81 protein-coding genes and 1 pseudogene (1 of these 82 running past the window's edge) are annotated in these 100,915 nt (G+C 54.9%); 38 read left to right on the top strand and 44 right to left on the bottom strand.

Translation table 11 applies throughout. The features are described from left to right. Positions 1 to 220: the 5' end (the start) of a PhzF family phenazine biosynthesis protein gene (locus B4O97_RS06725; protein ID WP_083049565.1), read on the bottom strand. 575 nt of this gene lie to the left of the window's left edge; 220 of the gene's 795 nt are visible here — the first part of the coding sequence; it begins with the start codon at positions 218 to 220; the stop codon falls past the left edge of the window. A 117-nt stretch (positions 221 to 337) separates the two neighbouring features. On the opposite strand from B4O97_RS06725, the gene B4O97_RS06730 reads away from it, so the two are divergent. Genes B4O97_RS06730 through B4O97_RS06740 form a run of 3 tightly spaced genes read left to right on the top strand, consistent with a single transcriptional unit; the run spans position 338 to position 3,192 of the window. Beyond that, positions 338 to 1,483, top strand: coding sequence for a Re/Si-specific NAD(P)(+) transhydrogenase subunit alpha (locus B4O97_RS06730; protein WP_083049426.1), 1,146 nt, complete (start codon positions 338 to 340; stop codon positions 1,481 to 1,483). Positions 1,484 to 1,486: 3 nt separating this feature from the next. Continuing rightward, positions 1,487 to 1,780: an NAD(P) transhydrogenase subunit alpha gene (locus B4O97_RS06735; protein WP_083049428.1), complete on the top strand. Its 294-nt coding sequence runs from the start codon at positions 1,487 to 1,489 to the stop codon at positions 1,778 to 1,780. Beyond that, entirely contained in the window at positions 1,780 to 3,192 is a 1,413-nt protein-coding gene (locus B4O97_RS06740; RefSeq protein WP_083049430.1) for an NAD(P)(+) transhydrogenase (Re/Si-specific) subunit beta, read from the top strand. The genes B4O97_RS06735 and B4O97_RS06740 overlap by 1 nt, the downstream gene beginning before the upstream one ends. A 220-nt stretch (positions 3,193 to 3,412) precedes the next feature. Here B4O97_RS06740 and B4O97_RS06745 read toward each other — a convergent pair whose 3' ends face one another. Further along, positions 3,413 to 4,936, bottom strand: a complete 1,524-nt coding sequence (locus B4O97_RS06745; protein WP_083049432.1) for a LuxR C-terminal-related transcriptional regulator — start codon at positions 4,934 to 4,936, stop codon at positions 3,413 to 3,415. Positions 4,937 to 5,171: 235 nt separating this feature from the next. On the opposite strand from B4O97_RS06745, the gene B4O97_RS06750 reads away from it, so the two are divergent. Continuing rightward, a complete protein-coding gene (locus tag B4O97_RS06750; RefSeq protein WP_083049433.1) occupies positions 5,172 to 6,209 on the top strand; it encodes a chitobiase/beta-hexosaminidase C-terminal domain-containing protein in 1,038 nt (345 codons plus the stop codon). A gap of 15 nt (positions 6,210 to 6,224) precedes the next feature. Beyond that, on the top strand, positions 6,225 to 7,547 hold the full coding sequence (locus tag B4O97_RS06755; RefSeq protein ID WP_158084194.1) for a hypothetical protein: 1,323 nt from the start codon (positions 6,225 to 6,227) through the stop codon (positions 7,545 to 7,547). A gap of 23 nt (positions 7,548 to 7,570) precedes the next feature. On the opposite strand, the gene B4O97_RS06760 is transcribed toward B4O97_RS06755, so the two are convergent. Both B4O97_RS06760 and B4O97_RS06765 read right to left on the bottom strand, forming a co-directional pair. Further along, positions 7,571 to 8,170 carry a MarC family protein gene (locus B4O97_RS06760; RefSeq protein WP_083049436.1) on the bottom strand — a complete coding sequence of 200 codons (600 nt, stop codon included), beginning with the start codon at positions 8,168 to 8,170 and terminating at the stop codon, positions 7,571 to 7,573. 35 nt (positions 8,171 to 8,205) lie between these two features. Continuing rightward, complete coding sequence (locus B4O97_RS06765; RefSeq protein WP_083049438.1) at positions 8,206 to 9,108, bottom strand: ROK family protein; 903 nt, start codon at positions 9,106 to 9,108, stop codon at positions 8,206 to 8,208. A 190-nt stretch (positions 9,109 to 9,298) separates the two neighbouring features. Between B4O97_RS06765 and B4O97_RS06770 the strand changes: the two genes are divergently transcribed. From B4O97_RS06770 to typA, 5 genes are all read left to right on the top strand, one after another. After that, positions 9,299 to 9,913, top strand: a complete 615-nt coding sequence (locus tag B4O97_RS06770; RefSeq protein ID WP_083049439.1) for a TetR family transcriptional regulator — start codon at positions 9,299 to 9,301, stop codon at positions 9,911 to 9,913. 17 nt (positions 9,914 to 9,930) lie between these two features. Further along, positions 9,931 to 10,995 (top strand): efflux RND transporter periplasmic adaptor subunit, encoded by a 1,065-nt coding sequence (locus B4O97_RS06775; protein WP_083049441.1) that lies wholly within the window; start codon positions 9,931 to 9,933, stop codon positions 10,993 to 10,995. 20 nt (positions 10,996 to 11,015) lie between these two features. Then, positions 11,016 to 14,099 (top strand): efflux RND transporter permease subunit, encoded by a 3,084-nt coding sequence (locus B4O97_RS06780; RefSeq protein WP_083049442.1) that lies wholly within the window; start codon positions 11,016 to 11,018, stop codon positions 14,097 to 14,099. A gap of 12 nt (positions 14,100 to 14,111) precedes the next feature. Beyond that, the gene (locus B4O97_RS06785) at positions 14,112 to 15,410 is read left to right on the top strand and encodes a TolC family protein (protein ID WP_083049444.1); all 1,299 of its coding nucleotides are present in this window, start codon (positions 14,112 to 14,114) and stop codon (positions 15,408 to 15,410) included. Between the two features lie 87 nt (positions 15,411 to 15,497). Continuing rightward, positions 15,498 to 17,330 carry a translational GTPase TypA gene (gene typA, locus B4O97_RS06790; protein ID WP_083049445.1) on the top strand — a complete coding sequence of 611 codons (1,833 nt, stop codon included), beginning with the start codon at positions 15,498 to 15,500 and terminating at the stop codon, positions 17,328 to 17,330. Position 17,331: 1 nt separating this feature from the next. Here the strand turns inward: typA and B4O97_RS06795 are convergent, their stop codons facing one another. Both B4O97_RS06795 and B4O97_RS06800 read right to left on the bottom strand, forming a co-directional pair. After that, positions 17,332 to 19,422 (bottom strand): heavy metal translocating P-type ATPase, encoded by a 2,091-nt coding sequence (locus B4O97_RS06795; RefSeq protein ID WP_083049447.1) that lies wholly within the window; start codon positions 19,420 to 19,422, stop codon positions 17,332 to 17,334. Further along, complete coding sequence (locus B4O97_RS06800) at positions 19,419 to 19,787, bottom strand: ArsR/SmtB family transcription factor (RefSeq protein WP_083049449.1); 369 nt, start codon at positions 19,785 to 19,787, stop codon at positions 19,419 to 19,421. Before B4O97_RS06800 ends, B4O97_RS06795 begins: the two co-directional genes overlap by 4 nt. A gap of 129 nt (positions 19,788 to 19,916) precedes the next feature. Here B4O97_RS06800 and B4O97_RS06805 point away from each other — a divergent pair, with 129 nt between their 5' ends. The 3 genes from B4O97_RS06805 to B4O97_RS06815 all read left to right on the top strand — a co-directional run bounded on the left by B4O97_RS06805 (position 19,917) and on the right by B4O97_RS06815 (position 22,671). Beyond that, positions 19,917 to 20,144 carry a hypothetical protein gene (locus tag B4O97_RS06805; RefSeq protein WP_083049450.1) on the top strand — a complete coding sequence of 76 codons (228 nt, stop codon included), beginning with the start codon at positions 19,917 to 19,919 and terminating at the stop codon, positions 20,142 to 20,144. Between the two features lie 86 nt (positions 20,145 to 20,230). Beyond that, positions 20,231 to 21,544, top strand: coding sequence for a branched-chain amino acid transport system II carrier protein (locus B4O97_RS06810; RefSeq protein ID WP_083049452.1), 1,314 nt, complete (start codon positions 20,231 to 20,233; stop codon positions 21,542 to 21,544). Continuing rightward, positions 21,541 to 22,671: a serine hydrolase domain-containing protein gene (locus tag B4O97_RS06815; protein WP_083049453.1), complete on the top strand. Its 1,131-nt coding sequence runs from the start codon at positions 21,541 to 21,543 to the stop codon at positions 22,669 to 22,671. Before B4O97_RS06810 ends, B4O97_RS06815 begins: the two co-directional genes overlap by 4 nt. 31 nt (positions 22,672 to 22,702) lie before the next feature. Here B4O97_RS06815 and B4O97_RS06820 read toward each other — a convergent pair whose 3' ends face one another. Together B4O97_RS06820 and metE are read right to left on the bottom strand one after the other, a co-directional pair. Next, positions 22,703 to 23,494 (bottom strand): DeoR/GlpR family DNA-binding transcription regulator, encoded by a 792-nt coding sequence (locus B4O97_RS06820; RefSeq protein WP_083049455.1) that lies wholly within the window; start codon positions 23,492 to 23,494, stop codon positions 22,703 to 22,705. A 106-nt stretch (positions 23,495 to 23,600) separates the two neighbouring features. Next, positions 23,601 to 25,892, bottom strand: coding sequence for a 5-methyltetrahydropteroyltriglutamate--homocysteine S-methyltransferase (gene metE / locus B4O97_RS06825; RefSeq protein WP_083049456.1), 2,292 nt, complete (start codon positions 25,890 to 25,892; stop codon positions 23,601 to 23,603). Between the two features lie 114 nt (positions 25,893 to 26,006). Here metE and B4O97_RS06830 point away from each other — a divergent pair, with 114 nt between their 5' ends. Then, complete coding sequence (locus B4O97_RS06830; protein WP_233142972.1) at positions 26,007 to 26,900, top strand: LysR family transcriptional regulator; 894 nt, start codon at positions 26,007 to 26,009, stop codon at positions 26,898 to 26,900. A 7-nt stretch (positions 26,901 to 26,907) separates the two neighbouring features. On the opposite strand, the gene B4O97_RS06835 is transcribed toward B4O97_RS06830, so the two are convergent. Together B4O97_RS06835 and B4O97_RS06840 are read right to left on the bottom strand one after the other, a co-directional pair. After that, positions 26,908 to 28,134, bottom strand: a complete 1,227-nt coding sequence (locus tag B4O97_RS06835; protein WP_083049458.1) for an ornithine cyclodeaminase, nickel-pincer nucleotide-dependent — start codon at positions 28,132 to 28,134, stop codon at positions 26,908 to 26,910. Continuing rightward, positions 28,135 to 28,524 carry a cupin domain-containing protein gene (locus B4O97_RS06840; RefSeq protein WP_083049459.1) on the bottom strand — a complete coding sequence of 130 codons (390 nt, stop codon included), beginning with the start codon at positions 28,522 to 28,524 and terminating at the stop codon, positions 28,135 to 28,137. Between the two features lie 163 nt (positions 28,525 to 28,687). Between B4O97_RS06840 and B4O97_RS06845 the strand changes: the two genes are divergently transcribed. From B4O97_RS06845 to B4O97_RS06870, 5 genes and pseudogenes are all read left to right on the top strand, one after another. Next, entirely contained in the window at positions 28,688 to 29,911 is a 1,224-nt protein-coding gene (locus B4O97_RS06845) for a DUF1015 domain-containing protein (RefSeq protein WP_083049461.1), read from the top strand. Between the two features lie 19 nt (positions 29,912 to 29,930). Continuing rightward, the gene (serC, locus tag B4O97_RS06850) at positions 29,931 to 31,013 is read left to right on the top strand and encodes a 3-phosphoserine/phosphohydroxythreonine transaminase (RefSeq protein ID WP_083049462.1); all 1,083 of its coding nucleotides are present in this window, start codon (positions 29,931 to 29,933) and stop codon (positions 31,011 to 31,013) included. Between the two features lie 76 nt (positions 31,014 to 31,089). Next, the gene (locus tag B4O97_RS06855; protein WP_083049464.1) at positions 31,090 to 31,434 is read left to right on the top strand and encodes a rhodanese-like domain-containing protein; all 345 of its coding nucleotides are present in this window, start codon (positions 31,090 to 31,092) and stop codon (positions 31,432 to 31,434) included. Positions 31,435 to 31,577: 143 nt separating this feature from the next. Further along, positions 31,578 to 33,923: pseudogene (locus B4O97_RS06860) on the top strand (UPF0182 family protein). After that, a complete protein-coding gene (locus B4O97_RS06870; protein WP_143305578.1) occupies positions 33,818 to 34,285 on the top strand; it encodes a hypothetical protein in 468 nt (155 codons plus the stop codon). The pseudogene B4O97_RS06860 and the gene B4O97_RS06870 overlap by 106 nt, the downstream one beginning before the upstream one ends. Positions 34,286 to 34,315: 30 nt before the next feature. On the opposite strand, the gene B4O97_RS06875 is transcribed toward B4O97_RS06870, so the two are convergent. Next, on the bottom strand, positions 34,316 to 35,725 hold the full coding sequence (locus B4O97_RS06875; protein WP_083049470.1) for a glycoside hydrolase family 88 protein: 1,410 nt from the start codon (positions 35,723 to 35,725) through the stop codon (positions 34,316 to 34,318). A 144-nt stretch (positions 35,726 to 35,869) separates the two neighbouring features. Between B4O97_RS06875 and B4O97_RS06880 the strand changes: the two genes are divergently transcribed. Beyond that, the gene (locus B4O97_RS06880; RefSeq protein WP_158084195.1) at positions 35,870 to 36,709 is read left to right on the top strand and encodes a phosphate/phosphite/phosphonate ABC transporter substrate-binding protein; all 840 of its coding nucleotides are present in this window, start codon (positions 35,870 to 35,872) and stop codon (positions 36,707 to 36,709) included. A 1-nt stretch (position 36,710) separates the two neighbouring features. Continuing rightward, on the top strand, positions 36,711 to 38,204 hold the full coding sequence (locus B4O97_RS06885) for a GGDEF domain-containing protein (protein ID WP_083049473.1): 1,494 nt from the start codon (positions 36,711 to 36,713) through the stop codon (positions 38,202 to 38,204). Here the strand turns inward: B4O97_RS06885 and B4O97_RS06890 are convergent. Then, positions 38,183 to 39,238 carry a DHH family phosphoesterase gene (locus tag B4O97_RS06890; RefSeq protein ID WP_083049475.1) on the bottom strand — a complete coding sequence of 352 codons (1,056 nt, stop codon included), beginning with the start codon at positions 39,236 to 39,238 and terminating at the stop codon, positions 38,183 to 38,185. The two genes, B4O97_RS06885 and B4O97_RS06890, sit on opposite strands and share 22 nt — an antisense overlap. A gap of 151 nt (positions 39,239 to 39,389) precedes the next feature. On the opposite strand from B4O97_RS06890, the gene B4O97_RS06895 reads away from it, so the two are divergent. Further along, positions 39,390 to 40,787: a sensor domain-containing diguanylate cyclase gene (locus B4O97_RS06895; RefSeq protein WP_158084196.1), complete on the top strand. Its 1,398-nt coding sequence runs from the start codon at positions 39,390 to 39,392 to the stop codon at positions 40,785 to 40,787. Between the two features lie 147 nt (positions 40,788 to 40,934). Continuing rightward, positions 40,935 to 42,215: an L-threonylcarbamoyladenylate synthase gene (locus B4O97_RS06900; protein ID WP_233142974.1), complete on the top strand. Its 1,281-nt coding sequence runs from the start codon at positions 40,935 to 40,937 to the stop codon at positions 42,213 to 42,215. On the opposite strand, the gene B4O97_RS06905 is transcribed toward B4O97_RS06900, so the two are convergent. Then, complete coding sequence (locus B4O97_RS06905; RefSeq protein ID WP_198947030.1) at positions 42,206 to 42,715, bottom strand: DNA-deoxyinosine glycosylase; 510 nt, start codon at positions 42,713 to 42,715, stop codon at positions 42,206 to 42,208. The genes B4O97_RS06900 and B4O97_RS06905 overlap by 10 nt on opposite strands. 74 nt (positions 42,716 to 42,789) lie before the next feature. Here B4O97_RS06905 and B4O97_RS06910 point away from each other — a divergent pair, with 74 nt between their 5' ends. Further along, positions 42,790 to 43,560: a patatin-like phospholipase family protein gene (locus B4O97_RS06910; RefSeq protein WP_083049479.1), complete on the top strand. Its 771-nt coding sequence runs from the start codon at positions 42,790 to 42,792 to the stop codon at positions 43,558 to 43,560. A gap of 19 nt (positions 43,561 to 43,579) precedes the next feature. On the opposite strand, the gene trxB is transcribed toward B4O97_RS06910, so the two are convergent. The 5 genes from trxB to trkA all read right to left on the bottom strand — a co-directional run bounded on the left by trxB (position 43,580) and on the right by trkA (position 49,033). After that, positions 43,580 to 44,572, bottom strand: a complete 993-nt coding sequence (trxB, locus tag B4O97_RS06915; protein ID WP_083049481.1) for a thioredoxin-disulfide reductase — start codon at positions 44,570 to 44,572, stop codon at positions 43,580 to 43,582. A gap of 72 nt (positions 44,573 to 44,644) precedes the next feature. Beyond that, entirely contained in the window at positions 44,645 to 45,103 is a 459-nt protein-coding gene (locus B4O97_RS06920; protein ID WP_143305580.1) for a hypothetical protein, read from the bottom strand. 90 nt (positions 45,104 to 45,193) lie between these two features. Beyond that, a complete protein-coding gene (locus B4O97_RS06925; RefSeq protein WP_083049484.1) occupies positions 45,194 to 46,153 on the bottom strand; it encodes an AEC family transporter in 960 nt (319 codons plus the stop codon). 22 nt (positions 46,154 to 46,175) lie between these two features. After that, positions 46,176 to 47,630, bottom strand: a complete 1,455-nt coding sequence (locus B4O97_RS06930) for a TrkH family potassium uptake protein (RefSeq protein ID WP_083049486.1) — start codon at positions 47,628 to 47,630, stop codon at positions 46,176 to 46,178. Next, the gene (gene trkA / locus B4O97_RS06935) at positions 47,627 to 49,033 is read right to left on the bottom strand and encodes a Trk system potassium transporter TrkA (RefSeq protein WP_083049488.1); all 1,407 of its coding nucleotides are present in this window, start codon (positions 49,031 to 49,033) and stop codon (positions 47,627 to 47,629) included. The genes B4O97_RS06930 and trkA overlap by 4 nt, the downstream gene beginning before the upstream one ends. 163 nt (positions 49,034 to 49,196) lie before the next feature. On the opposite strand from trkA, the gene B4O97_RS06940 reads away from it, so the two are divergent. Next, a complete protein-coding gene (locus tag B4O97_RS06940; RefSeq protein ID WP_083049490.1) occupies positions 49,197 to 50,792 on the top strand; it encodes a methyl-accepting chemotaxis protein in 1,596 nt (531 codons plus the stop codon). A gap of 12 nt (positions 50,793 to 50,804) precedes the next feature. Here the strand turns inward: B4O97_RS06940 and B4O97_RS06945 are convergent, their stop codons facing one another. The 6 genes from B4O97_RS06945 to B4O97_RS06970 all read right to left on the bottom strand — a co-directional run bounded on the left by B4O97_RS06945 (position 50,805) and on the right by B4O97_RS06970 (position 58,686). Further along, complete coding sequence (locus B4O97_RS06945; RefSeq protein WP_083049491.1) at positions 50,805 to 51,584, bottom strand: amino acid ABC transporter ATP-binding protein; 780 nt, start codon at positions 51,582 to 51,584, stop codon at positions 50,805 to 50,807. Beyond that, positions 51,577 to 52,218: an amino acid ABC transporter permease gene (locus B4O97_RS06950; RefSeq protein ID WP_083049493.1), complete on the bottom strand. Its 642-nt coding sequence runs from the start codon at positions 52,216 to 52,218 to the stop codon at positions 51,577 to 51,579. Before B4O97_RS06950 ends, B4O97_RS06945 begins: the two co-directional genes overlap by 8 nt. A gap of 13 nt (positions 52,219 to 52,231) precedes the next feature. Further along, the gene (locus tag B4O97_RS06955) at positions 52,232 to 53,029 is read right to left on the bottom strand and encodes an amino acid ABC transporter substrate-binding protein (protein WP_083049494.1); all 798 of its coding nucleotides are present in this window, start codon (positions 53,027 to 53,029) and stop codon (positions 52,232 to 52,234) included. Positions 53,030 to 53,108: 79 nt separating this feature from the next. Then, positions 53,109 to 58,007, bottom strand: coding sequence for a glycogen/starch synthase (locus B4O97_RS06960; protein WP_083049496.1), 4,899 nt, complete (start codon positions 58,005 to 58,007; stop codon positions 53,109 to 53,111). Between the two features lie 127 nt (positions 58,008 to 58,134). Then, positions 58,135 to 58,332: a hypothetical protein gene (locus tag B4O97_RS06965; protein ID WP_083049498.1), complete on the bottom strand. Its 198-nt coding sequence runs from the start codon at positions 58,330 to 58,332 to the stop codon at positions 58,135 to 58,137. Positions 58,333 to 58,410: 78 nt separating this feature from the next. Beyond that, entirely contained in the window at positions 58,411 to 58,686 is a 276-nt protein-coding gene (locus B4O97_RS06970) for an RNA recognition motif domain-containing protein (protein WP_083049499.1), read from the bottom strand. Between the two features lie 329 nt (positions 58,687 to 59,015). Here B4O97_RS06970 and B4O97_RS06975 point away from each other — a divergent pair, with 329 nt between their 5' ends. Continuing rightward, the gene (locus B4O97_RS06975) at positions 59,016 to 59,987 is read left to right on the top strand and encodes an acetylxylan esterase (RefSeq protein ID WP_083049501.1); all 972 of its coding nucleotides are present in this window, start codon (positions 59,016 to 59,018) and stop codon (positions 59,985 to 59,987) included. 20 nt (positions 59,988 to 60,007) lie between these two features. On the opposite strand, the gene B4O97_RS06980 is transcribed toward B4O97_RS06975, so the two are convergent. Next, on the bottom strand, positions 60,008 to 61,936 hold the full coding sequence (locus tag B4O97_RS06980; RefSeq protein WP_083049502.1) for a hypothetical protein: 1,929 nt from the start codon (positions 61,934 to 61,936) through the stop codon (positions 60,008 to 60,010). 271 nt (positions 61,937 to 62,207) lie between these two features. Here B4O97_RS06980 and B4O97_RS06985 point away from each other — a divergent pair, with 271 nt between their 5' ends. Further along, positions 62,208 to 62,582 carry a hypothetical protein gene (locus tag B4O97_RS06985; RefSeq protein WP_083049504.1) on the top strand — a complete coding sequence of 125 codons (375 nt, stop codon included), beginning with the start codon at positions 62,208 to 62,210 and terminating at the stop codon, positions 62,580 to 62,582. A 98-nt stretch (positions 62,583 to 62,680) separates the two neighbouring features. Next, complete coding sequence (locus B4O97_RS06990; protein ID WP_143305582.1) at positions 62,681 to 63,862, top strand: MFS transporter; 1,182 nt, start codon at positions 62,681 to 62,683, stop codon at positions 63,860 to 63,862. A gap of 44 nt (positions 63,863 to 63,906) precedes the next feature. On the opposite strand, the gene groL is transcribed toward B4O97_RS06990, so the two are convergent. The 5 genes from groL to B4O97_RS07015 all read right to left on the bottom strand — a co-directional run bounded on the left by groL (position 63,907) and on the right by B4O97_RS07015 (position 69,260). Then, complete coding sequence (groL, locus tag B4O97_RS06995) at positions 63,907 to 65,541, bottom strand: chaperonin GroEL (protein ID WP_083049507.1); 1,635 nt, start codon at positions 65,539 to 65,541, stop codon at positions 63,907 to 63,909. 11 nt (positions 65,542 to 65,552) lie between these two features. Continuing rightward, positions 65,553 to 65,819: a co-chaperone GroES gene (locus B4O97_RS07000; protein WP_083049508.1), complete on the bottom strand. Its 267-nt coding sequence runs from the start codon at positions 65,817 to 65,819 to the stop codon at positions 65,553 to 65,555. 276 nt (positions 65,820 to 66,095) lie between these two features. Further along, a complete protein-coding gene (locus B4O97_RS07005; RefSeq protein ID WP_083049510.1) occupies positions 66,096 to 66,632 on the bottom strand; it encodes a ferritin in 537 nt (178 codons plus the stop codon). 230 nt (positions 66,633 to 66,862) lie between these two features. Continuing rightward, complete coding sequence (locus B4O97_RS07010) at positions 66,863 to 67,330, bottom strand: hypothetical protein (RefSeq protein WP_083049512.1); 468 nt, start codon at positions 67,328 to 67,330, stop codon at positions 66,863 to 66,865. Further along, positions 67,296 to 69,260, bottom strand: a complete 1,965-nt coding sequence (locus B4O97_RS07015; protein ID WP_083049514.1) for a putative bifunctional diguanylate cyclase/phosphodiesterase — start codon at positions 69,258 to 69,260, stop codon at positions 67,296 to 67,298. Before B4O97_RS07015 ends, B4O97_RS07010 begins: the two co-directional genes overlap by 35 nt. Before the next feature lie 160 nt (positions 69,261 to 69,420). Between B4O97_RS07015 and B4O97_RS07020 the strand changes: the two genes are divergently transcribed. The 3 genes from B4O97_RS07020 to B4O97_RS07030 all read left to right on the top strand — a co-directional run bounded on the left by B4O97_RS07020 (position 69,421) and on the right by B4O97_RS07030 (position 73,183). Beyond that, positions 69,421 to 70,383 carry a transaldolase family protein gene (locus B4O97_RS07020; RefSeq protein WP_083049515.1) on the top strand — a complete coding sequence of 321 codons (963 nt, stop codon included), beginning with the start codon at positions 69,421 to 69,423 and terminating at the stop codon, positions 70,381 to 70,383. A gap of 71 nt (positions 70,384 to 70,454) precedes the next feature. After that, the gene (locus tag B4O97_RS07025) at positions 70,455 to 72,089 is read left to right on the top strand and encodes a bifunctional diguanylate cyclase/phosphodiesterase (RefSeq protein ID WP_158084197.1); all 1,635 of its coding nucleotides are present in this window, start codon (positions 70,455 to 70,457) and stop codon (positions 72,087 to 72,089) included. Between the two features lie 14 nt (positions 72,090 to 72,103). Beyond that, a complete protein-coding gene (locus B4O97_RS07030) occupies positions 72,104 to 73,183 on the top strand; it encodes an adenosine deaminase (protein WP_083049518.1) in 1,080 nt (359 codons plus the stop codon). A gap of 2 nt (positions 73,184 to 73,185) precedes the next feature. On the opposite strand, the gene B4O97_RS07035 is transcribed toward B4O97_RS07030, so the two are convergent. Continuing rightward, entirely contained in the window at positions 73,186 to 75,963 is a 2,778-nt protein-coding gene (locus B4O97_RS07035; protein WP_083049520.1) for an ATP-binding protein, read from the bottom strand. Between the two features lie 55 nt (positions 75,964 to 76,018). Between B4O97_RS07035 and B4O97_RS07040 the strand changes: the two genes are divergently transcribed. After that, positions 76,019 to 76,477, top strand: coding sequence for a divergent PAP2 family protein (locus B4O97_RS07040; protein WP_083049521.1), 459 nt, complete (start codon positions 76,019 to 76,021; stop codon positions 76,475 to 76,477). Between the two features lie 9 nt (positions 76,478 to 76,486). Here B4O97_RS07040 and B4O97_RS07045 read toward each other — a convergent pair whose 3' ends face one another. The 3 genes from B4O97_RS07045 to B4O97_RS07055 are packed head-to-tail and all read right to left on the bottom strand — an operon-like array spanning position 76,487 to position 78,130. Then, positions 76,487 to 77,170, bottom strand: a complete 684-nt coding sequence (locus B4O97_RS07045; protein WP_083049523.1) for a hypothetical protein — start codon at positions 77,168 to 77,170, stop codon at positions 76,487 to 76,489. Further along, entirely contained in the window at positions 77,170 to 77,823 is a 654-nt protein-coding gene (locus tag B4O97_RS07050; RefSeq protein WP_083049524.1) for a rhomboid family intramembrane serine protease, read from the bottom strand. The genes B4O97_RS07045 and B4O97_RS07050 overlap by 1 nt, the downstream gene beginning before the upstream one ends. A gap of 43 nt (positions 77,824 to 77,866) precedes the next feature. Further along, entirely contained in the window at positions 77,867 to 78,130 is a 264-nt protein-coding gene (locus B4O97_RS07055; protein ID WP_083049526.1) for a DUF1883 domain-containing protein, read from the bottom strand. Between the two features lie 82 nt (positions 78,131 to 78,212). On the opposite strand from B4O97_RS07055, the gene B4O97_RS07060 reads away from it, so the two are divergent. Further along, positions 78,213 to 78,806, top strand: coding sequence for an SAM-dependent methyltransferase (locus B4O97_RS07060; protein ID WP_083049528.1), 594 nt, complete (start codon positions 78,213 to 78,215; stop codon positions 78,804 to 78,806). A gap of 24 nt (positions 78,807 to 78,830) precedes the next feature. Then, complete coding sequence (locus tag B4O97_RS07065) at positions 78,831 to 79,505, top strand: C40 family peptidase (protein ID WP_233142976.1); 675 nt, start codon at positions 78,831 to 78,833, stop codon at positions 79,503 to 79,505. Positions 79,506 to 79,520: 15 nt separating this feature from the next. Here B4O97_RS07065 and B4O97_RS07070 read toward each other — a convergent pair whose 3' ends face one another. The 6 genes from B4O97_RS07070 to B4O97_RS07095 all read right to left on the bottom strand — a co-directional run bounded on the left by B4O97_RS07070 (position 79,521) and on the right by B4O97_RS07095 (position 87,041). Further along, the gene (locus tag B4O97_RS07070; RefSeq protein WP_083049529.1) at positions 79,521 to 80,597 is read right to left on the bottom strand and encodes a sensor histidine kinase; all 1,077 of its coding nucleotides are present in this window, start codon (positions 80,595 to 80,597) and stop codon (positions 79,521 to 79,523) included. Beyond that, the gene (locus B4O97_RS07075) at positions 80,590 to 80,964 is read right to left on the bottom strand and encodes a response regulator (protein WP_083049531.1); all 375 of its coding nucleotides are present in this window, start codon (positions 80,962 to 80,964) and stop codon (positions 80,590 to 80,592) included. The genes B4O97_RS07070 and B4O97_RS07075 overlap by 8 nt, the downstream gene beginning before the upstream one ends. Continuing rightward, positions 80,961 to 81,608, bottom strand: a complete 648-nt coding sequence (locus B4O97_RS07080) for a histidine kinase dimerization/phospho-acceptor domain-containing protein (protein WP_083049532.1) — start codon at positions 81,606 to 81,608, stop codon at positions 80,961 to 80,963. The genes B4O97_RS07075 and B4O97_RS07080 overlap by 4 nt, the downstream gene beginning before the upstream one ends. A gap of 54 nt (positions 81,609 to 81,662) precedes the next feature. Continuing rightward, positions 81,663 to 82,679: an FAD:protein FMN transferase gene (locus tag B4O97_RS07085; protein ID WP_083049534.1), complete on the bottom strand. Its 1,017-nt coding sequence runs from the start codon at positions 82,677 to 82,679 to the stop codon at positions 81,663 to 81,665. Between the two features lie 4 nt (positions 82,680 to 82,683). Further along, positions 82,684 to 85,383, bottom strand: a complete 2,700-nt coding sequence (topA, locus tag B4O97_RS07090) for a type I DNA topoisomerase (RefSeq protein ID WP_083049536.1) — start codon at positions 85,381 to 85,383, stop codon at positions 82,684 to 82,686. A 131-nt stretch (positions 85,384 to 85,514) separates the two neighbouring features. Further along, entirely contained in the window at positions 85,515 to 87,041 is a 1,527-nt protein-coding gene (locus B4O97_RS07095) for a M23 family metallopeptidase (protein WP_083049537.1), read from the bottom strand. A 271-nt stretch (positions 87,042 to 87,312) separates the two neighbouring features. Here B4O97_RS07095 and B4O97_RS07100 point away from each other — a divergent pair, with 271 nt between their 5' ends. After that, a complete protein-coding gene (locus B4O97_RS07100) occupies positions 87,313 to 87,657 on the top strand; it encodes a cupin domain-containing protein (protein ID WP_083049539.1) in 345 nt (114 codons plus the stop codon). On the opposite strand, the gene B4O97_RS07105 is transcribed toward B4O97_RS07100, so the two are convergent. Beyond that, positions 87,644 to 88,873, bottom strand: coding sequence for a MalY/PatB family protein (locus B4O97_RS07105; protein WP_083049541.1), 1,230 nt, complete (start codon positions 88,871 to 88,873; stop codon positions 87,644 to 87,646). The genes B4O97_RS07100 and B4O97_RS07105 overlap by 14 nt on opposite strands. Before the next feature lie 52 nt (positions 88,874 to 88,925). Between B4O97_RS07105 and B4O97_RS07110 the strand changes: the two genes are divergently transcribed. Beyond that, positions 88,926 to 89,510, top strand: coding sequence for a hypothetical protein (locus tag B4O97_RS07110; RefSeq protein ID WP_083049543.1), 585 nt, complete (start codon positions 88,926 to 88,928; stop codon positions 89,508 to 89,510). On the opposite strand, the gene B4O97_RS07115 is transcribed toward B4O97_RS07110, so the two are convergent. After that, a complete protein-coding gene (locus tag B4O97_RS07115; RefSeq protein WP_083049545.1) occupies positions 89,507 to 90,091 on the bottom strand; it encodes an HDIG domain-containing metalloprotein in 585 nt (194 codons plus the stop codon). The genes B4O97_RS07110 and B4O97_RS07115 overlap by 4 nt on opposite strands. A 96-nt stretch (positions 90,092 to 90,187) precedes the next feature. Here B4O97_RS07115 and B4O97_RS07120 point away from each other — a divergent pair, with 96 nt between their 5' ends. Beyond that, positions 90,188 to 91,039, top strand: a complete 852-nt coding sequence (locus B4O97_RS07120) for a UTP--glucose-1-phosphate uridylyltransferase (RefSeq protein WP_083049547.1) — start codon at positions 90,188 to 90,190, stop codon at positions 91,037 to 91,039. A gap of 99 nt (positions 91,040 to 91,138) precedes the next feature. On the opposite strand, the gene B4O97_RS07125 is transcribed toward B4O97_RS07120, so the two are convergent. Next, complete coding sequence (locus B4O97_RS07125) at positions 91,139 to 91,975, bottom strand: glycosyltransferase family 2 protein (RefSeq protein ID WP_083049548.1); 837 nt, start codon at positions 91,973 to 91,975, stop codon at positions 91,139 to 91,141. An 83-nt stretch (positions 91,976 to 92,058) separates the two neighbouring features. Here B4O97_RS07125 and B4O97_RS07130 point away from each other — a divergent pair, with 83 nt between their 5' ends. Further along, positions 92,059 to 93,174, top strand: coding sequence for a hypothetical protein (locus B4O97_RS07130; RefSeq protein ID WP_143305586.1), 1,116 nt, complete (start codon positions 92,059 to 92,061; stop codon positions 93,172 to 93,174). Positions 93,175 to 93,187: 13 nt separating this feature from the next. On the opposite strand, the gene B4O97_RS07135 is transcribed toward B4O97_RS07130, so the two are convergent. Then, on the bottom strand, positions 93,188 to 100,888 hold the full coding sequence (locus tag B4O97_RS07135; RefSeq protein ID WP_233142978.1) for a FlgD immunoglobulin-like domain containing protein: 7,701 nt from the start codon (positions 100,886 to 100,888) through the stop codon (positions 93,188 to 93,190). Positions 100,889 to 100,915: the final 27 nt, after the last annotated feature.

Here is a 100,915-nt window from a genome sequence, read left to right on the forward strand (position 1 = left end):
CGTGACCGCAGAGATCCATCTCGATCTCCGGGGTAAACCAGCGGATACGCCAGGTACCTGCTTCCCTGACGCAGAAGGCGGTTTCCGGCAGAAAAAACTCCCCCGCCACACGCAGCATGATCTCCTCCGACGGCCAGTCCTCAAGAATGCAGACCGCCGCCGGGTTTCCACCGAAGAGCTTTGAGGTAAAGGCATCCACATGAAAAAAATCGATACGCATGGGAAGAAGAATACGGGCATACCGGAAATAAGGCAATATTGAAGAGTTTTCTTTACTGTATAACTCATATTTACTACCTTTATGGTAGTAATTCAAAGTCCCTTTAGGAGGAGGCTGATGGTCATTGCCGTACCAAAGGAGCAGGAAAACTGGGAAAACCGGGTTGCTTTGACCCCCGAGGGGGTAAAAAAACTGGTGGGGACAAAATCCGCCAGGGTGTTGATAGAAGAATCTGCGGGGGCGGCCTCGGGCTTCTCCGACCGGGAGTACAGCGATGCCGGAGCAGAAATTACAGCGGAGAGAAAGGCGCTTCTGAAGGAGGCGGACATTCTTCTCCGAATGGGCAAGCCTCCCGCCGCTGAAATCCCTGAGCAGAAAAGCGGCTCTTTTCACATCAGTTTTCTGGACCCCTACAACGAACAGGATCTGGTTCAGAAAATCGCGAAGCAAAAAATCAACGCCTTCAGCATGGAGATGATTCCCCGCAGTACCAGGGCCCAGAAGATGGACGCCCTGAGCTCCCAGGCAAGCCTTGCGGGCTACGCGGCGGTAATCGAGGCGGCCGGGGAAATAAAAATGGCTTTTCCCATGATGATGACCCCCGCAGGAACAATCTCTCCGGTACGGGTTTTCGTAATCGGCGCCGGGGTAGCCGGGCTTCAGGCCATTGCCACGGCAAAACGTCTGGGGGCCCGGGTAGAGGCCTACGACACCCGGCCGGTGGTGGAGGAACAGGTCGTGAGCCTGGGGGCAAAGTTCATCAAGATCGACCTGGGAGAGACGGGACAGACCAGGGACGGCTACGCCAGGGAACTGACACAGGAGCAGCTGGAAAAACAGCGGGAGCTGATGCAGGATCGCTGCATAGCCGCAGATGTGGTCATTACCACTGCCAAGCTCTTCGGACGTCCGGCTCCCCTGCTGATTCCCCGGGCCACAGTTGAAGCCATGCGACCCGGTTCCGTACTGGTGGACCTCGCCGTCGACACCGGAGGCAACGTGGAGCTCTCCAGCCCCGGTGAAATTGTCGACCACAAGGGGGTGAAGATCCTGGGCCTCCGGAATTTCCCCGGACAGGTTGCAAAGCACGCCAGCCAGATGTATTCCAACAACCTGGTCAACCTGCTCCTGGAGTTCTGGAAGGACGGCAATCCGGGTCCGGATTTCAACCCAGAAGATGAGATCGTACAGGGAGCCCTGATTACCCGGGACGGCAGCATCGTTCACCCCGGGATCCGCAAAATATACGGACTGGAGGAATAGACCATGGATATACGTCTTGTTTTTATTCTCGTACTGGCGACCTTTCTCGGCTTCGAGCTCATCTCCAAGGTTCCGTCCCAGCTGCACACCCCTCTGATGTCAGGATCCAATGCCATCTCCGGCATCACCATCGTCGGGGCCCTCCTGAGCCTGGTGGGAAGCTTCAGCGTCGAAGGCAACGTAACGCGCATCATTCTCGGGACCCTGGCGGTCACCTTCGCGACAATCAATGTCGTCGGGGGCTACCTGGTAACCGACCGCATGCTGCGGATGTTCGTTAAAAAGGAGAAAAAGTGATGCCCAGCCTGTCACCGGACCTTCAGAACCTGCTGTATATAATAGCTTCGGTATTATTCGTTTTCGGCATCAAAATGCTGGGAAAACCGGAAAGTGCCCGCAGCGGAAACGCTGTATCCGCCCTGGGTATGCTTATTGCCATTATCACGGCCCTTTTGAGCGAACAGATTCTCCACTGGCAGTGGATCCTTGTCGGGCTGGCTGCGGGAAGCATAATCGGTGCCCTTGCGGCCCGGCTGGTCGCCATGACAGCCATGCCGGAGATGGTCGCCCTCTTCAACGGTTTCGGAGGTATCGCGAGCCTTCTGGTCGGCTGGGCGGAGTTTCAGAAAATCTACAGTGCCGGGGAACTGATGAGCGCCTCCTACTACCAGGTTTTTATTATCCTGCTCACTGTCCTTATCGGCGGAGTTACCTTTTCCGGTTCCCTGATCGCCTGGGGCAAGCTTTCCGGCACAGTTCCTTCCCGGCCGATTCTCTACCGGGGACAGCGGATCGTTAACGGTATCCTGGTCCTGCTGATCATCGGGTTTATAACGTTCCTCACCGGGCGCCTGGACCTTACCGGTCTGGAAAATTATACGCACTTTCTCTTTATCGCGGCCCTTGCACTGCTCTTCGGCGTACTCTTTGTTATACCCATCGGAGGGGGGGACATGCCGGTGGTAATATCCCTGCTGAACTCCTACAGCGGCATGGCGGCCTGCGCCGCGGGTTTCGTAATCAACAACAATGTGCTGATCGTATCCGGCGCCCTGGTGGGCTCTTCCGGAATCATTCTGACAACCATAATGTGCAAGGCCATGAACCGATCCCTGACGAACGTCCTCTTTTCCGGTTTCGGCAGCGTCTCGACCTCCACACAGGGCGAAGGCTTCCAGGGAGAGGCCAAGGCTATAAGTGTTGACGACGCCTACTACGTACTGGAGGCGGCCAAGAATATCCTGATCGTTCCCGGTTACGGCATGGCGGTGGCCCAGGCCCAGCACGCCGTCCAGGAGCTCGCCACCCTGCTGGAAAAGAACGATGCGGAGGTAAACTTCGCCATTCACCCCGTGGCCGGCCGTATGCCGGGGCACATGAACGTCCTGCTTGCCGAGGCCAACGTTCCCTACGAGAAGCTCAAGGAGATGGACGACGTGAACCCACAGATCGAGAACGTGGACGTGGCGGTGGTTATCGGCGCCAACGACGTGGTCAATCCGGCAGCCAGGACCGTGGAATCGTCTCCCATATACGGCATGCCGGTCATCAACGTGGACAAGGCCCGGACGGTGATTGTGCTCAAACGCTCCCTGAATCCCGGCTTTGCCGGCATCGACAACCCCCTCTTCTTCAACGAGAACACCCGGATGCTCTTCGGCGATGCCAAAGCTACGGTGCAGGGGCTGGTGGCGGAGTTCAAGAATTAGTTACTGTCCCGAATCGTGGGGATGGATGAGGATTAACAGTAGTTTCTCAAAGGAATTATCCTTCCCACCGTTTATTATTCCGGGAAATTTTCCTGCGTATCGGTAAAATCCGGCTGCAGGGCGCTTTTATCCCCACGATTCGGGACACTATTAACAAATTATTGCCCAAGACCATGGTAAACTTCCGTATTCCCCCAGGAAGCATCTCCGCCGCGCCCCTTCATTGGGCGTCGCGGGTTCTTACCCGCAGCGAAAGTTCGGTACGATTTCTTACCTTGAGCTTGGTCATAATATGGTGAAGATGGTTCTTGACAGTCCCTTCGCTGATAAACAGTTCCGCCGCGATCTCTTTATTGCTGTATCCCCTGGCTACCAGCTCAAGGAGTTCCGCTTCCCTGGGTGTAACACCATACCGGATGATGAGCTCCTCCGTAGTACCGGAATCGGCTGAAGGGTTTTGCAGCATCAGAAGTGCCGGAGAGGCCTTGAGTACCAGAAGGTTGGTGGAAATAAAGAGTATCAGCAGGGTTGCAATGGTAGAAACCAGATAGGCCGAAGAACTGTGGAATGAGGGCCCGAGGATCAGGGTGATCAGGAATCCGAAGGGAGTAAAGTCTCTTGAAAGAATAAGTTCGCGGTAATGGATCGTTTCACCGAAAACAATCAGAAAGAATATCATCACGGCACCGACAATGATCAAGGCACCCTTGTCGCCCTTTAGAACAACAGCAATGAAACGGATCGCTGCATAGAGGAGCGCTGCAAGCACAGCCATGAGGAAATAGAGCACAAGGCGGGAGTAGAACAGTACCGGTGTTGCGAGCATAATCAGCGAATTGAGGGCGACAAATCCGCTCATGCCCAGAAGGAACCAGCGTCCCAGCTTTCCCGGGTAGATTCGATCAAGAGCCCAGATAAAGAGTATCGGGACAGCGTGGCTTGTCAGGTACTCGATTTTTAACTGAACAAGCCACTGAATATCCGGAATAAACTGGGTTATCAGCATTTGGCCAAGCAAGAGTACCCGCAAGGCCAGTACCCAGAACATCGCGCTCAATAACAGTGCCGCTCCGGGTCCGCCGGGTGTTCTGAGAAAGAGAAAAAGATTGTAGATACCCATCATCAGGAAGCTGCCGAAGAGCAGCAGATCGTACATGGTTTCGATGGTAAGCATAGAATTGATCTGATCCACCGTACCGATTTGAAGAGGCTTCCACATGCCCCCGCGGCGGTGATGGAAATTGGATACCTGCAACAACAGGGAAGCACGGTTATCGTCGGTTTCGAATTGCACTGTTCGCATACGGTATTCCGGCTCGGAGCTTTCCCGGCTTGTCCCTACGGTGCCGCAGCCTGCGATCTCTTTACCGTTTATCCAGAGCTTATAGGCGGTTGAGGCATTGGGAATCCACAATCCTGCCCTCGTCATTTCCGGAGGCAACAGAATATCCAGGGTAAAGGTGGCGAAACCCGTTCCCCCGACCGGATTCCTGCTGTCCGGCCATTGGTTCCAGGTTCCGGGCATGAGGAAGAATCCATCGGGCTTCGGCTGTTCTCCTCCGTCTCCGGCGGGTCCCAGGAGTTGTTTCCAGTATATGTGCCACTCCCCGGCAAGATCCACCGGCCCGTTTCGGCCGAAGTCCCATTGCCTGAGATCAATGACTCCTTCGGATGCCCGGGGAAAAGAAGGTGCGGCACTGCAGCCTCCGCCGAGGAGTGCTGCCCACAGGAGGAGGATCAGCATGCATTTTTGTTTTCCAACCAGAACTAGCGGCTCCAGTGTTATCCCGCCTTTCTCTGTTATTGTCTCATATAGTGGACATTTCGATCTGGATAAAGTCTACCCCCGGGGTCTTGAAAGGTCAATCAAGGACCGTAATGGGGAAGGGGTGAAAATGTAACTAAAGTTATATAGTTATTTATTACCAATATGGTAATATTTGATTAGTTGAAAGCGAAAGTTTGGAGGTATAGTCGGGATGAACGGGATAAAACGCACCGGAAAAACAGGAACAGCCGGGTATTTCGTTTTGATTATGCTGGTTTTAACACTTCTCAGCGCCTGTGCCGATACTGGTGCGACCGGCGGGGACACAGGGGGACTCGCTGCTTCAGCAGCGCCGTATATCATGCCCGAACCTGGGGTTCACTATCTTGTTTCCGGCAGCTCCCTTACGGTGAGTATTGAATCGCCGTCCCGGGATGCCGAAATCTTCTTTACCCTGGATGGTACGGAACCTGCGGAAAACTCGACGCGCTACGTAAGCCCCTTCCTCGTAGACAGTTCCATCGTCGTGCGTGCTGTGGCCCTGGAAGACGGCAAGAGGGAGAGCCCGGCCGCCCATGCCACCTTCGTCATTCTGGAGACAAGCCAGACCAGCGCCCCGCCTCTAATAAGCCCGGCGGGAGGCCTTCGTCACAACCCCACATCCATAAGCATAAGCAGTGCGACTGTGGACGCCAAGATTTACTATACCACCGACGGAAGCCTGCCTCATGGTGGATCCACTCTATATGAAGGACCATTTACCATCGATGCCCCGGTGCAGAATGTCCGGGCCGTGGCGATCAAAGCGGGGGAGGAGCGCAGTTTATCCTCTGCAAGTTTCAGCTTTTCAGCCTCGATGCCGGAGATCCTCCGCAGAGGACAGTGGGAAGGATACTGGGATCGATCGGGAAGCGGTTCCATACCCGACGGAGGTATTTTCGCCGCTGCATATTATGAAGCTCCGGCCCGGGGTACCTCCCTGACGGCGGGCAGTGCCACCGGAGGTGCCGAGATTCGTTTCACAGTCGACGGAAGTATCCCGGAGGAATCCTCCCTTCTTTATAACGGTCGCATGATGGTGTGGTGGGACGGCAATCCGGGAAACCTGCGGATCGGAGGAAATCTTGTTACCGGGCCGATTACCTCGAGCACTGGGATGAAGATACGCGTTTTCCGGGAAGGCTATGAGCCGAGTCCGGTACATACCATGGGATTCACCACAGCGGCCCCCACACCGGCCCCGTACTAAACGGAGACAATGCAGATGTATACCAAAAAACGTTTTACTATTCTGCCCAGGGTACTTGCGGGCATGACGATTCTGACAGTGATTTCCGGCTGCGCAGGAGCCGGTGCGGGAGTCGGTGAAAACAGCGGCGACGCTTTACCAGGCGTAACATGGCAGCAGCTTGCCAAATTTACCGGGGGCGCTGAGTCACACACCCAGGCCGGCTTCAGCGTCGCAATCGACGGGCATACGGCGATAGTCGGCGTCCCCGGTGACGACATCAGAGGCTACAACGCCGGATCTGCCTATGTTTTTGTTCGCGACGGTTCAGGGATCTGGAGCAGGACGGACACACTCACCGCCTCAGACGCCGGGGAAAACGACATTTTCGGCTCCAGCGTCGCCTTAAGCGGCGACTTCGCTATCGTCGGAGCGCCCTTACACAACGGTCCCACGGATAACCCTTTTGATACGGACGGGATAAGCCGGGACTCCGGGGCGGCCTATGTCTTCGTGCGCAGCGGGGACAGCAGCTGGAGCCAGGAGGCGAAGCTCACCGGCAACAGGGACCTGGTCATAGCGGATGACAATTTCGGCTCCAGCGTTGCAATCAGCGGAGACACGGCGATAGTCGGGTCGCCCTATGATGAAAAGGGAACTGCAAACCCGGACTCCGGGGCGGCATACGTGTTCCGGCGGAACGACGAAGGCAATTGGCCTCAGGAGATCAGGCTCAGCGCCGCCGATGCCTCCGCGGGGGACCAGTTCGGCTCTCAAGTCGCGATCAGCGGATATTCAGCCATCGTCGGAGCACCCTTCAAAGATGACGGGGGTAACTCTTCCGGATCCGCCTATATCTTTACCCGCAACGGCAGCTGGAGTCAGACAAAACTCAGCGTCGACGTCTCGGCAGGGAATCAGCTCGGTTTTGGCGTCGCAATCGACGGCGATACGGCGATTGCAGGGGCTCCCGGTGGTGGTGACGACTACAGAGGCCTGGCGTATGTTTTTACCCGCGACGCCGCAGGAAGCTGGAACCTGTCGGACACGCTCAGCCCTGTCGACGCCACGGAGGGCGCATGCTTCGGCTGGAGCGTGGCTATCGACGGCGACAGCACCATCGTCGGGGCAGTCGGTGACGGTGCCGGCGGCTTTAACTCAGGGGCGGCGTTTGTTTTTAACCGCAGCGCCGAAGGTACCTGGAACCAGTCGGGAAAGCTCACCGCCGCCGACGCCGTTGCACACAATTGGTTCGGTCACAGCCTGGCGATCAGCGGCCAATCCGCGGTAATCGGGGTCCCACGGGATGACGAAGTGGCTCAGAACTCAGGGGCAACGTACTTTTTTGCCCTGCGGTAGCTGCCGATGACGGTGATTCCTGGCTAGGGCTGCCCGTTAAGAAAATTCCGGATTCCTGTAAGGATCATCTCCGCCGAAAGGGCGGAGAGGATCATCCCGGTAATCTTGCTCAGAATGACGATTCCCCGGCTTCCCAGGGCTCGTTTGATCAAAGACCCGGATAGCAGAACCGCGGATATGCAGGCTACCGCCGACAGCAGGGCCAGGGATCCCATCAGCTTTGCGGAGAAGGAGTCGAGTTCCGCTCCCATGACCAGGAGGGTACCGATGGTGGCTGGTCCGACAATTATGGGGATAGCCAGGGGAACCACCGCAACGTCCCCGTCATGGGGCACCGCGGCGCTCCCCGCCTGGCCGTGAACCAGACTGATGGCAGAGAGCATCAGGAGCACTCCGGCACCGACACGGAAGGCATCCAGGGTTATTCCGAAAACCGCGAACATCTGCCTCCCTGCAAAAAAGAGAAGCAGGCTCACCACGGCGGTAGCCCCTGAGACCGAGAGGGCCAGCCTGCGGCGGCGGTGAACGTCATAGCCCTCGGTCATGCTCAGAAACATGGTAAGACCGAAGAAGGGCGTCAAAACAAAGAACAATTTTATCCAGAGACTGAAGAATACGGACATGGGGGGATATTACACGTTTACACTGCCAATTACCATCATTGAACAGATGCGGCATCCTCCGCCAGAAGCAGGGCCCCCGTGATTCCCGCCCGGTTCTCCCGCTCAGGAAACACAATATACTCTTCCTGCTCTTCGGTAATCTCGGGCCTGTCCACATAGCCGTTGAGAAACTCCTTCAGGTATCGCCGTATGGCAGGAAATATCTGGGGCTGGTGCATTACCCCGCCCCCCATAATGATGCGTTGGGGACTCAGCATCAGAACCATGGAGGCCAGGCCCTGAGCGAGATACCAGGCTTCCAGGTCCCAGGCGGGATGATCCTCCGGCAGTTCAATCCCCGGTCTTCCCCAGCGCGCCTCGATCGCAGGTCCGGCAGCCATGCCCTCGAGACAGCTTCCGTGGAAGGGACAGGTTCCGGGAAAGGGATCGTCCCGGCGGGGAGCCACCCGGATATGGCCGACCTCGGGGTGAACAAGACCGTGCAGTGCTTTGTTGTCGACCACGACCCCGCCGCCGATACCGGTCCCGATGGTCAGGTATAAAAAGGTATCGCAGCCCCGTCCGGCACCATAGAGCCCTTCTCCCAGGGCTGCGGCGTTTGTATCCGTGTCGAAACCGACGGGCACATTCATTCTGTTTGTAAAGAATCCGACAATATCGGTATCGGCCCACAGTATCTTAGGCGTCGAGGTAATATTCCCGAAGGTATCTGAAGAAAGATCCAGATCCACCGGACCGAAGGAGCCGATACCCAGGGATGCAATGGGCCCCAGATCCTTTTCGCATCCGCTAAAGAACTCATACGCCCGCATCATGGTCTCTTCCGGTGTTGTCGTGGGGAAACGGGTTTCCCTGAGTATTTCCACCGGTGAGTAGCCGACAGCGCAGACAAATTTTGTACCCCCGGCTTCGATTCCGGCAAGCAGCGGTTTGGACATTATGCACTCCTTTTTACATATCACTTATGGAGCATTCTATCCCGGTTTTCTGATTCTGTCGCGGGGTGCGAAGAACCCACCTCAGGCTCCTCCCGGGTCAAATCCAGCTCAACTTAAACAAAAGTTTAACACGAAATAGCTTGACCATCCCCACAAACATTATTACACATACAGACAGGTTGTATGTATCATGAGACGGACCAAGAAAGAAGCAGAACAGACCAAGGAATCCATCTTTCAGGCGGGGATAGAACTGCTGGCCAAAAAGGGGATTCATGAAACCTCCATGAGCGATATAGCCAGGGCAGCCGGCGTTACGCGGGGGGCCATCTACTGGCACTTCGAGAACAAGGAGGCCCTCCTGCGGGAGATCCACGGACGACTCCAGAATTTCTATCAGAGCCTGGTGGATGCTGTGCGCAATGATTCAGCTTCCCTTACAGAAAGCCTCAACAAGACAGTACGACAGCTTTTTAAGAAATACCGGAAGGACGCCGCCTTCAGGCGCCTCCAGGACCTGAGTATCAAAATAAGTGTGCTCTATGCAGGAAATGATTCCATGGCGAATGATATAATTAAAACAGAAGAGCAGGATATCCGGCTCTTCTGTGAGGCCGTTAATGACAGTCCTGTAACCAAAAGTTGTACTCCTCTACAGCTCTTCATGATAATGGAATCACTGATTGGGGGCCTCCTGATCCGCCAGTACATACGTCAGGAGTTATTAAGCGATGAAGATATAGATGCCGCCGTGGCTTTCATAGTCAGGGGTTTTTCCGGCATCGGTGAAATTTCAGATAACTAAACATCAGGAGAAAACAGATGAATACTAAGCATTTACGAGTGCTGGCTATTGCAGCACTTTTGGCAGCAGCGCTTACCGGGTGTTCCCGGGAAGCTGAAGAGACAACCCGGAGCATAGACGAAATCCATGCCCAGGAAGGGATTCCCGTACGGGTTCGGGAATTAAAGCCGGAAACCTTTACGTCCAGACTGGGCTACACATCGTCCCTTACCGGATCGGTGGAGTCCACAGCATCAGCCCTGATCGGAGACGTAATCGAGGAAGTTTTGGTTTCGGTTGGAGATTACGTGGAAAAAAACCAGGTTGTCCTGAGCTTTCCGGCGGACAATGCTTCGCTGAATTATGAGCAGGTCAGGATCAATTTTGAGAACGCGAAAACCTCCTTCGAACGGATCAGCAGACTCTACACCGCCGAGCAGGGAATCTCCCGGCAGGATTACGACAACGCCCGCACCCAGTACGAGATAGCCAAGGCCAACTGGGACACGGTACGGAAAATGAAGGACGTCCGGGCCCCGATCTCCGGGTACCTGACCCGGCTCAACGTATTGGAGTCAGACAATGTGAGCCCCGGCGACCCCCTCTTCACGATTTCCAACCACACAAAGCTCAAGAGCACTGTCTGGGTCACCGACCGGGAAATCGGCAGGATCTCGGTGGGGCAGGAAGCAATCGCCGCCTGGCGGGAACATACTCTTCCCGGACGGGTCATCCAGGTCGATATGGCCATGGACCAGGAACGCAAGGCCTTTGCAGTAAAACTGGAGTTCGAGAACCCTGATCTTACTGTGCCCAGCGGCATAACCGCGGATATCGGTATTGAGGTCTACTCCAACGACAACAGCCTTATCGTAGACATGGGAGAGTTTGTAGAGAGCGTCGACGGTCGCTATGTTTTCCTCGCGGAAAACGGTGTCAGTAAACGACGGGAAATCACAACCGGTCAGCAGGAGGGACTCAAGTTCGAGGTCCTCAGCGGACTGACCCCGGGGGATACCCTGATTACCGAAGGAGTCAACCTGGTCTCCGACGGAAGCAAGATCCGGATAATCGCCGCCAACGAAAGCGTAGCCAGGCAATAAGGCGAAAGGAGCCCCATTGTATGATACTCTCTGATTTATCGATTAAACGGCCGGTCATGATAACCATGTTCCTGGCCGCTCTTTTACTCTTCGGTGTGATCAGCTTTTTAGGTCTGGCCCTGAACCTGATGCCGGAGATGGATATTCCCTATGTTACCGTCCAGACGATCTACACCGGAGCAAGTCCCGAGCAGATTGAGGCCCAGATAACCCGGAAGATTGAAGACGAGGTCGGGACAGTCAGCCGCATAAAGAACATCACCTCCTACAGTCTGGATTCGGCATCCATCATGATTATCGAGTTCGAACTTGGCAAAGATCCCGACACGGCTACCCGGGAGATCAAGGACAAGGTCGACTCCATTATCAACGATCTGCCCGATGAAGCGGACGCCCCGATTGTGGAAAAGGTCGACATAACCGCCTTCCCCATCGTTGAGGTAATCATGGGCGGCAACATTGAAGCCACTGAACTCAACGAGCTTGCCGACAATGTCGTCAAGGAACGCCTCTCCCGTATCGAGGGAGTCGGATCCGTGAGTTTAAGCGGCGGTAAAGAACGGGAAATCCGGGTTGAGTTTGACAACCGGGTAGTCTACGAGAAGAATATCTCCCTGACCCAGGTGGGGCAGATCCTGGCGGCGGCCAATTTCAACCTGCCGGGAGGAAACTTCCAGACCGAAGGCCGGGACTTCTCCGTCCGCATGGAAGGGGAGTTCGAAACCCTGGCGGAGCTCTCTAACCTGGATATCCCCACCTCCGCAGGAACCTCAAAGCTCAGCAATATAGCCGAGGTCCGGGACACCGGCGCCACAGTCCGGGAACGCACAGTCTTTTTCGATAACAGGCTGAAGGAGCGGGACGAAAACACCGTTCGTATCAGCATAATCAAGAGCCCCGACGGCAACGCGGTTGAGGTTGCAGAGGGCGTCCGGGAGGCGCTTCCCGACCTTGTTTCCCAGCTTCCAGCCGGGGTAAACCTGGAGGTAATCCGGGACGAGTCGGACTTTATTCAGGGGACGGTGGACGATACCCTTTCCAATATTTTAATGGGTATCGGACTGACCGCCCTGGTCATCCTCTTCTTCCTGCACGATCTTCGCTCGACTGTTATTGTCGCCCTGGCCATGCCCATGTCGATAATTCCGACCTTTCTGATAATGAGCGTAATGGGCATGTCCCTCAACCTTATGTCCCTGATGGGACTTTCCACCGCCGTCGGTGTACTGGTCATGAACTCGGTTGTAGTTCTAGAAAACATCTTCCGGCATAAAGAGATGGGTCATGATAAGCGGACCGCCGCCGCCAGGGGGACCTCAGAAGTCGTGGTAGCTGTCGTGGCATCCACCATGACCAACGTCGCGGTTTTTCTACCCATGGCGAACATGAGCGGCATGGCGGGACTCTTTCTTAAAGAGTTCGCTGTTACCGTTGTCATTGCCACCCTCTTTTCCATGCTGATCTCCTTTACCCTGACCCCGATGCTGGCCTCGATCCTGCTCCCGGAGCATGACACCAAGAAACACCCCATCGGCCAGCGTCTTGAGGCCTGGTTCAGCGGACTGGAATCGGGCTATAAAAGGCTTCTGTCGCTCCTTTTGAAAAGCAAAACCCGCTCTACACTCCTCATAGGCGGAACCCTCGTCGCTTTTGTCGTCACCATGCTCCTCTTCAGCAGGGTTCCCTTTGAATTCGCCCCCTTCATGGACCAGGGACAGATCGAAATAAAGGTAGAGCTCCCCGAGGGCAGCAACCTGAGCCGAAGCGCCAGGACGCTGGAAGCGGTGGAATCGCGGATTGCCGAATTTCCTGAGGTCAAAACCGTTACCACGACCATCGGGTCCCTTTCCCAGATCGACCGGGGAACAAACCTGGCGGTCATGAGTGTCGCCCTTGCGGACAAGGATGAGCGCGACGCTTCGACGGTGGAACTCGCGGCGGAGTTCAGCGGCCACCTGGCGGACATACCCAACGCCAGAATACGGGTGACCCCGGTAAATGGAATGGGAGGAGGAAGAGGATCCCAGGTCTCCTTCTATCTGCAGGGGGAGAATCTGGCCCAGGTGGAAATATACCGCCAGGAGCTTGTATCCCGTTTACGGCAGATCCCCGGACTCATAAACGTATCCACATCCACGAAACCCGGCACCCCTGAGATTGTCCTGAGACCTGACAGGATGAAGCTGAGCGAAGCGGGGCTTTCGGTTCAGCAGCTTGCCATGACCATGCGGGCAGCCGTGGAAGGTATGGTTATGACCACCTTCAAGGAACGGGGACAGGAGTACGATGTGCGGGTCACCCTGAACGACGAGGATGTTTCGGGCATTGAAGAGATAGAAAACATTCTCCTTCCCACGAAGGCCGGCATATACCCCATATCTCACTTTGCCGAAGTACAGACAGGCAAGGGTATCAACCAGATCCTGAGAGTGAACAAGACAACCTCGGTAGAGTTTACCGGCGATCTTGCCCCGGGATACGTACTGGGAGAGATTACCGGCAGCATCGACAGTACCGTTGCCAATATGGATATGGAAGAGGGAGTCAGCATGCGCTGGGCTGGAAACGCCGAGATGCTGCAGGAGACCATCATGGACATGCTCTTTGTCTTTATTCTGGCAGTGGTGCTAACCTACATGCTGCTGGCGGCAATCCTGGAGAAGTTCGGTCAGCCGGTCCTGATCCTCTCCACTATTCCTCTCTCCCTGATGGGTGTGGTACTGGCTTTTCTGCTCACTGACAAAACCATGAACATGGTCTCCATGCTGGCCATCGTAATGCTGGTTGGAATGGTGGTAAACAACGCCATCCTGATCCTGGATTACGCCAATCAGCTCAGGGCCGGGGGAATGAATGTTCACGACGCCATACTCGAAGCCGCTCCCACCAAGCTAAAACCCATAATCATGTCCAACCTGGCCACCATGCTGGGCATGCTGCCCATGGCACTGGGAATCGGGGCTTCGGGAGCCGAGATGCGTCAGCCCATGGGTATCGTCAGCATCGGTGGACTCTTCGCCGCTACCTTCCTGTCGCTGTTCGTGATACCGGCACTGGAAAATTCCATCGAGTCGCGTAAAGTACGACGCGCCAAAAGTACATAAAGGAGATAGAAGATGAAGCGTTTTATCCTGATTCTTACTGCTTTCAGTTTTCTCGCCCTGGGCCTGCCTGCCCAGGAGCAGAGCATAGATCTGGCGGACTTTCTCTCCCTGGTGGAAAAGAACAGCCTCGACCTTACGGCGGCGGAAACCGACCGGCTCCTCGCCGAGGCCCAGGAACGCCTGGCAAAATCCGCGATATACCCCATGATCGGCGGCCAGGCAGGCTATACCCGCAACTTTATCGAGATAACCCAGGACATGGGCCCCCTTGGGGAGATTCCCATGAATACGGACAACGAGTTCAGCTTCGGGGTATCCGTCGAGCAAGCTATCTTCGACATGAAGGCCTTCCGCGGTGTGGAGGCAAGCAGGGAATACCTCAAGCTCACAGGCTCCGCCTACGAAGCTACCCGTCAGGCCATAATGACGGCTGCCAAGAAACTCTTTTACCAGTCCCTTCTGCTGCAGAAGGTGCTGGAGGTACGGGAGTCCTCCCAGGCGAATGCCTACGATACCTTCCAGGAAACCCGGGCGAAGTTCGAAAACGGAATAGCCTCGAAGATGGACGTTCTGCGGGCGGAGGTCAACTGGAAGGTTACCATCCCCGAGACCACCCAGGCGGCGAAAAATCTGGATGTCGCCCTGAACAACCTTAAGAACATGGCGGGTATAGCCCCGGAAGAGACGATACAGCTTTCCGGCTCCCTTATGGAGTACCCGGAGCTTCCGCCGAAACTGCCGCTCCAGGAGATTCTGAGCTCCCGTCCGGATTACGAAGCCCTGCTGAACCAGCGTCAGCTTCAGGAGATCAACGTGGCAGCCAAAAGGGCCGAGTTCTATCCCAGCCTTTCCGCCAATATTACCTACGGCTGGCAGGCGGCGAACAACGAGTTCGACTTATCGGATCCCACGGATTCCTTAAGCGCGGGGCTGACGGTGAATATTCCAATCTTTTACGGAGGAAGCCGCTTTGCCCAGCTGGATCAGGCCAGGCTCGAGCTGGAGCAGACCCATACCAGCATCGCCAAAAAACAGGACGACGTCCGCACCCAGATTGAATCCATCCGCCTGAGCCTGAAGGAAGCCTCCGACCGCATCGAGTCCGCCCGGCAGACCCTGAGTACCGCCGAACAGGCCTACGAGATAACCAGCACCTCCCTGGAAAGCGGTCTCGCTACCCAGCTTGAATTGAAGGATGCCCGCCTGAGCCTGGAAGGGGCCCAGCTCCAGTACTATTCGGCTATTTTCGATTACCTGAACGCCTACTTCGACTGGCAGTCCGCTGTCGGCGTAGGAGCGGAACTGCTATAGACAGCGGGGGCCGTTTCGGATATTCTTTTCCGCGTCGGCCCTCTTTTTCGGCCCAACCTACCTTAGTATTCAAGGATACCAGTACATATGCCCCATCGCGACGCGAGAAACGAAAATTTACGTAACATTGCCATAATAGCCCACGTAGACCATGGTAAAACAACCCTGGTGGACTCCCTGTTCAAGCAGAGCGGGACCTTCCGAGATGGAAAAGAGACGGAAGAACGGCTCATGGATTCCATGGAACTCGAGCGGGAGCGGGGAATCACCATCGCCGCCAAAAACTGCTCGGTCAGCTGGAAGGGCATAAAGATCAATATCCTGGATACCCCGGGGCACGCCGATTTCGGCGGCGAGGTCGAACGGGCCCTCTCCATGGTGGACGGGGCGATCCTGCTGGTGGACGCCTCCGAGGGTCCCCTGCCCCAGACCCGGTTTGTGCTCTCCAAGGCGCTGCAGGCGGGCCTCAAGATCATCGTTGTCATCAACAAGATCGACCGCTCCGACGCACGGCCGCTGCAGGTGGCTGACCAGGTGTCGGACCTGCTTATCGATCTTGACGCCACGGAGGAGCAGCTTGATTATCCCCTGCTCTTTGCCGACGGCCGTGCGGGTATAGCAAAAAATAGCCTCGAGGAGGAGTCCTCCGACCTGTCGGTACTCTTTGAAGCCATCCTCAGCGAAATCCCCGCCCCGGCCTACGAGTCTGCAGCCCCTTTCCAGATGCTGGTCTCCGACCTCTCCTACTCCGACTTTCTGGGACGCCTGATTATCGGCAAGGTGGTCAACGGCAGCGCCCGATCCCGGGAGAGCCTTGTCTGTCTTGGAGAGAAGGACCGCAGAATGCCGGTGAATGTAAGCAAACTCCAGGTCTATGCGGGCCCGGCCCTGGTGGAAGCTCCGGAGGCCCGGGCGGGAGACATCGTTGTTCTTGCCGGGGTGGATGAGGTGCATATCGGGGATACCATCTGTACAAAGGAGAACCCCAAAGCCCTGCCCCGGATAACCGTGGACGAGCCTACGGTGGCCATGCGTTTTGCTGCCAATACCTCACCTTTTTCCGGAATGGAGGGTAAATTCGTCCAGTCCAGCAAACTCAAGGAGCGCCTCGAAAAGGAGACCCTCAAGAACGTATCTCTGCAGGTCGAGAATGCCGCCGACGGCGACGGCTTTATTGTAAAGGGGCGGGGAGAGTTTCAGCTGGCTATCCTGATAGAGACCATGCGCAGGGAAGGTTTCGAACTCTGCGTCGGCCGTCCGGAGGTAATCTACCGGGAAGAAAAGGGAAAGCGGACCGAACCCATAGAACACCTGGCGGTGGACTGCGAGGAACTCTTCTCGGGCATCGTCACCGAGAAGCTTTCCAAACGCAAGGGACGCATGGTGAGTTATGTAAATCACGAAAGCGGCCGGGTCCGCCTTGAGTTCAGCGTACCTTCCCGGGCCCTTATCGGCTACCGGGATGAGTTCCTCACCGATACCAAGGGGACGGGCATCATGAACTCCTATCTTACCGGCTACGAAGAGTACCGGGGAGATTTTCCCCAGCGCTTTACCGGTTCCCTGGTCTCCGACCGCAGAGGCGAGGCCGTAGCCTACGCCCTCTTCAACCTGGAACCCCGAGGCTCCATGTTTGTAGTTCCCGGCGACAAGGTCTACGAGGGCATGATCGTGGGAGAGCACAATCGGGAAAACGACCTGAATGTGAACCCCTGCAAAGAGAAGAAACTCTCCAATATGCGGGCAGCCGGCAAGGACGATAATGTTATCCTCTCTCCCGTCCTGCCCATGACCCTGGAACGGGCTATTCAGTTCATCCGGGAGGATGAGATGGTGGAGGTAACCCCCAAATCGATCCGCCTCAGAAAGCGTATCCTCGCCGCTTCCAACAGAAAGATCGCGGAAAAACGGGCGGGCTGAGTCAGTTTCCTGCCCGATACCGCAGGACTCTGGTGGAGTTCAGTACCGCCAGCAGGGCAACCCCGACATCGGCGACAACCGCCAGTCCCATTGAGAGGCTTCCCAGTACCCCGAAAAGCAGGAAAACCGCCTTGAAGCCCGCTGCAAACAGTATGTTCTGCCATACTATGCGGCGGGTCCTTCCGGCAATTTCAAGGGCTTCGGGGATGCGGCTCAGCCTGTCGTCCATGATAACCAGATCAGCTGCCTCAACCGCGGCATCGGAGCCCAGGCCCCCCATGGCAATCCCCACATCCGCCCGCATGATAACCGGGGCGTCGTTGATACCGTCTCCCACGAAGGCGGTGGATCTGCCGGTACTGTCCGCCATGATCCTCTCCAGGTTCTCCACCTTCTCCTCAGGCAGAAGCCCCGCCCTGTAATCGTCAAGCCCGGTCCCGGCGGCGATCCCTGCAGCCCGGCTCTCATCGTCTCCGGTGAGCATCATGATCCGGCGTATCCCCTGCCGACGCAGTCTCTGAACAGTCCCGGGAGCCTCATCCTTTATGCTGTCCCCCAGTTCAAAGGATCCGGCATATACACCGCCCACAGCCACATGGACCGCTGAGTCTCCAAAGCCGGAAGGTATTTCCACACCCTCCCTGGCAAGCAGTCGTGGCGAGCCTGCCAGAATCTGCTGACCATCGACTTCTGCGCTTATACCATAGCCCTTCTCTTCACGGTATCCGCCTGTTTGCCAGGAGGCGGGGAGATCTCCCCGGGCTTCCCTGATGGAACGGGCAATGGGATGATTCGAGTGAGATTCCGCGGCGGCAGCGTAATCCAGAAGCTCCTCCCGGGTGAAGCCCGGGGCGACATGTATTTTCTGCAGCCTGAACTCTCCCCGGGTGAGGGTCCCGGTCTTGTCGAAGACCAGGGTGCCGAGATCCTTGAGTGCATCCAGAACCTCCGCCCCTTTTACCAGAATCCTGTGCCGCGAAGCGGCGCCGATCCCCGCGAAGTAGCCCAGGGGGATGGAGACGACCAGGGCACAGGGACAGGATATGACCAGAACCACCAGGGCCCGGTAGATCCAGGGGCTGAAAGGACCGCCAGTCAGCAGGGGCGGAACCAGAGCGGATGCCAGAGCAATGGCCACCACCATGGGGGTATAGACCCGGGCAAAGCGGGTTATAAATTTCTCCGTGGGCGATTTCCTGCCAGAAGCCTCTTCCACCAGGCTGAGGATCCTGGCGGCGGAACTCTCCCCGAAGGGCCGGGTCGTCCGTATCCGCAGACGACCATCGTCGTTGACGAAGCCCGCGGAGACCTCGCTGCCGGAATCGACCCGACGCTGCACCGATTCCCCGGTCAGAGCGGCGGTATCGACGAAGGATGCTCCATCGAGAACGGTCCCGTCCAGAGGGATGGTTTCTCCCGGTCGGACCTCGATGACCGACCCGACCTCCACCTTCACAGGATCGACGATCACTGTCCCGTCGCCCTGCACAAGCCTGGCGGAGTCGGGACGCAGCTTCATCATTTCGCGGATCGACCGTCGGGATCCTGCGACAGCCCGATCCTGAAGGGCCTCACCGATGGAATAGAAGAGCATAACCCCCACCGCTTCATGGATTTCACCAATGGCAATTGCCCCCAGACTGGCAATGGACATCAAAAAGAGCTCGTCGAAAACACGTCCCTTCAGGATGTTGCGAAGGGCCCCATAGAGCACATGGCTGCCGGCAAGCAGAAAGGCCGGGACCAGCAGGACATGGAGACCCCAGCCGCCAAGCATGCTGTACAGGGTATCCGAGAAAACCAGGCCTGCGGCAAACAGAAGGGCTGCCAGGCCGATACGGAAGACGGTAAAGCCGGCTCCCTGCGGGACTGATTCCCCGCCTCCGTCCTCTTCATCACGCAGGGAAGCTCCAGGTTCCACCCGGTTCAATACTTCCCGGGCCTTTATATAACGAGAGGGATCGATCGAGAGGGTTCCGTTGGCAAAATTGAAAACTGCCGTTTCCAGCCCCTCGGTCCTCCGCATCTCCTCTTCTATGGTATTCGCACACATGGCACAATCCACACCGTCGACACGATACTGTTTGCTCATGCTTCCTCCAGATAATGTTCCCTGGCGATCTGAATCAGGTCCGTCACGTGATCGTCATTCAGCCGGTAATAGACCTGTTTGCCTTCCCTGCGATATGAGACCAGACGCATCACCTTCAGCAGCCGCAGATGGTGGCTCACCGCCGGAAGACTCATATCCATGATCAGGGCCAGGTCGCAGACGCAGAGTTCCCGCTGGGACAGCAGATAGAGAATCCGTGTGCGGGTCTCATCCGCCAGGGCCTTGAACAGCTCCGACAGACCTGCGACATCCAGCAGGGAGTCCCTCAGGCTTTCCGCCTCGGCTTTAACGGAGATACCGTATTCTGTACACAAGTCATTGTTTGTCTGTTTCTGTTCCTTCATTCTTATGGCCACCTACGATTAAGCACTTACTTAATTGATAATATGTATACGCTTCAATGTCAAGTATTTCATTTATTGATTAAAGTTCTCAATATCAACACAATAAAAGAACGAACAGGGAGGAGTAACATGAGTAATGTATGCCGCTGGTATGATCAGACTTCGGGGATGAAACGAGCCTGGGACAAGGGGCTTCTGGCTAAAGCATGGATTGATAATTACTGCCTCAACGGAGGAAAAAACTGTGTCCGGAAGCGACGATTCGAAACAGAAGGCTACGTCTCCCCCGATTACGTTCTTCCCGACGGCACCGTTGATGAAAAGCTGAAGGAAGCCAGGGATAAGGGAATTTTTTAGGCCCACCCCATATACTTGAAATTCTCGTTGATAGTCTCCGTTAAGTATGTATATAATGATTCTCAATTACAATAAAGGAGACAAGCATGCACAAAAGATCCCTCCTTCCTTTTGGCGTTATAGCCATAATCTCGGCGGCAATGTTCTCGTCCCACTTCGGTGTGGGGGACCTGATTTTTCCTCCGATCCTGGGAAGAAACATGGGGACCAACTGGTTCGTCGCTGCCCTGGGGTATATGCTCATCAACAGCGTCGGGGTATGGCTGGCCTACCTGGCCTGCGCCCATCAGAATAAGTCCCTGACAGGTATTGCCACCAATATTCTTGGAAACATTGGCGGAAAGATCTATACCGCCATTCCCATACTCATTACCGTCTTCTTTATTCTTCCCCGGGTTTCCAGTGCAACCCATGAGATGGCCATAGCCCCGCTTTTGCCGAAGGTTCCCCTGTGGGCCACCCTGGCGGTTTTTTTCCTCCTCAGCCTCTATATTGCGGCTACCAGGGCAAAGGTAATCGACAAAATCGGAAAAGTCCTGGCACCGCTGTTGATTTTGTTCGTCGTTATTCTGGCAGTGAAAGGAATCTTCACACCCCTGCAGGCTCCCCGGGGATCCGCTTCTGCCCCCCTCAAGGAGGGCATGTTGAACGCCTATAACACCATGAATGCGATTGCAGCACTGCTCTTCGGCGGCTGGGTACTCCACGAGTTGAATATACGAAACATCACGACAAGAGAGGACAAGGACATAAACCTCAACGTCATCGGGATACTGACCGCGATCCTCCTGGGAATAACATCCACGGTGCTGGTCTACCTGGGAGCATCCTCCGGCGCAGCTTTCCCCGAGGCTGCCATAGGGGTTCTTTCAACCGAAATCGCCAATGGACTTCTGGGAAACCTGGGTCTTTTCAGCTTTGCACTGATAATGGCCCTGAGCTGTTTAACCACCGCCGCTGCAATAATCTCCATGGCGGGGGATATGTTCTCCGAGATGAGCGGCGGAAAGCTGAAATATCGACCTATAGTAATCGGTGCCACCATCGCCGGATTTGTACTGGGGCTGGTGGGATTGAGCAGAATCGTCAATTATACGGTCCCCTGGCTGGTTCTGATGTATCCCTCGATCATAGTCATTATCCTCAGCGGTCTCTTGTATAATTTCGACCGGCTAAAATATGCCGTAAGTGCCGGAGTAGGCCTTGCCCTCCTCTTCGGACTGGGGGATATGCTCTCTTTCTACGGTCTTACGGACAATGCTATAAGCCGCCTGTCTGCCGCAATGCCCCTGGGAAATCACGGACTGGGATGGGTGCTGCCTGTTCTTGTCATTATGTTTTTAACCGGGTTCAGCCTGAAAATTCGCGCTTCCCGTACCGGTTCCGGAAAAAACGCATGAAAGAACGCCTGCAGGAATTTCTGCATCGGAAGATTGAGGAAGGGCTGTTTCCCGGAGCACAGCTCCTGGTCGGCCATAAAGGCAGAATCCTTGCCGATCTGAATATGGGCTCAATGCTGAAGGGCTCACGGGATCCAAAGGACGCGGTTACCGAAAATACCCTCTTCAACATCGAATCCATTACCAAGGTCATGGTCACTTTGCCCATCGTCTTCAAACTGATGGAAGAGGGAGAGCTGCGACTGGACGACTGCCTGGTCCGCTATCTCCCGGAATTCGGGACAACGGCCCAGAAAAAAAAGGTGAGAATCCGGGACCTGTTGAACTTCTCCGGAGGGATTCCCATGGATGACCCCGCGGGTTGCGAGGAAGCAGCTCTTAAAGGGGACCTGGAGAAATCCTGGAAGCTTCACTACAGCCAGGACCTGGTTCATCCGCCGGGCACAAAGATCCTCTACAGCGATGTCTCCTGCAGGATTCTCGGAAAGGCCCTGGAAAAACTCATGGGAAAGTCCCTGGCAGCCGCTGCCTCCGAATGGTTTTTTACTCCCCTGGGAATGAAGAACACGACCTTTACCCCGAAAAACAGGGAATCCTGTGCCGCCACCGGAGTCTCGGACCGGGGCCGAAGCTTGAGGGGAGAAATCTGCCAGGACCTGGAACACGCCCTCGGCGAGGTCCTCGGCTCGGACGGACTCTTTTCAAACGCCCATGACATGTTTGTCTTCTCCCAAATGCTCCTGGAAAAAGGCATCCATAACACACATCGTTTTTTTTCAGACCCAAGCCTGGAGCGAATGACCAGGGGGGTAAGCAACGCCGGGCTCTTCCAGGAACCTTCATCCTACCTGCAGTATATTGTGGGGGGACCAAAAACCTGGTTCTGGGAGTATGCCCGCTCACCCTTCTCATTCTTCGGAGATCTTGTATCTGACTCGGCAATCGGCAAGATGGGCGGAGCCGGTACCTTTCTTCTCATCGATCCGGCTTATGACTTGGTCATCGTGTACCTGACCAATTACGGCCAGCCGGAACGCTCTCTTGAAGGCGACGAGGGATGGAACACGTTCTTCCGGGATATCGATGTGATGGGATTATGCAACATGGTGTTGGAGAATCTCGTATAGAGAAGAAATCCGGATTCCTGAAGACCGGCTGCTACTCCTTTGATGAGACCTGGATAATCCCGATACCCCGCTTTCGCAGAAGATCGAGGAAGGCCGGATCGGCAGCGTCATCGGTAATCAGGGTATCCACAGCGGAAAGATCACATACATGACCCAATGCCGTCTGCCCCAGCTTGCCGCTGTCGGAGATAAGCACAACCCGCTTCGCGCAGTCGATCATCCGCTGCTTAACCGATGCCTCCACGATTGTATGGTCAGTAAGGCCTTTCTCGATGGAGACTCCCTTGACCGAAAGGAACAGAATATCCGCGTTAACGGTATCGAAGAAATTTTCGGCAGGCGAACCTGTCATTGAGCGCGAGGGGCCGTGCACAATCCCTCCGGAGAGAATCAGCGTCAGTTCCGGAAGCCCCGTCAGTATCTGCGCGGCTTCCAGGGACGAGGTAATAACGGTGATATGTTCCATTTCGCAGAGTTTAACGGCGATTTCATAGGCGGTAGTACCCGAACCGATAATCACGGTATCCCCGCTCTGTACCAGTGCGATAGAGGCTCGTGCCAGAGCGCTCTTGACTCCCCGGTTCTGACTCAGACGACGGGAAAAAGTAGCCCCGGAGACGCTGGACTGCAGAAGTCCGGCACCGCCCTTGGTACGAAAACAGATCCCCGCTTCCTCCAGGGCAACAAGGTCCCGCCGGATCGTGTTCTCCGAAACATTGAGCACGCGGCTGAGCTCCGCTACCTTTACCGTATGCCGGGTGGACAGAAACTCCTGAATTTTCAAAAACCTGTCCGGCTGCAGAAGTCTGGAATCATCGTTCATGATGAAGAAGTATAAACCGTCTGCAGTTATGTCATCAATATAAGGGATAAACCACGGTTCACTGGATTATGACGCGGGAGATACGATATCCGCGCTTCCGAAATCATCAGGCAGTCTCTATGCGCAGCCTCCGTGCAGCCGCAACCATGTTGGTCAGGGAAGGAATAACCTCTTCCCATTGGCGTGTTTTCAGACCGCAGTCCGGATTGACCCACAGCCGTTCCTCCGGGATCCGCCGGGCGGCCTGCTTCATCAATGCCACAATGTGATCCTCCCCGGGGATGTTGGGAGAATGGATATCATAGACCCCTGGACCGATCCCGTTTGGATAGTTGAAACGGTCGAAGACGTCGAGGAGATCCATGTCTGAACGGGATGTTTCGATGGTGATTACGTCGGCATCCATATCGGCAATGGAGGCAATAATATCCTTGAACTCCGAGTAGCACATATGGGTATGAATCTGGGTTTCATCGGCGACTCCGTTGGCGGTAATCCGGAAGCATTCCACCGCCCAATCCAGGTACTCCTGCCACTCTGATCTGCGCAGGGGGAGCCCTTCCCGCAGGGCCGCCTCGTCGATCTGTATTATCCGGATACCCGCTTTCTCCAGGTCCAGCACTTCTTTACGGATAGCAAGGGCAAGCTGCCGGCAGGATTCCGAGCGGGGCTGGTCGTCCCGTACGAAAGACCAGTTGAGAATAGTTACCGGACCTGTCAGCATGCCTTTCATGGGCTTATCAGTCAGTGACTGGGCGTAGGTGATCCAGTCCACAGTCATGGCTTTCGGGCGGCTGATGTCTCCGAACAGAATCGGCGGTTTAACGCAGCGTGACCCATAGGACTGTACCCAGCCGAAATCGCTGAAGGTATAACCGTCGAGCTGTTCGCCGAAATACTCCACCATGTCGTTACGCTCCGCCTCACCGTGAACAAGAACATCCAGCCCGAGAGCCTCCTGTTCACGGACACAACGGGCAATCTCGCGCTGTATCGCATCGGTGTATTCGCTCCGGTTTATCTTCCCGGTTCTGAACTGTCGGCGAACCCGGCGGATTTCCGGTGTCTGGGGATAGGACCCGATGGTGGTGGTTGGAAATTTCGGCAGCTTCAGCAGCGGGGCCTGGACCGCCGCCCTTACAGGGTAGGAACTTTTACGGCAGCCCATCTCCGGTCTTATACCCGCCAGGGCCTCGCGTACCGCAGGATTCCTGACCCGGGGAGAATTCTGCCGGGCTTCGACGGCTTCCTGGTTTGAATCCAGTTCATCCCTGACCGCATCCCGCCCCAGATTGAGGGCCGCGGCCAGGAGGGAGAGTTCTTCCAGCTTCTGCCGGGCGAAGGCAAGCCAGGATTTGATCTCCCCGTCAAGCTTCTCTTCCCTTTCGAGGTCTGCCGGCACATGCAGCAGCGAGCAGGAGGGTGCTATCCACAGGCGATCGCCGAGATGTTCGGCAAGAGGTTCAAGCCAGTCCAGCACAGTATTCAGGTCGGTCTTCCAGATATTACGGCCGTTGATCACCCCCAGGGAGAGTATCCGGTCGGACGGAAGTATATGAAGCAGGGACTCTATGTCGTCACGTCCGTTGACCGCATCCAGATGCAGTCCCGCAACCGGAAGTTCCGCAGCCAGCTCACGGTTTTCCCCCAGCCTGCCGAAATAGCTTGTCAGCAGCAGTTTTACCGGAGATTCCTTCAGCCCGTCATAGGCTCTGCGAAAGGCATCCTTCCATTCAGCATCGAGCTCGGTAACGAGCACCGGTTCATCGATCTGCACCCATTCCACCCCCTCTCCTGCAAGCAGCTCCAGCAGCTCCCCATAAACCGGGACAATTCCCGAGAGAAGGTCGAGTTTATCAGACCCGTCCTTTGTTTTTCCCAGGGAAAGATAGCTAAGGGGCCCCGTAATTACCGGTTTGGCAGTAATCCCCAGGGACTTCACCTCCGCCAGTTCCTGCAACAGCCGGGAAGCATCCAGTGTAAAGCCGGTATCAGCGCTCAACTCCGGGACTATGTAGTGGTAATTGGTATCGAACCACTTGGTCATTTCGCCGGCATTGATCCCGGAGAATCCGGCTTTCTCATCCGCAGCCGGAGCAGAACGTCCCCGGGCCACGCGAAAACAGGTATCCAGCATATCGCCGCTGTAGGCCTTCACCCTCTCTGGGATATTTCCCAGGGTAAAACTCATATCAAGGATCTGATCATAAAAGGAAAAATCACCCAGGGGAATCAGGTCAAGACCCGACTGATCCCGCCAGTGCCGTCGCCGCAGGTCCGCACCCAGTGTTTTCAGCTCCTTCAGGGAGGATTTCCCCTTCCAGTAGGCTTCCAGACCAATTTTGAGTTCCCGCCCTGCACCGATACGGGGATATCCGAGATTATGTTTTTTTACCATAACAACTCCTGTGCCCGATTATTCATGCAGGGAGTATACTTGCTTATAATCCATGAAGTAAAATGATATATTTTCAGTCATACATGCTTTTTATTCATACATAGGAGAACACGTATGGCAGCCATACTTGAACGGATTCACCTGGAGATTTTGCGGGCCGTCCACATCCACGGCTCCCTCACGGCGGCCGCCGGGAAAATGAATCTCACCCAGTCGGCCCTCAGCCACAGCATCCTCAAACTTGAAGATCAGCTGGGTCTTCAGGTATGGCGCCGGGAAGGACGCCGCCTGTATCCCACCCAGGCGGGGGAGTACCTGCTGAGACTTGCCAACCGCCTTCTGCCCCAGTTTGAACATGCCGAGGAACGCTTTGAGCAGTATGCCCGAGGGGAGCGGGGCACCCTGCGCATCGGCATAGAATGTCATCCCTGTTACCAGTGGCTTTTAAAAATCGCCGCCCCCTATCTGGCCGCATGGCCTTCGGTGGATCTGGATGTCAAACAGAAGTTTCTCTTCGGCGGTATCGGCGCCCTGTTCAGTTATGATATCGACCTGCTGGTCACCCCCGACCCGCTGTACAAAAAGGGGCTGCTCTTTGAACCGGTCTTTGATTACGAGCAGGTTCTGGTGGTGGGAGCTGACCATCCGCTGGTCACTGCTGCATATGTCGAGCCGGAACAGCTCTCCCGGGAAACACTGATAACCTACCCGGTCGATGTGGAACGACTGGATATCTTTACATGCTTTCTGACCCCTGCCGGAATCAGTCCCAGGCGGCACAAACTGATTGAAACGACGGAGATAATGCTGCAGATGGTCGCAAGCGGACGGGGTGTGGCAGCTCTGCCCCGCTGGCTGGTGGAAGAGAATGCCGGAAAATTCCCCGTTTTTCCGGTACGTCTGGGAGAGTCCGGAGTCGATAAGCAGCTTTTTATCGGCATACGTGAGACTGACGCCGATATCGACTATGTACAGGCTTTTCTGGAGCAGGCTCGCAGTCAGCAGTAAGAACTGATCAGGATACTACAGGAACACTGTACTCAATCCCCAGCTGACTGCAGAGCTCCCGCAGGAAAAATCCCACATCGCTGACCACGCCGATTGCCTGGCCCGATCCCCGGTCGGAAAGTTTTGTAACCACCGCCGGATTGATATCCACGCAGACTGTTTTTACCCAGGAAGGAGTCATATTCCCCGTTCCGATAGAGTGAAGCATGCTGGAAAGCATCAGCAGCAAGTCCGTCTCTTTCATGATTTCGGCGTACTGACGCTGAGCTTCTATCATATCGTTCACGGTTTCCGGCAGCGGGCCGTCATCCCTGATGGAGCCGGCCAGACAGTAGGGGATTCCGGATTTAATCACCTGATACATGAGACCTCCCGTAAGGTCCCCCGCTTCTATGGCTCCCCGGATTGAACCGTAACCGTAAATACGGTTAATGGCCCGCATGTGATGATTATGTCCTCCATGGGTGGGTTCCCCGCTTTTCGTATCAACCCCCAGGGAAGTCCCGTAGAAAAAATCCTCCAGATCATGAACCGCTACGGCATTGCCTCCAAGAAACCCCTGTATGTAGCCTTCCCGGATCATCGCGGCCAGAGCCTCTTTGCCGCCGGTATGGACAACTACAGGTCCGCAGACAACAACGGTACGTCCGCCTCTCTCCTTCAGGCGCCTCAGATCTTCCGCTATCCGGGCCGCCGCAACGGCGTAGCTCCGTTCCGAGGAGACATCGTTGGACATGAAGGAAAAACTCTCCGCCTTTCCTTCGATCCTGGGGGGATAAACACGAACAGAATCGCTGCCGCAGAGGATTTCATCTCCCTTCTTCAGGTCCCGCAGTTTGGTGCATATCAGCCGGTCTCCGGATCTGACGACAGCCGCGTCCATCCGCTGTTCCTCCACAGGTACCCAGCGTCCTCCCGTAAACACTTCGCTCCGGTGATTGGTGGTGGAGTAAAAGCCTTCCGGGGCGTGCCTGTCCCGGTCGACAACATGGAATTCCCCTTCACTGGCGCCCTTCTCAAATACACCGAGAGGAGTCAGTTTGGAAAGCAGCAGCTCTTTCGGCTCCGCTCCGGAAATTGAGATCTCTATTCGGGAAGTATTTTCCGGACGTTTTCCAAAATGAAAATTGTCTATGGTGTAATCAAATCCTTCCGTTATAATCAGGTTCAGGATTTCCGAAAGGAGGCCATTGTCTATCAGATGGCCTTCGCTGATAATCGTGAGGGGTTCCATTCAGTTCCTCCTGGCTGACTCTGATTCATCCTGACGATGGGCTGCCTCCGGCGAGAAGGCTGGAAAACAGACCGAAACATACTCCGTCTCTTCACTGAAGGGATTGGCGTAACGCACCAGGGCCCCGGCATTAACCTTGATGGACTCTCCGGCGGAGAGTACCATCCGTTCTCCGTTGACGGTGACCTCCTTTTTTCCCCGCAGGACCAGGGTGTACTCATCGAAATCGGGCCGCTGGGGCGGTTCGCTCCAGCCGGCGGGTGCCACCATGCGGGCAATGCTCAGGGCCTCTTCACCGGAGGAGGCCCTGCCGAAGTGTTCTTCGATGAGTTTTCCGTCCGTGGTGGGTACAATAAAAGGTTCCGTCTGTATCTGGTATCCCGTGCTCATGATTCCTCCTTGGATTCACCCAGGAATTGTACCCGGCTTTTCGGCAGAGGAAAAGTGGGTACATTTTCATGATTAATCATTTCCATGGGAGTCCTTCTATTTGACTAGAATGCACGATCACTGGTAGTCTCAGCCTGAGATTTACATTGCAAGGAACCCGTTTATGGCATCAATCCGACCCTTTAAGGCCCTGCGGCCGCTGCCGGAGTATGCGGCAAAGCTGGCCAGCGTACCCTACGATGTGGTATCCACCCGGGAGGCCCGCAGCCTTGCGGAGGGAAACCGATACAGCTTTCTGCACGTGGTACGCCCGGAGATAGATCTGCCTGATTCCGTGGATATCCACGACGATGCAGTCTACGAAAAGGCGGCGGAAAACTTCTCCGCCCTTAAAACAGAGGGTGTCCTTGTTCAGGAGAACGAGGCCTCCCTTTATATTTACCGCCTCGAAATGGACGGCAGGGAGCAGATCGGTATAGCCGGCTGCTGCCTCGTAGACGAGTATGATAACGACACCATCAAAAAACACGAGTTTACCCGAAAGGCCAAAGAGGACGATCGGGTCCGCCACATGCTGACCCTCAGGGCCCATGCAGGACCGGTGCTGTTAACCTATCGAAGGACAGAACCCCTCGCCCGTCTGCTGGAACAGGAGAGTTCCGGAACGCCTCTTTTTGATTTTACCGCCGTCGACGGCATCCGCCACACCATCTGGCGCTGTGAAAACCCGGCACAGATCCAGGAGGCCTTTCGGGAGGTTCCATCCCTCTACATAGCCGACGGACACCACCGTGCCGCAGGGGCCAGCCGGGTAAAAGCCCATATGCTCGCACAGGGAATATCAGCTGACGGATCGGAGGAGTTCAGCAGCTTTCTTACGGTTATTTTTCCGTCGGATCAGCTGAATATCTTTGCCTACAACAAGTATGTACGGGACCTGGGCGAGAAAACGCCCGGGGAACTTCTATCAGCCCTGAAAGCGGATTTTCTGGTTACTCCCGCCGGCGGAGGATACCCTGAAGCCAGGGGGGAGATTCACATGTACCTGGAGAGCAGCTGGTACAGGCTGGCGTTCAAAAACCCGCAGACCGATTCTACAGATCCGGTCTCCGCCCTGGATCTCTCCCGCTTTGAAAAGCTTCTTCTTGAGCCCATCCTGGGCATCGAGGACCAGCGGAGTTCCCAGCGGATCGACTTTGAAGGGGGGATCGGAAGTCCGGAAAAGCTGGCTGAACGGGTAGACCGGGAAGGGGGTACGGCTTTTACCTTTTATCCCGTCAGCGTCGAGGAGCTGATGCGGGTTTCCGACGCCGGAATGGTCATGCCTCCCAAGTCAACCTGGTTCGCCCCGAAGCTGCGTTCCGGGCTTCTTGTTCATGAGTTCTAAAAACAGAAGGAGAAAAAAGATGAGAAAATACAACTTTTACGCCGGCCCCTCGACCCTTCCCGTGGAGGTTCTGGAGGAGCTGAAAGAAGAGATAGCCGACTACCACGGAGAAGGCCTCTCGATGATAGAGACCAGTCACCGCAGCCCCATGTACGACAGGGTCCATGAAGAGACCATCGAGCTTTTTCACGAACTCATGGGAATCCCGGTAAACTACAAGGTTCTCTTCATAGGCGGCGGTGCCACCCTGCAGTTCGGTATGGTCCCCATGAACCTGCTGAAACCCGGGACCGTCGGGGAATATGTAAAGAGCGGCAGCTGGGCGGGGAAGGCGATAAGCGATGCACGAACCATAGGTCAGGTACGAATACTCTGGGACGGGAAGGATTCAGGCTACACAGCCCTGCCGGACCCCGTATCCCTGAAACCGGGAAATGACGCTGCCTATCTCCATCTGACCTCCAACGAAACCATCGGCGGAGTCCAGTGGAAGGCTTTCCCTAAAACCGGCGACATCCCGCTGGTGGCGGACATGTCTTCCGACATCCTGAGCAGGACCTTCGATGTCAGGGACTTCGGACTCATCTACGCGGGAGCCCAGAAGAATATCGGCCCGGCAGGAGTTACCGTGGTAATTATCCGGGATGACCTGGCCGCCGCATCCCCGGAAAACCTGCCGGCATACCTGCGATACAAAATCCACGCCGAAAAGAACTCCCTCTACAACACCCCGCCGGTTTTTGCGATCTATGCGATAAACAAGGTGCTCAGGTGGCTCAAGGCACGGGGAGGAGTCGCGGGAATCGAAAAGCTCAACACACAGAAAGCGGAAGCCATCTACTCGGTTATCGACGGGAACCCCGGCTTCTACTCATCCCCGGTGGAAAAGAGCGTCAGGTCCCGGATGAACGTCGTGTTCAGGCTTCCCTCTGAGGAGCTGGAAAAAGAGTTTATTACCAGGGCAAAGGACAAGGGCATGCTGGGCCTCAAAGGCCACCGCGACGTCGGCGGCTGCAGGGCCTCCCTCTATAACGCCCTTCCCCTGGAGGGAGCCAGGGCTCTGGCCGACTTGATGAAGGACTTCGCCGCCGAAAAAGGCTAAGGGACGCCCGCCATTTGAATCCCGCCGTGATCATTAGTAGCTTGTATGTAGTACACGAAACAATCGGGAGGTTACTATGTACGCTACTATTGATCGCGAAACCTTAAAAAAGAAACTCGACAATCACGAAGATATACATCTCATAGAAGTTCTGGCGGAAAAGGAGTTCCAGCGTCTCCATATAAAGGGAGCCGAACATATCCAGTTCGGCGAAATCGGTAAAATCGCGAAGCAGCGCTTCAAACCTGATGACGAAATCATCGTCTACTGTGCCGACAAGGCGTGCAAAGCCAGTCCCACGGCAGCGAAAAAGCTGGACACCATGGGTTTTACCAATGTGTATGATTACGAAGAAGGTAAAAAGGACTGGGTAGAAGCAGGCTATCCTGTCGAGGGCAGGGAAGCGGGCGCACACGCCTAGGGGGAAACATGTATATACTGCTCTTTTCCCTCATCGTTGCCCTGGGCGCCGGGTCGATTTATCTCGGCATACTTAAACATAAGAAATTACCCGTCGTTACCGGATTGCTTATCCTGATTTCTCTGGCGGTCTTTATCTGGTTTATGGGATTCTGGGCGGAAAAACTCTGGTTTGAATCCCTGGGATATTCGGAACGCTTCTGGACCGAGTTTTTTGCACGCCTGGCGAGCGGAGGCTCGTTTCTGCTGTTCGGAGCACTCTTTATCCTTCTCTTCACCTTCTCCATACCGGGAATGGCGCGTACCGTCCGGCTCGTCCTCAGCGGATTCGGCGCCCTCCTCGGAGTCTTCATCGGTTCGACCCAATGGCAATCGGTGCTGCGATTTTTCAACAGAATAGACTCAGGGATAACTGATCCCCTGCTCAACATGGATGCATGGTTCTACCTGTTTACGCTGCCCTTTATCGATACAATTTACGGTTTTCTTATAAGCCTCGCTGTTATCAGCCTTATTGTGGGTATTATTGCGAGTCTTCCCCGGGGAGCGCATTTCCTGCGGGGAGAATATGGTCAATTGCAGGACGAGACGGGTCCGGGATACGGCAGCGGGCTCATTATTGCCGCCGCTCTTTTTCTGCTGTTCCTTTCCGCAGGAAAAATACTGGGACGCTTTCACCTGATGTATGCCTACGGCGGTACGGTCAGCGGTCCCGGATGGACGGACCACCATATACGGCTGCCGGCACTGCTGATCGCGGCTTTTACAGGAGGCGCCGGAGCTGTGCTGCTGATGATTCCGGCGTTTCGAAATCTCACGGGTAAACTGTCGGCCAGGCTCGTGACAAAGCGTCTGCCCCGGGAGATTCACTCCGTTCTTGGATTGTATGGTGGGGTTGCGGTTCTGTGGTTCATGGCCCTTCTGCTTGCCCCATGGCTCGCCCAGTCTCTGCTGGTCGCCCCGAATGAACTGACCTACGAAAGACCCTACATAGGGTATAACATCGAGTACACCAGGAAAGCCTTCAAGTTAGACGACATCCGGGAAGAGGAATATCCTGTAGGGGGTGACTTTACCCGTCGCACTGCGGAGGAGAACCGCGGTGTTATCGCCAATACCAGACTCTGGGACTGGCGGGCTCTGAGTTCCGTCTATCAGCAGTTCCAGGAGATACGTCTCTATTACGAATTCGGCGACATCGATGTAGACCGGTACATGATAAACGGCCGCAGGCAGGCGGTAATGGTGGCGGCCCGTGAAATGGAGACCTCGAATCTCCCCGCGGACAGCCGGAACTTCGTGAATACCCGTTTCAAATACACCCATGGTTACGGGATAGCCATGAACAATGTCAACGAATTCACCTCCTCGGGACTGCCTGAACTGCTGATCCGGGATATACCGCCTCAAAGCGATATCGCGTCACTGCGGGTCGAACGCCCGGAAATCTACTACAGCGAACGCAGCGATTCCCACGTGGTGGTGAACAGCAGTGAAGAGGAGTTCGATTACCCCGAAGGGGACAGCAACAGGTACGTCCATTACGAGGGAGACGGTGGAGTCCGGATCAGCAGCCTTTTCCGGAAATTCATTTTCGGGTACCTTTTCGACGGCACCAGTTTCCTGCTTTCGAGCTATCCCACCGCCGAAAGCCGTATCATGTTTCATCGCAATATACGCGACCGGGTCATGAATCTGGCCCCCTTTCTGGAACTCGACGGTGATCCGTATATCGTTCTGGTGAACGGTGAACTGCGCTGGATTATCGATGCCTATACGACAGCTGACTCCTACCCCTACAGTGATCATTTTGTCGATGATCCCTTCAATCCGGAAAGCGAAGGACCACGGACCAATTTGACGGAAAGCCTTTCAGGTCTTCCGCGGGGCACAAACTATATCCGCAACTCCATCAAAGGGGTTGTCAATCCCTACAACGGGGACGTTGATTTTTAAGTATACGATAGCGAAGACCCCATTATACGGGTCTGGCAGAGGATATATCCGGAACTCTTCAAAGAAAAAAACGAGATGCCGGAGGAGCTCCGACAGCATGTCCGCTATCCCGCGGATTTCCTGCAGGTACAGGGAGCGGTATATGCCCGGTATCATATGCGGAACCCTGAAGTCTTCTACAATCAGGAGGACCTCTGGGTCAGAGCCACGGAGAAGTATTATGATTCCGTCCAGCCCGTCGAACCATACTACATAATGTGGGAGCGACCGGGTTCGGATGAACCTGAGTTCATACTGATGCTGCCCTATACACCGAAAAGCAAGCAGGTGCTGATCGGCTGGATCGCCGGGGTCAGCGATCCGGAGAACTACGGCGATTCATCGCCTACCGGTTCCCCAAGGAACAACGTATACTCGGACCCCAGCAGATGGAAACGAAGATTGACCAGGACAGCTTCCTTTCCGGGCAGCTCTCGCTCTGGAACCAGCGGGGTTCAAATGTCATTCGCGGCAATGTGCTGGTCCTGCCGTTAAACGGGACCCTGCTGTATGTGGAACCGATCTACCTGCAGTCGGAGACGGCGGCGTATCCCGAACTGCGAATGGTTGTACTCATGCATAAAGACACCATGGTCTACGCCGAAACCCTGGATTCAGCCCTGGAAAAACTCTATGCCGCAGGATCGGAGGCAGAAGCAGAAACCGGGCAGTCGAAAACGGTAACAGCGACGGCATCAGGGGACGCTTCCGGGAAGGAGAAGCAGGAACTGATTCGGCAGGCCGCCGAGGCTTTTGATGCCTATATTCAGAACACCGGCAGCAGCGACTTCGACGCCGCCGCGTCCGAACTCCGGAGACTGCAGAAACTTCTGAACGAACTCACCGCCCGGGATTGAGTACCTGCTGTACGGCCATCCGGCTGAGGGTCACGCTGCGCCTTCGCCAATACCGAAGAAGCAGAGATAGGTTCCGTCATTAATCAGTCTCTGCAGATAGACCGCCAGCTCCATCAGGTGGTAATCCCCCCACATGCAGGATTCGCCCCGGGGAACACCGGGGCTGTCCGGCTCGTGGTCCCAGCCGTTCGGCCTGTGATATACAGCGTGAAGCAGCAGTCCCTGATGATCCCTGTCTTTTGAAAGATAGGGATACCGGAAGAGGGAGCGCGCAACGGTCAGGCCTGTTTTTACATAGCGTGTTCCTGCTTCGGAATCACCTGAAGAGTCAAGCAGGCGACCAAGCCGCAGCAGGCCCTGGGCGGAAATCGCTGCTGCGGAACTGTCCACCGGTTCATGGGAATTGAAAGGGTCTGCAGCCTGGTCTCGATACCCCGGCATCTTTGCGAGTCCCGGAGCGCCTGTGTCCCAGTAGGGGATACCGTCTGTGGGAGTCTCACTGATATAGAAATCCGCCACCGCGGCGGCACATTCCACACATCGGTTTACAACAGACTCTCTGTCGGGAAGCTGAGGAATCCCGCTTTTCGCTACATACTCATCGGAAAGTCCGGAAAAGAACTCCGCCAGTTCCGCGTAGCCGCAGAGTATCCAGGCCAGTCCCCGGGTCCAGGTGGAAAAAGGCGAGTACCCCTGCTGCGTCGAAGGACAGCGATAGCTGCCGTTACGGGTGTTGAAAATCGATTCATGAACCACCCTGCCCCGGAGGTCCCATATATCCCGGCCGCTTCCAAAGTAGACATTGTATCGGGCGGTTGTTTCGGCATGCTGAAGAAGCCTGGTCAGCAGGTCGACCTCCCTGTCCTGCTCCTCTTTCAGCCGCTGCCCCAGCAGATGCCCCAGAGCCAGAACCCGCAGGGAACGAAGGGTATCGGAAAAAAGGGAGTGGGGACCATTGAAGGAGTAGATATAACCCAGGTCCTCTTCGACAGCCGTCCATCGTGAAGCCTGTACCGCCCCGGAAAGCCTGAGGGCCAGTTCATAATAACGACGTTCCCAGGGATTCTCCTCTATTTTACCTTCAGCCATAAGCCGCAGGAGGTTGCCGTAGGTACTCACGTTATTGAACCCGTGATCATGAACCCCCGTGTGGCTTACATGGGGCGCCATATGGTCGATGGTCCCCTTCCTGCCCAGATCCAGAAACTGCGGATCTCCGGAGGCATCAAACTGGTACAAAGCGTTGCCGAACATAAATCCCTGGGTCCAGTCCGTCCAGCCCCTGGAGGTATAACGCCCGCCCACGGTAAAGACCGGACTTCCCTGTGCGGGATTCCAGGTCTGAGCCAAACGGAGGATTTTATCCCCGGCGAGGTTAAAAAAAGCATCCACCCCGGAGGATAAATCCCGGGGTACAATCGAGCTGTCCACCTGTATCATTGCTGCAATCTCCCTTCCTTATTTGTCAGTACTTCTGCCTTAATCAAAGTATAAACCCCGCAGGGCCTGAGTCAATTTCTTCCCGCTTCGGGAATTGCATCGAAACACCAATAATTCTATACTTCAGGCATGAAACTTCGCATTTTGCTGTTAACAGCAGCATGTATACTGGGGCTCCAGACCCTGATTCAGGCGGAAACAGTTAAAATCGGGGTTTTTCCTTCCAACGAACCGGCAAAACTGTACCAGGTAATGGAATATTTTGGGGACTATCTTTCGGAAAAGACCGGCGACGACATTTCCGTGATCGTCAGTCATGACTATACCGAACTGGGATTACGTTTCCGGGAGGGGTCCATCGATATTGCCTGGCTCAACACCCTTACCTATGTTCGCCTGAAGTCCGTCATACCCGGAATCCGCTACCTGGCAACCTACATGGAACGCAATGAACGGACAGGAGAGATAATTCCCTATTACCGGTCGAATATCGTCAGCCTGAAGTCCTCGGGTTTCTCGTCCCTTGAGGACATCAGGGACCGGCTTTTTGCCTTTACCGACCCCTCTTCCACCTCCGGCTACGCCTACCCCAATATGATGCTGAAACAGAGAGGTATTGATCCGGAAAGCTATTTCAGGAAGGTGTTTTACCTCAGGCAGCATGACAGGGTAGTCGAAGCCCTGCGCCACGGCTCCATCGCGGCGGGGGCCATATCCGACGGTACCCTGTCTGCCGCCATTCGCAGATATGGAGATATCTTTACCGTACTTGCAGAATCGGACCCGATTCCCCTCGATGCGATTGTAAGCACGGAAGTCTTCCCTTCCGTAAAAATCAAGGCATACCGGGACGCCCTGCTTTCCATGCCCGGCGACCATCAATTCCTTCGTGCCATGAAGGAGACTCTCGGATGGAACGCCGCGGGGTTCGCAGTTCTTGACAATGCTTTCTACGACAGTGTCAGGGAGGCCTTGAAGCAATAGGATGTCTTTTCGACAAAACCTTTTTCTGCTTATTTTACTACCCTTCACCCTTCTCACGGTACTTCAGATTGGCGGTCTGCAGCAGGTTATCAAACAGATCCGAAAGGCCAGGGAAAGCTACGAGGTTTCGGAGATTCAGACCGTCGCCTCAAGAATAGAGCTGATGCTTCGGATGATGCAGAATGCGGCGATCAATCTCTCCCGTCCCGAAGAGATCCGAAGGGCCCTTGAACGGGGAGACAACAACACCCTCTACGACTGGAGTTCCTCCTTCTCCCAGAGCTTTGACACAATCATATTCAGCGATCAGGACGGCATTGTGGTCGCCAGGGCGCCGGATGAGTTCCGCTTCGGAGACTCGATAGCCGAACTCCCCTTTTTTACCGAGACCCCCATGGATGAGTGTTATCTTGGAATAGCGGAAATAGACGGGGTAAAGAGTATTGTCGTTTCCCGGCTTATCAAGAAATACAACGATATCGTGCTGGGTAACGTCACCATTACCATCGCCATAACACGGGAACGACTGGCCTCGCTGGTCCGGGACACCAACGAGATACTGCTCAGTCATAAAAACTCCGAACCCGTCAGCTCGAACGAGGCAATCTCCCCTCAGGAGCATGCATATCGGGCGCTTCCCTTCACGGAAGAATACGCCCCGGTGCTCTCGGGTTTTCGCATAGCCTTCACCGATTACAGTACCTACATACGGCTTCTGGAACTGCAGAGGACCATGACCACCAGCAGCCTGCTTGCACTCATCATAACCCTGCTTGTTCTGTTTCTGCTGCTGCAGCGGGAGCTTCGTCCCTATTCCTGGATCACGCACTCCCTTATGGACTACGCAGAACAGAGAATTGATCTTGATGGGACCCGTGAACAGCTGGAAAGGATGCCGAAAAACAACAACCGCGATGCCGGCAGAATTGCCGGGGCCCTGCTGCGGATGCTCGAGGCGGTCCAATCCAACCTGAGCCATATCGAGACTATCGCCCAGAAGGACTCCCTGACCGGACTTGCGAATCGTCGCAGTCTCGATTCGCTCCTTGCAGCGGAGATTGAAAAGGCCCTCCGTTATCGTACTCCCCTTTCGGTCATCCTTCTTGATATCGACCATTTCAAGGAGGTCAATGACAGCTACGGACACCAGAGCGGAGATACGGTACTCAAACGACTTGCCGCACTCCTTGAAACAAACAGCCGCTCCAGCGATCTGATCGGGCGATGGGGAGGTGAGGAGTTCATGATAATATCTCCCGGATCCTCTGCGGAAAAAGCCAGGGTGTATGCGGAAAAACTGCGGGAACTCCTGGAGAAGCAGGAATATTCCGTACAAATACAGGCAACCGGAAGTTTCGGAATAGCCGAATACAACTTTGGGGAATCAGGTTCAAGCCTGATTGAACGGGCGGACAGGGCCCTCTACCGTGCAAAATCCGGCGGAAGAAACAGGGTAGAGCTTGAGCCGCACAATCAGGCGGGAAAATCGGTATAATCCAGCAGGGGTTTCCAGCGTGCATCCTCATGGCCGAGGTGTCTGGCAAAGGAGTCCACCAGGGATGAAACTACGCGATTTATCTCGCCGGCGGACATTCCCTCCAGGGACAGGACTCCTCCTGCGGACCTGTCGTGTCCCCCGGCGTTATCCTTTACCAGGGGCAGTTTTTTTATCAGGGCGCCGGCGTTCATCCGCTCGCTGGAAGTTCTGATGGACAGGATCAGGCTCTCCCTGAATATACCCGTGCAGAGGACGGAGCTGATTCGTTCATGCTTGAGAAAGAAATCCGCCATCTCCGCAATAATTTCGGGATGATAAATCCTCGTCAGATGGGTCGTAATGGTGTTGCGATAAATCAGGGCATTATTCAGGGCCCTTCCAAGCTGCAGGAAATAGTAGTGCGGCAGATTGGGATTAACTATTTCACCGTACTTCCGAATACTCGCCTGGGTATAGACAGTCAGGTAGGCCTGGATATCTTCCGCGGAAGCCTCCCGGTGCATGCTCTGGGTCTCCGAATCGATGGCGTAGGCCAGGGCAGTTGCAATATCTGCGGGGACATCGACCCCGGCAGTCTTCAGCAGTTCAACCAGGAGAGTGGCAGTTGCGCCGATCTCCGGATTAATAAGCACCAGGTCTCCAAGGGTATCCTTGCGCCGGGGGTGGTGATCGATCACGATGGTGCACCTGTCCCTGGCGCTCAGCACGTTGTTTCCCGCCCCGGGCTGTGAATCGATCAGGGCAATGGAATCGTAGCGGGAAGGTTTTATACGATTGTACTGCTTAAGATGAATCCCGAGCTTTTTTACCATGGTGCGGTTTTCCGCCCTGGCAATAATACCGGAGTAGGCAATACTCGAACTGAGCTTGAATTTCTCTTTAAGAAGCAGCTGCAGCGCCGCCCCGGAGGCTATGGCATCGGGGTCCGGATGGGTGTGCAGAAGAATGAGAAGCTCCTCTTTACCCGCCAGAATATCCTCAAGGCGCTTGAGAACGGACTCCGCATTCCAGCTGTTCTTTCCACCTGGCATCAGGACTTTCCGGATCCGATTATGAAAAACTTATAGCATGGGAACATCACTTCAAGTATACTATAGCAGACCCGAGAATGAAACCGGTGAGGAACAGAAAGAAATGCGACTGTCTCTGAAAAACAGACTGCTAATTCTACTCAGTATAACCATGCTCACAGCATTCGTCCTGATAAGCGTTCTGAACTATTCCACCGCGCGAAGGGCCATAACCCACGAGATAACCAGTTCGTCCCTTCCCCTTCTCAGGGAAAACATCTATTCGGAGATTCGGGAGGATTTTATTCCCTCCATGAATATCGCCTCAATGATGGCCACCGACTCTTTCCTCAAGAACTGGGCCCTGGCAGGAGAAGAGGATACTGATCAGATCATACAGTATCTGCAGGAAATCAGAGATAAATATACCTATAAATCGACGTTCTTTGTCTCCGCATTAACCGGCAGATACTACCACTACGACGGTATTCTGAAAAACATCAGTTCCGAAGACCCCCACGACATCTGGTTCTATGATTTCATTCGATCCGGGAAGGATTTTGAACTTGATGTGGACAGCGACGAAGCGGCACAAAACCGGCTGACCATTTTCTTCAACTACCGGGTGGAAGATTATAACGGGAAGCTTCTGGGCGTAACGGGAGTTGGAATCGTCATGGATGATTTCGCGGGCTACCTTCGGAATCGTCAGGAAAAATACAACAGGCGTATTTTCCTTACAGATCACCAGGGCCTCATACAGGCCCATTCAGATACTGCCAAGGTCGAACGCGAGTTCATCACCATAAAACCCGGTATTTCCTCAATCGCCCAGGACATACTCCTGGCCGAAGATACACCCCTGAACGCCACCTATACCGGAGGACACGGAAAAGTCCTTGTAACCTCCCGATATATTCCCGCCATAGACTGGTTCCTGATAGTTGAACAGGATGAAAACACCGCCCTCAGCAGCACCCGGGCCGCCCTGATCCGAACCATACTCATCGGAATAGCCGCCTCTCTTCTGATAATTCTGTTCAGCACCCTTACAATAAACCGCTACCATGCCCGGCTGGAAGAACTTGCAACAACCGACAGTCTTACCGGCTGCGCGAACCGCCGGGAACTTGAAAGACAGCTTGAACGCCTCCATTACCGGAAGGCCCGCTACGGTTCCGATGTAGCCCTGATAATCATCGACGTGGACAATTTCAAACGCCTGAATGATACCCGGGGACACCAGGTGGGAGACCAGGTACTCAAGGTCCTGACGGATACAATTCAGGAAAGCATACGCCCCGATGACACCCTTGCCCGATGGGGGGGAGACGAGTTCGTGATCCTCATTGAAGACAACCTGAACGCCGCCCGGACCATCGCCGAACGGCTCAGGTATTTCTTCTTCAAAAACTGGACTGAACAGAAACAGGAAGGACCTGCCATTTCCCTCAGCATGGGTATAGCGGAACTCGGAAATACCGAGGATATCGCCAGCCTGATCCAGAAAGCTGACGGTGCCCTGTACCGTGCAAAACGCTCCGGAAAGGACAGGATAGAAATCAGCTGATCCCGGGCCCTTCTGATTTTGAGAACGATTCATCCCCATAGATTCGATTTCGTGGATAAGGAGGACCGCGGGTAATCATGACGACGCAGGATATGGGGCAAAGAGTAGTTTTTTGAGTCGCCTTTATGATATCTTAACAGAACCACTATGATACACCGAGCACTGGAAACCATCCTCCTAGATAACGACTGTATCGGCGGGAACTCTCTTCCCGAAAATCTTTCACAACGGTATCGGATAGCCCTTTACTCCGGGACTGATCCCGATACCCCGGAGAGCCCACCGGAAGCGGTTTTTCTTATCAGCGACAAGAATGCCCTCCTCGCTGAAGGCGAATCCCGGGGTATTTTCAGCCTTCAGATACTGAACTCCGAGAATCTTACCCACATGAGCGCAATCCCCCCGGAGCGGCTGGTATTTCACAGTCTCCATGCCGCCGTGGACTGGATACTGAAGCATCCGAACGCGCGGGAAGACCTTCAGAAGGCCATAGATAAGGGGGCACTTTCCTTGAGGCAGGGAAAACTGACCGCCTTCCCCACCGAGACAGTATACGGACTTGGCGCCGACGCGCTGAACCGGGATGCCGTCAAGCTGATATTCAAGGCCAAACAGCGCCCTTTTTACGATCCGCTGATCGTCCACATAAGTGAACTGCAGCAGCTCGACACGCTGGTGCTGGAGTTTCCCGAAAAGGCCCGCCGGCTTGCTGAAGCCTTCTGGCCGGGGCCCCTGACCCTGGTATTGAAAAAAGATTCCCGGGTTCCGGATATCGTGACCGCCGGACACCCGACGGTGGCAATCCGCATGCCTTCCAACCCCTGGGCCCGGGAACTTATTCACCGGGCGGGGACGCCGGTGGCTGCCCCCAGCGCCAACCTCTTCGGACGTACAAGCCCGACAACCGCAGCTCACGTGGCTGAACAGCTTTCAGGCAGCTACGAAGTCCTGATAGATGCAGGTGCATGTCGGGTAGGACTCGAATCCACCGTCCTCTCCCTGGCGGGAGAGCGGCCCCTCCTGCTGCGCAGCGGCGGAGTAAGCCGGGAGCAGATAGAAGAGATTATCGGCCCGGTGGAAGTCCCGGCAAAAACACGAGCCGGAGACGCCGAGAGTCCGGGGATGCTGCCCAACCATTACGCCCCGGTGACCCCCCTGCTTATGGTAGAAGATGTTCGTGACTATGCGGAGAACCGGGATATCGGCTGCATCCTGTTTGAGAAGCCGGATATCGACTTCCAAGGCCCCACAGTACAGGTGAGCGGAAACCGCAACGCGGATGAGATCGCGGTGAATATCTATGCCGCCCTCCGCAGCCTCGACGGGAAGGGCCTGCGCCTGATTGTCTGTGAATGGTGCCCGGAGTCAGGAATCGGAGCTGCGGTCAACGACCGGCTGACGAAGGCTTCCGCGAAACCTCAGGGATAGTTCAACGCAGTGCGTATCTGCCCCCAAGCCGCGAGCTTCCTCTCAAAGGGTACCGCATGAGCAGGGCTCGTGGACGGAAGTCGTATCAGCTCTATACTCCGGGGAGGGTGAAACTTTCCCTTAAAAAGCGTATAGGCCCTGGTACCGTTGCAGAAGACGTGGGAAATTCCGGGACAGGAATCAAAAAGGGAGGGAAAATCGTTCAGTTCTTCATCCTGAATATTCTGATCCAGACTTCCCTTGCGAAAACAGGTACCCACAACGTCCCATAGAGCTATGGAATGACGAAGAAGCATCTCCTTCCGGGCTTCATACTCTGCCGGCAGAGGTTCCCCCAGAAGGGCGGCCATGAGCGGCCAGAAGGCATTGCGGGGATGGGCGTAGTATTGTCTTCTGCGCAGGGATTCTTCCCCTGGCATGGACCCGAGAATCAGCACCCGGGGGTTCCGGGGCAGTATCGGTGGAAAGGAGTTGAGACGTTCCGGCATCAACTCAAGCATACAGAAAACAGGCAGAAACGTCATTGCCCTGAACTGCGACGAGGTATATAACAGAAACAGGGAGGAGGGGGAAAATGTTTTCCAAAAAAAAGATCGGCTTGACCCTGAGCGGTGGCGCCGCCCGCGGCTTTGCACATATCGGTGTATTGAAGGTGCTGCAGGAGAATTCCATACCCATTCATTATGTAACGGGAACAAGTGTGGGTTCCATAGTTGGGGCCCTTATCTGCGGCGGTTACGGATGGGAGGAGATCCTGAAGATAGCCCGGGACCTGAAATGGTCGGAGCTTGTCCGTCCCACCCTTTCGGGGATGGGTCTTGTAAAGTCCGACCGTCTGGAGAACTTTATTAACGACCTGCTGGGATCTGTGGAGTTCAGGGATCTCGAAATCCCCTTACGGGTAGTCGCTGTGGACCTCAACAGGGCCGAGGAGCTGATCTTCGATTCAGGTTCCGTGGCACGGGCGGTTCGGGCCAGCTCATCGGTACCGGGGATCTTTGAACCGGTACTGGAAAAAAAGCGGGTTCTGGTGGACGGCGGTGTAATAAACAACCTGCCCTGTTCCCTTGCCCGGAAGATGGGGGCCCAGAAGGTTATAGCCGTGGACCTGAACGCGAATCCCTCCAACGATCAGCCGCCGGAGAACCTGCTGGACATTACCTACCGGAGTTTCGCCATAATGCTGAACAACAGCAGTATGGAAGGCCGAAGCAACGCCGACATAGTCATTCAACCGGAGCTCCATGACTACAACTACCATGACCTTTCGAAGGCCGACGATATGGTTCGCAAGGGGGAGGAAGCCGCTCAGGCTCAGATAAAGCGTTTAAAGCGTCTTCGCTGACCCCTTGCCGGAAGTTCGATCAGGTACTCTCCTTCTCAGTCAGGTAACGCTCCGCTTCCAGGGCTGCCATGCATCCCGAACCAGCTGCGGTAACCGCCTGACGGTACACCTTGTCTTTTACATCTCCGCAGGCGAATACCCCGGGAAGCTCTGTTGCCGTGGAGTCAGGCTTCGCCACCAGGTAGCCGGTCTCGTCGGTCTTCAGCTGCCCCTGCAGGAAGGCTGTATTGGGGGTATGCCCGACGGCGTAGAAGAGTCCCTTTGCGGGGATATCATAGACCTCGCCGCTCTTGTTGTTTTTGACCTTGACCCCGCCCAGGAAGCGCATTCCGAATTTGTTCGCTTCCCCCTGGAGGGCCTCGACGGCATTGGTATTCCAGTGAATCTCGATCTTGGGATTGTTGAAAACCCTGTCCTGCATTGCCTTGCTTGCCCTGAAAACATCCCGGCGTACCAGCATGTGGACGGATGAACCGAATTTCGACAGATAGCTGGCCTCTTCACAGGCGGTATCACCGCCGCCTATAACGACAAGGGGCTGGTCCCGGTACATGGGAAGGGCCCCGTCACAGACTGCACAGGCGGAGATACCCTTCTGCCACAGTTCTTCCTCTCCCTTTATTCCAAGTCTTTTTGCGGTAGCCCCTGTTGCGATGATTACAGTCTCCGTAAGAAACTCCTCGGCACTGTCGCCTGTTCCCACAATAACCTTTTTTGGGCTGGATTTCAGATCCACGGATTCCACGGTCCTGGTTTCGATACGCGTACCCAGCCGCTGGGACTGCTCCCGCATCCTGTCCATGAGGACCGGGCCACTGATACCTTCCGGAAAACCGGGATAGTTTTCAACCTCGGTTGTGGTAGTCAGCTGCCCTCCGGCGGCAACTCCGGCGGCCATGAATCCTTCAAACATCAAAGGGTGCAGTTCCGCCCTCGCAGCATATATGGCCGCGGTATGTCCGGCAGGTCCCGACCCGATTATGATTACCTTTTCAACTTTGTCAGATGCCATACGTGTGTGTTCCTCCTGAATGCTCCCAGGAATAAACCCGGTTTCTATATATATAAATATCTTAATATTTATCTAAAATGTCAATGCCTCAACTATCCTCTCGGCACACCACTCGACAAAATCACGGTCCCAGATATCATATTGATCCGCTTCGTCATTCCCTGACAACTGAAAGCGGCTTCGCCGATATTCCAGCCTACCCAGGAGTGTTCCAATACGACTGTTATCCCTGTCCATCAGGGATCCTTCAAGGTGGATTTCGTATCGTTTGGAAAGAAATCCCGGACTCCTGTCTTCCCGGGACTGAACCTGCGTGCGCAACAGGAGTTTCAGCTCAACCTCGGGACTTCCCGGCGGGCGGAACCTCTTTTCGGTCTCACCGGCAATTCTACGGCTGAATTCACTGCTGTCCAGGGCAGAGAAGGATACAGCAGCACCGGGGGACGGTTCTTCGAAGAGCTCCAGAGTAAGCCCGGGTTCACTCCGCCCGGCTGGAGCTCCGCTGCAGGCAAAAAATACAAGTACCGACATCGTCAACAGTACGGGTATCAGTTTTTGTAAGGTTTTTCCGGAGGATATCTGCATATCTTAAAGGATACAGCAACTCCAGTTCCCGGGCAACTAGGTAAAACCGCTCACCTTGAGAATGGTCAGGATTACCGTGAGGCTGAGAAAACAGAAGGAGGTACTGACAAGTATGACACTTCCGGCGGTGTCCCGGTCGGCCCCCATGGCATCGGCCATGGGATAACTCGCCACCGCCGCAGGCGCGCCGGAGAAAACAGCAAGTATAACCAGGGCTTCACCGTTAAGGCCCAGAATAATTCCGATAATCACCGCAAAAAAAGGCAGAATAAAAAGCTTAAGAAAGGAGCTTATCGCAGCTACAGGATAATGGCCTCCGGAGCGATATTCCCCCATTGAGCCGCCGATGCCTACCAGTGCCAGGGGCAGAGCGAGACGCTGCAGATAGGTCAGGGCGTCGGTCAACACCGCGGGAAGGGGAATATGTGCAGAAGAAACCAGAACACCCAGAATAATCGAGGTAATCAGGGGATTGCGGAAACTTTTACCGAGTACGGTAAAGGCTTTCTTTACAGGGTGGGCATGAACCTCAACATCCTTCCCCAGCAAGGAAAGTACCACCACGCTGGCAAAGTTATGAAGGGGTAAAAAGAAGGCAATAAGGAGTGCACCGGCAGGGACCCACTGGGGTCCCAGAATCTGGTCAAGTACAGCCAGCCCGATAATGGCAAAGTTACCCCTCAGGGCACCCTGTACAAATGAAGCTTTCTGAGGATCTGACAGGCGCAGTGCTCCGCCCACAAGATACCCCGCTATCGTGGTAAGGATCATTGCTGTTGCAAAGGAGAGAATTTCACGCCAGGGAAGACCGCTGGAGAAGTCGGCACCGGCGGTGTTCAGAAATACCAGCGCCGGCATGGCCACATAGAAGACAAGCCTGTTGGCGCTGCCGATAAAGGAATCATCGACCCACCGAAGCGCAAAGGCCAGGTATCCCAGAAGAAGCACCAGAAAGATCGGTGCTATTTTCAGCAGTATAAGAGTAAGTACAGCCATGGAATCCCGCTGATCAGATCCTTTAACGACGCCAGAAAGAGGGAACCAGCAGGACAAGAACCGTATAAACCTCGAGCCTTCCCACGAGCATGGCAATACTCAGAACCCACTTTATGTACGGCTCATAAAAGGCATAGTTCATGGTTGGCCCTACCTTCGCAAAACCGGGACCAATATTCCCCACGGTTACCAGAGCGCTGGAAAATGATGTAACCAGATCGTATCCCCCGGTTGAGACGACCGCCGTTGTAACCAGAAGGCACAGCATATAGAGGGTAAAAAAGCCCACGACGGTATAGATAAAATCTTTGCGTACCGGCTCACCGTTAATACGTACAACATGTACCCCCTTGTGACGAAAGAGGTACTTCATCTCGTTAACGGCCTGCTTAAAGAGGGTAACGATTCGTATTACCTTGATACCCCCTCCGGTTGATCCTGAGCAGCCTCCGATAAACATAAGAAAGAAAAGGATATATTTTGAAAACGCCGGCCACAGGTCGAAGTCGGCGGTGGCGTATCCCGTTGTCGTAAGAACGGTGGCGGACTGAAATCCGGCATAGCGGAGGCTCTCGGCAAAACCCTGATACACGACCTTATTCAGAGAAAATGCGAGGATCAGGGTCGATCCGCCGAAGATTGCCAGATAAGCCAGAAACTCGGTATTTTTGATCAGGTCCCGGAACCTGCCCTGAAGGGCCCGAAAGTAGAGTCCGAAGTTCAGACCCGCGGCCACCATAAAAACGGTAATTACGATATCTATGTAGGCTGAGTTGTAGTGCCCGACGCTGGCAGCTTTAGGAGAGAACCCCCCCGTTGCCAGGGTACCGAAGGTATGGGTCAGGGCATCGAAGAGGTTCATCCCTCCGAACATCAGGAGGGCCGTTTCCAGAACAGTAAGTCCAAGGTAGATCAGCCAGAGAATCTTGGCGGTCTCCGCGACTTTGGGGCTGATCTTTTCCAGGGTCGGTCCCGGGGATTCAGCCCGCATCAGCTGGGCTCCGCCGACGCCCAGAATCGGCAGGATTGCCACCGTCAGTACGACGATTCCCATACCCCCAAGCCAGTGGGTAAGGGAACGCCAGAAAAGCAGGGCCGGAGACATGGCTTCAATATCCGTAAGGATCGAAGCCCCGGTGGTGGTGAACCCGGAGATCGTCTCAAAAAAAGCGTCGGTATAAGCGGGAATTTCACCGGAAATAAAAAACGGAAGCGCCCCTATGGCTGAGGCGGCGAGCCAGCTGAGGGTTACCAGAAGGAAGCCCTCCTTGGCCCGCAGATACCGTCGCCTGTAAGGCCGGGTTGCAAGATAGACCACCACGCAGACCACAACCGTCGGAACTATCGTATAAAGAAATGCAAGAACCACTTCCGTGTTCTGCCCGTAGATCGCGATACCCAGGGGAATGAACATAAAAAACGAGACAATCGCGATCAGGGCGGAAAGGATATTGAAGATCAGGCTGTACTGAATCATTTTCCGGTGATCGCTCCCTCGACCTTCTTGATATCCTCGGTCCGGGCTATAACGAATACCCGGTCGCTCATCTGAAGCATAAAATCTCCGTGGGGCAGAATATGTTCATCCTGCCGGACCACCAGCATTATCAGGCTTTGTTTCGGCAGCCGTATATCCTTGATCGTTTTCCCCGCAATGGGAGACCCTTTTTCGATGGAAAATTCGATTATCTCAAAAAGACTGTCGGAAATACTGTGAATGCTGCGGACATTTCCCCGGCGAATAATCTTGAGAATACTGTTTACCAGGGCGTTGTTCAGACTTACCACCACATCGATGCCCAGTTCATGGGCCATGTTTACATATCCCCGGCGCTGCACCAGAGCTATGGTCCGGGAGATACCCAGTTTTTTGGCGTACATGGCGGTAATAATATTGAGTTCCTGGTTACCGGTGGCCGTGAGCAGCAGGTCGTAGCCCTCGATGTCTCCCTCTTCGAGAATCCCTTCACTGGAGATGTCGGCGTTTGTCACGTGGGCATCGGGATAACGCTCGATAAGGGCCTTGCACTTATCATAATCCTGCTCGATAAAATGCAGGACCCGGTTCCGTCTCTTTGGTACAAAACGGTTGAGCATCTTCCTGAAGATACTGCTTCCTTCATCTGTCGGCTGATAGAGCTGGTCCGCAATATAACGGCTTACCTTGCCCCCTCCCACGATGGCTATCCGATGGATGGGGGTTTTATGACGTCCGTTTATTTCCAGAATCCTGTCCAGTTCCGCTTCGCTTCCCAGCAGATGAAGCTGATCACCGGCAAAGATTACCGTATCCCCGGAGGGAATCATGTATTCGTCGTTACGGTTCATAAGGGCTATCAGAAAGTTACTGTCCGTCTCTGCCCGCATAAGACGCACCGGTTTGCCCACAAATGGGGACTCCTCCGGGACAATGACATCACAGAGCTGCAGGTCCCCCTGATCAAAGAGCAGAATATTGCTCTTTGCCCCCCGTTCAATGGACCGGAGAATTACCCTGGCGGTTTCGATTTCAGGATTGACGACATGGTTTATGCCAAAGAGCGGGTTCTCCAGCATTCTGGACGCCGAATAGTCCAGGTTCCGTACCCTGGCTATGGTAACAGGCCTGGAAAACTCCGCCGCCACCAGACCGCAGGAGATCATGTTGATCTCGTCACTGTCGGTAACCGCAACAAAGAAATCCGCATCCTCGATGCCTGCTTCCCGCAGAACCGCGGGACTGTTTCCTTCATCGTTTATTACATGACAATCAACAGTGTTGGCCAGTTGCTTAGCCACCGCAAGGGATTTCTCAATCACCGTTACCTGCTTGTCCTCACTGACAAGCTGACGGGCAAGATTATACCCGACCCGGCCGCCGCCCAGAATAATAATGTTCATCGCAGGATACGGTATGACATCCTCCCCGACCTGTCAACTAATTAGCCTGACCAATTTTAAGGTTTTCCTAATGCAGGGTCTTCCACTACGCCGCTGAAACAGGAGATTTGCGGTCAGGATTTCAATATAGTATTATTCCTGATAGATAAAGGAGGAAAGTCGTATGTTCAGGTCAGTAAAGATTTCCAGCCGCCTTTTATTCCAGATTGTACTGATTATTGCCCTCACCGCTGTCATTAATTTTGTGTACATCCAGGGAATCGATCGGGTCCGGGATTTCAGCATAGACAAGGGCGGAGAGATTATGCTCTCGGGACAAAAGGACAAACTCCAGGTTGCGACCCACAGCGCCGCTGTGGGGCTGGGAACCCTGCTGAAGGACGTTCCAGCCGCCGACTGGAACAATACAATACGTAATTTTGTCGAAGATATCCGTTATGAAGATGACAAGTCGGGGTACTTCTTTGTCTACCAGGGAACAGTCAATATCGCGCTGCCTCCCAACAAGGCCCTGGTGGGTACTGACCTGAAGGATTCTCAGGACGTTAACGGTATCTATTATGTGCGGAGACTTTCCGAGGCCGCAGCCTCAGGCGGGGACTTCGTGGAATACGTTTTTCCCAAGCCCGGGGCCGGGGATCAGCCCAAACTGGCCTACGCAGAAAGCATTCCCGGCACTGAGCTCTGGATCGGGACAGGGATCTACGTAGACAACATAGAAGCCGCCCGCGGAGAGATTGACGCCAGTATTGGGGAGATCGCTGAACGCTGGGTCCGGGGGATACTTTTGGGCCTGGGCCTCGTTATTCTGCTGCTGTTTCTGCCCTTCAGCTTTTTTCTCTACCGGAGCATCACGAGACCCCTGCGGCTTGCCGTGGAGATAACCGAACGGATAGCCGGCGGAGACCTCCGTCAGGATGTACGGGACTCCGGACGGGACGAGATCGGCACCCTTCTCTCTTCAATCGGCAGGATGCAGCTCAAGCTCCGGGAAGTCGCAGGCTCCATGAAGGAACTGGCCGAACGCCTTGCCCAGGGCAGCGCGGAGATCAATGCTTCCGCCCAGCAGGTCTCCACCGGCAACAGCGAACAGGCCGCATCCACTGAAGAGACAAGCTCTTCCATGGAGCAGATGGCATCCACGGTGCAGCAGACATCGGAAAATGCCGGACAGACCGAACGTATAGCCCTGAATGCCCGGGACAACGCCCAGAAAGGCGGAGAGGCAGTGCAGAAAACAATCTCCGCCATGGAGAATATCCTCTCCCGAACGGAATTAATCGAAGGGATTGCCCGTCAGACCAACATGCTGGCCCTGAATGCCGCCATTGAAGCGGCCCGGGCGGGAGAAGCCGGAAAAGGTTTTGCCGTGGTGGCAGCGGAGGTTCGAAAGCTCGCGGAGCGTTCCCAGGAGGCCGCGGCGGTTATAACCCGAATTTCCGGCGAAAGCATGGAGGTGTCCCGGGAGGCAGGCAGGGTATTCAACGAGCTTCTTCCCGGTATTGAAAAGACCGCGGATCTAGTGCAGGAAATCAGCGCCGCCTCCAGGGAACAATCTTCGGGAATAGATCAGGTAAACAATGCCCTGGCCCAGCTGGACCAGACGGTACAGCAGAACGCGGCCATTTCTGAAGAGTTGTCCGCCATGGCACGGGAGTTTTCCGACGGAGCGGAGCACCTGAAACAGACAACGGCATTTTTTGTTCTCGACGGGGAGGGAAACCGGGAATTTGAAGCACTGCCCGGGGCGGAGGACTAAACCGGAATCAGCCTATTCAGCCGCCTCCTCGAGCAGCATTTTCCGTAGGAAAAGTTTGATACGGGGGTGATCGGGATCGCTGAAGAGCTTCTCCGGTGAAGCATCCTCGATAATGCCCCCCTGATCCATGAAAACAACCCGGTCGCAGACGTCCCGGGCAAAGCTCATCTCGTGGGTTACCACCAGCATGGTCATGTGTTCCCCGGCCAGCTGTTTCAGCACCGCCAGCACCTCGCCCACCAGCTCCGGGTCCAGCGCGCTGGTCGGTTCGTCGCAGAGCAGAATATCCGGCTTCATGGCCAGTGCCCGGGCAATGGCGACCCGCTGTTTCTGTCCCCCGGAGAGGCGATTCGGATAGGCGTCGGCCTTGTCCGCAAGCCCTACTTTGGACAGGAGTTCCCGGGCGTAGGGTTCGATTTCGGAACGCCGCAGTCTGTCAACCACCATGGGAGCTTCGATCAGGTTCTCGATAACGGACTTGTGGGGAAAGAGGTTGAAGTGCTGAAAAACCATTCCGAGCTTCTTGAGCCCGCCTCTGACCTGCTTCTCCGGCAGTTTTACCCTGTCTCCGTCCTCGACGGCGATTATCCTTTCCCCTTCGATGGCAATCTCTCCACCGTCTATCAGCTCGAGCTGATTTATACAGCGAAGCAGGGTACTCTTTCCCGACCCCGAAGGACCGATTATGGAGACTACCTCGCCTTTTCGTACCTGGAGGGAGACATCCTTTACCGCGGCGAGTTCGCCGAAATGCTTGGAGACGGAACGTATATCCAGATAAAGATCAGTCATAGTAGGCCATCCGTCGCTCCAGGTAGCGGAAAAAGCGAATCACCACCGAAGTCATAAGAAGATAAATCACCGTTGCCACGGCGAAAGGGATCAGGGTGAAGTCCCGGGTAAAGATCTCCTTGGCGGAGCGCAGGAGCTCTCCCATACCGATAACAACCACCAGGGCGGTGTCCTTTACCAGAGTGATGGCCTCGTTTGTCGTCGGGGGGAGAACCACCCGGGTAGCCTGGGGCAGAATAATCCGCCTCATGGTCTGCCAGTAGTTCATGTTCAATGCCTTCGCCGCTTCATACTGACCGGCACCGATGCTCGAGATTCCGCCCCGGAAGATCTCCATAAAATAGGCGCCGTAATTGAGAACAAAGGTCAGGCCTGCCGCCATAAAGGGACTTAAGGAAATATTGAAAATCGTCAGCCCGTAGTAGAAAAAAAAGAGCTGCAGCAGCAGTGGTGTCCCCCGGAAGATCCAGCCGTAGAAGCCCAGAACCCTGTCCAGGCCCCGGGGCCCCGAGACCCTGCCCAGGGCACACAGAACCGCCAGGGGAATGGAAAAGATCAGGGTCACGGCGTATATCTGGAGCGTCAGCACACAGCCCCGCAGCAGATGCGCCGTAACCTGAAGAGTATAATCCAAAGCTCAAAGCTCCCTATTTCTTGACAATCGCTTCGCCGAACCACTTGCGGGAAATTTCATCCGCACTTCCGTCAGCCTTCATCTCGTCAAGAACCTTGTCCAGCTCAGCCTTGAGCTGTGTATCGCTCTTTCGGATTCCGACACCGTAGGTTTCTGCACCGAAGTCTTCAGCCATGACCTCATAGATGCCGGGTTTCTTGGCGATATAATACCGACCGACTATCTCATCGACCACAACGGCGTCAGTACGCCCGGCGGCAAGGTCCAGCAGAGCTTCCACGTTGTTGGAATACTTCTTGACCTCTTCGAGACTTGCAGCCACATCGGCGTCACTGTTCAGCGCGACCTCTGCGGATGATCCCATCTGGAGACCCACAACCTTCCCGGCCAGATCGGCCTTGGAAGAGATACCGGAGCCGGCCTGCAGGATTACAATCTGCCGGTTGTCCAGGTAGGGTTTGGAAAAATTGATCTTTTCCTGCCGGCTTTCGGTAATGGTCATCCCGTTCCAAACCAGGTCGATATCGCCCTTGTTGAGGCTCAGGATAACACCGTCCCAGTCCACAGGCTTGAATTCCACATCGACTCCCAGCCGTGAGGCAGCCTCTTTTGCCAGATCGATGTCGAACCCGACAATCTCGTTGGACTCATCCCGAAAACCCATGGGAGGAAAACTGTCGTCCAGTCCCACAATAAGAACACCCCGTTCCCGGATGGCGTCCAGATCAGTAGACTTTTCCCCGGATCCGCCGGCGAACACGACAGTGCCGCAGATGAGCAGCAGTAATGCCGACCACAGTACTCGCTTCATTGAAAACTCCTGTTAGTAATGATTTGCGGGAAATCCTAAAACTACTCCTTTTAGAAGGTCCCTTATATGACAATATCGGTTATACACCCTTAGTGCTGCCGGAGGCAAGGGTGGCGTTTCCGCCCAGAGGGATGATCTCCTTCATGGAATAAACCAGATCCCGGTAATTTTCCGCCGGTTTACGCCAGGAAAAGATATCCTTTTCCATCCTCTGCCGGGCGGATTCCAGCGTCTCGGGACTTTCTTCACTGTATATCTGGTGGAAACGCTGCATGGCGTCGTAAAATGCCACGGCAGAATAATCAGAGAAAAGAACACCATTACCCCGAAGAGTACGTTTCTCCTTTACCATACCGTGGACCGTATCACGAAGCCCTCCGGTTGCCCTGGCACAGACAAAACATCCGCAGGCAAAAGCTTCCAGCTGGCTGATTCCGCCGGGTTCATGCATGGAGGGCATCAGAAAAAGATCCGCCCCCAGCAGGGGAATACGAACATCCTGAAAGCCGATCCCCACGGATACCTGACCCGGGAACCAGTCCTTGAGACTCATCAGTCCCCTGGCGATCTCATCTCCCCGTTCGTCTCCGCCGGCTACAGCCCCTCCGATGATTCCCTGGTACCCCAGAGTGGTGAAAACACCCTCCGAAGCTTCCAGGAGCAGCTGAAATCCCTTCTGCTCCGTAAGACGGTGAATCATTACAAAGAGGGGCGTGTCCGGATCGACCTGCAGTCCCCGGGTAAGCTGAAGAAGCAGCTTGATTCGCAGACGTTCAAGCAGGCGCCGGCGCCGGCCCTGTTTCAATGCCTCGATTTCCCCGGGGACCAGTATCTCGGCGTACTTTTCTTCCAGCTGATTCTTTAGCAGAGGGTCCTTTTCTATGCAGGAATACAGGGCGCCGATATTCTTTTCCAGGAATTTCTCTTCCTCCAGACGCTGCAGAGCCCTCTTTCTGAAATCGCCTCCCACACCGTTATTAATGCCGGAAACATCATGCAGAATCTTTTCCATCCCGTCCGAGGCTATCTGAATCTGCTTTGCATAACTCGGGGATACGGTAACGACCTTGTTGGCGCTTCGAATCCCGGCGGCCATGCAGTTTATCTTTACCGCTTCCTGGGGATCTTCGAATCTCCAGTATTCGTGCCCGGCAAGATTGAAGAGCCGGAACAGATCGTTTCCGGCTTCCCAGCGACGGTAGGCATCGAAATACTGCCATCCCCCGTTGTGGATAATATGGACCAGACTTGCCCGGTCAAAGACCGGTTGACCCGCATAGCGGGGATCGCTGCGGACAATGGCTGAAAAAATACCTGAGTAGGCATCGTTGGTAAAGATAACCAGCGGATCAAGAGAAAATTCCCGCACCAGCTCCGCAGCGGCCCGGGACAGGGCTACCCTGCGCCGCAGCCGCTCGGCTCCGGTAACCCCGTAGTAGAGCCCGTCGAAAAACTCATGATGTTCGAGCAGGTAGTAGCGGATGCCATCCACCATGGCTGTATGGACCCCGGCCTCATACTCCTGATCCAGTATCCAGAAGCGTACATTCCTGCCGGTATAGCTTACATTGTAGCGTCTGCAGGCCTGCTCCATCTTCTGAACCGACTTTGCGTCCCCCTGTCGATAGAGAGGGGTAATAACCACCGCGGATTCCCCCATGTTTGCCAGTTCCCGGGGAAGTTCATAGACTACATTCGCCAGTCCTCCGGATTTTGAGAAGGGATCGGCTTCGGCGGACAGGAATACCAGACTGCCCCCCCGATAGGAGTACTGCAGATATTCTCCGGTCTCCCTGACGGTGGGATCCGCGTCTTTCCGCATATCCGCCAGATAGGCCCAGACAGGATTTTCACTGTGGTCGGCTTCATCACGCCAGAGATAATAGAGAAAACGCTTAAGCCCGAGACGCAGGGCCTCGGGATTGTCCTGCATCAGGGGTGCCAGGGTTTTCGAGATATAGGTCGTAAACTCCCTGTAGCTTCCGGCGTGAGCCTTCATCTCGTTATAAAAGAGAGCAGCGGAAACAGCCGTCCGACTGCCGGCAGAGCAGAGCCGGTAAATCGACTGCCTGAGCAGCTCGGGATAGACCTTTTTACGCTCCTCCGCGGTGCTTATCCGGCGGAGCACCAGAACCTTGTAGCGGTCCGTATGTGGAATGAGCATCTCCACCCGGGAATGACGCAGCTCTGCCCCGGTGTACCAGCCGGACATGCCGGTTACTGCAGAGTAGATCGGGTCAGAAACATGGTAGTAGGCCTCGTCTTCCAGGGGAAGCCGGGGATCATCAAAACGGATGGATGCATTCTCGTCGCGGTCGGCAAAATTGAAAGCACCGATAAATCCTACTTCGGAATTGAACCGCAGGGCAGCCGCCACCATGGGGTTTCCGGCCCAGACAAGATATGCCGGCCCTCTGTTGTTCCGGTGTTCGTTGTACAGCTCGGTGTAGAAATCCACCGTTCCGCGATAGGCCTCGCGTTCAAAATCGTTCCAGTTGACATAGATATTATCCAGGAAGACCTTCCAGGACTCACCTTCGGCACTTCCTTCAAAATCAAGGATTATGCTGCTCAGGAAGCTGGTCAGCATCACTGCAGCCCTGTACCCCCGCCGGCCGAAGGTATTCAGAGCCCTGCGTTCATCGTGGTTTCCGAGAATCCCGAGCATCTGGGCCCCGGGAGGCAGGATGGATGGAAAATAGTTCTGGTAAATATGGTATATCTCGCGAACATCCGTCTTTCCATGGATTATATTCTCGCAGATTTTGAAAAGGGATGAATTGTAGGGTACCGTCCCGGTCCTGGAAAGATACTGTTCCCTTCCCCAGTAACACTCCGCCAGATTAACGAAATACCTCTTTCCAAGATGCCGAAGCAGCCGATGAACCCTCAGGGAAAGGTAATAGTGAAAGGGGACGGCGATCAGTTCCGCGCAGGAGGAATCATAATAGCTCGTCGTTACCAGGTGATCATATTCCCTGGTATTGTCGATAATATCCCCTTCCACCAGGGACTCACGACTGCGGTATTCTCCGTGAATAAAGGGGTAGTTGTTGCGCTTCATCATGACCGGCACGGCATGGGACGAATCGAAGCGGATGCCGTCTATGTCGTATTTCTCGATAAGGGTACAGACAGAGTCTGCAAGCCACTGCCAGACGGCGAACTTGCGGTAATTCAGGAGCTTCCCGTCATTCCAACTTCCGTAGCGCCCGTCAGTGGACGCCCGGACCACCAGATTGCCGCCCTCGTCGTAGGTTCGCACGGCATATTCATCCGGCAGTTCCCGGGAGTGGCGGTTCAGGTGGGGGATGACATCTACAATTACCTTTATACCGAGACGGTGGGCTTCAGCCACCAGCGCCGTAAAGGCTTCTTCTCCCCCAAGCTTCGGTTCCAGCTCCGTCATGCTCATGGGCGCAAAGGGCGAGGGAGACTGCGCCTCCGGCGCCCAGTCTTCACGGTTGCTGCCCCTCTTCTGTGCTCCGAGAATGTAAACCGCGCTTATGTTGTATCGGGTCTTGATGTCCTCAAGATGGGCAGCCACATCGGTAAAGGTTCCGGTGCGGATTATCTGTCCCCGTTCGTTATATACCATCCCCGGATTTTCGCTGCGCCAGTAGAGCCGGGTATGACCATGGATATCGGGGAAAATTTCCAGGACCAGTTCCCCGTCAAGATCGGGAAGAACATTTATACGGCCGCTGAGGCCGTCGAGCCAGCGCCCGCCGTTTTTCAGTTTCCTGAAAACTACCCAGTCATAATTTCCCAGGGTGCGGAACAGGCGGCTCGCCTCGTAGCGTCCTGTCGCAGGATTCTGCCTGAGGGGCAGATCGGTGTAATCCAGATCACCGTCCAGCACCAGTTCTCCGGAACTCCGGTCTCCGTAGACCCGTACGAAGTAACCGCTCCTGGACTTCGGCAGGCTGAAACTGAAACGGTGCCTGCTGCCGCTCAGGATAGTTTCGAAGCGGGTTGCCAGGGGTGCGTCATACTCCTTCGGGGCGAAAACACGTTCCAGGGCAATGTTGGCCCGGTTGCGCACCTCGTGTATATCATGTCCCGAGGCGGCGGTCAGAAGACGGACAACCTCACGAAGGGAGTCTTCCTTGTTGCGGGATTTATACTCCCTGGCAAGTTTCTCCAGGGTATCGATCCCCCTGCGGCAGTCATCATAATTGAAGAGCCCGGAATCCCCCGGCAGCCTGCTGTCCAGGAGTACCAGGATCTGTTCACGCTGCTGAGAGCTGAAGGGCTGTGTTTTACCAGGCAGGGGCTCCGGTCTGGACTGGAAAACCTCCGAGAGGGATATGATCTTGTCCAGCAGCTGATCCAGAGACCCCTTTTGAGCCTCCGTCAGTCCTTCGGTATGGGTATAGCCTGTCTCGATTGCCCGCTCTTCGATCTTCAGAATCTCGAGGAAAGAGTGATAATAGGTGTCGTCACCCTCGGCAAGACCAGTAATAACCACATCGAGCAAATTCAGACCGAGATATATGCTCGGCTGTTCCTGCTCCGGTGGTCCGGCATTCACGTAACTGAGAAGGGAGGTTTCCGGGGATAGATGGAATATTGTCGGACTTCCGGGGCGTTCCTTGATCAATACGAAACGTCTTCCGGGAAGCAGAGGATTATTCAGCTGCTGAACGGCACGGTGTACAATAACCAGGGCGTGTAAAAGGCGGGTGGAGATTCTTCCCTGACTGTAAAACCTGCGTTTGACCGACGGTTCTTTTACCGAAGCTTCATCGATTATTCGGTTTCGAAGGGGAATAAAGGTATCCCAGGTATCTTCCGCCCCGGCAGACTCCAGGGCTCCGGCGGCCAGACTTAAATCAGGAATGAAGGCGAACGAACGGAACTGGCTTGCCGCCTCCTGCAACTCATACTCGATATCGGATGCACTGACAAGGCCAAGCTCATCCTCCCGGAAACGAAGAAGAGCTGACGGCAACAACTCGGAAGGACTCCATCTCATATCTATATAGTATCAGCTGTTTCGCCTGACCGCAAATGGATACTAAAAATATATATGGGAACCTCTAAAAAGGAATCAGGATACCCGACAAACGGAGCAGGACTCAGGCTATCGGATATCCCGAAGCTTATTCCTCTTCGTCTTCAGTTTCAGACTCCAGACTCTCTTCCTCGGGGACAAAGAAGAGGTCCTTCAGGGTTTCTTCATCGGCAATCTGTCCACCGTCGCTGTCGCCTTCCTGTTTTTTCAACTTTTTCTCTTCTTTCTTTTTCTTTTTCTCCAGCTCGCGTCTGCGTTTTTCATATGAAAAATGATTTCGTCCCACTGACTCTCCTTAAAAGAAAAAGCCAGGCCATGGGGCCTGGCTCGTGTATTTCAGTTATTCAATTATTGCGTACTGAAACTAGTACTGAAATCTGCGTTCCCGGGGCTTCCGGTCGTTGGCTTCGCTGACCCGCAGTTCGCGGCCGTCAAGCTGCTGACCGTTCAGCGCGGAAATCGCCGCTTCAGCGGAATCATCCTCTTCCATTTCGACGAAACCGAATCCCTTGGACCGGTCAGTGTAGCGGTCAGTGATGATCTTTGCGCTTATTACATTTCCGTACTGCGCGAAGGCCTGATTCAGCTGATCCTCGGTGGTGGAGTAATTAAGATTACCCACATAAATCTTCTTTGCCAATGTTCTGCTCCTCTCATCCGCTATTCCTCGGTGCGGATGACAACAAATATCTGTAACTTTTTGTTCCTTGTGGAATTCAGACCAGTATCGTAAAGGGAAAATGCAATCGAAAGATCGTCTAAGCAAGAACGAAGGCCGAAAAGCAGTCTAAAACCTTTTAGAAAACCAGCACAGTACAAAGAACAACGGCCGGCATAAGCACCGAACGTTTTGGTTACCCGATCATACTAGCAGAGATAGTCACTGCAGTCAAGAGCAAAAAAAACTCTTCTCATCCCGATATACCTGGGATAGACTGACCATACCGCGCAGATCTCAAGGAGGGGACAATGGCTTTTTACGATCTTTCCAGGGAGGAACTCCACCACTTCATGCCGGAGATTCCCGAACCCCCGGACTTTGATCAGTTCTGGTACGAAACCCTGAAGGACACCCGTTCCTGTCCCCTGAATCCCCGTTTTACCCCGGCGGATTTCCACCTTACGGAGATCGAAAGTTATGACGTGACCTTCGCCGGTTTTATGGGACAGGAGATAAAAGGCTGGCTTCTGCTCCCGGCCAGCCGCAAAAAGGATCTGGCCTGCGTGGTCCAGTTCATTGGCTACGGCGGTGGCAGGGGATTCCCCACCGACTGGCTCAGCTGGGCCGCTGCCGGGTATGCGAATCTCATAATGGATACCCGGGGACAGGGGTCAAAATGGAGACGCGGGGACACTCCGGACCCGGAAATGCAGGGAAGCAATCCTCATTATCCCGGCTTTATGACCCGGGGAATCCTCTCCCGGGAAACATATTACTACCGGCGCCTGATAAGCGATGCTGTCCGGGCAATTGAAACAGCACGGACTCACGACGGCATCGACGAAGACAGAATCATAGTGACAGGAATCAGTCAGGGTGGAGGGCTGGCGATAGCCGCTGCAGCTCTGGACGGAAGGGTTGCTGCAGCCATGCCGGATGTGCCCTTTCTCTGCCATTTCAGGAGAGCCACAACCATTACCGATATGTCCCCCTACAAGGAGATCGCCGAGTTCTGTCATACCCACAGGGACAGGGAAGATCTGGTTTTCGAGGTGCTGGACTATTTCGACAACCTGCATTTTGCAAAGCGCGCGGGAATGCCGGCCCTCTTTTCCACATCCCTTATGGACCAGATCTGCCCCCCCTCCACGGTCTTTGCCGCATACAACCACTGGAAAGGTAAAAAGCAGATCAGCACCTATACCTTCAACGGTCATGAGGGGGGCGAAGGATACCAGTTTCTCGAACAGCTCGACTTTCTGAAGGGTCTCGGATTATAGGCATTCCGGTACCGCAGGTTTCATACCAGCCGGCAGCGTTCAACCAGTCTGCTGAAAGCGTCTCTGACTCCCTCGGGCGGGGCCTCCTCGAGACGGTCAAGAAGATCGTAATACAGGTTCCAGGCCCGCCGTTCACGCTGCCACCGGTGCGCGAGCTCTCCCCGGGGCCCGCGTTTTCTCTTCAGAATCTCCGGGAGCCGACGGGCAGCCAGTTCAAGTACCTCTTTACGTGCCCCGGGACTCCCCTTGGAGGTATCCACAAGGTGCAGGGCAAGACGCAGACCTGCGGAGATGGCCGGAGCCGCACTGATAAAACAGCCGGTAAAGGGATCGACCATGGCCTTGGTCATTTTCTGTCCACCCTGCAGAAACGACGCATAATCGGAAAAAACCAGGGTACGGACCAGGTCTCCCACATAGGAACCGGCTTTCCCGGCCGTTACCGCCTGGGATGCAAAGGCCTCCTTGTCGTGACGCATTATCAGCCCGGGCTGGTGCAGGTATCCCAGGCGGGGCGGTCCTTCGGCGGTAAAGGTGGACAGAATATATGCCTGATCCTCAGCACGGCCTACAAAGCCCGGGGTAAAGGGGCGGTGCCGCCTGAGACTCTCCAGGAGAATCCCGTTGGTGCCCCCGGTAACGTGGAAACGCTCTATTGCCGAATCTGTTCCATCGGGCATGCCCTCTTCGCCATAGCGGGTCATCATCTCCGCCCTGGTGGAAACCGCCATGGGGCGCTGTTTGAAAAAGAAGAGATCCTCTCCCGTGGGAGTCGACTCGGGCCACGGGATATCCGGCGTAAAAAGTCCCCGACGGATGTCTCCTTCATTGACCAGCGCCCCGGCTATCATGCCGAGTTCACACTCTTTTCCCTGAAAATCCCGCCCATACGCGCCCCACAGGGGCGAAGTGAAAAGCTCGAATGCCGATTTGCCGGTCTCGGCAATCAGTTCCTGCTGGGGAAAAACCTGATCCAGATCGATCTTGAAGGTACCCCGGATATCCGGGTCCAGCAACACCGACCACAGGGCGGGAAATGCTTTTAAAAAGCTGTAGTGCCTGCCATACTCTCCATCAACGCCGAAGACTTCCCGCAGCAGGAGCCGTTCTTCGTCCCCGTCAATACAGGGAGCCAGGATATTCAGAATTTCCGCCGTATCGTCCTCGGTAAAACCGAAAACCTCGAGACCTTCGAGACTTTTTTTCTCTTCTCCAGAAAGAACGGAGCTGAGCCACTCCCCTGCAAGGGGACGCAGATCCCGGTGGGTAACGGATATCGAAAGCAGTACTTTTACATGAGAGGCGTCTGCCCCTGGACGCCGTTCCTTCTCCACACCATAGGCCCGGGCAAGTCCCTTTAAACCGTACAGAACCTCGTTGGATTCCGGAGATGTCCCAAGGGGAACCGGATGGTCGTACCAGTACTGCTGCGGCCCCTTTGCCGCATCCAGGGCTTTTTTACGAAGGGAATTATCCGCCGGTACCGGATCTTTTCCGGGCACCGGTACTGTGAGCAGGACATTCGAGGTAAAGAGCATCTCCCTTTCCGGCCTGGTGATGGGAACTTCGGCGGGGCGCAGGACTTTGATCCGGCGACGTTTCCGCAGTTTGTCGATCTGCGCCCGAGGATCATCGTCCAGATAGAGGGCTTCCGGAAAGAAGACCTTCCACAGCAGCCCGGGCCGTTCCTTTATTGAAGCGCCGGAACCCAGAAAACGGACAAGCTCCTCAATGTCCCTGGAGACGCTGCTCTCCTGTAACTGGAGAAATTCATCCTCGATACAATCAACCAGCGTCAGAAATGGTTCGGTCAGCGTCTCCCTGGGGGCGGACCCGCTGAGAACCTCGAAAAAGTCATCCGCCCCTCGTGCGGCTTCGTCACCTCCCGTCTCCACTCCTTCAAGAAGTGCCGGAATCAGAAGAGAAAAAAGCTCTGCAGTTGTAAGCATCAGCGATCCTTGTCTTATGCAGAATACTATCGAATTCTGCGGATAAATTGTCGGGCCATTTCAGGGTATAAGTATAAAGCCTGATCCAGACTCTTTCAAACAGATTACAGGTTTTCTCCAAAGCATGACCATCGGTGTGCCGGCACAGCGGGCTGCCCGACTGGAGACACCGGAATTATTCTCCCTCCCCCGGGGAGGGGGGGCGAGGCAGTTGATCAAAGGAGGGAATAGCACGTATTCTTTAGCGCAATCATAACATTTGGAGGTCATGATGAAGCGAGTCGGTCTTTTGCTTATTACTCTTGTATTTGCAGTTTCCTGTACCACAGCAAGTTTTCAGGGAATGCAGATGACCCGGGAAACTCCGTCGTTCAACGTGGTGGGCGAGTTCGAAAGGACCCTGTCTCAGCACGGGATAATCGGCGGCTGGTCCGGCGGCAGTCTGATAAAACTTTCGGACAATGATGAACGGATCTTTTCCATAATTTCCGACGAGATTCAGAAGAAAGGCGGGGATGCCGCCATTGATGTAACCATCGAGTACGGCGCGGGTTTTCTGAATCTTCTGCTGAATGCAATCACTTTCAGCATCTACAATCCCGGAAAGATCGTTATCAAAGGGACAGTAATCAAATACACAAATTAGAGCACCCCAACTCTTGAATTTAACCGGCAGCCGGAACTGCCGGTTTTCTTTTCTTCCGACTATTGGCAGCCCCCTCTTTTTCCTGTACAAAGCGGAATATGAGCAGTCCGGATAAACGATTCCTTATTTACCCTGCGGCCTTTATGGTGAACGGCGGCATAACCATGCTGAATTTCAGCGTAATCTTTTTTATGCGCAGAACCTACGGTACATCCCCCGCACTGGTGGGATGGATGTCCGCATTCTGGGCCTTTGCATATCTGATCGGATGTATCGGTCTGGGGGGCATAAGCCGCCGGCTCTCCTACCGTCGGGCCCTGCCTCTTGCGACCTCGGTAATGGGGATCTCCACCCTCCTGATCCTGATCATTCCCTGGGAGATTTCCGCCCTCTTCTGGTATATGCTTTTCGGCCTTATTACCGCCCTTCACTGGCCCCCTCTTATGGGCTGGCTCTCCGAAGGTCTCGAAGGACGGGACCTGAGCCGGGCGGTGGGGGGGTTCAATCTTGCCTGGAGTACAGGAGCCGGGGCAGGACCCTTTATTGCCGGACTTCTGATTGAACAGAGCCTGCGGCTCCCCCTTTTGGTCATTGCCCTGCTGTACGGTTTTGTGGCAGTACTCTACATCACCACCTTCAGTCTCTCCCGGCGCAGGAAAAGCAGGATCGCCGATCTGCCTGAAATTGACCTGCCGAAAATCAAGGACCAGAGCTCGCCCCTCCGTTATGCCGGCTGGATAGGCGTCTCTTCCTCTTACACCCTTCTGGGAGCGCTTATGTTCATCTTTCCCATGTATGCCGAGGATGTCCTTGGATATGCTGAAAGCTTTACGGGGCTTCTTCTTTTTCTGCGGGGAGCTGTTACCGTGGCAGGTTTTTACCTGGCCGGAAAGACCATCTTCTGGCACCATAATCCGCTGCAGATAAGTATAAGCCAGCTGCTCCTCGGGGCATGCGCCCTGCTACTCGCCTTCGCCTTCAGACCGGGAACGTATCTTACGCTGTATATTTTCTTCGGACTGATCTTCGCACTGCAGTACGCCACCAGTATCTTCCACGGGGTTTCCGGTGCCCTGAACCGGGAACAGCGCATGGCCATTCATGAGGGATCCCTTACCTTCGGAGTGGTGCTGGGCTCCGCAGGGGGAGGGCTTCTATACCAGTGGTTTTCCTTCCGGTCCGTAATGGTGATGATCGCCCTGGCGGTTGCGGCGGCTTCTTTCGCACAGGTCCTGAGTTACCGGAAGCTTTCCAGGAGCACAAAAAAGGCCGCTTCCTGATAATTCTCAGGAAACGGCCTCGATTACTCAATGCACAGAATTCTTTAGTACATATCTCCGCCCATACCTGCCATGTTGGGAGCAGCTTTGTCCTTCTCCGGCAGATCGGTAATGATGCACTCAGTGGTCAGCAGCAGGGAGGCAATGGAGGCCGCATTCTGCAGTGCCGAGCGGGTTACCTTGGCAGGATCGATAATTCCGGCCTTTACCAGGTCCGCCCACTCCATGGTGCTGGCATTGAAACCCATACCGTCTTTCTGTCCCTTGGCCTTGTCGGCGATAATGGAACCGTCCAGACCGGCGTTCTCCGCAATCTGGCGTAAAGGAGCTTCCAGGGCCCGCCTTACGATGGCAAAGCCGGCTTTCTCATCGTCGCTAAGACTGGAGACATCCTCTTTCTCAAGGTTCGCGACGGCCCGCATCAGGGCGATGCCTCCACCGACCACGATGCCTTCCTCTACGGCCGCACGAGTGGCCGACAGGGCATCTTCCACCCGGTGCTTCTTCTCTTTCATCTCGACTTCGGTGGCGGCCCCGATATTGATTACCGCGACACCGCCTGCGAGCTTGGCCAGACGTTCCTGCAGCTTCTCACGATCATAGTCGGAGCTGGTTTCCTCGATCTGTGCCTTGATCTGGGCTACGCGGCCTTTTATGTCCTTCTCGCTGCCTGCTCCCTCGATGACGGTTGTGTTCTCCTTGTCGACCTTGATACTCTTTGCCTTACCCAGCTGCTCCAGAGTGGTGCTTTCGAGTTTGTATCCCATCTCCTCGGAGATAACCGTACCGCCGGTAAGGATCGCCAGGTCTTCCAGCATTGCCTTGCGGCGATCGCCAAAACCGGGAGCTTTAACCGCACAGGCCTTTAAGGTGCCCCGGATGTTATTGACCACGAGGGTGGCAAGGGCTTCGCCTTCCACATCCTCGGCAATAATCAGAAGGGGACGACCATTCTGGGCCACCTTCTCCAATACGGGGAGAAGGTCCTTCATGGCGGAGATCTTCTTGTCATGGATAAGAATAAAGGGATCTTCCATTTCGACGGTCATGGTCTCCCGGTTGGTAGCGAAATAGGGAGAGAGGTATCCGCGGTCGAACTGCATTCCCTCCACAACCTCGAGGGAGGTGTCCATGGACTTGGATTCCTCAACGGTAATAACTCCGTCCTTTCCGACCTTGTCCATGGCGTCGGCGATGAGCTTTCCGATTTCCCCGTCATTGTTGGCGGATACGGAAGCCACGTGTTCAATGTCGCTCTTGTCCTTGATGGGGGTTGCAATCTTCTTGATGGAAGCCACGGATTTCTCCACAGCCATATCGATGCCCCGCTTGAGCCCCATGGGGTTCATGCCGGCGGCAACGTTCTTGAGCCCTTCACGCACGATGGAGTGGGCAAGAACCGTCGCGGTTGTCGTTCCGTCGCCGGCTACATCATTGGTCTTGGTCGCAACCTCCTTGAGGAGTTTGGCGCCCATGCTTTCGAATTCATCCTCCAGCTCGATCTCCTTGGCTACGGTAACACCGTCCTTGGTCACCGTGGGAGCGCCGAAGCTCTTGTCCAGTACAACATTCCGGCCTTTGGGGCCGAGAGTTACCTTGACGGCGTTGGAGAGTTTCTCCACACCCTTCAGGAGTTTCTGCCGAGCTGCCTCGTCAAAAAGAAGCTGTTTTGCTGCCATATATCTACCCTCTACTCCTCAATAACTGCCTGTATATCATCGTTGCGCATGATTACATGATCCTCGCCGTCGACCTTGATCTCTGTTCCGGCGTACTTGTCAAAAAGAATCTTGTCCTTCGGTTTTACCTTGATCGCTTCATCATCACCTACTGCGACGACAAAACCCTGAGTAGTCTTTTCCTGAGCGGTATCGGGAATAAAGATTCCGCTTTTCGTCTTTGTTTCGGATTCGGCCCGCTTAACCAGTACGCGGTCGCCTAAAGGCTTGAGCTTCATTGTGTTTCTCCATGCTTGTAAGAAGATTTAACCTCTTCACCGAAGAGGGCTCAGTAATTCTATATGTCTTAAAGCAAAAAACGTGCCAACACGGCATTTTTTTATAATTACCTGCATAATATATAATTATTCGTCGTCTTTGTCATCAGTTTTTAAAGAAAATATCCCGGGACAGGACAATGTGACACAGGTACGTTTTTTTTCCGTAAAAAGTGTATCAAATTTACTCAGCAGTTCTCCGGAGAAGGATCGTTCCTCCTCCGGAGAAGCTTCTTCTTAGTCTTCCGCTCCCAGAGGTCCGACAAAACTGGTGGGAATAGTCACAGCCCGGGATTTCAGTTCCCTGTCGACCATATACAGCCCCGGTCCCTTTGCGCCGGCGGAGATCTCCATCCGGGTAATCATGTCCGAAGCATTCTTTTCTTCCTCGACCTGTTCGCTCACGTACCACTGCAGGAAGATCCGGCTGGCATAATCCTTCTCATCCTCCGCCAGGGCCACCAGTGAATGTATCGAAGCGGTAACCTTCTTTTCGTGTTCCAGTGTCTCCTTGAGAACATCCATGGGAGAATCCCAGTTCTCCTGAGGTTTATCAATGGCAAGAAGTACGGGTTTGCTGCCCTGGTCGAAGAGGTACTCGTAAATTTTCATTGCATGGAACATCTCTTCGTGATACTGAACCATGAACCAGTGGGCAAACCCCTCGAGTCCCTGATCATTGCACCAGGCGGACATAGCCATGTACAGATACCCCGAGTACATCTCCTTGTTTATCTGCTCATTCAAAGCCTTGCTCATTTTTTCCGAAATCATCTGTGTCTCCTTATTCTGAGAATGCTAATACTGATATGAAAAAATACTCAGGCACAGGGCTGAGGTAAAGATTTTTCAGGAACTGTTATTGAGGACACCGCTAAAAACTACTCTATTTCACCATATCCTGCGTCGTCAGGATTTCCCGCGGTCCTCAACTCTTGTTACCACAAGAGTTTGCGGGCGCTAAAAAATCTTTCCTCCTTGACTATGGAAAAAATACCACGTTCTTAGAGCTGCCCTTGATTTCTTATCGAGAAGGATCTGCCCAGCACCTTCCAGAGATCCGCCAGAATGGAATTCCCGGCACTGTTGATACCCGCATCAAGCAGCACGTCATCCCGGTTACGGCTAAGCCATCGATAAATCCTCGCCGCACCGTCCCGGGGGGAGGTTCCGGCCTTGGCGACGCCTACCAGACCGAGCATCTCACCCTCGTCAAAGGTTTTGCGAACCTGTCCGAGATCAAGGATGAAACTGCGGCCGAAGGCCCCCCGTTCTATGCTGACACCGCCTTCCTGTACCGAGGGATTCTCCTGCTTCTTCTGTTGTGTAGCGGGAGGGTTCCGGCGATCCTGTTCCGCCTCCCGGTTGAGCTTTTCCACCCGCTGATTATAAATCAGGGTATTGGCCTGTTTAATCAGGAACAGCAGGCCGTCCCGGTCAATCTCCCTGATAAGTCCCCGCAGCTCCTTCATAAGCGGCTGCCGCGGATCGTCCTGAACCGTTTTTCGGCCTTCTTTTCCGGTTTTCTTTTTCTGTTCCTTTCCAGCCACTACATACCCCCTCTCCGTCATGGTGATTCTGCTCCCAGAGTACATGCAGCAGTTCGTCCGCAGTCATGGGTTTGTAATAATAATACCCCTGATGCTGATAACATCCATGCTTTTCCAGATACTCAACATGCTCAAGGTTCTGAACACCCTCCGCGACGACATCAAGGTCAAGGCTCTTTACCAGATTGATAATCCCCTTGACGATCTTGCGGTTATGTTCCTGGTCCAGACCGCTGATAAAGGTCTGATCGATCTTGATTACATCCACCGGAAGTTTTGAGAGATAACTGAAGGAAGAAAATCCTGTACCGAAATCATCGATCATAAAGGTGAGACCCGGAAAACGGGTTTTAAGATCATTAATTCTCAGCGAGGCGTCCACGGGGTTGCGGATAAAAACACCTTCAGTCATCTCCAGCTTAAGACCCCGGGGATCCACCTTGTACTTCTCCAGGGCTTCCGCGACCTTGCTCTCGAAAAAGGGATCGTCGAACTGCCGGGGACTAATATTGACGCTTAAATACAGATTCGAGCAGCCATGGCGCTGAAGATGGCTCAGCATGTGGCAGGCCTTGAGCAGAACCATCGCACCAAGGGGTACGATAATGCCGGTTTCCTCCGCCAGGGTTATAAAATCACCGGGAAGAACAAGACCCTCTCCCGGATGCACCCAGCGAACAAGAGCCTCGAATCCCACTATACCGTCTCCGTTCCGATGGATGGGCTGAAAATAGAGAGTAAGCTGGGATGCACAGATAGCCGCCCGCAGCCCCTCCTCGAGATGCAGCCTGCGGGTTACCTCCCTGTTCATCTCGGGGGTAAAAAAACGGTAGGTGTTGCCCCGTTCCTTGGCCCGGTACATGGCAATGTCGGCATTGGATATAAGGAGAGAGATATCGCTGCCGTCATCGGGTATTATGGCAATGCCTATGCTGACCCCGAGACTGATATAGGGCAGATCGGGATTCTCCCGGATTGAATAGGGTCGGCGAATATCGTTGATGATCTTCAGAGCGACAACAGCGGCTTCCCGGGGATCGCGCAGGTGAGGCAGCAGAATGACGAACTCATCCCCCCCGAACCTGAACACCCCCTCCTTGCGGCGTTCCATCTCCAGGTTCTCCACCCGAAAAATCTGGTCGCTCTCCCTGAGGCAGTTATGAAGGCGGTGAGTGCATTCCACGAGAATGGAGTCCCCCACGTGGTGCCCCAGGGAATCGTTTACCTTCTTGAAACCGTCAAGGTCCAGAAAAAGCAGCGCCCCCTTCCGCTCTCCATAGCGGAGGGTCTCGTTCAGGTATTCAGTCAGATAGATATGAAAAAGGTCGCGGTTACCCAGATCAGTGAGTTTGTCATGATAGGCCAGGTAGCGGAGCTTTCTTTCGGTTTTTTTCCGTTCAGAGATATCCCGGATAATGCAGGGCATAATCCGGCCCTGATTGGTGGACACGGAAACCCCGAAGGATATTTCCAGGGGAAGGATCTCATTCCCGGCTGTCTCCCCCAGAAGCTCCATATGGTTACTTATCCCACGTTTCTTCCGTTCTGCCAGGGAAAGCAGAAAATAACTGCGGATTCTATCCTCAACTCTCCGGAATTCTCCGGGTGGAAAAAGAGCCGCAAAGGAACGGCCGACAATCTTTTTGGGAGTGGTTTTGAAAATGCCATGTACCTGGGAGTTGGCGTAGACAATACGGAGGTCCTGAGAAACCTGGATTATCACATCAGAAGCTGTTTCCGCCAGGGCCTGATAGCGACTCTTCAGATCTTCAAGTTCCCTGCGATAGCGGCGGATCTTCTCACTCGGCAAGGAGGCCGGCTCCTCCGGTTTCGCAACCTGCTTTTGTATCATGACATTTTCTCTCTGTCTTTACAGTATACACAATTCAGTGGAAAGCTGCAGTTTTTTTTCCGGAAGATGTTCTCACCAGGACCGGGGGATTTAAAGGAACCTCAGGTGGTTTTTCTTTTCCTTCCCTTCCGGGAATAGTACCTTGGTAGTGAGGCAGGGCATGATTGAATTCAGAGACCCCGTGGCGGAGCATATAAAAGCCTTTATCCTCGATGAGACCGCCATGGAGATAGATAACCGGGATTATCCTTCCGATCCGGTGTGGCGGGAATACCGGGAAACCGGCAGCAGAGTCTGGCTTTACGGTAACGATACCTCCGCACAGGAGGTCTGGACCAGGGACATGGAAGCTGTATACCTCGATACCCCCCTGGTTATCGATGCATTCCGACAGGATCACTTTACCGGGCTCACCCTGGAAGCCAACAGCGTCCTCAAGGGCCTTCCGGGGGACGAGCGAATCAAGGAGATCGCCTTCATAATAAACGCCCGCAACGCGGTGGCGACCTCAAAAAGGTTTGCCGCCCGGGTTTGTGTGGAAATTCCCCTCTTTTCCGACAGCGCATCGGAGATCAGCCAGTACGCCAGACGACTGTACCAGGTATGCCCGGAACATCTCCTTCCGGCATTACCCTACAGTTCCGAAGGTATCACGGCTGCTGCTGAACTGCAGAAAGCAGGAATACCGATTATAGTTCGCACAGAATACAGCCCGCAGCAGGTAAAAAACTCGATCCTCCATGCCTCCCCGAATTATGTAGCCCTTGGGAACTTTCATGATACCCGGGAAGTCCCGATGCCCTCAGCACAGGAGCTGCAATCCCTTTTTGACCACCTTGAAAAACCGGAAAAGACAACCCTGATTGCCTGCGGAATGGACAGCGAGGAAAAAATACGGCGATTCATGGGGTTCCCGATAATCGTGGCGACACCCGAGGCTGTCAGGAATTATCAAAAAAAACCGGTCGCCGGCAAGCAGGGCGTCCCTGCACCCGAAGCAGAAACCGCCTCCGGAACCCCGGGTATGCAGAACCGGAATGAGCTGCGGGATATCGCCCTTCAGTCCCGGAACGCCTATGATGAGCTTGTACTGATAATTAGAAACGCCATTGACTCCAATTAAACTAATAATTCTAAATACTTTACTATAAATGAAAATTAGATTATTATTCCCTGAATACGGATATGAAGAAAATGGCCAGAGCAGCTGATCCAGTCACTCCTCACGCTTTTTCCGGGGACCTCTCCCTGGGAATGAGCCTTCTGCTGCTGATGGCAGGCCTCATGACGCCCCTGGGATTTCCTCTCACTCCCTGGCTAACCTATCCGGTCCTTGTTCTCCCCATGTTCTTTTTCATGCTGAACGGGCTTGTCCGCGGTACGCTGTTCAGCCTGCTGTTTCTGGGGCTCTTTTATTTTGAGGTCTCCTTTCTGCTGCCCTATTCTTCCTCCGGGGTCTATACAGTGGAGCTGCGGCTGATCTCGGCCATGATCCTGGTCAACATACCAGCCGCATGGCTGCAGCAGCGCTACAGAAACCGGGGAAACCGTCATCTGGCACGACTCCTCTATTCTGATCAGCTCACCGGCCTGCCGAATCGAAATCAGCTGATAAAGGATGTTCAGCATATTCGCACCCCCATACTGTTCCTGATCAATATTGATGACTTCAAGGAGATAAATGATGTTTTCAGTCCCAAGGCTGGAGACACGATCCTCAGGGAACTTGCAGAGCTGATTCAGTCGGTTATTCGGGATCTTCCCTGCTCATATTACAAACTGACCGCCGATGAATTTGCCCTGCTCTTCGAGAACTCCGGGGACTTTTCCACCCGGCAGCAGTTGAGCATCCTGGCTGAAACCCTGAGCAGTCGTATTGCGGCCCAGGAGTTCTCCATCGACGAAAGCGAGATACGCCTGAGGGTGAGCATAGGTATTGGTGACTCCCGCATAAACGAAAACGACAATGTTCTTGCCCAGGCAGATATGGCCCTGAAGACGGCGAAAAAGATCCATAAGCCCTACCTCTTCTTTACCCAGACCATCGATACCCGGGAGAATTACCACAAAAACATCCACTCATTGAAGGTATTGACCGAGGCCCTGGAACATAACAGGATTGTTCCCTACTACATGGCCATAATAAACAGCAACACCGGCCAACCGGAATCCTATGAATGCCTTGCACGACTCATCGATCCCGACGGCGTGGTATACCCTCCTCACTTTTTTCTGGAGATCTCAAAAAAGGCACGCCTCTACTCCCTGATTACCCGGATGGTCTTCAGAAAAGCCGCGGACTACTTTAACGATCTGCCCTATCAGTTCACCGTCAATATCTCCATGGACGATATGGATGACCCCGAAACTGTTTCCACCATTCTGGAAATCCTGGAAACCCATCCAAAACTGCATAACCGGGTGATTTTTGAGATTCTTGAGTCGGAAAGCATCAATAATTATCCCCAGGTTATGACCTTTATCCAGCTGGTAAAGACCTACGGCTGCAAAATTGCTATTGATGATTTCGGCTCCGGCTACTCCAACTTCGAGAACGTTTCCCGACTGAGGGTGGATTATCTGAAGATAAACGGCGCCCTTGTCCGCAATATCGTCCGCAGCCCGCAGAACCGCTTCATTGTTGAAAATATCCACAATTTTGCCGTCGGTCTCGGAATAAAGACTGTCGCAGAATACGTGGAAGACGAGTCCATCCTGCAGCACCTCAAGCGCATGAAGATTGACTACCTCCAGGGCTATTATTTCGGAGCTCCGGCGGAGGATATCCTGCCCGTTTCTGAAGACAGATTGCTGCAGACCCTAAAATAGGTTACCTTAACAGCATGGTAACAGAAGAAATGATCAAACAGCTGCCCAAGGTGGAGCTTCACGACCATCTCGACGGCAGCCTGCGGCCCCGGACCATACTGGAGCTCGCGGAAAAAGAGGGCGTCCAGCTGCCCGCCGCCACCCCCGAAGAGCTGGCAGCCTGGTTTCACCGGGGAGCCGACCGGAAGAGCCTCTCCCTCTATCTTGAAGGCTTTGCCTACACAACCGCCCTCATGCAGTCCAGAGAATCCCTGCGCCGGGTGGCCCGGGAACATATGCATACCCTGGCGGAGGACAACGTTGTCTACGGGGAAATACGTTTTGCCCCCTGTCTGCACCAGAAGCAGGGGTTGAACATTGAAGAGGTGGTCAAATCGGTTCTCGAAGGACTTGATGAGGGAAGCCAGGAAACCGGCGTAAAATACGGACTGATCCTCTGCGCCATGCGTCACCAGAAGGTCTCTCTGGAGATTGCCGAACTGGCGGTAGCCTTCCGTTCACGGGGCGTCGTCGGCTTCGATATTGCCGGAGACGAATTCGGGCACCCCCCCAAAAAACATCTCGACGCTTTTCAGTACATCAAGAACAGGAATTTCAATATAACGATCCATGCCGGCGAAGCCTTCGGTGTTGAATCGATCTGGCAGGCAGTGCAGATCTGCGGTGCCCACCGTATAGGACACGCCACCCGGCTGGTGGAAGATATGGTGGTTCATGGAACGAGGATCGAAAAGATGGGGACTCTCTCCTCCTACATTCTGGACAAACGCATCCCCATGGAGATCTGCCTTTCCTCCAACGTACAGACCGGCGCGGCGAAGAGCCTGGACACCCATCCTTTTCAAATCTATCACCGGAACAACTTCCGGGTCATGCTCTGTACGGACAATCGCCTTATGAGCAACACGAGCCTCAGCAAGGAGATGGGTCTGGCGGTGGAATACTACGGACTGGATATTCGGGATCTCGAAAAGCTCAGCATCAATGCCATGAAGTCCGCCTTTATCGGCTATAATGAAAGAATCGAGCTGATCTATGATGTACTCAAACCGCGCTTCGCACAGCTGCGGGAAACCATAAATCCGAACATGTAGACTCAGGGAAGGTCCCGGAGAAAACGCCCGAAGGCTTCAGCAGCCTTTTCAAGGGCAGGCAGGGCAATACGAACTTCCCGTTCTTCACCGGTCTTGGCTGCCTGTTCGGCCTTTCGGGCAATATCGGCAATTTCCAAGGCAAAGAGGTTCAGGCCTCCCCCTTTAAGGGAATGAAGCTCCCGGTGAACAAGCTTCCAGTCCTGTTTTTCCAGGGCTTTCCCGATCCGTTCCAGCTGCCCCTCGATACCGCCGGCGAATCCCTGTACCATCTGCAGCGCGGCAGCCCTGTCTCCCCCCAGGTCCCGAACCAGGGAAGCAAAATCGCAGACCATGGAGGAATCTCCCTTTTCCTGAGAAGCTTCCTCTGAAGCGCTGCCCGAACTGAGCCAGGAAGCCACATCGGATAAAAATGCCTCCCTGCGCAGAGGTTTGGTAAGGACCCCGTTCATCCCGGCCTGCCGGTACTGCCGCAGATCATCGGGAAAGGCGTTTGCCGTCAATCCTACAATGGGAGTCTCCCGGTTCGGTCCCTGCCGGATCAGGGCCGTGGCCTCCAGTCCGTCCATCTCCGGCATTTGAACATCCATGAGTATAAGATCGAAAAAGCGCTGCTCTGCCAGTTCAACCGCTTCTCTGCCGTTCAGTGCCTCGGAAACCTGGCACCCCACCGACTCCAGGTGACTCCGGGCGATAACCCGGTTGGGAAGATAATCCTCCACCACCAGTACCTTCGGACTGCCCTGGATCAGCTCCACACTGCCAGGGGAAGCATTTTTCGCATCAGGGAACCCGTCTTCCATCGGGACACGGCAGGGCAGGGTAAACCAGAAGAGAGAACCGAATCCAATTTCACTCTCCAGGCCTATCTCCCCTTTCATGAGGGTAACAAGCTGCTTGGTTATCGTTGTGCCAAGTCCCGTTCCGCCGTAAAGACGGGTTCTGCTGGTGTCACCCTGCTCGAAACTGTCAAAAATGGTTTCCGCCTGTTCCCGGGGGATACCGATACCTGTATCCGCAACGGAGAATTTCAAAACAAGCTCCCGGTTCCCCGGCCATTCCTCGACCGCCACGGAAACCCTGATCCCTCCGCGGGAGGTAAACTTCACGGCATTGCTGACAAGATTATCCAGCACCTGGCGCAGCCGGAAAGAGTCGGCTTCTATCAGCTCCGGGACATCGTTGCCCTCTTCCACCTGCAGATAGAGCCCCTTATCGGCGCAATGGACGGCGAAACTGTTTTCTATGCTTTGAAGGAATTCCTTCAGATTGAAGGTTGCCGGATCAAGGGAAATTTTCCCCGCCTCGATCTTTTCGATGTCCAGAAGCTGGTTTATCAGGGTCAGGAGTCGTTCAGACTCTTCAAGAACAATATCCAGGTTTTTCTTCTGGTCATGGTCGACTCGCCGGCTGATCATCTCACTGAAACCGATGATACAGTTCAGGGGGGTTCGCATCTCGTGGCTGATATTCGCAAGAAAACGGCTCTTTGCCTGACTGGCGTGCCTGGCGGCTTCCATGGCATCGTGGAGATCGGTATTGGCCCGCTGCAGCTCCCGGGTACGATCCATGACCTTCTGCTCGATCATTTCGGAGTAGCGTTCCAGTTCGCTGTGAAGTCGCATGGAGCGCATCGCAAGGGAGGCAAAGACCCCCATATCGAAGGTAAAGATGGCGATTCCCTGAATCCACCAGATGGGATAGATCCTCAGCATCATATAGATGATGTCATGGGCACCGATCAGCCCGCCCAGGTATACCCCGATCAGCATGGGCAGGGTATCCGGAACACCCCTGCGGAATGCCCCGGTGGTAATGACGGCCATGAGAATAATCTGAAGACTGACAAGAAAGAGGGACCAGGAGAAAATTATATCCACCATCAGGGTGGTTTTACCGAAGAAGAAAATCCCGAGAAAGGAAAAAATGCTGAAGGTCCAGAAATACGGCATCTGCCGCTTCAGACCCGTTGATTCCAGATAGCGGGCCACAAAGGATGTCATCAGGGTTACCGACGGAAAGAAGATCGCCTTGGAGAATGCGAAGAAGGGAGTAAAGGGGAGCTGGGGAAAGGAGTACCCCAGGCGGATCAGATAGATAGTGAAGCCTACATTTACCAGGGCGAAAATAAGATTATTCCGTTCCTTGGGACGTACGAAAAACTGCATAAAGTAGAAAAAGGCCACAAAGAGGGAAAGAAATGAGAGGTACCGGTACAGATCGACATTGATAAAATTGACCAGTCCCTCGTAGAACCGGTAATCCTCACGGAAACCCAGGGTGGGAGGAGTAATAACAGTCCGGTCCGCCTCGGGACTGTAGAGGATATCAATCCAGTTGCCCTCGTCATAACGGAGGACCCCCTTCGGTATGGGAGCGTTGACTCTGCGGGCTTCATGGTAGTGGTAATCCGGAGAAAAACTCCCGTGGGTGAGAACCTCAATACCGTTTATTCGTACCCGCACGGCTCCCCAGCGTTTTCCCATCAGAACAAAGAGCTCTTCGCCCTTTAGTTCCGGAGGAATAGAAAACTCCCGGACAAGGTGGAATACAGGGTAGCGCCGTCCGCCGGGCTCAGGTTCCGCAGGAAGTTCAATCTCCTTCCATTCGGAAAAACCTCCTCCCTCGGACAGCTCCGGCAGTCCCACCTGAGACTCACAGCGAATGCTCCAGGACCCCTCAAGCACCGTCGGGCCTTCGGTATTCAGATGTACCGGAGGATCGGAATAGAGGGGAACAAGAAAGCAGAGAAGGAGAATGGGGAGCCGGAGAAAAACCATCATGTAGAGAATATCCGATGTATCGACGAAAAGCCATAGAACATGCTAATAAACATATATGCAGATACCAGTTTCACTGCTGATCGCCCTTGGGGTTCAGCAGTTGTGCCAGCTTATCAAATTCGTCTCCTGTTCCATCAGGGACCGGCACCTGAGTCCCCGGTACTTTTTTTCCTCCGGCGGTATGCCCTCCGCTCATTCCGCTTTTGTTACCGCCCTCTGCGTTGCAGTCGGGGTGCGCAGCGGTATCGGGTCAGAGGTTTTCTCCGCAACCCTGGTACTCGCCTTTATCGTCATTCATGACGCCCTGCGGGTCCGGGGGACCCTGCAGCAGGTTATCCACATCATCAAGAAGGATCATCCGGAAGAAGGAGGTCCTGCGGCTCGACTGCCGGAAACCATCGGCCACGATGCCGCGGAGATCGCCGCGGGAATCGTCCTGGGAATCATCCTGGCGCTTCCTCTGGCATTTTTCTCCCTGAGATTTGTCCCGGGGAGTACCGGGAATCCCTTGTAGACGGTCCCTTCAGTAGCTTCCGTAGGTGCTCGTCTTCCGGAGGATGATTTTACAGCGCATCTTTGCGGCGTAGCGTCCGGCGACAATACTGACACTGGGGGTATCGATAAGCAGGAGCTCTCCTTCCAGACGCATCGGCTTGTTGCGCATCCGCGGCCGGGCGTATTCCCGGACCGCCTCCTTCAGGGCCCTGTGATAGGCCTCCATCTTTCCCTCATGCCCCAGGACCGCCCGTTCTTCTCCGTAGCCCATAACGCTGGGGATGGCCGCGCTGAGCCAGCCGCTGATCCTGAGGTATTCTTCCCGGCCGGGATAGTAGCGATAGAGCAGCATTGCCCTGCTGCCCCGGCCCCGTACGTCCACGGGAACAAGGGCCTCCCGGGGAATCAACGAGGTGGGCTCAAGGATAAACTCTTCGCCGATGCCCCGTTCCCTGTCCAGAGGACGATACGAGAAGGTATAACCGTAGACCATTCCGGAGAGTAGAAACCGGGCTTCCGCATCGGCCAGTTTCCGGGCCTCGGCGAAGGCCACCGGATCAAGATCTCCGGCAGCGCTGTCCAGTTCGATCCAGATGTCCGCCTCGACGGGGGGATACTCCTGGGCACCGAGGGCCTGAAAAACCAGGCAGAAGAGAAGACAAAGCAGCGACTTGGAAACACCGCTGCCTCCGGGACTCCGGTTGGACTGCATCAGCGCCAGTATCCGCCCCGTCCGCTGCCGCCGCGAAAAACATCCAGGGGGTTGATTCCCAGGCGCAGGACAAAGTAGAGAAAAGCAAAACCGAAGCCGGCGAGGTGGGTCATATGGGCTATGCCGGAGTTGACACTGACAACCTGGGAGAATATTTCGATTGCAGTGTATCCGATTACCAGATGGGTCGATTTGACCGGGATAATACCCATTATGAATATCCTGGCATCAGGATAATAGATAGCAAAGGCCAGGAGCACGGCGAAGACCGCTCCGGAAGCTCCCAGCAGAACAGTGACGGTGCCGGAGATATAGAAAACAAGGAACGAGAACACCCCTGCGAGCACCCCCGTTACCATGTAAAAGAGGACAAATTCGTAGCTGCCCATACGGTGTTCCACCTGGACTCCGAAAAAGAAGAGTCCCAGCATATTAAAAAGGATATGAGACATATCCGCATGGGTAAACATGTAGGTAACGAACTGCCAGATGTAGCCCCGGGAGACAATCCAGGGAGGAACCATCGCCAGGAGAACCCTGGTTTCCGGAATGGCATAGTTTAGAAAAAAGACTCCCACATTAATGATGATCAGCGTAAGGGCAGCATTGGTATACACAAAGGGCAGCCGTTTTTTATAAAAGGGGACACTCATATCTCATAAAAATACGGGTAAAGTGTGGGATGGTCAACAGGCCCTACATCCGTAATAAATCGACAAAAGCATGAACATCCCCGTCCAGTCCTTCGAGATCGACGACGATGTGCCATTCCCCCTGCCGCAGGGGACGAAGCTCCGCCCTGGGGGGATCATACAGTCCCCCGACAAAGGAGTAGCGTTTTTTCATCTTGTACTTGTGGTAATTCAGCTCATCCATAAGACGTATATTGGCCCGCCGGTCAATGTTGACCCGGATGATTGTGTCCGGACCGGACCTGATCGTATAATGGAGGAAATTCATCTGCCTGTACCTCCCGTGTACTTTTTTACCGCCCTCGGATATGCTTGTCTAAGAGTTACTCCGGGAGGAAGGGAAAGTCAAGATGCGCAGCAAACCCGACCATTACACAATCAGAGCCAGGAAGGAGGGGTATCCCGCCCGTTCGGTATATAAACTCAAGGAGCTGGATGAAAAACTGCAGCTGCTGCCAAAATCCGGACAAATCCTGGATATCGGTGCAGCCCCCGGCAGCTGGAGCCTCTACGCACGCCGCCGTGGAAAGGGCCGCCTCAGGATCGTCGCCGTGGACCTGCAGCAGATCCGGATAGCCCCTGAACCCGAAACCACCCTGCTTATCCAGGGCGACGTATTCAGCGGGGAGGTACAGCAGAAACTCCATGAAGAAGCCCCCTTCGATCTTATAATGAGCGATGCGGCCCCGGCGACAACGGGCAACCGTACCGTCGACTGCGGACGCTCCTCGTCGCTGGTGGAGGGGATTCTCTCTCTTGCTCCCGGACTGCTTGCCCGGGGCGGATCCCTGGTTATGAAGATATTCCAGGGCGGCCAGGAAAAGAGGATTTTAAACAGAATGCAGGAAGATTTCGCCACCGCAAGGATGATGAAGCCGAAGGCCTGCAGAAACGAGTCCTTCGAAACCTTTCTCATCGGGATCAACTATCATGGAAAAAAGTGACAATCCGGGGTATTCTTTACAACAATGATGAGAATTAATTCCAGGGAGGCCTCAGCTTTTCCCGCGATCGGTCTCCTTTTGCTGATATTGTCCGGCTGTGTAAGCCTCTCCGACAGCGGGCAGACGCTTCCCCCCTCCGCCCTGACGGGAGACGAGCTCACGGAGACCCAGATCCGGCTCGTGGAAGGGGCAGGAAAGGTTCTGGGAGCCCGTCGGCTCGATATAGGAGGCCGGGAATATCCCCTAGACTGTACCGGCACCATTATGGCCATATACGCCTATGCGGGCATCGATCTGCAGAGCCCCATGAGGCGCTTCAGCGGCAACGGTGTTACCCGGCTCTACCGCTATCTGGAAAGCCTCGACCTGCTCTATTCCAGCGATACACCCTTACCCGGCGACCTGGTGTTCTGGGATAACACCTACGACCGGAACAATGACGGCAAGTGGAACGATACCCTCACCCACGTGGGAATGGTTGTTGCAGTTGACGGCGACGGAACCGTTCATTACGTGCATCACAACTATCGAAAGGGCATCGTTCTGGCCAGGATGAACCTGCTGCAGCCGGATTCTGTTGTACAGGGGAACAAACAGTTGAACTCGGCAATGCGCATGCGGGACGGAAAGGTGTATCCCCTTTGGCTCTCCAGCCATTTATACAGGGAGCTGGGAAAAGGCTGGGAACTGAAAAGCTGAAAAGCCCCGGAAAGGTCAAGTGTCGCTGAAGACAATGGAGAATTTCGTTCCCCTTGACGAATCCACTGCAACCTCCGCGCCAATCTGGGCGGAGAGAATTGAAACAAGCTGCAGGCCCAGGGTCTCCGCCCTGTCCAGGGAAAAACCATCCGGCAGGCCGCTACCGTCGTCCCCGATACTGAGATCCACGTATTCCCCCCGGCGATGCAGACCGATATGAATATTTCCACCCGGGCGGCCGTTAAAGGCATATTTCAAGGCATTGATGATAAGCTCATTGACGATAAGTCCACAGGGGACGGCATGATCGATCTGCAGGAACACCTGCTCCATGGAATAATCAAAAAATACCGGAACCGCAGGGGCATAGAGTGCCAGAAGTTCATCCCCCAGGGTATGGATGTAATCGGCGAAGTCGACCTGACTGAAGTCATCGGACTGGTACAGTTTTTCATGTATAAGGGCCATTGTCCGCACCCGGTCCCTGGAGACCTGACACATTTTCCGGGACTCCTGGTTTTCCGTACTCATGGACTGCATACTCAGGAGACTGGAAATGACCTGCAGATTGTTTTTCACCCGGTGATGGACCTCCCTCAGGAGAACCTCCTTTTCCTGCAGCGATCTTTCCAGAACGCTTCTGTGCTCTTCAACCAGACATATATCCCGGTATGAACGGAGAGTGGACACCATGGAAGAGATCAGTTTCTGTTCCGTAAGGTCTGTCTTTTCCCTGTAGTCGTTTATATCGTAATTCTGTACCACCTGCATCTGAGGTGCATAGCCCGGCTGTCCTGTCCTGAGGATTATCCGTACCAGTTGGTTCCTGAGGGTATTTCGTACATACTCGACAATCTTGAGGCCACTGTCCCTCTCATCCATTACGACATCGAGAATCATGACCGCCGTATCGGGATTCTTTTCGATAAGTTCCCGGGTCTCGTCGCCGGTGTAGGCACTGAGAAGCTCCAGCCGGCGACCCAGAAAAGTAAATCTCCCCAGAGCGAGTCTGCTTACCGTATGGACGTCAGCATCGTCATCGGCAATGATCACCTTCCAGGGAGCATCCGAGGCATCATCAAACTCAGACATATTTGCGTACCATGCGAAGCATTTTATCCATGGTATAAGGTTTCTGCAAAAAACCCAGAGCTCCCTCCCGGAGAGCCGTTTCCAGACGTTCGTCGTTCTGAAAACCGGAAGAAAAAAGAACCCGTACCTTCGCATCACAGGCCTTGAGGCGTCGGAAGACATCCAGGCCGGATTCTTCCGGCATGGAAAGATCCATCAGAACAAGGTCAACCTCCGGAGATTTCCGCTGGTACGTCAGGACAGCCTCTTCGCCGCCTGCAGCATGGAGGACCGCGTACCCTGCCCTCTCCAGTATGCTTCCGGCGACCTGCCGCATCAGATCCTCATCATCGCAGACGAGAATAACCTTCTGTCCTTCACTGTTCATATACTCTCCACATCAGCGGGAAATCCAAGGTCCACCTCTCTCACGCTTGAGCTCAGAAAATCCAGATCCGGACCATACCAGGCCGCCAACTCGCGGACCAGTCCAATCCCGCACTCGATTCCGAGGATCTTCAGGCGCCACCCGGGCTTTCCCGATGGCCCATTCCCCGGGTAGACGGAAAGCAGAATCTCCCCCCCATCGGGCTGTCGCCCGGGATGTCCCGTCAGCAGGATACGGAGGATGAGCTTTTCAAAGCGTATACTGTTGCCGCGGATCCGGGCCTCCCCGGGAACAGCTTCCATACTGATGGCAGGTCCGGTACCGGAGGCCGCCTGCAGGGAAGCTGCCAGCCTTTCCAGGGATTCAGCCAGGGGGATTATTTCCGATCTGTCCGTTGGCTGCCTGGTCAGTACAAGAAGCTGCTGGACTATCCCGGACGCACGGAGGGAGGATTTCTCCAGTATATCGAGGTACGAATCATAGGCCGGATTATGCAGATCAGGGGAGTCCTCTTTTTCAAATTCGATAAGAGACAGGGCCCCGGTGACCCCTCCCAACACATTGTTGAGATCATGGGCAAGCACAGACAACAGGGACCCGGAACCGGGGATTCCGTCATTTCTGGTCTCAGATATGGTACTCATTTTCTTTAACCATAGCCGCGGCGCCGGGACCTGTCAACTTTTCTGAAAAAAAGACTATAGGCTGAACTCTTCGTCCGTAAGCTTGAAGATGCTCTCCATTCCTGAAGACGAAAACAGCTTCTTCTCTTCCGTAACCAGAAGCGCTTCAATACCCTCCATGGACTCCACGAGTTCAAGTCCCTTCTCCACACCAAGAACAAAGACCAGGGTGGACAGGGCATCGGCGTCCATGGAATTCTCTGCCACAATGGTAACCGAGCTTAAACCGTTTTCCACCGGAAAACCTGTTTCCGGATCCAGAATGTGGTGGTATCTCTTGCCATCCAGGGTAAAGAACCGTTCATAGGGTCCCGAGGTAACAACCGCCCGGTCTGCCACGGTCAGCACACCCAGATAACTTCCCCGATTTGATTCAGGATTCTGAACACCAATACGCCACAGGGAGCCGTCGGGCTTTTTCCCGTGGGCATAGACATTGCCGCCCAGATTAATCAGTGCATGCTTTACCCCGGAATCCTCCAGGATCCGGACAATCTCGTCCGCGGCATATCCTTTGGCTATCCCCCCCAGGTCGATGGCCATTCCCGGATTTTCCAGGGCGACGCTCTCTCCTTCAATACGGACCCGCCTGTAATTAATACGCGAGACGGCATCCCGGATCTCTTCGGCGGAAGGAACACGCCCCGGATTCTCTTTTCCTATTCCCCAGAGCTCCACAAGGGGCCCGATGGTAATATCGAAACGTCCTCCCCCGAGCTGAGAAAAATGGAGCCCCCGTTCAACAACCTCCAGGGTGGAAGAGCTTACGGACGCTCCTCCGTCCCCGGCCTTCCGGTTGATCGCGGCTACCTCACTCTCTTCGCCGGTATAGGACATCAGACGGTCAATCTCTCGAATGCGGGCAAAGCTTTCTTCCAGTACCGGGGAGGGTTTTCGTGCATATACCGTTACGGTACAGGTGGTCCCCAGCAGATCGATCTCGGTCCGGGTGGACTGTTCAAGGCCGCAGGAGGCGAGTATCAGAAAAACTATTCCGGGGATCAGAATTTTGACAGATGAAACTCGTGACATAATATCAGCTGGTGCTCCGTTTCGTGGTATTCTTCTTTTTTGATGTCTTTCCGGGAGAGCCGGAGGCGGATTTCTTTTCCTCCTGCTGCCATCGGCCGTCGGTGAAATAGGCCCGCCAGCCGCTGGCCTTTCCGTCCTTTTCGCTCATAAGGTAATGAATCTTTTCCTTACGGCTGAAACGGATAATTGCCTTGTTCCCCTGGGGATCCTCCGTGGGAGCATCGGCAAAATAACAATATTTCGGATCGATCTCATCCATATGCGACAGGATCTCCTCTACCAGAGGTGCCCGTGTTTCACGGTTCTTCGGGAATTTGCTCGCCGCAAGGAAAAGTCCCGCAGCCCCGTCCCGGAGAAGGTAGTGATCATCCACCTTTTCGCACTTGAGTTCCGGCATGGGAACCGGATCCATCTTGGGTGGTGCCGGCTCTCCGTTGCGCAGAAGCTTGCGGGTATTGCTGCACTCCTCGTTGGTACAGGCAAAGAATTTGCCGAAGCGTCCGGTTTTCAACTGCATCTCCGCCCCGCACTTATCGCACTCCAGGGTAGGCCCGTCGTAACCCTTGATCTTGAACCTGCCCTCCTCGACCTCGAAACCGGGACAGTCAGGATTATTACCGCAGATATGAAGCTTACGCCCCTCGTCGATCAGATAGGAATCCATGGCCGTGGCGCAGAGAGGACAGCGGTGCCTCTGAGTCAGGAGCCGGGCCTCCTCTTCATCGTCGGTATCCGCACGGACCACCTCATCCCCGGGGATAAGGTTCATGGTCTGCTTGCAGCGTTCCCTGGGGGGCAGGTTGTAGCCGGAGCAGCCGAGAAAAACCCCGGTGCTTCCTGTGCGTATCTGCATGTGTCGTCCGCAGGCGGGACAGGGAATATCCGTATCTGTAGGGGTATTGGGACGCATACCGTTCTTTTCTGAATAGGCCTCCGTGAGTTTATCGCTGAATCCGGCATAGAAGCTGTCCAGAACGGCCCGCCAGTTTCTGTGCCCCGCGGCGATCTCGTCCAGGGTCTCCTCCATGGCGGCGGTAAAATTATAATCCAGAAGATCGTTGAAATTCTCCACAAGACGATCGGTAACGATATCCCCGATTTTCTGGGCATAGAACCTGCGGTTCTCGAGTTTTACATATCCCCTGTCCTGGATCGTGGAAATAATCGCCGCGTAGGTGGAAGGACGGCCGATACCCCGTTTTTCAAGCTCCTTGACCAGGCTTGCCTCGGTATAGCGGGGTGCCGGTTTGGTAAAGTGCTGAGACGGGTCCAGTTTTTTCAGATTCAGTTGCTCCCCTTCCTTGAGGTCGGGCAGCACTATATCCTCATCGCTCTTGCCCTGGGGCGGCAGAACCTTCAGGTGACCGTCGAAGATGATTACCCGTCCCCTGGTCCTGAGTTCAAATTCCCCGGCTTTTACCGTGATCGAGGAACTCAAGTATTCTGCCGGGGGCATCTGGCTGGCGACAAAGCGCTGCCAGATCAACTCGTAGAGCCGCACCCCGTCGGAATCGATTCCCGTCAGATGTCCCGTCCGGATTCTTACATCCGAAGGACGGATTGCCTCATGGGCCTCCTGGGCCTGTTCTCCCGAGGCATAGATATTCGGCTGTTCCGGCAGATACTCACTTCCGTACTTCTCTTCGATATACCCACGACACATGTTCAGTGCCTCGGTACTCAAAGCGGTGGAGTCGGTACGCATGTAGGTAATGTACCCCGCCTCGTAGAGCCGCTGGGCCAGCATCATGGTCTTTTTTACGGAGAAACCGAGGCGTGTGCTGGCCGCCTGCTGAAGGGTGGAGGTAATAAAAGGCGGTTTCGGCCGGCTTTTGGTGGGCTTGTCCTGGCGGGAGTCGACAACGTACTCCGCCTTCTCAAGGAGCTTCAGGGCCTCATCGGTCTCCTCCCTGCTGCCCGGACGAAAATTCTTCCCGTCCCGCCGGGCTACCTGGAACCTGGCCTCCTCCCGGGAAGAATCCCGGAGAAGGTCGGCAAAGACCTCCCAGTACTCTTCGGGAACAAAGGAGCGGATCTCCCGTTCCCGCTCCACAACCAGACGAACCGCCACCGACTGTACCCGGCCGGCGGAGAGTCCCCGTGCAACCTTGGCCCATAAAAGCGGGGAGATCATAAATCCCACAACCCGGTCCAGAAAGCGACGGGTCTGCTGGGCCTCGACCCTGGAGCTGTCCACAACTCCGGGGTTCTTAAAGGCTTCTGTAATGGCGCTCTTGGTTATTTCGTTAAAAACCACCCGTTTGAAGCGCTGTTCATCGATCTCAAGAGCCTCCATCAGGTGCCAGGCGATGGCTTCCCCTTCGCGGTCAAGGTCGGTGGCAAGGTAGATGGTGTCGGACTTTTCCGCCTGGGCTTTCAGTTCCTTCAGGACCTTCTCTTTACCGGGAAGAATCTCGTAACGGGCGGCCCAGCCGTTTTCCGGATCAACCCCCATACGGGCAATGGACTGTTCCCTGGCCCGCTGTCTGCGGTATTCGTCCTTTTCCTCGGGAGACATCTTCCGGGTCCGGGCAGCAAGCCGGGCCCTTTCGCTGGGATCCATGGTTTTTCCGCCGTTTTTTCCCGATACGGGAAGGTCACGGATATGACCCACGCTGGATTTGACCACAAAGTCTTTACCGAGATATTTATTAATTGTCTTAGCCTTGGCAGGAGATTCTACAATCACCAATGATTTTGCCATATATGGATAACCGTTTTCCTTTCTGGATGCTCGAGGGGACTCCCTGAAAATAACGGTTCCTATGATCGTAGGAATTTTCTCAGTATGTCAAGGGTAACTGAAGCAGGCGGCCGATTCAGCAATATGCGGCTTTACCTGGTCAGATTCCGGGACACCTTGGGCCGTTTTCGGGGAAAGGGATTAATCTTGTCAAACTGTCCGTCCGTACCGTAGTACTTTCCTCCCGGCCGGAGGATTCTGACTTCAAAGTGCAGATGAGGTCCGGTGGAAGCTCCGGTGGATCCGATTTCTCCCAGTTTCTGATTGACTGATACCTTTACGCCCGCTCCAAGGGGCGATTTCTCGGCAAGATGGGAATAGAAGGTGCGCCAGGTGGTCGCCCTGGGATAGGCCTTGCGTATATCATCGGTGAGTTCGTGTTCAATTTCCAGAGTCCAGCCATAGCGTTCATCGAAGCTGTTCTGGGTAACAGTCCCGTCGGCCACGGAGACCACGTCCCCTGCGGGATTACCGTCCCGGATAATTTCACCGGCATAGTTGATAAGACTGATATTTGCCACGTTCATGATATCCACCGCGTAATGGGGCTGATAGCCCCCGGAACCCAGAGGATCAATCCGTTTATCCATGAAACCCGAGGTCATACGAAAACCTTTACCGTCGTTGGGCCTTCCGGGGACGCGAACGGGATAGACCATATCGGCGAAAGCCGGTTCGTAGAGGGAGAAGGGGATAATCTTTTCTTCGCTGGTCGCAAGAAGAATTCGCGCCTGGTATTCCTCGCTGGGAAGCTTGGACATCTCGTAGATAATCTCTCCGTAGCTGGCGGCCTCAAGGATATTCGCCGCAATCAGGCGGTAGGCCTCCTTGCGTGCCGGAAGACGATAGGTCAGCTCTTCCGCAAGACGCAGAACATTTATGTAGGCCTGTCTGCGGCTGAACTCAAAGTCCCGTTCCTTGTTGGCCAGGGTATCCTTGAGCACCTGAAGGTCCAGATCGGCATTGGAGATAAAGGACTGGATGTTCTCGAACTGCTCCTCCGATTCCATCTGATAACGGGTAATGGTATCGTCTATCTCCTGTTTTACCTTGGAGAGGGAGGTCAGCCGTACGGAAGAGAAAAAGGTAACCCCAAGAAGCAGAACAATCCCCGCGGCAAAAGCCGCATGGCTGAGGATACGGGTACGATGGGATCGGCTCAATGACCGCAGGATCGACTCATTCCCCTCGAGATCCACAATCAGGTCCTTGCCGGAGGCCTGCAGCTCCTCAGAATAGTAGAAGCCTGAAGGAGTTATCCCTTTATAGAGGACATCCAGTTTTTCATCCAGGTCCTTCAGTTCCGGAAGCAGGTCCTGCAGAAAAATCTGCCTGCCGTTCCGCTCCACATTGACGGTTTCCCAGACCGCGTGGTGATGAAAAGTCCAGCTTCTGAACAGCCGCCCCACCCCGTCCAGATTCTTCACCATCTCCTGAAACAGGAGAGAATCCCGGTCCAGAAGAGAGACCACCACAAAATAGCTGCCTCTGCCCCCCTTCCCCAGACGGCAGGGAACCGAAGGTGATGTATATGAGGAGCCATAGCCCAGACGACGCATCGAGAAATCGATAACCCGCTGAACCAGAGCATCCCTGGTTGCCTGTTTGTCCTTCTTCATACTACATACCCCATCCCATTGGGCATCCCTTCATTGTATACAGAGCTCCGGTCGTCATTGCTGGTTGTTTAGTTACACAAGTGGGCTGCTGTTGCTCGGTCTAAATAGTAAGAAAATAGTGCAAGAGTTTCAAGAGTTGAACAGGACATCCGGTAAATTCATCCATTTATTCCAAAATAGTCATTCAGCACCCCAAAAGGCCCTCTTGCATTTGCAAAAACTACACGGTAGCTTGAATGGTACATAGAACAACCATCCAAGGAGAACAGGCATGATTATCAAAGAGCAGGAGATGAAAAAGGACACCCAGCAGAATATGCGGGGAGGAAAAGGCAGCATCGAACTCAAGTTTCTCGTAGCCCCGGAAAAGATGCCCCATGGACGCATGATTGCACAGATCACCATTCCCGTGGGCGCAAGCATCGGGGAACACGAACACGTAAACGAAACAGAGTACTACATCATCACTGAAGGCGAAGGGACCGTCCGGGACAACGGCACAGATTATCCCGTCAAAGCCGGAGAGGTGGTGATGACCCCCAACGGATCCACCCACAGCATAGAGAATACCGGATCGGCGACCCTGAAAATGATCGCCGTAATTATCCTCGACTGAGAGCTTCTTTTATCCTCCCGAGACCTTCTTCCAGGAGGGTCCGGGGGGCTGCAAAATTCAGACGCATAAACCCTGAACCGCCGGTACCGAAACTCGCACCGGAATTGAGTCCCACTCTGGCCTCCCGGGCAAAAAAACGCGCCAGTTCGGAATCGTCCATCTCCATCTCACGGCAATCCAGCCATGAAAGGAAGCCGGCCTCCGGAAGGTTGGCCCGGATACCCGGACACCCGGCGGCAAGGAAATCCGCCGTCAGGCGCCGGTTTGCATCAAGGTACTCAACAAGTTCTGCCAGCCACTCGTCGCAGTCAGTGAAGGCCGCCCGTAAAGCGCACAGGCCGAAAAGATTGGGATGCCCCGTAATAGATCCGAGGGACTTCGTAAAAGTTCTCCGAAGAGCCGGATCCTCGATAATGGTAACGGAGGTAGCGAGCCCCGCCACATTGAAGGTCTTGGAAGCGGCAATGCAGCTTATGGTTCTTTGCCGGGCTTCCTCGCTCAGGCTGGCAAGGGGAGTATGCTGGTTTTCCGGGTAGACGATCTCCCCGTGGATCTCATCGGATACAAGGGTCAGCTCGTATCGGGAGGCTATCTGAACAAGAGACTCCAACTCCTCCCGGGTCCAGACACGGCCCACCGGATTATGGGGACTGCATAAAAGAAGCATCTTCGCATCCCGGGCCTTATTTTCAAGATCTTCATAATCGATCTCCCAGCGACCATCTTCAGTACAGCGGAGAGGGCTCTCGACCACCCGTCGCCCCTCTTCCCGAACGAGAGAGAAGAAGGGTGGATATACCGGCGGCATAACCAGGACCCCATCTCCAGGTTCCGTGCAGGCCCGTACAGCAACAGTTACGGCGGGAACAACCCCGGGGGTAAAGATTACATCATTTTCGACCAGGGGCCAGTTGTACAAACGCCGCATCCGACTCAAAACCGCATTGACGGTGGCATCATCGGCCCCGGTATAACCGTACACCGGGTGCTCCACCCGTTCGGTCAAGGCGCGGATAACCGGTCCCGGGGCGGGAAAATCCATGTCCGCGACCCACATGGGAAGAACATCACTGCTGCCGTAGAGCTTTTCAGTAAGCTCCCATTTAATCGATCCGCTTCCCCGGCGGTCGATAATCTCGTCAAAGAGGGATTTTTTCATAGGCCCATAGTAGCGATGAAAACCCGCAGGGTAAAGCTCGCGAGGATCATTTTCCATCTCTTCACCAAAAGGAGAGTTCCCGGTATACTGGCAGGGAACTGGAGGATGAATGCACCGCTTATACGATGAAAAAGACTGCGTCTATAAAGGCGCCTCCATAAACGAAACCATCGATTACTATTTCGAAAGCCATGAGCAGATACCCGGGGCACGAAACCAGCTTAATGCCGCCCTGAGCCAGGCAAAAAAGAGCGGAGAGAATGTTATCTCGGCAAAAACCGGCCTCACCGCAGCCTGGGACAACCGGAACCAGGAGTACCTGCTGATTGCCAAGAACGAATATAATCCCGCCAATCTGGCCGCCGCCCTTTTCGATCTTCTGGTGGAAGACCCCGGTGCGGTCGACCTCGACGAGTCCCTCAAGGATGTGGACACCCTGATTGACCGTTATATCGGCCGCATTGAGCAGATGGAGGAGCTTGATTTCAGCACCGAGAAGGGCTCCCTGAAGAATCTGATGCGGACCCTGCGGGAGAGCCTTCACCTTGTGGACGAGACCGAGCTTACGGAAGCTGAAATGGAACGTCTCTCGGACCAGATTGACCAGGAGTTCTACGCCCCCGCAGCGGAGCTGCTTGAGAAGATCCTGGAGCGGGTGGCCATTCCCCTCAAACTGGCGAACGCGGAGAACTAGCTCTCCGCGGCACTCCCTGCCAGGCCGATCTGCTCCGCCACCGGTCGCATCCCCGTGATGGTTTCCGAGATGAGCTCCGAAAGTTCCATTCCCAGCATTTCCGCACCCTGGGCGATAATCTCCCGGTTAGCCCCCGCAGCAAAGGCCTTCTGATTCCACTTTTTCTTTACCGATTTCGCGCTCATATCCAGAATACTCTTTGAAGGCCGCACAAGGGCTGTAGCGGTTACCAGTCCCGTAAGCTCGTCGGTGGCAAAGAGGACCTTTTCCATATCGCTTTTCGGCTCTACCTCGGTGACGATACCCCAGCCGTGACTCACAACAGCCCGGACGAGTTCCTCCGGCCAGCCTCGCTCTTTAAGAATCTCCTCCGTCTTTTTGCAGTGCTCTTCCGGCCATTTTTCGTAGTCAAGATCATGGACAAGCCCCACCACCCCCCAGACCTCGGCATCCCCTCTAAAGCGGGGAGCAAAATGACGCATAACCGCTTCCACGCTGAGGGCATGCTTTATCAGGCTTTCGCTCTGATTGTACTCTGTTAAAAGCGCGTAGGCTTCTTCTCGCGTCGGAAAGTCAGACATCGCTGCGGACTCCTTTCAGATTGAATTATCGATCAGGATGATTCTACCACATTCCGCTTGCCGCCGCACGCCCCTGCAGGGTATGCTTAAGGCCGTATGAAAGGTGTAATTGTCGCTGCCGGCTACGGAACCCGCTTTTTACCGGTGACCAAAACAATCCCCAAAGAGATGCTGCCCCTGATAGACAGACCGGCCATCGATTTTATCATGGACGAATTTGCCGCCGCGGGTATTCATGAGGTGCTAATAATCAGTTCCCGCAGAAAGAAATCCCTGGAGGACTACTTTGACCGGGAGGTCGAGCTGGAATCGGTCTTTAAAAAAGAGGGAGCCACGGACAAGCTCGCCAGAATTGAACCGTCTGACATGAAGGTATTCTTTACCCGGCAGAAGGAGATGCGCGGTACCGGAGACGCCCTGCTCTGCGCCCGTCCATTCTGCAGCGACGAGCCTTTTATCGTCGCCTATCCCGACGACCTGCACTTCGGCGAGGTACCCCTTGCACGGCAGCTTGTCTCCGTCTACGAAAAAACCGGCTGCTCCGTGATGTCCACCCTGCACGATCCGCCGAATCTGGAACGCTACGGCGTTCTGGCTCTGGCAGACGACGGCCTGCATGTTACAGACATCGTGGAAAAACCCGCACCGGGAACTGAACCCAGCAGAGAGGCCTCCATCGGCCGTTTTCTCCTTACGCCGGAGATTTTTGAACATCTGGAAGACGGCTGGCAGAAACACCTGACGGGGCCGAAGCCGGAAAGCGAGTACTTCCACGTTTACGCTTTAAAGAAGCTGATGGACGCCGGGAAGGTCGTCTACCACCCCATAGAGGGAGAACGCCTGGACACGGGGGCTCCGGCCGGCTATCTTCGTGCCCTGCTGCGTTACGCGGCAAGGGACCCGGAGCTGGCCGCGGAGATACGCTCAGCCGCCGCGGAATTAGAATAAAAGAGCTTACAGCCGCTATAAGATCTCTGTGTTATCCGAGCCTCCGTGGCAAATCTCACAATCCTTCCCATCCTGTATATCTTTGTTCCGCTTTTTTCCTTACTCTCCAGAACGGTTCAAACGCTCCAGTCTGTCGTAGAATCCCCGGACATCCTCATCACGTCCCCGCTTAATGGCGCCTGCGGACCAGATCCGGAGTTTCTTTTGCAGCATCGCCCGGGTCTCATGGCGACAATCCCGCGGCAAGCGATCCTGTTCCAGCAGCCGGAAAAGGGCTTCAATGCGGAACCCTTCGATCTGGCCGTGTTTTTCAGAAAGCTGCTCCCAATCTCCTGCTCTTTTAACAGTGAGGGCTTCATCAAGGTAAGAGACAAGGTAACGGCTGGTTACACGCAGCCAGAACTCGTAATCCTCCGCGACCTCCAGGGATTCGTCGAAACCCCCGAGTTCCTCGAAGACTGCCTTCCGCATCAGTACCGTGGAGGGACCGATGGTACACTTCCAGAGGGCATCGGAAAAAATGTTTCCCTCCCGAACGTGCTTCTGCCCCTTCTGGCTGACCGTTTTTGCTCCCCGCCGCCAGTGCTCGCGAGTGTGGATCAGAGGTACATCCGGCTGTGCATCCAGCAGGGGTACCTGTCGTGCGAGTTTCTCCGGCAGCCAGAGATCATCGGAATCGAGAAAGGCAATGTATTCACCCTGTGCTGCTTCCACCCCGCGGTTGCGTACTGCCCCGGGCATTCCGCAGTGAGGAATCTGCAGATAGCGAATATCCTCATCGTTTCTGAGCCTGGGGGTCTCGTCATCGGAACCGTCATCGACGACAATCAGCTCAAAGTCCCAGAACGACTGGGCTCTGACTGATTCGACTGCTTCGGTGAGCAGGGGATAACGGTTGTAGGCTGGAATTATGATGGAGACTCGGGGATTATCCATAGACTGCCGATAAGTATAGGGGGCTTTTAGCGTTGAGGACAAGCGTTGGAAATGCACAGGGCATGGGGTATATTCTAAAGACAGTGAAAAGCAGTTTTCTCCTGATTACTTCAGTACTTCTCGTTATTTTTTTTGCCGGCTGTCAGGAAGCCGTCGGCGGGTTTGAGGAGTATGCAGGGGTGAACCTGATCGAGACCCATCCTTTCGATCCCCCTGTCCCCACGGATTGGCTGCTTTCCAACGGAACCTACGTCAACTTCACCGACCGGACTGCCGCGGATGCCACCGGACTGCCGTCCTCCGCGGATATCAGCGGGCTGACGATCCCGAATCTCGCGGCGAATGGAGATTTCGAGAACGGTACTACCGGCTGGACCAACGGCGGTTCTACAACAATAGCTATCGACAGCGGCGCCATCGATGACGATACCCTGGACTTTGTAATCGGGGATGCAGGAGCAATGATCACCTACAATCTTTTGACCCTGACAGATTTCGATGCGGCCTCATCGTATCGCTTCCTTTTTTCCTATCAGATGAAATCCGGTTACGGAGCATACCTTTTCTTTGAGGTGAACGACGGAGTCAGTGAAATATCCGATCTATGGAAGCCGGAACCTGCAACAACTACATTATCCTATGAGTTCCCCTATGATGCACCGGGTGATTCATCCGCGGTCAGTCAGCTGGACGGGTCCCCTTTTTTTGCGATAGGTTCCGTACTCGGCAGCCCTGATGTTTCCACCCAGGCAGGATACCTGGATAACTTCCGGGTTGTCCGTACCCATGTTGCACCGACCCTTATTACGGACGCTACAACAGTGCTGGACAAATCCGTCTATTTCGATGTGCCCCTGGTCGAGACCGGACGGCTGCCCCTGGTTTCGGGGACCTACCGTTTTTCTGTCTGGATCCGCCGGGAAGAAAGCGCATTCCTTACGCCATTGACGCAGAACAGCTTCCAGTCGAACGGCATCAGTCTGCGCATGGCTAACCTGGGAGACGGCTCCAGTCATACAGCATTCATCCCCGCCGATTCAAGCTGGAGTTCGTGGCAGAAGGTCTCGGTCACTGGTTCTCTTGAGATCGATTCAAGCACAGATCCGGCGCTGCGTCTTTCCATTATGCCGACCCTCGGCATTGATCAGGATTGCGGAACAATGCTGGTCGCAGTTCCTGAGCTGATGCTGATTCCCTGATACAGCGATTTTTCTATTTTACCACCATCACCTTGCGGTATTCATCGATTCCCGGAGCCACGACTCTGATAAAGTAGATACCCCTGGCAACTTCCCGTCCGCCGCGGTTACGCCCGTCCCAGGTTGCAGTGTGCTCTCCGGCGGCCTGGTTTCCGCGCTGAATTATATCAACCACATCGCCGTCAAGTCCGAATACGGTAATGGTTACCATACCGCTTTCAGAAAGCTCATAGGAGAGTACAGCCCGTTCGCCGTCCCCGGGATTGATAACGTTACCCAGAATGGTTACCCCGCCGGTCTGACGGCTTATATCCCGTATGGGCAAAATCCAGGGTGCTATTCTTCTCGGGTCCTCGGGATCGAGACTTCTGACACAGTAGAGGGGCCCCAGGCGGAAGATAAACTCAAGGTCCGCTCCTGAAACAATTTCCGGATCACCCCCGGGAACCAGATAGTCCCTCAGGGCACCGACTCCGCCAAAGGACGAGACATAGCGTACATCGCCGTTGGCGACCCCGTTAAATTCCGTGATGATTGTCGGAAGCCAGAGATTTCCCGGTCCGGCGAGGGTTACCGGCAAGGGGTTTACATCGTAGATAAGGTTCATTGTATCGGCAGCCGCAACCGTCGGCAGGATTCTCGCTTCCAGGGTAAAATCGGTATCCATGATCTTTCCTGAGCCGTCGAATTCCCGAACTGTACTGAAGTTTGTTCCAAAGGTATTGTCCTGATGCAGTCTGTCGCTCGCCCAGACCGGACTGACAACGCCGATACCAAGGGAACTCAGACGTACCGCTTCCGTGGCTGCAGCATTTGAGAACTGGTCCTCAAGATTCGCCGTCATTCCATATCCGTTTGCTGGAAAGTCGACGATCTCTTCCATATCCAGAGGGGAATCGAGGTGCAGATAGAGCTCCTTGGCGCCGTCCAGTTCGGTACTCAGGACTTCCACTGAATTAATTGTGTAGCTCGCCGGTGGAACGAAGGCGAAATCCGCCGGAGTGATCGGGTCTCCTGATACAGGGTTACCTGCCGTCTGATAAACAGGTTCCGAGAACTTAAGATAGATCTTGTCGTCCCCCGGTACAGCCAGGGAGTAAAGAATCCGCGGGGGAGTTCGCTCCAGGCACATGGTGCTGGTTATAGAGCTCAGGACATTACCGGCAAGGTCCGTGACATACTGATCGGCGGATGAAGGATTATAGGTTAAATAGAGCTGATCGAGCTCCGTGAATCCCCGGTTTTCCGCAAAGGAAACGGAAAAATAGGGATCGTCAAGCGAAGGATTTGCAACCGTTCCAAAGAGGGAGGTATCGTTCACCGTTGAACTGAAAACCGGAGAAGGGATATTGTCGACAATTCCCGAGGCGGAATTATCCAGTCCAAAGGCTGTCAAAGCTGCTGCTGTAACCGAACTGTCCCGGATCCCCTTCCACGGTTCCGAGGGGGTCCCGGTAACGCCGTCGGGGTGATCAGCCGATGAATCCCAGCTTGCACTCTCGTCGTCCAGAACATGTAGCTCGATGGTGTCTATAATGGTATTACCGCCTGAGTCGCGTACAATAATCTCACTTGCCGTCGGCGTTGTGGAATCGGGAAAGGGCGCGATCTTCGGTTTTACGACATCCCAGCCGGCGAAAGACGATGCCGGATCAAGATAGATCTCCCTTTCGTCAATACCGCCAGTCAGAGGATCATCCTGCAGGGATGCCCCGGTATTCAGGGGATTTCCGTTGCCCGAAGGTCCGTCGGTTTTATCCCGGATGTTCGGATGAGCAAGAACTGCGGGCACTACGCCCAGGGATACGGGGTCGTCCGCCTGCAGCAAGTAACCGGGATAGATTGTTCCGTTATTATAGCCGCCGGCATAGATAAAAAGTTCATGGCCGTCGAACATCTCCAGGGATTCCCCGGGAAGTCCGTCCGTGGAGTCTGTGTCCAGGTCTCCGGCATAGGAGAAAAATCCGTTCACACTTACCGTGCCCAGGCCATCCGCTGCCCCGCCGTAGTCGCCGGCGCCCAGGGTGGTCTGGGCCCGCTGATTCGTATGCGGCACTGTCTCAGGATCCAGACTTCCGATCTGGACGTCCTCTGAATACTGCAGCCGGAAATAGTTATGGTAGTCCCGGTTATCTCCGGTGGCCCCCTGGCGCCCGGCCATGAGCTTGACCAGAACCGGGTCACAGCGGTCCAGCGTTTCAGTGTACTGATTACCCCCCACCCTGTGGACAACCCTGTTTTTATGTTCGTCCAGCAAAGTTATATAGCTTGTCCCGTTTGCTTTAACGATATAAATATCAGGTACGATGTTTCCCGGGTTCTGGCCCAGATAATTGGTACTTGTCGCCTGACCGGCTGCGGGAGGTGCGGCGGTAAAATCGTTATAGTCATCCGCCTGGGTAACCGTACTGCCGTGGGCATCGGTCCGCCAGGTCGTATTTCCATTCCGGAAAATGAAGTAACGGCTTTCGGTCCCGGCCGCCAGGGCGCCAAGATCGGCCGCGGAGGCATCCGACAGACGTACAGCGGTAAAGTCCTGGGTCGGTGCAGCGTTGACAAAAATTAGGTCGGCATCCAGAATCTGTCCGATCTCGTTATTGCTGTTTTCCAGAGCTTCGCTGAACTCTATAAAAATCTCATAATCGCTGATGGTATAGGCCTGGACGATGTCGGGCGCAGTAAAATCCCACTGTGTGTTCCCGAGCCCGTCCGTCGCTTCAGCAGCAGCCACCCAACCGCCCGAGGCCGTCGAGTCCGCCACCGTTGCATTATAGGCTTCTGCGAAAGCCGCGGAAGAGTCAGCGTTATTGGGGATATTCAGGGAGAAGGCTCCACTGTTCATATCTGCACCGTTAAGGTAGAAGTTGCCCCCCACTGTCAGTATCGCTGAATTAAGAGAGGCTAAGCCCCCGGAATATGTCGCCTCGGAAGGTCCGATACCAAGTCCCGGGAAGTTACCAAGTCTGATTCCAGCCGCGCCCTCACCCGCCGGGCCATAGAGGGCCACGTTCGGATTTGCCAGAATATTCCCGGGATAGGAACCGTCGGCAGTGCGAACCGGATGGTCGTATTCGAACAGATTAGCGATACCGGTGTCCGGATCAGTATCAGCATAGGCTGCGCCGAGAAAAACGAGGTCCTGATTTATATTGAGAGCAACATTCGACACACCAAGCTGTCCGCTGTAGAGGACCAGGTTTTGGGCTGATAATGTTGAACCGGCGATAACATCGATGGTTTTGTTCGGCGCAAAGACATGCAGATCCATCGCAAAAACCATGTTTCCCGAAGGTTGGAGGAATAGGGTGTTGATTCCCGCAACGGACTCATACATGAAGGTGGTGGATTGAAAATTGATATTGTTCGCATCGGTAACAAAGCGTTTATTAACATTCGCAACAGGCAGAAGAATGCCGTTGCTGCCGCCGTCATAATTCTGGAGACTGCCGGAGTAGTAATTCGCTCCTGCCAGAATCAGCTGACCCGGGGTTGCAGTACCGTCATCGTCGGCGTCCATTGTAATCTGCCCGGTAACCCCGGGGGTTCCGACTGTCCCGACTCCGTTGGCGGTGATTATGTGCCCTTCCACCAGGAGCGAGGAGAGAGGATCCGTCGCGCCCACAAGGCCCAGGACGATATCGCCGTAAGTGAAGGCGGCACCCGTGGTAGTATCGATGGCCAGGGAGTTGGTTCCGGCTGAATCGATAGCCGCTCCGGCAGCAAAAAGTACCGAACCGGCATTCCCGTCATCCCCACCCTCGGTATCAATTGTGAGATTGGCGGAAACCTCAATATCCGTCGAGCCGGTGACATCCACATTACCACCTTCCGTCTGAATCAGCACACCCCCCAGAGTAAGGGTTCCGACTGCATCAAAATCGATGGCAGTAAGACGGGTTACATTCCCGATGCTTGCAACGGAGACATCAGCACCGTCAATATCGAGACTGTACGCGCCGTTCAAGTTGAGACCGGAAGAGTCGACGTTGCCGTTCGTACTGGTAATGACGCTGTTGCTCAGGAGACTTGCATTGTCACCCGCATCGGTGCCGCTGAAGTCGATATTCCCGTCAACCGTCATTATGCCGTTCAGGCTGATATTGCTGGCACTCGTAATCGTCAGGGCGCTTCCGCCGTTATCCAGCGTCACCGTTCCGAAACTCACCGTCTCAAGCCCGCCGCCTACTGTATCAATCTCCAGGGTCGCCGCCACTGAATCGGTCAGCGTCGTCCCGTCAAAGACAATATTGTCGTTACTGGTCGTCACCGTCACGTTGCCCGGAAGATTCGTCGCAAGGGAACCGGCAAAATTCACCTCGCCGTTCGTGCTGATATCCCCGTTCAGGTTCGCCACCGTCGTCGCGTCCACATCAAGGCCGGCAAGTAGTGCGCCGCCTGTAGCGTTTACCAGCGGCAGGTTCACCGTCGCTCCATCGATGTTCAGCGCCTCTCCGCCGTTCACCCCGCTGATCGACTCATTCACCGTCACGGTGTCCGCAGCACTCACCGTCGCGCTCGTATCCACATGAAGCGGTATTCCCGCAGCCACCGTTATGTCGCTGCCCGCAGCAGTATCCGCCACAAGGTTCGCGTTCAGCACAAGACTCGCCCCGGCGTTCACTACAATGCTTCCGGCTGTGTTGTTCTGGACCGTCGTAATGACCACATCCGAACCGGAACCCGCAGCACTCCCGGACTCAAGGGTCGCCGTCGTCCCGATGACGTTTCCGCCGTTTATCGTCAGATCCTCGGTTCCCGTATCGTTGGTATCCGCACTCACTGCGGCAGTTCCGTTCGCCGTAAGCGCAGCTCCAACCGTAACCGCCCCCAGGTTGTCGATATCGATGTTCCCGGCAGTGCTCGTTACCGTCTGACCTATAGTCATCAGGTTGTCCGCCACCCCGTCGATATCGATCAGCCCCGTCGCAGTAACCGCTCCGCTGTAACCCACCGTCCCTGCACTCACCGTCAGCGTGGACAGGGCATCCGCCTGTCCCGTGGCGGACAGTCCCACCGTTCCGCTGTTTGCCGTCAGCGTCAGGGCATACGTGTTCCCCGCGGCGCTGTCCACGGGCGCCCCGGTAAAATCGATCCCGCCGGCACTACTCGTTATCGATACAGCCGCCGCGGTCAGGGTTATGTCGTTCCCGTTGGTAAAGTCGATGGCCCCGGATACGTCGATAGCCCCCGAAAGCCTCACCTCCAGGGCATCGGTAAAGATCAGGGTATCGATGGTATCCACCTGCCCGACACTGGCCAGACTGATAACCCCGCCGCTTCCCGCGTTCAGGGTCAGCGCGTACTCATTACCCCCGTCGTCCTCGATACCGAGGGTCGTAAAGTCTATGTTCCCGCCGGTCAGCGTTGACCCGGCGTTGGTCGTATCGATCGTCCGATCCGCTCCAACCAGGTTCACCGCCGTGGCCGTCCCGGCAAAGCTTATCGCCCCTCCGTCGGTCAGGACGTTCGCCCCCAGCTCCACGCTGGCGGCTGTCTGGAAGACTGTCTGCCCAACACTGTTCAGGCTGTTCCCGTCCACCACCACCGAGCCGTTCGTTCCGGCCCCGCCGGTCTGAAAGGTTACCGTCGTCCCCCCGACGTTCGCACCCACCTGCAGGTCGTGGGTCGGGTCGTTGTCGTCGCTGTCCGCGGTTGCCGTTACCGTGCCCAGGGAAGCAAGTACCGCCCCGTTGATGTCCACCGCTCCGGTTCCGCTTATGACGATGTTGTCCCCCGTCGCGGTAATCGTGCCGTCAATCGTCAGGGGGTCCCCTGCAACCCCCGCTTCGCTTATGGAGACCGCGGGACTTGCGCCGCCGGAGGAGACAATAGCCCCTTCCAGGATTACCACGTCGCCGCTGACTGTAATCCGGCTCACTGCTGTCGAGTTGCCGACACCGGCCAGCCGCACCGTTCCGCTGTCGGCTGTTACGCTCAGGGTCTGGTTTCCGTTGATATTTACATCGTTACCGTTCAGGTCCCCGTCTGCCAGATCAATACTCCCGTTTGTGGAGGTGATCGCAGACGTCCCGGCCAGGGAAATACTGTCTCCTGCATCGGCCCCGTCCAGGTCTATATTCCCGTCCACCGTCATTATGCCGTTCAGGCTGATGTTGCTGGCACTCGTAATCGTCAGGGCGCTGCCAGCGTTGTCCAGGCTCACCGAGCCGAAACTGACGGTTTCAAGCCCGCCGCCTACTGTATCAATCTCCAGGGTCGCCGCCACTGAATCGGTCAGCGTCGTCCCGTCAAAGACAATATTGTCGTTACTGGTCGTCACCGTCACGTTGCCCTGAAGATTCGTCGCAAGGGAACCGGCAAAATTCACCTCGCCGTTCGTGCTGATATCCCCGTTCAGGTTCGCCACCGTCGTCGCGTCCACATCAAGGCCGGCAAGCAGTGCGCCGCCTGTAGCGTTTACCAGCGGCAGGTTCACCGTCGCTCCATCGATGTTCAGCGCCTCTCCGCCGTTCACCCCGCTGATCGACTCATTCACCGTCACGGTGTCCGCAGCACTCACCGTCGCGCTCGTATCCACATGAAGCGGTATTCCCGCAGCCACCGTTATGTCGCTGCCCGCAGCAGTATCCGCCACAAGGTTCGCGTTCAGCACAAGACTCGCCCCGTCGTTCACTACAATGTTTCCGGTTGTTTTGTTATGGACCGTCGTAATGACCACATCCGAACCGGAACCCGCAGCACTCCCGGACTCAAGGGTCGCCGTCGTCCCGATGACGTTTCCGCCGTTTATCGTCAGATCCTCGGTTCCCGTATCGTTGGTATCCGCACTCACTGCGGCAGTTCCGTTCGCCGTAAGCGCAGCTCCAACCGTAACCGCCCCCAGGTTGTCGATATCGATGTTCCCGGCAGTGCTCGTTACCGTCTGACCTATAGTCATCAGGTTGTCCGCCACCCCGTCGATATCGATCAGCCCCGTCGCAGTAACCGCTCCGCTGTAACCCACCGTCCCTGCACTCACCGTCAGCGTGGACAGGGCATCCGCCTGTCCCGTGGCGGACAGTCCCACCGTTCCGCTGTTTGCCGTCAGCGTCAGGGCATACGTGTTCCCCGCGGCGCTGTCCACGGGCGCCCCGGTAAAATCGATCCCGCCGGCACTACTCGTTATCGATACAGCCGCCGCGGTCAGGGTTATGTCGTTCCCGTTGGTAAAGTCGATGGCCCCGGATACGTCGATAGCCCCCGAAAGCCTCACCTCCAGGGCATCGGTAAAGATCAGGGTATCGATGGTATCCACCTGCCCGACACTGGCCAGACTGATAACCCCGCCGCTTCCCGCGTTCAGGGTCAGCGCGTACTCATTACCCCCGTCGTCCTCGATACCGAGGGTCGTAAAGTCTATGTTCCCGCCGGTCAGCGTTGACCCGGCGTTGGTCGTATCGATCGTCCGATCCGCTCCAACCAGGTTCACCGCCGTGGCCGTCCCGGCAAAGCTTATCGCCCCTCCGTCGGTCAGGACGTTCGCCCCCAGCTCCACGCTGGCGGCTGTCTGGAAGACTGTCTGCCCAACACTGTTCAGGCTGTTCCCGTCCACCACCACCGAGCCGTTCGTTCCGGCCCCGCCGGTCTGAAAGGTTACCGTCGTCCCCCCGACGTTCGCACCCACCTGCAGGTCGTGGGTCGGGTCGTTGTCGTCGCTGTCCGCGGTTGCCGTTACCGTGCCCAGGGAAGCAAGTACCGCCCCGTTGATGTCCACCGCTCCGGTTCCGCTTATGACGATGTT

The sequence above is a fragment of the Marispirochaeta aestuarii genome (assembly GCF_002087085.1).
GTDB classification, from domain to species: Bacteria; Spirochaetota; Spirochaetia; order JC444; family Marispirochaetaceae; genus Marispirochaeta; species Marispirochaeta aestuarii.

Bases quoted from the DNA above. Each gene is read 5' to 3' on its own strand.
- B4O97_RS06730 (WP_083049426.1), top strand. From the start codon at position 338: ATGGTCATTGCCGTACCAAAGGAGCAGGAAAACTGGGAAAACCGGGTT.
- B4O97_RS06735 (WP_083049428.1), top strand. From the start codon at position 1,487: ATGGATATACGTCTTGTTTTTATTCTCGTACTGGCGACCTTTCTCGGC.
- B4O97_RS06740 (WP_083049430.1), top strand. From the start codon at position 1,780: ATGCCCAGCCTGTCACCGGACCTTCAGAACCTGCTGTATATAATAGCT.
- B4O97_RS06745 (WP_083049432.1), bottom strand. From the start codon at position 4,936: ATGCTGATCCTCCTCCTGTGGGCAGCACTCCTCGGCGGAGGCTGCAGT.
- B4O97_RS06750 (WP_083049433.1), top strand. From the start codon at position 5,172: ATGAACGGGATAAAACGCACCGGAAAAACAGGAACAGCCGGGTATTTC.
- B4O97_RS06755 (WP_158084194.1), top strand. From the start codon at position 6,225: ATGTATACCAAAAAACGTTTTACTATTCTGCCCAGGGTACTTGCGGGC.
- B4O97_RS06760 (WP_083049436.1), bottom strand. From the start codon at position 8,170: ATGTCCGTATTCTTCAGTCTCTGGATAAAATTGTTCTTTGTTTTGACG.
- B4O97_RS06765 (WP_083049438.1), bottom strand. From the start codon at position 9,108: ATGTCCAAACCGCTGCTTGCCGGAATCGAAGCCGGGGGTACAAAATTT.
- B4O97_RS06770 (WP_083049439.1), top strand. From the start codon at position 9,299: ATGAGACGGACCAAGAAAGAAGCAGAACAGACCAAGGAATCCATCTTT.
- B4O97_RS06775 (WP_083049441.1), top strand. From the start codon at position 9,931: ATGAATACTAAGCATTTACGAGTGCTGGCTATTGCAGCACTTTTGGCA.
- B4O97_RS06780 (WP_083049442.1), top strand. From the start codon at position 11,016: ATGATACTCTCTGATTTATCGATTAAACGGCCGGTCATGATAACCATG.
- B4O97_RS06785 (WP_083049444.1), top strand. From the start codon at position 14,112: ATGAAGCGTTTTATCCTGATTCTTACTGCTTTCAGTTTTCTCGCCCTG.
- typA (WP_083049445.1), top strand. From the start codon at position 15,498: ATGCCCCATCGCGACGCGAGAAACGAAAATTTACGTAACATTGCCATA.
- B4O97_RS06795 (WP_083049447.1), bottom strand. From the start codon at position 19,422: ATGAGCAAACAGTATCGTGTCGACGGTGTGGATTGTGCCATGTGTGCG.
- B4O97_RS06800 (WP_083049449.1), bottom strand. From the start codon at position 19,787: ATGAAGGAACAGAAACAGACAAACAATGACTTGTGTACAGAATACGGT.
- B4O97_RS06805 (WP_083049450.1), top strand. From the start codon at position 19,917: ATGAGTAATGTATGCCGCTGGTATGATCAGACTTCGGGGATGAAACGA.
- B4O97_RS06810 (WP_083049452.1), top strand. From the start codon at position 20,231: ATGCACAAAAGATCCCTCCTTCCTTTTGGCGTTATAGCCATAATCTCG.
- B4O97_RS06815 (WP_083049453.1), top strand. From the start codon at position 21,541: ATGAAAGAACGCCTGCAGGAATTTCTGCATCGGAAGATTGAGGAAGGG.
- B4O97_RS06820 (WP_083049455.1), bottom strand. From the start codon at position 23,494: ATGAACGATGATTCCAGACTTCTGCAGCCGGACAGGTTTTTGAAAATT.
- metE (WP_083049456.1), bottom strand. From the start codon at position 25,892: ATGGTAAAAAAACATAATCTCGGATATCCCCGTATCGGTGCAGGGCGG.
- B4O97_RS06830 (WP_233142972.1), top strand. From the start codon at position 26,007: ATGGCAGCCATACTTGAACGGATTCACCTGGAGATTTTGCGGGCCGTC.
- B4O97_RS06835 (WP_083049458.1), bottom strand. From the start codon at position 28,134: ATGGAACCCCTCACGATTATCAGCGAAGGCCATCTGATAGACAATGGC.
- B4O97_RS06840 (WP_083049459.1), bottom strand. From the start codon at position 28,524: ATGAGCACGGGATACCAGATACAGACGGAACCTTTTATTGTACCCACC.
- B4O97_RS06845 (WP_083049461.1), top strand. From the start codon at position 28,688: ATGGCATCAATCCGACCCTTTAAGGCCCTGCGGCCGCTGCCGGAGTAT.
- serC (WP_083049462.1), top strand. From the start codon at position 29,931: ATGAGAAAATACAACTTTTACGCCGGCCCCTCGACCCTTCCCGTGGAG.
- B4O97_RS06855 (WP_083049464.1), top strand. From the start codon at position 31,090: ATGTACGCTACTATTGATCGCGAAACCTTAAAAAAGAAACTCGACAAT.
- B4O97_RS06870 (WP_143305578.1), top strand. From the start codon at position 33,818: ATGGAAACGAAGATTGACCAGGACAGCTTCCTTTCCGGGCAGCTCTCG.
- B4O97_RS06875 (WP_083049470.1), bottom strand. From the start codon at position 35,725: ATGATACAGGTGGACAGCTCGATTGTACCCCGGGATTTATCCTCCGGG.
- B4O97_RS06885 (WP_083049473.1), top strand. From the start codon at position 36,711: ATGTCTTTTCGACAAAACCTTTTTCTGCTTATTTTACTACCCTTCACC.
- B4O97_RS06890 (WP_083049475.1), bottom strand. From the start codon at position 39,238: ATGCCAGGTGGAAAGAACAGCTGGAATGCGGAGTCCGTTCTCAAGCGC.
- B4O97_RS06895 (WP_158084196.1), top strand. From the start codon at position 39,390: ATGCTCACAGCATTCGTCCTGATAAGCGTTCTGAACTATTCCACCGCG.
- B4O97_RS06900 (WP_233142974.1), top strand. From the start codon at position 40,935: ATGATACACCGAGCACTGGAAACCATCCTCCTAGATAACGACTGTATC.
- B4O97_RS06905 (WP_198947030.1), bottom strand. From the start codon at position 42,715: ATGCTTGAGTTGATGCCGGAACGTCTCAACTCCTTTCCACCGATACTG.
- B4O97_RS06910 (WP_083049479.1), top strand. From the start codon at position 42,790: ATGTTTTCCAAAAAAAAGATCGGCTTGACCCTGAGCGGTGGCGCCGCC.
- trxB (WP_083049481.1), bottom strand. From the start codon at position 44,572: ATGGCATCTGACAAAGTTGAAAAGGTAATCATAATCGGGTCGGGACCT.
- B4O97_RS06920 (WP_143305580.1), bottom strand. From the start codon at position 45,103: ATGTCGGTACTTGTATTTTTTGCCTGCAGCGGAGCTCCAGCCGGGCGG.
- B4O97_RS06925 (WP_083049484.1), bottom strand. From the start codon at position 46,153: ATGGCTGTACTTACTCTTATACTGCTGAAAATAGCACCGATCTTTCTG.
- B4O97_RS06930 (WP_083049486.1), bottom strand. From the start codon at position 47,630: ATGATTCAGTACAGCCTGATCTTCAATATCCTTTCCGCCCTGATCGCG.
- trkA (WP_083049488.1), bottom strand. From the start codon at position 49,033: ATGAACATTATTATTCTGGGCGGCGGCCGGGTCGGGTATAATCTTGCC.
- B4O97_RS06940 (WP_083049490.1), top strand. From the start codon at position 49,197: ATGTTCAGGTCAGTAAAGATTTCCAGCCGCCTTTTATTCCAGATTGTA.
- B4O97_RS06945 (WP_083049491.1), bottom strand. From the start codon at position 51,584: ATGACTGATCTTTATCTGGATATACGTTCCGTCTCCAAGCATTTCGGC.
- B4O97_RS06955 (WP_083049494.1), bottom strand. From the start codon at position 53,029: ATGAAGCGAGTACTGTGGTCGGCATTACTGCTGCTCATCTGCGGCACT.
- B4O97_RS06960 (WP_083049496.1), bottom strand. From the start codon at position 58,007: ATGAGATGGAGTCCTTCCGAGTTGTTGCCGTCAGCTCTTCTTCGTTTC.
- B4O97_RS06975 (WP_083049501.1), top strand. From the start codon at position 59,016: ATGGCTTTTTACGATCTTTCCAGGGAGGAACTCCACCACTTCATGCCG.
- B4O97_RS06980 (WP_083049502.1), bottom strand. From the start codon at position 61,936: ATGCTTACAACTGCAGAGCTTTTTTCTCTTCTGATTCCGGCACTTCTT.
- B4O97_RS06985 (WP_083049504.1), top strand. From the start codon at position 62,208: ATGAAGCGAGTCGGTCTTTTGCTTATTACTCTTGTATTTGCAGTTTCC.
- B4O97_RS06990 (WP_143305582.1), top strand. From the start codon at position 62,681: ATGAGCAGTCCGGATAAACGATTCCTTATTTACCCTGCGGCCTTTATG.
- groL (WP_083049507.1), bottom strand. From the start codon at position 65,541: ATGGCAGCAAAACAGCTTCTTTTTGACGAGGCAGCTCGGCAGAAACTC.
- B4O97_RS07000 (WP_083049508.1), bottom strand. From the start codon at position 65,819: ATGAAGCTCAAGCCTTTAGGCGACCGCGTACTGGTTAAGCGGGCCGAA.
- B4O97_RS07005 (WP_083049510.1), bottom strand. From the start codon at position 66,632: ATGATTTCGGAAAAAATGAGCAAGGCTTTGAATGAGCAGATAAACAAG.
- B4O97_RS07010 (WP_083049512.1), bottom strand. From the start codon at position 67,330: ATGAAGGAGCTGCGGGGACTTATCAGGGAGATTGACCGGGACGGCCTG.
- B4O97_RS07015 (WP_083049514.1), bottom strand. From the start codon at position 69,260: ATGATACAAAAGCAGGTTGCGAAACCGGAGGAGCCGGCCTCCTTGCCG.
- B4O97_RS07020 (WP_083049515.1), top strand. From the start codon at position 69,421: ATGATTGAATTCAGAGACCCCGTGGCGGAGCATATAAAAGCCTTTATC.
- B4O97_RS07025 (WP_158084197.1), top strand. From the start codon at position 70,455: ATGGCCAGAGCAGCTGATCCAGTCACTCCTCACGCTTTTTCCGGGGAC.
- B4O97_RS07030 (WP_083049518.1), top strand. From the start codon at position 72,104: ATGGTAACAGAAGAAATGATCAAACAGCTGCCCAAGGTGGAGCTTCAC.
- B4O97_RS07035 (WP_083049520.1), bottom strand. From the start codon at position 75,963: ATGATGGTTTTTCTCCGGCTCCCCATTCTCCTTCTCTGCTTTCTTGTT.
- B4O97_RS07040 (WP_083049521.1), top strand. From the start codon at position 76,019: ATGCAGATACCAGTTTCACTGCTGATCGCCCTTGGGGTTCAGCAGTTG.
- B4O97_RS07045 (WP_083049523.1), bottom strand. From the start codon at position 77,170: ATGCAGTCCAACCGGAGTCCCGGAGGCAGCGGTGTTTCCAAGTCGCTG.
- B4O97_RS07050 (WP_083049524.1), bottom strand. From the start codon at position 77,823: ATGAGTGTCCCCTTTTATAAAAAACGGCTGCCCTTTGTGTATACCAAT.
- B4O97_RS07055 (WP_083049526.1), bottom strand. From the start codon at position 78,130: ATGAATTTCCTCCATTATACGATCAGGTCCGGTCCGGACACAATCATC.
- B4O97_RS07060 (WP_083049528.1), top strand. From the start codon at position 78,213: ATGCGCAGCAAACCCGACCATTACACAATCAGAGCCAGGAAGGAGGGG.
- B4O97_RS07065 (WP_233142976.1), top strand. From the start codon at position 78,831: ATGATGAGAATTAATTCCAGGGAGGCCTCAGCTTTTCCCGCGATCGGT.
- B4O97_RS07070 (WP_083049529.1), bottom strand. From the start codon at position 80,597: ATGTCTGAGTTTGATGATGCCTCGGATGCTCCCTGGAAGGTGATCATT.
- B4O97_RS07075 (WP_083049531.1), bottom strand. From the start codon at position 80,964: ATGAACAGTGAAGGACAGAAGGTTATTCTCGTCTGCGATGATGAGGAT.
- B4O97_RS07080 (WP_083049532.1), bottom strand. From the start codon at position 81,608: ATGAGTACCATATCTGAGACCAGAAATGACGGAATCCCCGGTTCCGGG.
- B4O97_RS07085 (WP_083049534.1), bottom strand. From the start codon at position 82,679: ATGTCACGAGTTTCATCTGTCAAAATTCTGATCCCCGGAATAGTTTTT.
- topA (WP_083049536.1), bottom strand. From the start codon at position 85,383: ATGGCAAAATCATTGGTGATTGTAGAATCTCCTGCCAAGGCTAAGACA.
- B4O97_RS07095 (WP_083049537.1), bottom strand. From the start codon at position 87,041: ATGAAGAAGGACAAACAGGCAACCAGGGATGCTCTGGTTCAGCGGGTT.
- B4O97_RS07100 (WP_083049539.1), top strand. From the start codon at position 87,313: ATGATTATCAAAGAGCAGGAGATGAAAAAGGACACCCAGCAGAATATG.
- B4O97_RS07105 (WP_083049541.1), bottom strand. From the start codon at position 88,873: ATGGAAAATGATCCTCGCGAGCTTTACCCTGCGGGTTTTCATCGCTAC.
- B4O97_RS07110 (WP_083049543.1), top strand. From the start codon at position 88,926: ATGCACCGCTTATACGATGAAAAAGACTGCGTCTATAAAGGCGCCTCC.
- B4O97_RS07115 (WP_083049545.1), bottom strand. From the start codon at position 90,091: ATGTCTGACTTTCCGACGCGAGAAGAAGCCTACGCGCTTTTAACAGAG.
- B4O97_RS07120 (WP_083049547.1), top strand. From the start codon at position 90,188: ATGAAAGGTGTAATTGTCGCTGCCGGCTACGGAACCCGCTTTTTACCG.
- B4O97_RS07125 (WP_083049548.1), bottom strand. From the start codon at position 91,975: ATGGATAATCCCCGAGTCTCCATCATAATTCCAGCCTACAACCGTTAT.